This is a genomic window from Pseudomonas frederiksbergensis (assembly GCF_000802155.2).
Lineage (GTDB): Bacteria > Pseudomonadota > Gammaproteobacteria > Pseudomonadales > Pseudomonadaceae > Aquipseudomonas > Aquipseudomonas frederiksbergensis_A.
Genome location: NZ_JQGJ02000001.1, coordinates 345,119 through 457,915 on the forward strand (window position 1 = coordinate 345,119; position 112,797 = coordinate 457,915).

The window sequence follows — 112,797 nt, forward strand, 5'->3', positions numbered from 1 at the left end:
ACGGCTGAGCGAATGGATTTTCGCAAATCCACCTGTTGACTAACCCTTAGTGGCGGCGCATCGCTCAGCAACAGGTTCGGGTGCCTCATACCGTTGACAGCGGACATACGAAACAATACCGGCCTGCTGTCCTGCACGCGCAAACGCATCAGTTGCTCCGAGGAACGCTCCAGTACGGCTTCAGCGGCGGTATGAAGAACGGCATGGCGCCGGGCGATCGAGGACAAACGCGCAAGATAACGGCCATGATTGGCGGTGGCCTGCCGTGCATTCGCTTGCCAGATCGCCTGGTCGGCTTTGTTATAGGTGAGATCGCGCTGGGCGCCGTTCAGGGCAAACTCGACACCCATTTTACGCCGTTCAAACGCGCCAACGGCCATGACCACTTCGTGTTGTGCGTGCTCCAATTGCCGCATGCTCAGCTTGAGGGTCTCCAGCGTCTGCTCTGCATCGTGTTGGTCTTGTCGTTGCCGGGTAGCAAGCTCCAACTGGGTGAAGGCCTTCTCAACCGTCTGGTCTGCGGCGGTGATGTTCAAGGCCATCTGCTGTGCATTGGCAAGTTCGCGCTTGGCTCTTGCCGTCGCGTGTTGCGCCATGCTCAAGCGGGGCGCGGGCTTGGCCGGGGCAGGCAGTACCCCTCCCTTGAAGGGGATAACGTTCTTTTTGAAATGCCACTGTTTTACGAAGTGGACAATCGTTTCCGGGGCGTTCATGTACCCGGTGTCTTCGGGGTAAAACAGCAGATCCGCGCCTTTGGGGTGCCCGACGATTCGATCGAAATGGTTGATCAGTCGATCATGCTCTTCTTTGCCCATGTCGACATTCCAGATTCTCCCTACGAACGCCTGAAACTCGGCCTCGGTGTAATCCTGGAGTTTGGGTTTAAGTTCCATCTATGGTTTTCCTTGTTTAAGCCTGCATGCTCGGTAAGGCACCTGCTCGATTGGTCGAGCAGGTGCCTACAGGGGCTTGGTCTATTCTGGTTTGAAGCCGGGTTTGTAAGAGCTCAAACTCGGTACAGTCTTCATATTTTTTTGAAGATCATGTAGCAGCCATTCTCGATAAAAGCGATTCGGCACGCTCATCATCTTGATCAGCGGTGCCCTTTATCTATCAGAGTGAAAACCAAGGTTTTCACTCTCATATCCTGGGTATATTGAAAAACAACCTTTTTACCGGGATACAGTTCTGGGTCCAACGGGTACGAATCCCACCCCCCAGTCATCCCTATCGGCACTGGCATTTTTATGGGGCCTTTCGATGCCATCGGCTCCCCGAAAATCGCATGAACATCATCTTGGGTCATTTCCGACGCATAGGGAGCAGGAAGCTCGCCTTTATACTCCTTCGTCGAGGGTGTGGTTCGTATGAGTGAAACGAAAAGCGTCTCGAATTTGCCCGTTTCCCGCCAGAAATCCAGATCTATACCCGGTTCGGGTTCAAGCCAAAGTTGATCGTCCCCTTCAAAAATTTCGGTCAATGATTGATCGGGCAATATGCCCTCGCTTAGTAATATCTCGTATTGACTTCCAATACGTTCAATTAGCACTTCAAGTTCAAAAGCTTTCATCAATACCACCCTTGTTTTTTATGCAGTTCATGCAACGATTTCGGGGCGACATCTATATGCTGATCCCGACGCTCCTAACTTGACAAGTCCCGATTTAAGCGCTGCAGAAAAAGTGATGCAACGCACTCATCACCTGATCAAAAGTGCCCTTTATCTATCAAAGTGAAGACCAAGGTTTTCACTCTCATATCCTGGGTATATTGAAAAACAACCTTTTTACCGGGATACAGTTCTGGGTCCAACGGGTACGAATCCCACCCCCCAGTCATCCCTATCGGCACTGGCATCTTTATTGGACCTTTCGATGCCATCGGTTCCCCGAAAATCGCATGAACATCAGACTGCGTCATTTCCAACATATATGGAATAGGAAGCTCGCCTTCATATTTCGACATAGAAGGTATGGTTCGCATGAGTGTAACAAAAAGCGTCTCGAACCTCCTCGTCTCACGCCAGAACTCCAACTCAATACCCGGTTCTAGTTCAAGCTCAAGACGATCTCGCCCCTCATACATTTCGGTCAATGTTTGGTCGGGAAGTACGCCCTGCCCTACCAGTACCTCGTGCGAAGTTCCGATACGTTCGATGAGTACTTCAAATTCAAAAACATTCATCAATACCACCCCTGTTTTTTATGCAAATCGTGCAACAACTCTAGGGCCGCATCTATATCTGACTCTGATGCACCAGACTCCACAAGACCCGGTTTTAGTGCTGCTAGGTTACTGTTCACTGCTGCCTCCAGATCTGCAGCATCATTCATGCTCTTCTCCAAACTGTTGCGTCCACCATACGTCTCACTGAATTTGCGATGGATACTTGAAGGAACGGCAATGCACGGTGCCCGTCGGATCGCTTCCCGGATTTCGAAGGGGCTCATATCGTAACCGTTCATACGAATATGAAACTCCAACGCCTTCCTAGACGGTATGTGATCAATGTCCAACTCATCTCCTCTGCTTCGACCACTGAGTTCGTTATACGGCCCCACCTCCAACGGTTCCACCGGAGGGCCTACAAACACCAACCCCGGCGAAGGCAACTCCATATCCCCCGGATACCCAGGAATACTGGCACCGGCCTGCCCTTCGTCAACAGCCGGAAACGTCTCGTTTTCTGGTAGGACCGGGATGACAGGGTTGCCGGGGTATACCGACGAGAGTGGCGGTGTAATCGGTGAGGTGGTCGGGCCAAGCTGTTCGATGCCCGGTGGTACCAGGGGTGTTCGGGTACCGTTGCCGATTGGAGGCGCGGGCCAGGGGATGACAGCCGGTACGATGCCAGGCCTGCCCAGCAGGCTGTTTGGTGTGGCGATGCTGATGCGGTCGAGATTGAAAGGGTTTTCACCCAGCTCGGCCCGGTTCTGATAACGCAGTTCGAATTCGCGACGCTCGCCGACCCACGTGCTTTTCGGCGCATAGGGCGCAAAGCCGCGTTCGATGCGTTTTTGGTTGATCTCATCTGCGTTGCCCGACACCGACAGCGCTGGGTGCTCGGCGAGGGTGCGCCACAGTGCCTGGTCGAAGGCACTGAAGGACTTAATGGTCTGCGCCCGCATCTGCTGGCCGACTTGTTCGGGAATGGCCGCGCCTTGGGGCTGGCTGGCCGTGCTCCACCAATCATTGGCAGCCGGCTTGCCAGCGCCCGCGACGATGCCCGAGCCCAGGGGTGGCAAATCGAATGAGAAATAGGTCGGCGGCAACCCAGGCACGCAGACGATGCAGTCTTGAATGCGCAGGTCCACGCCCGCCGGCAGGGTCTCGACTTGTGGCGCCATGAGCATCAGTACTGGCGGGCTTGTCGGGGCAGTGTGTGGGAGCGCGTCAGTGGCGAACTGGAGTTGCCGGGTTACAACGCCAGGAACTTCGGCGTTGTAGAGGCCGGTCAGAGGGTCCAGGACTGCATTGATGACCGGAACCTGAGCGCTGATTGCCCCGCCGGTATTGGCGACGTGAATCGTGGTGCCTTCGGATACGGTTTCAGGTTTGAGCCGGTGCGGCATTTCTACCGAGCCACCTGCATCGGCAACTGACCTCAACCGTTGCTCGTCCGCCAGACCCACTGCCTGGGCCGGTACGCCAACGCCTTGAAACAGCCGCCGACGTTGCTCGACAGTAAGTTCTCCGTTGCCTAGAGGGGTGGTGTGTGTCGCCAGCGCGATAAATAAACCTGGCCCCTTCAAGGCAACGCTCTTTAACTCACCGAGCATCCCCACGGCCGACTGGACAGCCTTGTCCAATACCGCCGTGTCTTGCCGGGGTACAAACACGGTCCCCTGACTCAACACCATCCCGCCCGCGGTCAATGAAGAGGCGGGCACATTCACGGTATGAACTTGCCTGAGCCTCTCCAGCCGGACGTTTTCGTCAACCTGCTGTTTGAAACGGATGCGCTCCGCCCGTTGCTCAGCGTATTGGCGCTGGCGCTCCCAGCCGGCTTCCCGCTCACGCCAAACGATAGCTTGCTCAGCATGGCGCTTGGCCAGCGCGCTGGATTTTTCGCTCAAGGCCTTGATTTGCTCGGAAAGCAACCGAGCCTCTTGAGCCGCAATGTAAGCCTGTTCCCAGAGACGGTGACCTTCATCCAGCGCGGCACCGAATTGATCCAGTCGCGCGCGATAATCATCGACCGAACGGGACAGCGGATCCTGTCCATCAAAGACACGGGCGGCGAGATTCTTCGCGTTGAGTTCTTGAGACATACGGGCGATCAGCCCGTCGATTTCGCTTTTTTCCTTGGTGATGAGGTAAAGCTGCCAGCGCTCGGTTGAGTTCGAGGCGGGCGGCCGTTTTGCGGCCGAGATTTCCTTTTGCAGCGCGGCGTCGAGTTGTGATCGTTTGCTCGCGAAGTTTCGATCCACCTCGGCCCGGGTGGTGGTGTGGCGCTGCGCCATGGTCGCCAACAGCTGCTGGCGTGCCAGCAAACGCGCCTGTTCCTGAGCCGCCGCGGCGGCAGCGACCTTGGCGTTCGCAGCGTCAGCCTTCGCTTTTGCGGCGGCTTTCGCTTCCTCGGCCTGGCGTTTGAGCGTCGCTTGCTGCCTCTTTTTAATTCCCTTGGCTGAACGCTTCGGGCCGCCTGTCGCGCCGACGCGGTTTCCCCCGAAGCCGCCGCCATAGCCGCCTCCGGAACCGCCGCCGGATGAAGGACGTCCCGGCCTGATGACGACAGAGCCGTCCGATCCATCTCCTGATGTTTCCTTTGCCATACAGTTCTCCTTTTCTGTATGGCGCAGCATGGCGATGGAGCGATGCTCGGGTGCGGTAGAAAGGTACCGCACCCGGATCCCGTTTTTGAGCTAAGAACGCTTCGATATCCGCGACCAACCGCGACTACCCGTCACTCACCGAAACAACCCAAAACAGGAAAAATCCATCTACCTTGTAGGATTCTGCGACACCCTCGCGGTTGGTGATCGGGAATACGCCACGTATGATCCCTCACAACCTCCCGCCGAATAGAAGCCTATGTCGCTGATAGTTCTATTGCTTTTGCCCTTCATCGGCAGCTGTGTCGCGGCGCTGTTGCCGCATAACGCCCGTAACGCCGAATCGCTGCTGGCCGGCCTCGTGGCCCTGGCCGGCACGGTGCAGGTGGCCTTGTGGTACCCGCAGATCGCCGATGGCGGCGTGATTCGCGAACACTATGACTGGCTGCCCAGCCTCGGCTTGAATTTCGTCCTGCGCCTGGACGGTTTTGCCTGGCTGTTTTCGTTGCTGGTGCTGGGCATCGGCACGCTGGTGTCGTTGTACGCCCGCTATTACATGTCGCCGGACGATCCGGTGCCGCGCTTCTTCGCGTTTTTCCTGGCGTTCATGGGCGCCATGCTCGGATTGGTGATCTCCGGCAACCTGATCCAGATGGTGTTTTTCTGGGAACTGACCAGCCTGTTTTCATTCCTGCTGATCGGCTATTGGCATCACCGCGCCGACGCCCGGCGCGGCGCCTATATGGCGTTGATGGTGACCGGTGCCGGCGGGCTGTGCCTGTTGGCCGGGGTGATGTTGCTCGGCCATGTGGTGGGCAGCTATGACCTGGACAAGGTCCTGGCCGCCGGTAACCTGATCCGTGACCATGCCCTCTACCCCATCCTGCTGCCGTTGATCCTGATCGGCGCCTTGAGCAAAAGCGCCCAGTTTCCTTTCCATTTCTGGCTGCCCCACGCCATGGCCGCGCCCACGCCAGTCTCGGCGTACCTGCACTCGGCGACCATGGTCAAGGCCGGCGTGTTCCTGCTCGCGCGGTTGTGGCCGTCACTGTCGGGCAGCGAAGAATGGTTCTATCTCGTCGGCGGCGCGGGGGCTTGCACCTTGGTGCTCGGCGCTTATTGCGCAATGTTCCAGAACGACCTCAAGGGCCTTCTCGCCTATTCCACCATCAGCCATCTGGGGCTCATCACGTTGCTGCTGGGCCTCAACAGTCCTCTCGCAGCGGTGGCGGCGGTGTTTCACATTCTCAACCACGCCACCTTCAAGGCCTCGCTGTTCATGGCCGCCGGGATCATTGACCACGAAAGTGGCACACGGGACATCCGCAAGCTCAGTGGCCTGGTGCGGCTGATTCCGTTCACAGCGACCCTGGCCATGGTCGCCAGCGCGGCCATGGCCGGGGTGCCGTTGCTCAATGGCTTCCTGTCCAAGGAAATGTTCTTCGCCGAGACCGTGTTCATTTCCGCCACCGCCTGGGTCGAGCTGGCGCTGCCGATCATTGCCACCATTGCCGGTACGTTCAGCGTCGCCTATTCCCTGCGTTTTACCGTCGATGTGTTTTTCGGCCCCACCGCCACCGACCTGCCCCACACTCCCCATGAACCGCCGCGTTGGATGCGCGCACCGGTTGAGCTGTTGGTGTTCACGTGCCTGCTGGTGGGCATTTTCCCCGCCCAAGTGGTGGGCGCGTTGTTGGCCGCCGCCGCGCTGCCAGTGGTGGGCGGTCCGCTGCCCGAATACAGCCTGGCGATCTGGCATGGCCTGAACGCGCCGATGATCATGAGCCTTGTGGCAATGTCGGGCGGGATCGTCCTGTACCTGCTATTGCGCAAACAATTCAAGCAAGGCCACATCAAGCGCCCGCCGTTGGTCGGCCGCCTCAGCGGCAAGCGTCTGTTCGAGCGCTGCCTGGTGCTGATGATGCGCCAGGGCCGCCGGCTTGAACGCAAGATCAGCACCCGACGCCTGCAGGCCCAGCTGTTCTGGCTGGTATTGGCAGCGGTAGTGGCCGGGCTGATTCCGATGCTCAACAGCTCGCTGACCTGGGGCGACCGGCCGAAAATCCCCGGCTCCGTGGTGTTCGTCACGCTGTGGGTGTTGGCCATTGCCTGTGCCTTGGGCGCGGCCTGGCAGGCCAAATATCACCGTCTTGCGGCACTGACGATGGTCAGTGTCTGTGGCCTAATGACCTGCGTGACCTTCGTCTGGTTCTCGGCTCCGGACCTGGCCTTGACGCAACTGGTGGTGGAAGTCGTCACCACGGTGCTGATCCTCTTGGGCCTGCGTTGGCTGCCACGGCGAATCGAAGACGTGTCGCCGCTGCCCAATAGCGAACGCCGCGCGCGCATCCGCCGTTTGCGGGACTTGTTGTTGTCCGTCGCGGTGGGCGGCGGCATGGCGCTGTTGTCCTATGCGATGCTGACGCGCCAGACACCCAACGACATTTCATCGTTCTACCTGAGCCGGGCCCTGCCCGAAGGCGGCGGCAGCAACGTGGTCAACGTGATGCTGGTGGATTTCCGGGGCTTCGACACCCTCGGGGAAATCACCGTGCTGGTGGCAGTGGCCTTGGCGGTGTTCGCCCTGCTGCGGCGTTTCCGCCCACCCAAGGAAAGCATGCAGCTGCCGGCGCAACAGCGCCTGCTGGCGCCGGACGTGGTCACCGACCTGGTCAACCCGCGCCACGCCAGCGATACCGCGTTGGGTTTCATGATGGTGCCCTCGGTACTGGTGCGCTTGCTGCTGCCGATCGCCCTGGTGGTGTCGTTCTACCTGTTCATGCGCGGCCACAACCAACCCGGCGGTGGCTTCGTCGCCGGGTTGGTGATGTCGGTAGCGTTCATCCTGCAATACATGGTCGCAGGCACCCAATGGGTCGAGGCGCAGATGAGCCTGCGGCCGCTGCGCTGGATGGGCACCGGGCTGTTGTTCGCCACCGCCACGGGCCTGGGATCAATGGCCGTGGGTTATCCGTTCCTGACCACCCATACCTGGCATTTCGAATTGCCGCTGCTGGGTGACATCCATGTAGCGAGCGCGCTGTTCTTCGACATCGGCGTCTACGCCGTGGTCGTCGGCTCCACACTGCTGATTCTCACCGCCCTTGCCCACCAGTCCGTGCGGGCCCATAAGCCGGGCCTGCACCCCAAACCCGTCCCCCCCCTCAAAGGAGCCAACGCCTGATGGAAGAAGTCATCGCGATTGCAATTGGCGTATTGGCCGCCTCCGGCGTCTGGTTGGTGCTGCGACCACGGACGTTCCAAGTGGTGATGGGCCTGTGCCTGCTGTCCTATGGCGTGAACCTGTTCATCTTCAGCATGGGCAGCCTGTTCATCGGCAAGGAACCGATCATCAAGGACGGCGTGCCCCAGGACTTGCTGCACTACACTGACCCGCTGCCCCAGGCTTTGGTGTTGACCGCCATTGTGATCAGCTTCGCCATGACCGCGCTGTTCCTGGTTGTCTTGCTCGCGTCCCGTGGGCTGACCGGCACCGACCATGTGGACGGCCGGGAGCCCAAGGAATGATGTTGACGCCTCACTTGATCGCCGCGCCCATCCTGCTGCCGCTGCTGACCGCCGCGTTGATGCTGATGCTCGGCGAGAAACATCGTCCGCTCAAGGCGCGGATCAACCTGTTGTCCACCTTGTTGGGGCTATGCATCGCCGTGCTGTTGCTGGCCTGGACCCAGGACCAGCCCTTGCCCACGTCCATAGGCGTGTACCTGCCGGGCAACTGGCAGGCGCCGTTCGGCATCGTGCTGGTGGTCGATCGCCTGTCGGCCCTGATGCTGGTGCTGACCGGCATCATCGGCGCCTGCGCCCTGCTGTTCGCCATGGCCCGTTGGGACCGGGCAGGGGCGAGTTTTCACGCGTTGTTCCAGATCCAGTTGATGGGCCTGTACGGGGCGTTCCTGACGGCGGACCTGTTCAATCTGTTCGTGTTTTTCGAGGTGCTGCTGGCCGCGTCCTATGGCTTGATGCTGCACGGATCGGGTCGGGCACGGGTGTCGTCGGGCCTGCATTACATTTCCATCAATCTGCTGGCTTCGTCGTTGTTCCTGATCGGCGCAGCGCTGATCTATGGCGTCACCGGTACCTTGAACATGGCCGACCTGGCCTTGAAAATCCCGCTGGTGCCGGAAGCGGACCGGGGCCTGCTGCACGCCGGCGCAGGCATTCTCGCGGTGGCGTTCCTGGCCAAGGCCGGCATGTGGCCGCTGAATTTCTGGCTGGTTCCGGCCTACAGCTCCGCCAGCGCCCCGGTGGCGGCGTTGTTTGCCATCATGACCAAAGTGGGCGTCTATACGATCTTGCGCCTGTGGACTTTGCTGTTCTCGGGGCAGGCCGGCGCGTCGGCGTATTTTGGCGGCGACTGGCTGGTCTACGGCGGCATGGCGACCATCGCCTGCGCCGCCATCGCGATCCTGGCGGCCCAGCGCCTCGAACGCATGGCCAGCCTGAGCATCCTGGTCTCGGCCGGAATCCTGTTGTCGGCCATCGGTTTCGCCCAGCCCAACCTGATAGGCGCGGCGCTGTTTTATCTGGTGAGTTCGACCCTGGCGCTGTGCGCGTTGTTCTTGCTGGCCGAGCTGATCGAGCGTTCACGCTCTGCCAACGAACTGCCGCTGGAAGATGACCTCGACACACTGCCGCGACCGCTGGAATCGCTGCAGCCGCCCAAGGGCATCAATCTCGATGACGAACAGAAGGCGGTAGTCGGCCAAGTGATCCCCTGGACCATGGCCTTCCTGGGCTTGAGTTTCATTGCCTGTGCGCTGTTGATTGTCGGCATGCCCCCGCTGTCGGGATTCATCGGCAAACTGAGCCTGCTCAGCGCATTGCTCAACCCCGAGGGGCTCGGGTCGAGCGGTGATGTCCCGGTGTCCAATAAGGCCTGGGGCCTGCTGGCTTTGTTGATCCTGTCCGGGCTCGCCTCGTTGATCGCCTTCTCGCGCTTGGGCATCCAGCGCTTCTGGACCCCGCAGGAACGGCCGTCACCGCTGCTGCGACCGTTCGAATGCCTGCCGATCATTGCGCTGCTGGGGCTGGGGATCGTCTTGACCTTCAAGGCCGAACCCCTGCTGCGCTACACCCAATCCGTCGCCGATGCGTTGAACACGCCTGAACATTATGTGATGACGGTGCTTGCCACCCGCGCTGTCCCCAACCCTCAGGCCAGCGCTGACTTGAAGGCGGTGCAACCATGATCAGGCATCTGTTTCCAGCCCCCTGGCTGTCCCTGGCGTTGTGGTTGCTCTGGCTGTTGCTGAACCTGTCGCTCAGCGCCGGCCACCTGCTGTTGGGCGCGGCGCTGGGTTTTCTCGCACCCTTGATGATGCGTCCGCTGCGGCCACGGCCGATCCGTATCCGTCGACCGTGGGTCATGCTGCGGCTGTTCCTGCTGGTGGGTCGCGATGTGCTTGAGTCCAACCTGGCCGTCGCCTGGCGCGTACTCAACGCCGGACGCCGCGCGCCTCGCTCGCGGTTCATCAAGGTGCCGCTGGACCTGCACGATGCCAACGGCCTGGCGGTGCTCTCGATGATCACCACGGTGATTCCGGGGACGGTCTGGTCGGAGTTGGCGCTGGACCGCAGCATCTTGTTGATGCACGTGTTCGATCTGGAGGACGAAGCGGTATTCATCGAACATTTCAAGGCCACTTACGAGCGTCCGTTGATGGAGATTTTCGAATGAGCGCCCTGCTGTCCAAAGCGATCCTGCTGAGTCTGTTCCTGTTCTCGCTGGCGATGGTCCTGACGTTAGTGCGGCTGTTCAAGGGCCCCTCGGCGCAGGATCGGGTCCTGGCCCTGGATTACCTGTATATCGTCGCGATGCTGATGATGCTGGTACTGGGCATCCGTTATGCCAGCGACACGTATTTCGAGGCGGCGCTCTTGATCGCCCTGTTCGGTTTTGTCGGCTCGTTTGCCCTGGCCAAGTTCCTGTTGCGCGGGGAGGTGATCGAATGACTGGAGAGTTGTCGATGTGGATCGAAATTCCAGTGGCGATCCTACTGGTTTCGGGCAGCCTGTTCGCCCTGGTCGGCGCGATCGGCCTGGTGCGGTTGAAGGATTATTTCCAACGCATGCACCCACCTGCCCTGGCTTCGACGCTGGGGGCCTGGTGCGTGGCGTTGGCGTCAATCGTCTATTTTTCGGCGCTCAAGTCCGGCCCGGTATTGCATGCCTGGCTGATCCCGATCCTGCTGTCCATCACCGTCCCGGTGACCACCCTGCTGCTGGCCCGGGCGGCGTTGTTTCGCAAGCGCATGGCGGGTGACGATGTGCCGGCGGAGGTGAGCAGTCGCAGGACCGGCCCCGAAGATTAGAAGCCTCAGCCAGGCATTATTGGGGCGAGGGACTTGCCGTTATCTGCACGCGTTCAAGCCCATGCCACGGTCAACAACCCCGCCCCCAGCACCACGCACAACGGCGAATAGACCCAAGTGTCGAGGCGGGCGAATGTCGAGCCCTTGACCTCCTTGAAAAAGCCCACCAGGTTCGACTCGCCGATAGCCCGGGCGAACATCAGCAAAGCGATCGCGCTGATCAGCCATTGCAAGGCGCGGTGGGTGACGGGCGGTGATATCAGGCCGACCCGCAGGCACACCAGCAGCGCAATCATCAGCAGCGCGAGGGCGACCAGCAGCGTCAGCCATCCCGACGGGTTGAATGCCGGCCGCAGTGTGCCGCCCTGCTTCACTGGCACCTGCGGCACCACCGCCTGCGCCGCCCACCGCCCTCCCAGGGCCCAATACAAATGAATCAAGCTGATGGTCGCAAACACCGCGACCAGCGACCGAGCCAATACAAGCGTCATTCGCCAGCCTCCTGAAAAAGGTTGAACAATCATCCTAGCTGGAATTTGGCATTTCGCTGGACGGGCACACATTGCCCGTTTCCGGCGAAGGGCGAATTGCCCAGGATCAATTGTTCAACGCACTGGCCCCGAACGCCCTACAGCCCCGCTGCCACCTTATCGGCGACGTCCTTGGGCAACCAGGCCTGCCAGACCTCGGGATGGGCCTTGAGAAAGGCTTCGGCGGCCTCGCGGGACGGCGTGCGTTTCTCGCTCATGTCGGCCAGCGCCTTGTTCAGCGGATCGATCGGCAAATCGACCTTGCTGAAGAACTCGGCAATGTCCGGGTGCTGTTTCTGGAACGGTGCGGACACACCAATCGACAGCTTCGACGCCAGGGACCGCGTTGGCTTGGGGTTGGGGTTGTCGGCATCGGTCAGGGTCTTCCAGGCCTCGGCATCGAAGGGCGGCTCCTGCAATTGCACCAGCTTGAAACGCCCGAGCAGCGGTGTCGGCGACCAGTAATAGAAAAGGATCGGCTTGCCGCGACGAATCGAAGACGTGATCTCCGCATCGAGGGCGGCGCCTGAGCCACTGCGAAAATTCACATAGCTATCGGAAAGGCCGTACGCCTTGAGCTTCTGCTTGTTGACCACCTCGGACGTCCAGCCGATGGGGCTGTTGAGGAAGCGTCCCTTGCCGGGGCTTTCCGGATCCTTGAACACGTGCTTGTAGCGCGCCAGGTCCTCGACGCTGCGCAAGTCCGGCGCCAGGGGCTTGATGCCCTTGGCCGGGTCGCCCTTGATCACGTATTCCGGCACCCACCAACCTTCGGTCGCCCCTTTGACCGTGTCGCCCAGTGCAACCACCTTGCCTTCGGCCTCGGCCTTGACCCAAACCGGGCTGCGACCGGCCCACTCCTCACCGATCACCTGGATATCGTTGTTAGCCAAGGCGGTTTCCAGGGTGATGGTCGTGCCCGGCAACGTGTCGGTCGGTAACCCGTAGCCCTTTTCGACGATGATTCGCAGGATGTCGGTAATCAGGCTGCCGCTTTCCCAGTTCAGGTCGGCAAAGTGGATCGGCGTCGATGCCGCGGATGCCGGGAGTGGTGAAACCAACACAGCGAGGGTGGCCCAGGCAGCCAGCCACTGTCGAACTCGTTTCATGCTTGATACCTCATGCCGGACACAGCAATAACCGAACGGCGTTGCGAAGCGAACGCAAGCCTCTGACTAGTTCAGTCAGTTGACTGTAGCCAAGGTTCCAGCAGGCGGGTTTTAAAACTGTTACGAGTACGAAAGAGCACAGGCGATAGACCCGATTCGTCACTATCGAATGACGATCGGCCTTTTACTCGCTGGCCTTGAACGTCACGAGTTCGCCCTTGCGCCATTTGGCCGCCTTGCCAGTGACCGCTTTCAACGTCTTGGTCAAACCTTCCTGCAGCTGTTGGTTGGCGGCAAATACTGTCACCACGCTGTGCCCTTCCTTGAAGAGGATGGCTTGGCCATCGGCCGTCGTGACGAACGCGTAGTCGCCAAGGCCATAGACCGTCAACTTGATTTCACGAAACCTGATTTCGAATTTGCCACCCTCCCGACTGGGCAATACTGCCGCACGGAAATGGTCGCCAACCTTCAGTTCAAGCCGGGGCTTGTCATCAACCACCAGTGCCGACTCGGTATCGATCTCGGCAACATAGATGCCTTCGGGAGTCTGCTCGGTGATATAGACAAAACGTGACTGGAATAGCTTGACCAGCTTCGCCCGCAAGTCACCCAGTACAAATAACGCATGCATGTCGAGATTACTTACTGCCAAGGAAACATCCCCATCATTTAAAACGGCCCACTCTGCGGGAATGGACCACGAGAACCTGCACGGTCGCATGGACCTGTCTTTGAATTCGAAAGTGAACGGTGCGCCCTGACCCTGGGCGGGAGCAGACTAAAGGATCGCCACTCTCGCCGTCTTTCCCCGCAGTCGTCAGAGGTTGAAGGAAAACACCACTCTGAACATCGGAAAAGGAGGGACTACTAACTTTAGGGAAATTTCTCACCGAGAAAAGCATTTTTCCGACATCGATGCCAAAAAAAATTGCTTTAGATAGGCGCAACCGTACGCACGGTACTGCCGATTCTAGAGCAGCCGTTGCTGCGCAGACTACTTAAAACAGCCGGCAATTCGTCGGTAACCATAGAAAAGGAATTCACATGGCTACTTTTTCAACCTTGATCCGCCCCGTCACCGCATGTGTCGCCCAGACGCAAGGCACCCCTCCCGCATACGAATACACGCCAATTGCAACGATCCGGCCGAAATATAGGGTCGTTCTCGCCGGCAAGTGTTTTTTCCATATCGAAGAAACCACCACCGGGCGCGTAAGAGGTTTCCGTACCGACCACAACGAAGCCTGCTATCTCGCCCGGAAGCTTGAACAGAGCACTTCAATGGCAGGCGCCATGACTTAACTCAGCCGCCGCCGCCCAACTGCTGCCATACTGCCTACCCGGAGCGCCCCCATGGAGGCGCTCGCACAATAATATGACTCGAAGGGAAGGCGTGACGTGACGGAACTAGACATCGGCGATTTTTTCATCCGCGGCGAAGCCAGAGAGGTCGAAGGCGAATTCCAGGCAGTCATCGTCATGCGTGCCAAAGCACCCTCCACCGCAGTCACTTATCACCAGGTTGAGAGGGATCGCTGGTTCAAGACACCGGAAATCGCCGCCGAGGCCGCCAGGGCGTCGGCGCTGGCCCTGAAGATCGCGGTGGACGAAGGTGCGCTGAAAGCCTGATATCGATCGAACTCCTGACGACCGTTTGCCTCAGATAGAGGGAAGCAACCGAGGCGCCATGACGGCGGTAGTCCAGAGGAGTCCTACAAAATGGAACAACCATCCCACGAACTCAGCACCCTGTTTGACCAACTCGGCCTGCCTTCGGAAGGCGAAGCCATCGATGATTTCATCATGGCGCACCCGCTTGAGCCGAACACCAAGTTGGTCGATGCGCCTTTCTGGTCAGATCAGCAGAAAGATTTGCTTCGGGAATGGCTGCTTGCCGACGGCGAAGAGGCGGTGCTGGTGGACCAGTTGAACGTACGTCTGCACGACGATAAATAAACCCTGAGAACGGCGGGCTTGCTCTTGTGGCGAGGGAGCTTGCTCCTCGCCACGAACACTCACTCGTCGCAATAGGTTGCGTCGAGGCTCAGCGCGGCTTCTCAGGCTTGTAGCCCAACCGCAGTCCACCCCAATGCCGTCCCTTGAGCATGATCGGCACCGACAGGTCATGCATCAGCTCCCCCGTGTCCCGCGTGTAGGTTTGCAGCAACACGGGCTGCTGGTGGCTGCCACAGCGAATCCCGGTGCGGTCGGAGAACTTGCGCTTGGTGCGATTGTTCAGCGTGTCCACCTGGGGGTCGCCGGTCAACGGCTGGCAGAACGCATTGTTGTGAGTCGGCACGTAGCCCTGCTGGGTGCAGGCAATCGCGAAGACCAGCCCCTCATGCCGCGCCAGCAAAGGTTCCTGGATCGCCGGCAGCACCTGATCCGTGTAGCGATCGAAACGGGTCTGGAACTTCGCCGGTTGGGTGTTGGGAATGGGTTGGTAGCTGCGATCGAACAAGTCCTCCAGGCTGATACGCCCCTGATCGATATCCGCCTCGAACTGTGCGGCAATCCGGCTTGCCCCTTCCCGGGCCAGGTCATAGACCCGTTGGTGATAATCGTCCAGGCCCACCTCGGCCAAGCGCTCGCTGATGGTTTCGGCCTGGCCCTCCATCTGTACGGCGGCCTCGGCGAGGCGTTGGGTCTGCTGGTCGCTGATCGCCAGGTCACCGCGCATTTGCTCGATCGCATGAAACAGGCTGTCGAGTTGTCCACGGTTGGTGTCGGTGCCCTGGGCGATGGCGCTGACCTGGGTTTCGACACCGGCCGCAAGCCGGGCGATGTTTTCCAGGTGCTGGCCGGTGTGCTCGACTTGCTGCACACCGCTGTCCAGGTCTGCGGCCAGTTGGCGGATCTGCTCGACGACCTGCGCGGTGCGCTGCTGGATGTCCGCCACCATCACACCAACCTCGCCGGTCGCCGCGGCGGTGCGCCCGGCCAGCCCACGTACCTCATCGGCCACCACGGCGAACCCGCGGCCATGTTCCCCGGCCCGGGCAGCCTCGATGGCGGCGTTGAGAGCCAGCAGGTTGGTCTGGCTGGCGATCGATTGAATGACCAGGCTCACGCGCTGGATTTCATCGCTGCGCACGCTCAGCGCTTCGATCAGTTCACGACTTTCATTGGCACGCTGGCTGAGCTGGTGCATGCGACTGATGGATTCCACCAACTCGCTGCGTCCGGCGACACTGCTGCGATGGGCCTCGCTGGCCGCGCCCAAGGCCTGTTGGCTGAGTTGTGAGGTGGCCTGCTCGGTGGCGATCATCGCTTCGGCGTTGCCGACGATCTGCGCTGCAGCCCCCAGTTGTGACTGGACCTTGCCGGCCAATTGCTTGACCGAATAAGCCACGCCCGCTGCAGACAGTGCGTTATGGCTGGTGGTGTAGGAGAGATCGCGGGTGAGTTCGGCCAAGCTGTCGCTTGCCGCCGGCGCGGGGCTGCTGGCCAGGCGCGAGCGCAGGCGCGGCAACCAGACGATGAGCATTGCCAGCGGCAGCGCCATGTATAACGACCAACCGCCCAAGGTCATGCCACACAGCAGCGAAACCAGCGCCACACTTTGCAGCGTCGGCGCTAGCCAGCGCACCGTAACGCGCGCTACAGGCACCGAGGTCGACGCTGTCGCCGCCAGAGATCCGTCTGTCGCCATTTTCGTCACCCACATTTCTCATTGTTATGGCCGCATTAAACGCCACTACCGAGCCATTATCCATGGTCCATTAGTCGTGTTTTCGGCCACAAATCGAGAAGCGTGATGATCAGAAAGCAAAAAGACCGCAGCTTCGGATGAAGGGCTGCGATCTTTTCGGAAACAGGAATCAGGCCTGGCGCTGGTGCTTGTCGATCTGCTCGTGACGTTCTTGAGCTTCGATGCAGTACTTGGTGGTCGGGCTGATCAGCAGGCGCTTGAGGCCGATTGGCTCGCCGCTGTCGTCGCACCAGCCGAAGCTCTCGTCGTTGATGCGGTCCAGGGCCTGCTCCAGTTGCGGCAGCATGCGCTGGTCGCGATCGATGGCGTTGACCAGCCAGGTACGCTCTTCTTCTACGGAAGCAGCGTCCGCCGGGTCGGCCGGGCTGTCCAGGCTTTCAATGGCGATTCGGTTCTGTTCGATGCGCTCGTGGGTTTCGACTTTCATGTTCTGCAACAGCTTGGTGAAGTAAGCCAGTTGCTCGGCATTCATGTAGTCATCCGCCGGCATGGCCAGCAACTTTTCCTTTGTCATTGATTTCTCTATAAAAAAACGTGCATTAAGGCGAATTATGGAGCGTCCCGCATCAAGCAGCCACGCTCATCGGAAAGGCGCCGTCTATTCCAAGCGCCACCCGGCACTCAATTTACGAGGGGCGGCAGTCTAAGGCCGAGTCGGGGCGTCAGCAACCGAAAACATGGGAAAATGCCCGACAGCCGCTTCAAATGCTGTCAGACCGGCTTCTGCTGGCCGTCGGAGTGCGTTTATAACAAGAAATTCGCTGCAATGGCTGTATTAAGAAGACAAATGGCAACGCCACGCGTGTCAGGCGTGGCGATTTGTCGCATCAAATGGTCGTTAACGTTTGAGCTTGCGTTTATTGCGGTACTGATCGATCACCACGGCAACGACAATGATCAACCCCTTGATGATGTCCTGGATATAGGCGTCGACACCGACAAAGGTGAACCCGCTGGCCATGACGCCGAGGATCAATGCACCGATCACCGTCCCGGTGATGCGCCCCACTCCGCCAGCCAGGCTGGTGCCGCCGATCACCGCCGCGGCAATCGCGTCCAGTTCATAAGACATGCCCATGCCCGCCTGCCCGGTCGCCGCCCGCGCCGAGGCCACCACACCGGCCAACCCCGCGAGCAGCCCGGCGATGCTGTAGACAATCACCAAGTGGCGCTTGACGTTGATGCCCGACGTCCGTGCGGCCTGCATGTTGCCGCCGATGGCGTAGGTGTATTTACCGTACTTGGTGTAGCGCAAGGCGACGTGGAAGATCACGGCCACTACCAGGAAGATGATCACCGGCATCGCGCCATGACCGATGGCGGTGTACGAATCCGACAACATGCTCACCGGCTGCCCTTCGGTGTAGTAGCGCGCCAGGCCACGGGCCGAGACCATCATGCCAAGGGTGGCAATAAACGGTGGGATACCGGTAATGGCAATGATGCTGCCGTTGATCGCCCCCGCCAGCAGCCCCACGCCGAGCCCGGCCACCACCGGAATCCACACCGGCAGGTCGGTCAGTGAAGGAAACACCGCCCGGGCGAAATCCGAAGTCTGCGCCAGGCTCGCGGCGATCATCGCCGACAACGCCAGCACCGACCCCGACGACAAGTCGATGCCGGTGGTGATGATCACCTGGGTCACGCCGATGGCCAGCAGGCCGATGATCGACACTTGCAAGATCATCAGCACCAGGCGCTGGGAGTTCATCAGGAAGCTCTGGTCGCGCATGATCCAGCCGAACAGCTCGAACACCAGGCCGATGCCGATCAGCACCAGGAAAATGCTCAGTTCCGTCGGCAACCGTCGACGCGTCCTGGCCGGGGCGGCCGCGGGTTTGTTTTCCAATATCGCGTTCATAGCCATTTACCTTTTTTATCCGGACTGACGGCCATCAGGACAGGCCCGACGCCAGTTGCATGACTCGTTCCTGGGTGGCTTCGCTGCGGTCGAGGGTGCCCATCAGGTCGCCTTCGTGCATCACCATCACGCGGTCGCTCATGCCCAGCACCTCGGGCAGTTCCGAGGAAATCATGATGACCGCCATGCCTTCGCTGGCGAGGTAGGCAATGAGTCGGTAGATCTCGGCCTTGGCGCCGACATCGATGCCGCGGGTCGGCTCGTCGAGGATCAGGATGCGTGGGTTGGTCATCAGCCAGCGGGCGAGCAGCGCCTTCTGCTGGTTACCGCCAGACAACGTATCGATGCATTGCTCAAGGGATGGCGTCTTGACCCGCAGCTTCTTGCACATGTCCTCGCACAAGGCACACAGGGCTTTTTGCTGGATGAAACCGTTGCCGACGTAATGGGGCAACACGGCCATTTCCATGTTTTCCAACACCGACAGGCACGGGAACAAGCCGCTGAGCTTGCGATCCTCGGTCAACAACGCGAAGCCCTTTTCGATGGCCATGTGCGGATCGCTGATGTGCACCGGCTGGCCGTCCAGCAGGATCTCGCCACCCGTGGCCGGGGTTACGCCGAAAATCGCCTCGGCCACGTTGGTCCGGCCCGAGCCCATCAACCCGGCGATGCCGAGGATCTCGCCGGCATGCAGGTCGAACGACACCCCTTTGAAAATGCCCTCCAGGCTCAGGTCGCGAACCGACAGGACCCGATCACCGATAGGCTTGTCCCGCTCGGGAAACAACTGGCTCAACTCACGTCCGACCATCATCGAAATCAGACTGTCGCCATCCATGCTGTCGGCGCGTTGCAGGCCGATATATGCGCCGTCGCGAAATACCGCCACTTCGTCGGCAATGGCGAACACTTCGTTCATTTTATGCGTGATGTAGATGATGCCCTTACCCTGGGCCTTGAGGTCGGCGATGATCGAGAACAAATGGGCGACTTCGGTCTCGGTGATGGCCGACGTCGGCTCATCCATGATCAGGATGTCTGAGTCATACGAGACGGCCTTGGCGATCTCCACCATCTGCCGCTCGGCAATGCTCAGGTTGCCCACCTGCTCCTCCGGGTCGAGCTTGATTCGCAAGCGCTCCAGCAACCGGGCGGTGCAGCGATGCATTTCACCGTGGTCGATCATGTGCAGGCCGTTGAGCTGTTCGCGACCGATCCAGATGTTCTCGGCGATGCTCATGTGCGGCATCAGGTTCAGTTCCTGGTGGATCATCGCGATCCCGGCCTGCAAGGCCGCCAGGGGCGTGTCGAAGGTCACCGGCTTGCCGCGCAGGCGCAGTTCGCCAGCGTCGGGCTGGTAAATGCCGGCGATGATCTTCATCAGCGTGGACTTGCCTGCGCCGTTTTCACCCATCAGGGCCAGCACCGAGCCGGGGCGTACCCGCAATTGCACGTCGGACAACGCCACTACGCCGGGAAAGCCCTTGCTGACATTGACGACTTCCAACAGGTACGGTTCGTCAGGTAATGCGTCCGGCCGGAAAGTCGGTGCCGGAGCGCTCGAAGCAGTCGCTGATGCGAACATGGTCAGGTACTCCCTGGGCAAGGTCGGCGCGGCGACCTTGCCTGTTTATTGTTGTGATGAAACAGGTAAAGCGTCACTTGAACTGATCGACGTTCTCCGGCGTGATCAAACGATAGGGCACCCAGACGGTTTGCTCGACCGGCTGCTTCTTGACCATCTTCACTGCCGTATCGATCGAGCCATCGGCCTGGCCCTTGGCGTCCTGGAACACCGAGACCGCCATCTCGCCTTTCTTGATCGCGTTCAAGCCGTCCGGCGTGCCGTCGACCCCGGCGATCAATACGCTGCCCTTTTCCTTGCCAGCGCCCTTGAGCGCCATGGCTGCGCCGATGGCCATTTCGTCGTTGTTGGACACCACCGCATTGAAGTCACGGCCCTGGGTCAGCCAGTCGTTGACCAGGGTCATGCCCTTGTCCCGGGACCAGGTGCCGGTCTGTTCCTGCTCGATCTTGATGTCCGGGTATTTGGCGAGTACCTCCTTGACGCCCTTGGTGCGGTTGGTGGTGGAGTTGTTCGCCAGATCCCCCAGCAGGATCACGATGTCGCCCTTGCCGCCCATCTTGTCGGCCAGGAATTGCATCTGCATGCGCCCGGCTTCCAGGTCGTCCGAGGCGACGGTGACCACCCCTTGCGGCAACTTCGGATCATCCGGACGGCGGTTGACGTACACCAGCGGGATGCCGGCGGCCACGGCGGCCTTGGTGATGCGCTGGGTCGCGGCGGTGTCCACCGGGTTGACGATGAGCGCGTCGACCTTCTGGCTGATGAAGCTTTCCACCTGGCTCAGTTGCTTGACCACATCGCTGCGCGCATCTTCGAACTGCAGCGTGACGCCGTCCGGCAGGGACTTGGCTTTCTTGTCCATGGATTCGCGCAGGTAGGTCAGCCAGGTGTCATCGAACTGAGACATGCTGACGCCAATCTTCAGATCCGCCAGGGCAGCGCCGCTGGCAAACATCAATGACAGGGCCAGCGAGGCAATACGGGTCTTGGTGTTCATGAACGTTCTTTCTCCACTTTTTTGTTGGTTTTATGGATAAGGCGTGACGGACTTCAGGAACGCGGCAAACGCACGATCGGCGCGCCGGGCATGCAGCACACCACGGCGCCCTTGCGCTGGATGCACAGGGACTCGAACAAGGGAAGGATTGCGGACAGGCGCAAGGAAGATGGCAGGTGAAACGCAGAGCGGTTGAAGGTTTTCATCGACGGTACCTGGCTGTGTTTCTTGTTTTTGTTTCGTCCTTCGTCCATTCAGGGCGAGCCTGGATAAACGCGGACAGGGTTGTCGGTAACCTGGAATCGACTTTATTGGAAAATATTTTCCATATCAACTCATTTTAGAATTTTATTCGTTTTTTGTTCCATGTCCTACAGGCTCGGATAAACACACTACCTCGCCCTGCTCCGCGCTCTGCCTGGCAGCGTCCAGGATACGTGTCGTGGCCAAGGCATCGCGGGCCGCCACCGGCAAAGGGCCGTCGCCCCGCAAGGCTGCCTGGAGACGCTGGTAGAACATGAGCCAACAACCTCGCTCCGAAGCCACGCGCTCACGCTCGGCTCCGTGTTCGAACCATCCCCAGCGCCGGTGTTCTTCGGCGCCCCAGCGCTCGCCTTCGGAGGCCGGACTCAGCCCCGCCAATGCCAGGGCCTCCTGCCCATCGAGGCCTTCGACGGTATAGCAGCCTTCGCTGCCGCTGACCCGAAAGCGTGGGCGCGCAGCGTTTTGCAGGCAATTGCCGCTCAAATGGGAGATCACGCCGTTTGCGTGGGCCATCGACATGAAAAAACCGTTGTCGAAGGCCTGGCCCGGCTGCCGATAATCCAGCTCGGCATAAACCCGGATCACCGGCCCGAACAATTGCAAGGCCTGGTCCACCAGATGGCTGCCCAAATCCCGCAGGAAGCCACCGCCACTGCCCTTTCCCACAGAGGTCGGCGAGTAACGTTCAACGCTGGATTCAAAGCGAATAACCTGCCCAAGCGCTCCAGATGAGAGCAACTTGCGAACCGTCAGGAAATCCGAATCCCAGCGCCGGTTCTGGTAGACGCTCAACGGCACGTTGCGTCGTTCGGTGGCCAGCACCATCGCTTCGGCCTGCCCGGCATCGAGGGCGAAAGGCTTGTCGCTGACCACCGCCACGCCGTGCTCGATGGCTTGCATCACCACGGCCGCACGCGCCTCCAGCGGCGTGGACACCACCACCGCATCGACGCCGGCCGCCACCAGTTGTTCGAGAGAGTCGAAGGCTTGGACGTGCGGATAATCACTCACCAGTTGCTGGCGCCGCTCGGGGGAGCGCGTGACTACCCCGACGAACGTAGCGCCCGGCAGACTGCTGATCAGCGGCGCGTGGAAAAACCGCCCGCCCTTGCCATAGCCGACTAGTCCGATTCGCATGAAGGCTCCTTGAAAAACAATGAATACAGACCATCCCCTTATGGGAGCGAGCCTACTCGCGTCAGCCGTAAAAGCGAGGCCGCTCGGGCAACTCGACCTTGACGATCTGACCACTCTGCTGCGCTTGGACGCAGGCATCCGCCGCCACCGCCGCCGCGAAGCCGTCCCAGGCAGAAGGTCCGCCCACTTGGCCGCTGCGCACGCCGTCGATGAAGGCCTGCAATTCGACGTCATAAGCTGCAATGAAGCGATCCTTCCAATCCATCAGGATCGCATTGGACAGTTTGGCGCCGCTGCGCAACTGCACCTGGGACGGTTCCGGCAGCTTGGCGATGCCGGTCTCCCCCACCACTTCGCATTGGATGTCGTAACCGTACTGACAATTGACGAACACTTCGACGTCGATGCGGGTGCCCTTGGCGGTTTCCAGCAGGACGATCTGCGGATCGCGCAGATGCGCCAAGGCCTTGCTGCTCTTGCGCGGGAACACCACCTGTACCGACACGTAGTCATCGGCCAGCAGCCAGCGCAGCACGTCCAGCTCATGGATCAACGTGTCGGTGATCGCCATGTCGGTCTTGTAATTTTCGCCCACGCTGGGGTTGCGGTGGGCGCAGTGCAGCATCAGCGGTTCGCCGATCTGGCCGCTGTCGATCACCGATTTGAGCGCGCGGTAACCTTCATCGTAGGGCCGCATGAAACCGACCTGCACCAGGCGCTTGCCGTGGGCCACTTCGGCTTCGACGATCTTGCGGCAGCCTTCGGCCGTGACCGCCAGCGGTTTCTCGCAGAACACCGGTTTGCCCGCCGCGATGGCCGCCAGCACGAACTCTTCATGGCTCGGCCCCCAGGACGTGACGAGGATCGCCTCGACGTCCGGCGCCTTGATCAGCGCGTGGCCGTCGGGGTAGACCTCGGCGGTGAGCTTGAGGTCGGCCACCACTTTCGCCGCCTGGGCAAGGTTGATGTCGGTTACCGCCACCACCTGGCTGTTGAGCAAGGTCTGGCTGCAACGACGGATGTGGTCCTGGCCGATGGCCCCGGTGCCGATGACGCCCAGCTTCAAAGACATGTGGAACTCCTTTCGTAGGGTTGGGGCAATCAGTATTGACGGGCCTTGGCCAGTCGTTCGTTGAGGGTCTTGGCCACGGCATCGGTGCGCGCGCTGGTGGAGACTTGCGCCACGCCGACCCGCCACCAGGACAGGTATTTGTGGATCATGGTCTTGGGCAGGACCTTGATATCGATCAGCGTCGAGACCGTCTGGCGCCGGGCGTCGGCCAGGGCCGCGTGCAACTCGTCCAGCGTCTTGACCTTGTAGGTCTTGCAACCGTAGGCCGCCGCGCTCATGGCGAAGTCCACCGGCACGAAGCCGCCATCGAGCTTGCCCGTCTCGGGGTTGCGGAAACGGAATTCGGTGCCGAAGCTGTCCATGCCGTGTTCCATCTGCAAATTGTTGATGCAACCGAAGGTCATGTTGTCCAGCAGCACCACGTTGATCTTGCGCCGCTCCTGGATCGAGGTCGCCAGTTCCGAGTGCAGCATCATGTAGGAGCCGTCGCCCACCAGCGCGTAGACCTCTTTGTCCGGCTCGGCGAGCTTCACGCCCAACGCCGCATTCACTTCATAGCCCATGCACGAATAGGCATATTCGACGTGGTAGGTGTTCACGCCCTTGCTGCGCCAGCTGCGCTGCAAATCACCGGGCAGGCTCCCGGCGGCAGCGACGATGATGGCGTCGTCCGCCAGGGTTTCGTTGAGGGTGCCGAGCACCCGGCTCTGGGTCAGGCAGGAGCCGGTGAGTTCGATGAATTCACGAAACACCGCCGGGTCCATGTGGTCGTTGATTTCCGGAACGAAGTCCTGGGTCTGGAAATCCGCCTGGTAGATCCGGTCCACTTCCGCCTCGAGCCGGGCCTTGGCGTCGGCGATCTGCCCGGCCCATTCGGCACGGTAATCGCCGAGCTTGCCGGCCAGCGCCTCCAGGCCGGAACGGGCGTCGGCCAGCAGTTGAACGCCGTCGAGTTTCAGCGCATCGCACGGGCTGATGTTCAGGTTGAGGAACCGCACCTCGGGGTGTTGGAACAGCCATTTCGACGCGGTGGTGAAATCGCTGTAGCGGGTGCCGATGCCGATGACCAGGTCCGCTTCCTTGGCCAGCAGGTTCGCCGCCAGGCAACCGGTCTCGCCGACACCGCCTACGTTCAGTGGGTGGCTGGAGACGATGGCGCTTTTTCCCGCCTGGGTTTCGGCAAACGGAATCTCGAAGCGCTCGGCGAAGGCTTGCAATGCAGCGTTGGCCCCGGAATATTTCACCCCGCCGCCGCAGATGATCAGCGGCTTGCGCTTACCCTTGAACAGCGCCAGGGCATCGTCGAGCATCGCTTCAGTGGCTGGGCGACGGTCGATGCGGTGCACGCGTTTTTGCAGGAAGTAATCCGGGTAATCATAGGCCTCGGCCTGTACGTCCTGGGGCAGCGCCAGGGTCACCGCGCCGGTCTCGGCCGGATCGGTGAGCACGCGCATGGCATGGATCGCGGCAGTCATCAATTGCTCGGGGCGGTTGATGCGGTCCCAGTATTTGCTCACGGCCTTGAAGGCATCGTTGGTGCTGATGCTCAGGTCATGGAATTGCTCGATCTGTTGCAGCACCGGGTCCGGCTGGCGACTGGCGTAGACATCGCCGGGCAACAGCAGCAGCGGGATGCGATTGGCCGTGGCGGTGGCAGCCGCGGTCAGCATGTTCGCCGCGCCGGGACCGACCGACGAGGTACAGGCGTAGATCTTGCGCCGCAGGTGCTGCTTGGCAAACCCGATGGCGGCATGGGCCATGCCCTGCTCGTTGCGGCCCTGATGGACCACCAGGTCGCCGCTGTCCTGCTCCAGCGCCTGGCCCAGGCCCAGCACGTTGCCGTGGCCGAAAATGGTAAACACCCCGGCGACGAATTTGCTCTGGACGCCATCGACCTCGACGTATTGGTTATCGAGGAATTTCACCAGGGCCTGGGCCATGGTCAGTCGTGTTGTGGTCATGCTTGCACCTTCTTCAAACGCAACTCGGTCGAGTGGGAGCTTTGCAGGTGGCTCATGCTCGCCCCCAGCGCCTGGCGGATGTCGGCCAGCTCGTGGACGCTCTCGGCAAAGGGCTCAAAGGACAGGTAACCGTCATAACCTCCGCTCACCAGCGCTTCAATCTGCGCGGCATTGCCGAGAATATCCCCCTCACCCACCAGCACCCGGTGGCCGTCCCGAATCGTCGCCAGCGGCGCCTGGGCATCCTCGACGCCGGAGATGTGCACCAGCCCAGTCAGTTCAGGGAACAATTCTTGCTCCCCCGCCAAATGATGATGAAAGGTGTCATGCACCAGGCGGAACACATCCAGCCCGCCGATGGCCTTGATCGCCTCCACCGCCGTGCGCTTTCGCCGCAGCGAGCATTCTTCGAACCCCAAAGGTTCGATGAAACCGTAGATACCGAAGGCGCGCAGGATCGGTGCCAGTTCACTGAGGGCCGTGCGCAGCCCCGCTGCCCGTTCGGCCTCGCTGCGCGGGTCGGCGCGGTCGTTGAGCGGGCACATCACCAGCCCCTCGGCGCCGCACTCGCGAGCGTAGTCGGCCAAGCGCACGGCCTGGGCGCGACGCTCTTCGTTCCACACATCGAACGGGTACAGGGCGTTGATCGACAGCACCTTGATGTCGCGCGCCTCGCACAACTCACGCACGCGCGCCGGCGGCATGCCATCTTCGATCTCGACCCCCTTGAGGTCGTTGCGAATCTCGATGGCATCGGTTTTCAACGCCAGCGCCAGGTCGATGAAAGCAGGCAGTGACAGGCGCGGGGCAACCATTCGGTTCAAGGCAAAACGCAGGGGCTTGTTCATTGTTGTTCTCCCTCCGGCATTCAATGAAATGAGTTATTGGGCAGTCGGCATGCTGAACTCAGGGCCCTTGGCGATGCTGTCGGGCCAGCGCTGCATCACGCTTTTGTAGCGACTGTAGAAGCGCAGGCCTTCCTCGCCATAGGCATGGTGGTCGCCGAACAGCGAACGCTTCCAGCCGCCAAAGGAATGCCAGGCCATGGGCACCGGAATCGGCACGTTGATGCCCACCATGCCGACCTTGATGCTGCGCGCAAATGCCCGGGCGATGCCGCCGTCTCGGGTGAAGCACGACACGCCATTGCCGAACTCATGGGCGTTGATCAGCGCCACCGCCGTGGCGAAGTCCGGTACACGAACGATGCCCAGCACCGGGCCGAAAATCTCTTGCTTATAGATGCTCATCTCGGCGGTGACCCGGTCGAACAGCGTCGCACCGACGAAAAATCCCTGCTCGGCCCCCGGCACTTTGAAACCACGGCCATCAACGATCAGGCGAGCACCCTCGGCCACGCCAGCATCGATAAAACCTTCCACCTTGGCCTTGTGCTCGGCGGTGACCAGCGGCCCCATGTCAACGCCGGGCTGCTGGCCGTCGCCGACCTTCAACTGGTCGATACGCGGCAGCAATCGCGCAATCAGCTCATCGCCGACATCGCCCACCGCCACGGCAATGGAAATCGCCATGCAACGCTCGCCGGCCGATCCGTAGGCCGCACCGATCAAGGCATCCGCCGCCTGGTCGAGGTCGGCATCGGGCATGACGATCATGTGGTTCTTCGCCCCGCCCAGGGCCTGTACGCGCTTGCCGTTCGCGGTGCCCTGTTGGTGGATGTATTGAGCGATGGGCGTGGAGCCGACAAAGGAAATCGCCTCGATGTCCGGGTGCTGCAACAGCGCATCCACCGCCGCCTTGTCGCCCTGGACCACATTGAAGACGCCGTCCGGCAAGCCGGCTTCGGTCAGCAACCGAGCCATCAGCAGGCTGGCGGACGGGTCGCGTTCCGAGGGCTTGAGGATGAAGCAGTTGCCGGCGACCAAGGCCAGCGGAATCATCCACAACGGCACCATCACCGGGAAGTTGAACGGCGTGACACCGGCGCACACCCCGAGTGGCTGGCGCAGGTTCCAGTTGTCGATGCCGCCGCCGATGTTGTCGCTGAAGTCGGTCTTGAGCAGGCTCGGTGCACCGCAGGCGTACTCGACGATCTCGATGCCACGGGTGACTTCGCCATGGGCGTCGGACAGCACCTTGCCATGTTCACGACTGATGATCCGAGCCAGTTCGTCATGGTGACGATCGAGCAATTCCTTGAACTTGAACATCACCCGCGAGCGACGCAACGACGATTGCTCGGACCAGGCCGGGAACGCCGCCAGCGCCGAGGCCACCGCCGCGTCGACAGTACTTGGTTCGGCCAGGGCCACCCGCGCCTGCACCGCGCCGGTGGCCGGGTTGAAGACATTGCTGGAGCGAGCGCTGTCGCCGTCCTGCACGCGACCGTTGATGTAATGGCCTACTACCGGGGTGTCGCTCATTGTCCTGGTTCTCCGTTGGAATGTTCGAATTCAGAGGTCGAGCAGCCAGCTGTGCTGCGGGTCGTTATGGAACTGCCAGACCCGCTTCGGACCGGCCATGACATTCAGGTAATAGGACTCGTACCCATAGGGCACGCTGACCGGGTGATACCCCTTGGGCACCACCACCAGGTCGCTGTTCTCCACGGCCATGGCCTGGTCGATGCTGCGGTCGTCGGTGTAGACGCGCTGGAACACGAAGCCCTGGGACGGATTCACCTGGTGGTAATAGGTTTCTTCGAGGAAGCTCTGGTGCGGCAGGTCGTCGGTGTCGTGCTTATGCGGCGGGTAGCTGGACGAGTGACCGGACGGCGTGCGCACTTCCACCACCAGCAGCGAATGGGCCGGTTCGCTGTCGGGCAGGATGTCGCAGACATAACGGGTATTGGCGCCCTTGCCGCGCACGCTGCGTTTCATGCTGTCGGGGCGGATCAGCCGTGGGCCGTATTCGTTTTGCGTGGCACCTGGCGCGGCGCATACCGCTACCTGCACATCGCTCAGCGCGGTGACTTGGGCCTGACTGCCCGGTGGCAGATACGCGGCGTAGGGGGATTTATCTTCGAATACCGATTGACGATCGCCGAGGTTGTCCCAGCTGAAGGCCCCCTGCCCCGGCGCCTCGCCCTTGAGGTCGATTCGTCCGCTGAGCAAGACTACGCACAGCTCCTTGTCACCCGCCATCACCGGAAGGGTTTCGCCGAGGCTCAGGCGGTAGGCGGCGAACCCCACATATTCCAAGGCGCCATGGGGCAGTTCGACGAGCTTTTGGCCGCCGGGACTGCTCTTGATCAACAGGCTCATGCCGGCGTCCTCTCTTGCAGCAGGGCACGCAAGGTGTCGTAGCCCTTCTTCGCGTAGGCATAACTCGGCGCCACGGCCGGGTCCTGCTCGGCTTCTACCACCAGCCACCCGTGGTAATCGGCGGCCAGCAAGACGTCGAGCAACGCGGCGAAATCGATGTCGCCATCCCCCGGCACGGTGAAGGTGCCGTTGATGATGCAATCGGGGAAGCTCCACAGGTTATTGCGCGCCAGTTGCACCACCGGTTTGCGCACATCCTTGAAGTGCACATGGCAGATGCGTTCGATGTGTTTGCGCAGGACTTGCAAGGGTTCGCCGCCGCCCATGTAGCAATGGCCCGAGTCGAACAACAGGCCGACCTCGCTGCCGCTCAGGGCCATCAGTTTGTCGATGTCCGTGGGCGATTCGACGTAGGCGCCCATATGGTGGTGATACGCCAGGCGCACGCCTTGGGACAGTGTGAAGCGGGCCAGTTCGGTGAGCTTGTCGGCGTAGGCTTGCCAGGCTTCGTCAGTGTGAAAGCGCGGGCGCTCGATCAACGGGATGCGTTGGCCCTGGATCGAATCGGCGACTTCACCGTAGACCAGCACCGTCGCGCCATTGTGCGCCAACAGTTCGACATGGCTGGCAATGGCATCGATTTCCTCGGCCGCCGAACGCCGGGCCAATCGGCTGGAATACCAGCCGGACACCAGCGCCAGGTCATACGGGCGCAAGACGTCGCCGACGCCCTTGGCGTCCTTGGGAAACTTGCCGTTTAGCTCAAACCCTTCGTAGCCGATTTCCTTGCCTTCGCTCAACGCCGTGCTCAAGGGCGTCTCGCCGCCAAGGGACGGCAGGTCGTCGTTGCTCCAGGAAATCGGGTTGATGCCAATTCGAATAGCGGGCATGGCTGCACCTTTTATTGTTTTCAAACTGAATAACGAAAACCGTTTGGAATGCTTATCGTGGCGAGGGGATTTATCCCCTCGCCACAAAAGTCCTGTACATCAGGCACGAGCACTGCGCCATGCCTCGATCAATTCCACAAACCGCCCCTGCACGTCCCGGATCAACGTTTCATCATCGATCTCACCGGCCATCCAGGCCCGGCTCGGTTCCTGGAAAATCGTCCGGCCCACGGCGAAGCCCCGACAGGTGGTGCTCTGGCTGGCCTGGCGGAAGCCTTCGGCGAGCGCGGCGGCCGGGGCGTTGAGGCCCAGCAGCACTACGCCACGGCAATATGGGTCGCGCTGTTGGATGAGCTCGTCGAGCTGCTGCCATTCTTCGGCTGTCTGCGCTTCGATCTTCCACCACGCCGGGAAAATGCCCAGGTTGTAGAGGCGCTTGAGGGCACGATAGAGCACGTCCGGATGAGCCGATGGATGATCCTTTGGCGGGATGACTTCCAGCAGCAACTCATGGCCGCTGACCTGGGACGCCTTGTACAAACCCATCAATTGCGCCTCCTGTTCCAGGCGCAGCAGCGGTTCGTCGTCGGGGTGAAATTGCACCAGGCATTTGATGATCTGTTCCTGCGGCCAGGCGATCAGGTTGCTGCCGATGGAGCGCCCGTGCTCGAACGCCAGCGGCCGCGAGCCTTGCACCTCCACCGGCCGCGCCACCCACCAGCCTCGCCCGGTGGCCGCGTTGAGCGAATCCTGGCCGAAACGCTGATCGGCCAGCAGCCCGACGTCGGCTTCGATGCCCTGGCGCTGCAGGTCGGCTTCGACCCGTTCCACCGCCTGGATGAACAGTTGCTTGAGTTCACCGATGCTGCTCAGCTCACGACCGCCCTTCTGGGCCAGTTCCACCAATTGCCAGCGATGGTCGAAGGCAAAGATGAACAGTTGCTTCCAGGCCTTGCGCGGCACGCTGACCTGATGCAGCCGTTGCAGCACCGCATCCTGGTCCGGTCGGGTGATGGGCACCGGGCTCTTGAACAGATAATCGAGCTCGGCCCGGGTCGGCATCGCCGGGGCGCAGGCATGGCGCGACACCACCAGGCCGCCGCAGGCATTGGCCAATTGGCAGCAGCGCTCATCGCTGGCGTCCTCCAGCCAACCGGCGAGGAAACCCGACATGAATGCATCGCCCGCACCCAGGACATTCAGGACTTCGACACGCACGCCTGGGTAAATGGCGCCGTCTTCCAATCGGCTCGGGATATCGCCATGGATCACCGTGCAGCCCTGCGGGCCAAGCTTGACCACCAGCGTTGCCGCCGTCAGCGAGCGCACGGTACGCAGCGCGGTCAACAGGTCCTCGCTGCCGCCAGCGATGAGGAATTCTTCTTCTGTGCCGACGATCAGGTCGAAACGCGGCAGGATGCCTTGCACATGCTGGCTGACCTTGCGGTCGGCGACGAAACGGGTTTCACCGTCCGCCTTCCCCGCCAGGCCCCAGAGGACCGGGCGATAATCGATGTCGAGGACGCATTTGACGTTGTGTTTTCGCGCATGGTCCAGCGCCTGGATGCTCGCGTTGTAGACGCTTTCGGTGGAGAAGTGCGTGCCGGTGATCAGCAGCGCCTTGCTGGACGCGATGAAGGCTTCGTCGATGTCTTCGGCCCGCAGCGCCATGTCTGCGCAGTTTTCGCGATAGAACACCAAGGGGAACGTCTCGCGATCCTTGATACCCAGCAGGACCATGGCGGTCAGGCGCTCGGCATCGACCTTGATGCCACTGACGTCGCAGCCTTCGCGAGCCAGGGATTGCACCAGGAACCGCCCCATGTGGTCGTCGCCCACGCGGCTCAACATCGCCGATTTCAGCCCGAGGCGGGCCGTGCCGAAGGCGATGTTGGCCGATGATCCGCCCAGGTACTTGGCGAAGCTTGAGACATCTTCCAGGCGTGCGCCAACCTGCTGCGCGTAGAGATCGACGCCCAGGCGTCCCAGGCAGATCACATCCAATTGACGCTCACTGGCAAAACGAGTCTGGCCCATGCTGGCTCCTGTTATTTTTATCAGCCTGCGCTTGTCGCCGGAACCGGCGCCAACGCTTTGGTGAATGCAGACTAAAACGAGCCAGCGGCAATAATCAATATTTATTCCATAAATTTTTATCATGGAATATTTTTTCCAATACGCTACTGCTCAACAGGGCCAGGCGCAGTGCATCGTTTCAGCAGGCGTTACAACTTCGTTCAGCCATGATTTTCTCCGCGCCTACGCTGTAGACTGCCACCAGCCAACCTATTGTCGAGGGCCGGCCCGTTCGCCAGTCGCCCTATAAGAACAAGCCAGAAGGATTTCCTATGACCCGCCCCGATCTGCCGGCGCCGTCCGAGAGCGCGTCCGAAGCCGCCCTCCCCAGCCCACCGATCAACGCCGAGCGGCTGTTGCAACTGATCACCGAGGAATACGAGGGCCTGCCGCGCCAACTCAAGCGCATCGCCAGCTACATGAGCCAGCAAAGCGACCGGATCATGGTCGACCGCATCAGCGACATCGCTCGGGAATGCGAAGTCCACCCTTCGGCCATCGTGCGCTTTTCGCAGCGCTTCGGCTTCAGCGGGTTCAGCGAAATGCAGGCCTTGTTCCGCGAGGCGTACACCCACAAGACCACGCCGGTGCAGAACTACCAGCAACGCATTCGCAGCATGATCGCCAACAAGTCGCAGAAGGCCAATGCCGGCGACCTGGCCCGCGAATGCGTCAATGCGACCCTGTCAGGCATCGAGCGCCTGGGGCTGGAACTCGATGACGAGGCGTTCGAAAAAGCCGTGGACCTGGTGGTCAACGCGGACAACATCTACGTGGTCGGTGTGCGACGTTCATTCGCCGTGGCCGATTACCTCGTCTACAACCTGCAGCACACCAACAAGCGCATTCACCTGGTGTCCGGCCTGGGCGGCAGTTACCGCGAGCAGATGCGCAGCGTGCGGGCCAACGACCTGGTAATTGCCATCAGCTTTACGCCCTATGGCAAGGAAACCCAGCACTGCCTGCGCATTGCCCAGCATCACCAGGCCAAGACCCTGATCATCACCGACAGCAACCTGTCTCCCCTGGCCAAACGAGCCAATGCGGTGCTGCTGGTCAACGAAGGCAGCTCGTTCGCGTTCCGCTCGTTGAGCGCCACCTTGTGCCTGTGCCAGGCGTTGTTCATTGCCGTGGCCTACCGGCTTGAACTCAAGGTCGATGAAATCCATGAACAGGTCGGCTTCGAGGATTGAACCCGGCCTTTAGAATCCGTTGAAGGAGAAACCATGAAACTGATCGGCATGCTGGACTCGCCCTATGTGCGACGCGTCGCCATTTCCGCCAAACGGCTGGGAATCTCCCTGGAACATGAATCGGTTTCGGTGTTCAGGCAATTCGAGCATTTCCAGAGCATCAACCCGGTGGTCAAGGCGCCAACATTGGTGCTGGATGATGGCTCGGTGTTGATGGATTCCACTTTGATCATCGATTACCTGGAGGCGCTGGCTGGGCCATCCCACAGCCTGATGCCGAACGATTTGGCCCAACGGTTGCGCTCGTTGCGACTGGTCGGATTGGCGCTCGCGGCATGCGAAAAATCGGTGCAAATCTATTACGAACGCACGTTGCGCCCGGCCGACATCCAGCATGCGCCGTGGCTCGCGCGGGTATCGGGCCAGTTGCTGGCGGCCTACGGTGAGTTGGAAAGGGAACTGGCGAAACAGCCACTGCCCACCGATGGCTCGATCGACCAGGCCGGCATTACCATCGCGGTGGCTTGGACCTTCACCAACCTGTTGGTGGCGGATCAGGTGCAGGGCAAGGCGTTCCCGCAGATCAGCGCATTTACCGCCTATGCCGAAGGGTTGGAAGTGTTTGTCAACACACCGGTGCAATAACGGCGGGATACATTCCCGTGTGGGAGCAAGCCCGCTCCCACAGGGTTTTGATTCGGCGCTCAGGCCGGTTCCATTTCCCTTGGCTCTGCAATCGCCGCCACTTCGAAGCGGTCCGCCAGGAACGGCGTGATGTCCAGCGGCAACGGCTCGTCGTTGACCAACTTGTCCAGCAACACCCCGGTAATGGCCGAGGTGAGAATGCCCGTGCGGAAATGCCCGCAGGCGTTCAGGTAGCCGTCCACGCCGCGCATCGGCCCCAGGATCGGTAGCTCGTCAGGTGAGCCGGGACGCAGGCCAGCCCAGGTGCGCTTGAGGTTGATGTCGACCAATTGCGGGATGCAGCGCATGGCACCTTGCACCAGCCCTTCGATCTCCGGATAGGTAGTGGTCACGTCGAACCCTTTGTCCTCCGTGGTACTGCCAATCAGGATTTCCCCGTTGTCTTTCTGCGCCACGTAGCAATCGCTGGTGGTCAGGCAGCCGTTGAGGATTTTCGGCATGCGCTCGGTCAAGAGGATCTGGCCCTTGACCGGCTTGACCGGAATCCGCACGCCCGTAGCCTGCTCGCTCAGGTCCGCCGCCCAGGCGCCGGCGGCGTTGATCAGCGTCCCGCAGCTGAACGTTCCGGCCTCGGCGGTCTTCACACCTGTGACCCGCGTCCCGCTTCGCAACACTTCAGTGACGTGGGTGTTGAAGAACAGGTCGACACCGTTCTGCCGCGCGCCCTCGGTGTAGGCGTCGGCCAGGCGAAACGGGCTGACCTGGTGATCGCAGAGAAACTCCAGCGCGCCGAGGGCCTCATGGCTGACACTCGGCTCTGCCTCGCGCAAGGCCGCCTGGTCGAGCCAGCGCACCTGGTCGGCCAGATGGGGGATGCAGGCGACGATGTGCTCGGCGTACAAGCGGTCCTCATCGTCATAGATCACAAACTTCAGCCCGGTCTCTTCGAATTTGAAATCCATGCCATGGCGGTCCATCAGTTCCTGGTGCAACTGCGGGTACATCGCGTTGGATTGCAAGGCGAATTCGAAGAACGAGTCGGGCAGGATGTGTGGCGTACTGGCATCCACCGCCACGGCGGCACCTTGGGCCTGGCGCTTGCGATTGGCCGACATCATGCGAAAGAAAATCACCCCGCAGCCCAGGCCCACTGACTCACCAATGGCCCACAAACCGCCCGCCGATGCACGGGTGGCGTTGCCGGGGCGCTTGGCGTCGATCAGGGCGATCTTCAAATGCTTGCGCTTGGACAACTGATAGGCACAGGAAGCGCCGATCACGCCGCCACCGGCAATCACCACGTCATAATGCTTAGTCATGGGAAGCGGCCTCCGTGCCGATATTCTGGAATGCTGAAAAAGGCACCGGATCGATGGGGAAGCGCGGTCGCAACCAGCCCACATCGGCCCGCCCTGTGGCCTCGCGCAACCGGTCGCTGCAATAACCGACACACATGCGTCCCTGGCAGTCACCCATGCTCACGCGGGTGCGCATTTTCAGGCTGGCCATGTCTTGCACGCCCTGCTCCAGCGCCCGGTCGATGTCGGCGCGGGTGGCATGTTCGCAGCGGCAGATCACCGTGTCGGCGGCAGGCAGCGCCGTTTGGCCCGCCCCGCGCTGGGTGTAGCGATCGACGGCGGCGCGAAAGCGAAGGATGCGCTCCAGTTGCGCCTGATACCGATCACGATGCCCAAGGGCCGTCGCCTCATCCAGGACATTGCGTTGCATCAGCACCGACAACGCCGCGATGCGCCCGCTCAGCATGGCCGCCTCTCCCCCGCGAATCCCGCCCATGTCACCCGCCAGATGAACATGCGCCTCGCTGCCGCGTTGCCAGGCATCGGACACGGCCCGTAGATACCCGTCATCGCTGAAGCCATGTTCCAGGCCCATCTGCTGGCTCAACTGGGTGCGAGGGATAAACCCGTAGCCGACTGCCAGCGTCTGGGCCGGCACCTGTTCGGCGCGCGTAAGGTCCGGCGTCCAATCGGCGGAATACGGCGCGACGGTCACGCCGCTCAACTCGTCCTCGCCTTCGACACGCACCACGCCCCAGCCATAGCGCACGGGAATGCGATGCCGCTTGAGATACGCGAGCATGCCCAGGCCATCGAGGAACAGTTGCGGTTTATTGAGCAAGGCGAGGCTTTCCTTGGCGATCCTGCCGAACGCACACGCCTCGTAGACACCCGCCACGGTGACGCCCGAGGCGTGCAGCTGACAGGCCACCAATGGCAACAGCGGGCCCGTCCCGGCGATCACCACCGGGCTCGGCGGCCTGACCACGCCGCTCTTGATCTGCAACTGCAAGCCGCCAAGCATCATCACGCCCGGCAGGGTCCAGCCGGGGAACGGCACGCTGCGCTCATGACATCCCGCTGCCAGGATCAACTGCGAATAGGCAACCTCTCGTAGACGCTCATCCGCATCGAGCACCATCAACGCCCGGAACCCCTCGGCCCCGATGACACGACTGCCCAGCTGCACATCGATCAAATCGGCATGGCGTTGGAATTCCCCGTGAAGTTTCTCCAAGGCTTCGCTGTAGCGGGGCCCCAGGTAATCCAGGCGTACGCCATCGCGCAGGGGGCCGCGATACACCACGCCACCGAGGCGCGGTGCCTCTTCGAGCAAGGTGCAACGTACCTTGTGGGAGGCCAGTTCAATGGCCGCAGCCATACCCGCCGGTCCGCCGCCGACGATCACCGGAGCGTTCATGGCGCCTCCGTTTCAGCGATGCGGTTGGCCCGGGTTTCGATCTGCATGCCGGGGCGCACCAGCGTCTGGCAGGCGCGACGTTTGTGGCGACCGTCGATCTTGACCAGGCAGCACTGGCACACGCCCATCCCGCAATAGGCACCGCTGAGCTGGCCGTGGTCGTTACGGGCGACCTGGCGTTGGCCCAGGGCCTGGATGACGGTGAGTACGGTTTCGCCCTGGGCGGCGTTGACAGCCTTTCCGTCCAGGTGCACGGTCATGTCAGCCTGTTTCAATGGCTGGATATCGAATTGTCGGTGTAATAGGTCTTGAGGTTGCATCATGCAGCTCTTCCTTGAAAGTTCAGTCGGTGTCGGCTCCCTGCGGCACGCCACTCCCCGCCTTGCGTCAATGCCCGTCGGCGACAGCGCACCAAAACAGGACAACGGGCGCAGCATGCTGGTGCACGGCGCAATAATGTTAGGGATTATTTGTGACGAAGTGTTGATCCAGGCCAGTAAACGCCCCCGCTCGTGCCCATGAACTTTTTTTCAGAAAGCCGACAGGTATTCTTTGGCAGAATGCTGCGCAGTCGCTCAATTTACTCACCCGGTACTGCCCATGAACCGCATCCTGACCATCGAAGACGACGCCGTGACCGCCCGGGAAATCGTCGCCGAACTGACCCGCAACGGCCTGGACGTCGACTGGGTCGACAACGGCCGCGAGGGCCTGGAACGCGCGGTCAGCGGTGACTACGACCTGATCACCCTCGACCGCATGCTGCCCGAGCTCGACGGCCTGGTCATCGTCACCACGCTGCGGACCATGGGGGTGGCCACGCCGATCCTGATGATCAGCGCCCTCTCCGATGTCGACGAACGCGTCCGTGGCCTGCGCGCCGGTGGCGACGATTACCTGACCAAGCCGTTCGCCACCGATGAAATGGCCGCCCGGGTGGAGGTGTTGCTGCGACGCAACAACGGCGCCCGCGAACCGGAGACCGTCCTGCGGGTGGCGGACCTGGAACTGAACCTGATCAGCCGCGAAGCCAGCCGCAACGGGCAATTGCTCAGCCTGCTGCCCACCGAATACAAGTTGCTGGAATTCTTGATGCGCAACAGCGGCCAGATCCTCTCGCGCATGATGATTTTCGAGGAAGTCTGGGGGTATCACTTTGACCCCGGCACCAACCTGATCGACGTCCACATCGGGCGCCTGCGCAAGAAAATCGACCCGCCGGGCCTGGAACCGCTGATTCGCACGGTACGAGGTTCCGGCTATGTCATTGCTGAACCCCGCTAAGGGCTGGCGCTCTTCCAGCAGCCGCCTGCTGGCGCTCTACAGTGCGCTGTTCGTGATCTGGAGCGCGATCCTGATGGGGGTGATGTACTACGAGGTATTTGGCTATCTGGACAGCCTCGCCAAACATTCCCTGATGCAACGCCAGCACCTGTTCGCCCGTATCCATGGCGACCAACTGGAGGACGCGTTGATGGCCAGCCTGACGCTCGACGAACGCGGCGTCGATGCCTACGGCCTGTTCGACCCGACGCTGCGTCATCTGAGCGGACCGATCCAGCGCATCCCCGCCGACCTGCCGCTGGATGGCAAGATCCATATGCTCGGCGGTTGCGTCGATTCCGACGACCCGAGCATGCCGTCCGACAGTTGCGATGCGATAGCGACCCGGACCCAGGATGGTCGCTGGCTGGTGCTGGCGCGGGATAACGGCTCGTTGTTCGCCGTGACACGTATCATTTCACACGCGCTGTTCTGGGGCGTATCGCTGACCATCCTGCCGGGCATCGCCGGCTGGCACTTGCTGCGGCGCCGGCCGTTGCGGCGCATTCGCAAACTGCAAGCCAGTGCCGAAGCCATCGTCGCCGGTGACCTGACCCATCGCCTGCCACTGTCGAGTCGCCGCGATGAGCTGGACATGCTGGCGGCGATCGTCAACGCCATGCTGGATCGCATCGAACGGCTGATGAACGAGGTCAAGGGCGTCTGCGATAACATCGCCCATGACTTGCGCACTCCACTGACGCGCCTGCGGGCCCAGCTCTATCGCATCCAGCAGGAAGCGGCGGACGGCTCGCCCGAAGCGTTGCAGATGGATCAGGTAATTGCCGAGACCGATACGCTGATGGCGCGGTTTCGCGGGTTGTTGCGGATCTCGGAACTGGAAGATCAACAGCGTCGCTCCGGGTTCATGCGCCTAGATCCGCTGCAGCTGTTGCAGGAGTTGCATGACTTCTACCTGCCGCTGGCTGAAGAACGCGAGCTGGTGTTCACGCTGGAAGTACCCGACAGCCTGCCCCTGCTCAACGGCGACCGGGCGTTGCTGTTCGAGGCCGTATCCAACCTGCTGAGCAATTCCATCAAGTTCACCCCGCCGGGCGGCGAGGTGATCCTGCGCGGGATCGACCAGGGCGACAGCACCCGCATCGAAGTGCTCGACTCCGGGCCGGGCATTCCCGAGGCGGAACGCAAGGCGGTGTTTCGTCGTTTCTACCGCGCCGAGGGCAGCAGCCAGCACGGCGGATTCGGCCTTGGCCTGTCCATCGTCGCGGCGATTGTCAATTTGCACGGGTTCACGCTGGAGGTGGATCGCAGCGAGTCGGGCGGTGCCCGGCTGGTGCTCGATTGCCGGGCGACATTGCTGTAGAGAGCGGCCCATGTGGGAACTGTACTTTGTGGCGAGGGGGTTAATCCCCGCTGGACCTGCGAAGCAGGCCCCTCCTTTTGCAGGACTTACAAAGGCGAGCGCTTCGCACTCGGGCGGGGATGAATCCCCTGGCCACAATCACCTCCCATCGGCGAGGAGATCAGGCCGGATCGCTGCGATGCAACGGGGTGTTCAGCAGTTCGTAGCGCAGTTCGTCGATCAGCTTCTCCAGGCCCTCTTCGGACCGGATGCTGTCGACGCTCATGCCGCTGACCACCAGGTCGACCTCGCCGCTTTCCTGGTGGTACAGACGTATCGTGAGCGTGCCGTCGCCATTAAGGTTGCATTCGCAGGACAGCGGGGCAAAACTTTTCTCGAGACGGGCACGTAGCGGAGCAAGATGGGTCATCGGTCGCACCTCAGCTTCGAAGTCGCAAATGACCGGTGGACGCACCCGGCCTCCTGGCTCCCGCGGACGTCCTGTCGATCTCACATTTGAACGGTTTGTTGCGCATTGTGGCGTATTCCTTGACTGTTTCGTGGGGACGCGGCGTCAATAGCTATGCCGCACCCTCTCAGCCTAAGGACGTAAGCGACCGTGCAGAACCCGAATTTGCACCAAAGCGCCAGGTGCATATGCACTAGCCATCACGGTGCCTTCATCCGCCATTCGTTCGAGAACAGCCCCCTTTCCCGCGCCCAGACAATCGCCTCGCTGCGGCTGTGAACGTCGAGTTTGGAATACAGCGTCGCCACGTGATTGCGAACGGTGTTGGGGGCCAGCTTCAAGCGTGCGGCGATTTCCTTGTCCGCCAACCCTTCGCAGATCAGCCCCAGCACGTCACGCTCCCGGGCCGTCAGTTCTGTGAACGACGTCGTCGGGGTTTGCGCGTTGATGCTTTTCACGTTGGCAAGTTTTTCAATCAACGTCCGACTGAACCATGAGGCGTCCTTCATCACTTCTTCGATGGCGGCGACCAGTTCCAGCTCCGAGCGCTTGCGTTCGGTAATGTTCATCAGCACCAGCAGATAGCAGGGCTGGTCCTGGATGAGCACGGTGTCGGCCGCCACTTCGCAATCGATCTGTTCGCCGCCTTTCTTGTGCACCTTGATGTCGACGCTGGACACGGCGGCGGATTTTTCCAACCGGGCAAACAGTGTCGCACCCGCCGTCTTGTCGAGAAATCCGATTTCCTCTACGGTCTTGCCCAGCAGCTCTTCGCTGGCGTAACCGGTCGCCTGGAGAAAGGCTTCGTTGATTTCCAGCAGTTGTTGCTCGGCGCTGCAAATCAGGGTCGGTACCGGAGACAGGCGGAATGATTTGGCAAAACGCTCCTCGCTTTGGCGAAGCGCTGTCTCGGCCTTGCGTCGGGGCTCCATGTCCATGAAGGAAAACAGCATGCAGTCTTCATCGTGCAGGTCCAGTGGCTGACCGGCGACAATCACTTGTTTGTTGGTGCCGTCGGGCAAGCGCATTTCCGCCTGCATCTGCGGAATGGTCGCACCCTGGCCCAGGCGCTCGATCGCCAGGTCACGCTTCTCGGCCGCCTCGAGCACGTCCAGCTCATACACCGAACGCCCGATCACCTGTTCACGGCTGTAGCCGGTCATCTCCAGGAAACCGGCATTGACCTTGATGTAGCGCAAATCGCTGAGACGACAGATCACCGCCGGCGCCGGGTTGGCGGCAAAGGTTCTCTCGAAACGTTGCTCGGCGCTGGCCCATTCGGTGGCATCGCTGAGAATCAGCACCAGGTACTCCGGCTCGCCGGCACGGTCGCTCAAGACCATGCTGCGGATGCGATGCACCCAGGTCCGATCCGGGTCGGCGTCTGGCGTGACTTCCACCAGCACATCGCTGAACTCATCGCCACGAGCGACGCGGGCAATGGGGTAGTTGTCTTCGGGCAGCGGGTGGTTGTTGCGGTAGCGCAGATGGAAACGCTTGGCGTATTGCTTGGCATTGGCGCCCAGTTCGCCGAGCTCCGTGACGCCGTGCATGGCCAGGGCGGCTTCATTGGCCCAGGCGATGGTCTGGTCGACCTCGACGAGTATCACGCCGTCCGACAACCCGGCGATGATCTGCAGTAACTGGCGGCGATTGGTATCGGTGTTCGGGACGTCCTGATTCATTCGGTCTCCATGGGTCGTCACGTTCAGGCGTGGATGCGTTGAAGGTTACGACCACGTGGGCTTGCGATAGTGCGCCCTGCTCATGGCAACGCCGCGAAGGCCCTAGTGGCCGCTGAACCTCAGCCTCGACAACCTGCGCAGATCCCCGTCACGGTAATAATCGTCGCTCCAGCTGTCGTCCGGCGCCAGGGGCTTGACCTGCTTGAGGGCAAGCTTTTTTGCAAAATAGCGGAACCGGTAATGTTCGTAGAAACGCAGCAGTTCAAGCCCGTAGCGGTCGGCCAGGTCGGTGTCGCCCTGGATGATCAGGTAGTTCTCGTCGTTACTGGTGCTGGCGGCGGCGCTGAGGTTGTGGCTGCCGCTGATGATGGTCGGTGCGTCACTGGTGAAGTCGGTGACCACGGCCTTGGTGTGAACCAGCAGGTTGCCCTTCTGGCCTTTCATGTTTTCCCTGAGCCAACCTTCCAGGCCGGTATTGAGCAGCGCGGTGGCGGCGAATTCGGCGGTGCGGTCGGCATGGAAACCGGTGATGCGGCTGGTGGTGTTTTGCAGGCCGTAGCGCAGGATGTCGTCATTCGGCTGACCGAGCAAGGCATCGAGAATCCGCTCGGGCAAGACGAACGCCGTGACGAACAGCAGGTCTTTGCGCGCCGCCATGATGATCTCGACAAAGCGATCCAGATCGCCCTTGCCGCTGCGGGGCGAGAACCCGGCGAAGAGTTTTTCGTCGGCGACCATGGGATTGTTGAGTGTCAGCCAGTCTCGGGTGGCGTCGACGTCCTCAGGCGTCCCCCAGATCTGCTCGAACACCTGGCGATAGCTTTTGCTGATACGGGGGTCGTCCAGCACATGGATGACGTTGGCCTGGCGATAGACGCCATTGGCGGTGAAATTGGTGCTGCCGCACAGCACCGCCTCGGGCGTTGAGGTCCCCTGCGAGTCGACTTTGCTCAGGACAATGAACTTGTCATGGAAGATGCCGTGGGTGACCCGCCCACGTTTGTTCGCCGCTGGCAGCTTCTCCAGGCTGGCTTCGTTGCTGATTGTCGCGTCGTCCTCCGGCTGGGCATGGTAAAGCACCCTCACCCGCGCGCCTCGCGCATGGGCCGCATTCACCGCCTCGACAATCACCGGCAGTTCGTATTCGTAGATGGCCACGTCCAACGCCCAACTGGCATCCAGGGCCCGGTCGATGAAGCCGACCAAGCGCCCCAGCAAACCGTTCTCCAGCCAGCGCCGCGGCGCGTCCGGCCAGTCTTCGATGGACAGCTTCCGGTTGGCGCTGATCAGCGCATCCAATTCGGGAAACTTGCGCTGGAACGCCTGGCTGGCGGCCACGGCGCGATTGAACATGACCCGCTGGTCGACGGGTTGGCCGTCATCACTGGTGACCGTCACCTCGAGGAACTCGCCCAACTGCGGCGCATCGGGACTGCCATAGGCCAGGTGCACGCGGTAATGGATCGTCACGCCGGGATTGACCGCGTAGTCGGCCCAGCGAAATTTCTGCAACGGCGCCTTGTCGCTGGGCGTGGCGTGGAATTGGGGGAAAGTGTGGGCCTTGCCGGGGAAGGTCAGGCTGTTGAACAGGAACAGCCAGGGCTTGTCACCGTGCTGCTTCTCGATGGCAAAGCCCAGCAACCCCTTGCGCCGTGGTTCGGCGAGGTCCATGGCGAGCAGGACGCCGTTGGTGCCGGCGTAGGCCTTGACCCGGAAATCGTCCTGGGGATTGGTGACGAGTACGCGCATGGTTTCACTCCTTTGAGGTTGCCTGAGCATAGGGCAGTAATGCTGATCTGGTGGCAGGTCATCGAAACCGAGGCGATTCCATCGCGAGCCTGCTCCGGGCGGCGTCCGACGATGGGGCCTTGTAAGTCTCGCAACACTCAGGTCGCTTCATCGATATGCCGATACTCAGCCCCCAACTGCCCCGCCAATTGCCGCGCCCGGCCCAGGCGGATCGGGCCGCGCTCGATGTCGATCAACAGGCTGGGGCAATCGAGGGGTGACAGGGGCTGGCCATCTTTCACCCGCCCATCGGTCATCAGCAGCACCCGTTGTTGTTCCGCCGGGAAGCGCTTGCGCCGGGACGCCAGCCAACGCTGCGCCTCGCTCACCGCCGCCAGCAACGGCGTGCCGCCCCCGGCGCCTAGCGCGTCGAGCCAATGTCCCAGACCGGTGGAGGCCTTGAGCCCTTGCACTTGCCACGTCGGCGTGGCGCCGCTGGCCGTCAACAGCGCCAACCGCGCGCGTTGGCGGTAGGCGTCGTCGAACAGCTGCGCGAGCAGGCCCTTGCCGTCGCTCAAGGCCCGATGACGACAGGTCGAGGCCGACGCATCGACGATCACCAGCCACAGCTCATGGGCTGAACGGTGCCGCGATTTGAAACGCAGGTCTGCGAGCAAGCGCGGACGTCCTTTCAGTAACGTGCCCGGCCAGTCCATCGCGCCGTTGGACGCCGCTTTGCCGTGGCCTTGGCGCCCTTGGTCCAACCGTCCCGGACGGGGTCTGGCATTCGCCCCCATCGGCGAACGGGGGCGAATGCCTAGGGCTTTTTTGGCCAGCTCGGCACGTCTCGACGGGCGCCGGTCGGCAATGCCCGAGCCGGCAGGTCGCCCCATTGCCCCTGTCCTTCACGGGATTGGCTGGTTTCATTCGGGTTCGAGGTTGGTGCCTGGGTTGGCGCTGGGGCCGGTGCGGTGTGCTCGCGGCGGCGATGACGCAAGGCAAACTCGGCCACCGCGTCGATGTCTTCATCGGCGATGGCTTGCGCGCCACGCCAGGCGGCATGGGCGCGGGCGGCCCGCAACCAGACCAGGTCGGCGCGCAGCCCATCGACCCCGGCGGCAAAGCAGCGCTCGGTAATCTGTGCCAGCGCCGTGTCATCCAGGGGGATCTGGAGCAGGCACGTGCGGGCCTGTTGGCAGCGTTCACGCAACCGTTGCTGGGCCGGCTCCCACTCGGCGCAAAACGCCGCTGGATCGCTGTCGAAATCCAGGCGACGGCGGATGATCTGCCCACGTTCGGCCGGGGCGGTGTGCCCGTCGAGGGCCACGTTGAGGCCGAAGCGGTCGAGCAATTGCGGACGCAGCTCGCCTTCTTCCGGGTTCATGGTGCCGATCAACACGAAACGCGCCGAATGCCGGTGGGAAATGCCGTCGCGCTCGATCAGGTTGGTTCCGCTGGCGGCGACATCCAACAGCAGGTCCACCAAGTGATCCGGCAGCAGGTTCACCTCATCGACGTACAACACGCCGCCGTCGGCCTTGGCCAGCACGCCTGGGGAAAACTGTGCGCGCCCTTGCCCCAACGCCGCGTCCAGGTCGAGGGTGCCTACCAGTCGTTCCTCAGTGGCGCCAAGCGGCAAGGTCACGAACTGACCGCTGGCCAACAGATCCGCCAGCCCTCGGGCCAGGGTGGACTTGGCCATCCCGCGCGGGCCTTCGATCAACACCCCGCCAATCTTCGGATCGATGGCCGCCAGGCACAGGGCCAATTTCAGCGCATCGGCACCGACCACGGCGGCGAGGGGGAAATGCGGGGTGTCGGTCATGTCGTTCTCTCAAGCTGTCCGGTGAGGTTCAGGCAATACAGTATCTGTGGCGAGGAGATTTATCCCCTCGCCACAGATATATCCCATCACCATAGATATCTGTCTTGGCTAAAGTCAGCCATCTTCTTCAATGTCCAACAACAGGTTTTCCAGCGCCTCGCGATAGTCCCCCGGTTCCTGCCACATCCCCCGCTGCTGCGCCTCGATCATTCGCTCGGTCATGTCCCGCAAGGCGTCGGGGTTGTGCTGGCGAACGAAGTCCCGGGTATGCGGATCAAGGAGATAGGCATCGGCCAGCAAGGCGTACTGGTGATCGTCGATCAATTGCGTGGTGGCGTCGAAGGCGAACAGATTGTCCACCGTCGCCGCCAGTTCGAACGCGCCTTTGTAGCCGTGGCGCTTGACCCCGTCGATCCATTTCGGATTGGCCGCACGGGAACGAATGACTCGATTGAGTTCTTCTTTCAAGGTGCGGATCTTCGGCAGGTCCGGCTGGCTGTGATCGCCGTGGTAACTGGCCGCGGCTTCGCCACCGAGGGTTTCCACGGCGGCGAGCATGCCACCCTGGAACTGGTAGTAATCGTTGGAATCGAGCAAGTCGTGCTCGCGGTTGTCCTGGTTCTGCAGCACGGCCTGCACTTGGCTCAGGCGCCTGGAGAACTGCGCCCTTGCGGCGGTGCCTTCGTCGCCCGCGCCATACGCATAGCCACCCCAGTTGAGGTAGACCTCGGCGAGGTCTTCGCGACTCTGCCAGAGCCGACCGTCGATCGCGCCCTGTACACCCGCGCCATAGGCACCAGGCTTGGCGCCGAAGATCCGCCATCCGGCCTGACGCACCGCGTCTTCCAGGGGCAAGCCCGACTGCAGCAGCGCTTCGCGCTCGGCGCGGACCTTCGCTGCCAGCGGGTTCATGTCGTCGGGTTCATCCAGGCCCGCAACCGCTTGCACCGCCGCATCGAACAAACGGATCAGGTTGGCAAAGGCATCACGGAAGAACCCGGACACCCGCAACGTGACATCGACCCGAGGCCGGTCCAACAGGCTCAGCGGCAGGATCTCGAAATCATCCACCCGCTGGCTGCCCGTGGCCCACACCGGACGCACGCCCATGAGGGCCATCGCCTGGGCAATGTCGTCGCCGCCGGTGCGCATGGTCGCGGTGCCCCACACCGACAGGCCGAGCTGGCGCAGGTGATCGCCGTGGTCTTGCAGGTGCCGCTCGAGGATCAGGTTCGCCGACTGGAAGCCGATGCGCCACGCCGTGGTGGTGGGCAGGTTGCGTACGTCGACGGAGAAAAAGTTGCGCCCGGTAGGCAGCACATCCAGGCGTCCACGACTCGGCGCGCCGCTGGGCCCGGCCGGTACGAAACGCCCGCCCAGGGCATCGAGCAAGCCGCGCATTTCCGCCGGGCCACAGGCATCCAGGCGCGGCGCAACGACGGAACGCAGGTGGTCGATGATGCCGTGCACCGTCTCCCAACCCGGCGCGTCGAGCGGCCCGATCTCGCCGTCCAGGGCTTGCTCGATCAATCGCGCGGCGAACAGTTCCAGACGTTCCCGACCATCGCCGACGGTGCGCCAAGGCTCGTCGCAGACGTCGCGCAAAGCCTCGGGACGTTCGCCGGACCAAGGCTCGGCCAAGGCACAGTCGAGCGGGTCGAAACCCAGCCCGAACGCCTTCGCCAGCGCCCGCAACAGGCTCGACTGCGCGCCCTTGCCGTCGCCACGGGGAATGCGCAGCAGCGCCAGCAAGGTGTCGATGCGCAGCCGTCCGCCAGGCGACTCGCCAAAGATGTGCAGGCCGTCGCGAATCTGCGATTCCTTCAAATCGCACAGGTAGGTGTCCAGGCGCGGCAGCCAGATCGCCGCGTCCGCGTCGCTGTCGAGGGCACTGTCGAGTTGCAGTTCGCGGTCGATGTGCGTCTCGCGCACCAGGGCCAGGATGTCCCGTTGCAATTCCCTGGCGCGGCGCGGATCGAGCAGTTGCGCCTCGTAGTATTCGTCGGCCAGTAGTTCCAGGTTACGCAGCGGCCCGTAGGTTTCGGCCCGGGTCAGCGGTGGCATCAAGTGGTCGATGATCACTGCCTGGGTGCGGCGCTTGGCCTGGGCCCCCTCGCCTGGGTCGTTGACGATGAAGGGATAGATGTTCGGCAGCGGCCCCAGCAGCACGTCCGGCCAGCAGCTTTCCGACAGCCCGACGCCCTTGCCCGGCAGCCATTCGAGGTTGCCGTGCTTGCCGACATGGATCACGCCGTGGGCGCCGTAGGTGTGCCGCAACCAGAAATAGAACGCCAGGTAGCCATGGGGCGGCACCAGGTCCGGGTCGTGGTACACCGCGCTCGGGTCGACTTGATAGCCCCGCGCCGGCTGGATGCCGACGAACGTCAGGCCCAGGCGCAGGCCGGCGACCATCAAGCGCCCCTCACGGAACATCGGGTCCCGCTCGGGTGCGCCCCAACGTTCCAGCACCGCTTGGCGATTGGCCTCGGGCAGCGCGTCGAACAGGGCCTGATACACGTCCAGGGCCAGGCTCTGGTGACAAGGCCGCAGATCGAGGCTGTCCAGATCGTTAGTGACCCCGCCGAGCAATTGCTGGATCAACGCGGTGCCGCTGGCCGGCAGCTCGGCGGACAGCGGATACCCTTCGGCCTGCATCGCCCGCAAGATATTCAACGCCGCCGCCGGTGTATCCAGGCCGACGCCATTGCCGATGCGCCCGTCCCGGGTCGGGTAGTTGGCAAGAATCAGCGCCACGCGCTTCTCGTGGTTGGACAGCCGCGCCAGAGTGGTCCAGCGCCGGGCCAGGCCGGCGACAAAATCCATGCGCTCGGGCACCGCCCGGTAGCAGACCACATCGCTCTGGCTGCGCTCGCTGCGCCAGGCCAGGTCCTTGAAGCTGATCGGCCGGCTGATGATGCGCCCGTCCAGTTCCGGCAAGGCGATGTGCATCGCCAGGTCCCGCGGGCCCAGGCCTTGTTCGCTGGCGCGCCAGCCGGGTTCGTTGTCCTGGGCACAGATCGCCTGGATCACCGGGATATCGCGGCGAAACGGCCGCAGATGCGGCGCTTCGGGGCTGGATTGGGCGAATCCTGTGGTGTTGAGAATCACCCCCGCCCCTGCCTCGTCCAGCCAATCCTCCACCTGCGCCAGGCAGCCAGGCTCCTTGAGGCTCGCCACGGCGATCGGCAACGGATTGAGCCCCGCTGCTTGCAGGCGCTGGCAAAACACGTCGATGAACGCGGTGTTCGCGGCTTGCAGGTGAGAGCGATAGAACAGCAACGCCGCCACGGGTCTGTCGGACTGCCAGTCGGCTTGCCAATCGCTCAGGGTCGCGTTGGTTTTTTCGGGATGATAGATCGCCGTGCGCGCCAAGGGCTGTGGCTCGGCCCACGGATAATCGCGGCCAAACCATTGGCAACCGAGATGCCGGAACAGGTTCAGGGCGTTTTCCAATCCCCCCTGGCGGAGAAACTGCCAGAGGCGATCGCGATCCTCGACAGGCACGTTGCTCAAGTCGCTGAGTTCCGGGTCGGGACGATCATCCCCCGGCACCAGGATCAACTGCACGCCGCGCCCGGCCAGTTCCATCAAGCGCTCGATGCCGTAGCGCCAATAGCCGATGCCGCCATGCAGCGACAGCAGGATGACCTTGGAGTGTTGCAGCACATCGTCGAAATACAGATCCACCGAGGCGTGGTTCTGCACCTGCATCGGGTTGGCGAGACGGAACTGCGGATAATCGTCCGGCAACTGCCGAGCCGCTTCAGCCAGCAGCGCCAGGCTGGAATCGCCGCTGCACAGGATCACCAGCTCGGCGGGGGTTTGCCCGAGGTCGGCAATGTTGTCATCCGACACGAAACCGCCGGGCTGGGTCCTGAGCAGGTGCATGGCTTAAACGCTGAGGGCGGCGCGCAACTGCGCTTCGAGCAGCCCGGCATCCAGCGCCTGGCCGATCAGCACCAGCCGCGTCACCCGCGCTTCGTCGGCGCCCCACTGGCGGTCGAAGTGTTTGTCGAAACGGGTGCCGACGCCTTGGATCAGCAGGCGCATCGGCTTGTTCGGGATGGCCGCGAAGCCCTTGACCCGCAGCACGTCGTGCTGGACCACCAGTTGCGTCAGCGCGTCCAGCAGCAGGCTTTCGTCAGCCTGGGGCAGTTCGATGGAAATCGAATCGAAGGCGTCATGATCGTGGTCGTCATCATCGCCGTCATGGTGGTGGTCGTGATGGCTGTGGCGGCTGTCGATGTGTTCTTCGGAACCGGCGCCCAGGCCGATCAACACGTCCAGCGGCAGGCGACCACTGCTGGCTTCGATGACCTTGACCGCTGCCGGCAGTTCTTCGGCGACTTCCAGGCGGACTTTTGCCAGGTCTTCGGGATTGATCAGGTCGGCTTTGTTGAGGATCACCAGGTCGGCGCTCGCCAGTTGATCGGCGAACAGCTCGTGCAAGGGCGATTCATGGTCCAGGTTCGGGTCCAGCTTGCGCTGGGCATCGACCTTGTCCGGGAACGCGGCGAAGGTGCCGGCGGCAACGGCCGGACTGTCGACCACGGTGATCACCGCATCGACCGTACAGGCGCTGCGGATTTCCGGCCACTGGAAGGCCTGGACCAACGGCTTGGGCAAGGCCAGGCCGGAGGTTTCGATGAGGATGTGGTCGAGGTCGCCGCGACGGGCCACCAATTCGCGCATTACCGGGAAGAACTCCTCCTGCACGGTGCAGCACAGGCAACCGTTGGCCAGTTCATATACTCGGCCGTTGGCTTCTTCTTCGGTGCAACCGATGGAGCACTGCTTGAGAATCTCGCCGTCGATGCCCAGCTCGCCGAACTCATTGACGATGACCGCGATGCGCCGGCCTTGGGCGTTGTCGAGCATGTGCCGCAGCAAGGTGGTCTTACCCGAGCCGAGGAAACCGGTAACGATGGTGACGGGGAGTTTGGCCAGTGTTTTCATCGGATGCCCTTTGGCAAGGTGGCGGGCAAACGGGACGACAACCGCAGGCACGGGCGTGCGCGGAAGATTTCGCCACCGGATCACCCCGCCCGGTTGTAGTGAGAATCTATTGTCGAGGCAGGTCTCCTGGCTGACGGCGGGCCAGACAGGCTTTTATCCAAAGCCTGGGCTGGCAATTTGCTGCGCCTTCCCGTGCGCCCGTTGTAACAGGGCATGCACAGTGGCCTTGCAGAAACAGCACCGTTCACAGTTGCGGGGGCAGCCGCGGCTTGGACCGCGTTCCCTTCTTAGCTTCGGCGCGTGCCGAAGAACCTCGAAGGCGCAAGGCTACGCAGGGTGTGCGGGCGGGTCAATGTCCGAAGGCAATCTGCGTTGGCTGACGGATCCTGGCGACGGCCTCGCGGGCCAATTCAGCGGGCCGCCACTTGCCAGAGCCGGGCGATATCCCGGGCCCGCTCGGCCAGCAGGCGCGGCGCATCGGTGCAGGCTTCTTGCAGCGTCATCGGCCCGTTCGCCAAGGCAAACGCGGCATCGATACCGTGTTCATAAAGCGCTTCGTAGCCCTCCCCCAGCGTACCGGCGATGACCACCACCGGCACGCCGCGGCGCTGGGCGATGCGGGCGACGCCATACGGCGTCTTGCCACGCAGGGTCTGGGCGTCGAAACGACCTTCACCGGTGACCACCAGGTCGGCACCGTCGATGGCATCGGCCAATCCGGTCAATTGCGCGACGACTTCCACGCCGGTCCGAAATTGCGCCTTGAGGAAAGCCTTGGCGGCGAAGCCCAGGCCGCCGGCGGCACCGCTGCCGGGTTCGTCGCTAACGTCACGGTCGAGCACCTGGGCACAGTGTCCGGCGAAGTGCGCCAGCGCCCGGTCAAGTTGCTGCACCTGCTCGGCGGAGGCGCCTTTTTGCGGGCCAAACACGGCCGAAGCGCCGTGGGGGCCGCAGAGCGGGTTGTCAACATCAGCGGCGATTTCGAAACGCACGCCGGCCAGGCGCGGGTCCAGGTCGCGCAGGTCGATACGTGCCAGTTTGCCCAACGCCAGCCCTCCGGGCGGTAGCGCCTGGCCCTGATCATCCAGCAATGCCACGCCCAAAGCCTGCATCGCCCCTGCCCCGCCGTCGTTGGTGGCGCTGCCGCCAATTGCCAGGATGACCCGGCTGGCACCTTCATCCAGGGCGGCGCGGATCAGTTCGCCGGTTCCAAACGTGCTGCTGGAACAGGCGTCGCGCTGCCCGGGTGGTACCAATTGCAGGCCGCTGGCCTCGGCCATCTCGATGATCGCGGTACGGCTGTCGGGCAACCAGCCCCAGCGGGCTTCGACAGCGGCGCCCAGCGGGCCACGGACTCGCGCCCCACGCCATTGGCCATCACAGGCCGCCAGCACCGCCTCTACCGTTCCCTCACCGCCATCGGCCATCGGGCACTTGATCAATTGCGCAGCCGGCCAGACCTGGGCCAACCCTTCTGCGATGGCGTGCGCCACGCCTTGGGCGCTAAGGCTGTCCTTGAACGAGTCGGGGGCGATGATTATTTTCATTTTTGTTCTCCGGTTCCGATGCACAGCATGCTGCCAGCTGAACACGACCCTGACGCCGGTCCGCCGCACAAAACTCCTTGGACATTATTGGTCAAACTCACAAAAATGGCGGTCCGGCATTGCCGGCCCCTTCGCGAGCAGGCTCGCGAAGGGTTCATGCCGGTAAATCTGGATCATGTGGCAACAATTGGACCCCCAGATACAACGCCAGCATCCCATCCAGCCTGAGCGGGTCGACGCCGCTGAGTTCGGCGATGCGCTCCATGCGATAGCGCAGGCTGTTGCGGTGGATGCCCAGGGCGTCTGCGCAAGCCTGGCTCTGGCCGTCGTGTTCGCACCAGCTTCGCAGCGTAGCGAGCAATTGGCCGTTGCTGTCCTTGGCGATCACTTTGCGCAAGGGGCTGAGCAGTTCATCGAGGGCGTCATCGCTGCGATGCCGCCAGAGCATCACAGGCAGACGGTAGCGATTGAGGATCAGCAAGCGCGATTGCGGCAGGACGTCACGACCATACGCCAGCAGGTCCGCCACCCGCCGGTAGCAACGGCGCAGGCCCGCCAAGCCTTCGGCCTGGCCGCCCACCGCCACTCGAAGGATGCTCCAGCCCAGGCCGTCGAGCTTGCCCAGCAGCCGCTCGTTCTCCACCGAGGCCGTGACCGGTCGGCACCAGAGCAACGACGATTTGGACGAAGTCAGGCACCAGCTGTCCGGGTAGCGTGACATCAGCCAGGCGCTCAGGGACTCGACGGTTTGCCCGGGGCCATGCTCCAGGCCCAATTCAAACAAACAAGGCACCCGTGACAGCTGTGGCTTGAGGCCCATTTGCCGAGCTTCATCGAGCAACCGTGGCGAATCCCCGGCATCACCCAGCAGCAACGCCAGCAGGTCATCGCAACGCTGGCGGCGCCATTGTTGCTCGGCCTGCTGGTTGCGTTGGCCGAGCAGCATTTCAGCGGTCATGCGCACCAGTTCGGCGTAGGTGCGCAACTGCGCGGGTTCGCCGGTGATGCCCAGCACGCCGATCAGCCGCTGGTCGAGCATCAACGGCAGGTTGATCCCCGGCTGCACGCCCTTGAGGTGCACGGCGGTGTGCTCGTCGATTTCCACTACCCGACCATTGGCGAGGACCAGTTGCGCACCCTCATGGCGGGTATTGATGCGCTCGCGCTCGCCGCTGCCGAGGATCAGGCCCTGGTTGTCCATGACGTTGACGTTATAGGGCAAGATCGTCATCGCCCGGTCGACGATGTCCTGCGCCAGGTCGTGATCGAGTTCGAACATGGGAGTTCCTTGCAAGCGGCATGATTGTTGTTTTGTGGTGCGTCGCCCGGAGGATTGGTCAGGCGCACAGGGTCGGCCTGCAAACCCTGTGCTCCGGCACAAAGACACGGGACCTTGGGCTGGCCGAGACTCAAGGGGCAGTCAACGTTACCCCTTGGCACGCCAAAATCATAATAAAGAGAGACCCGCCATGTCCCAGAGCGCAACAGCCCTCCTGGCTACCCCTGACGAAAAAAATACCGTCTACAAGCGCATCACCCTGCGCCTGATCCCCTTCATTTTCATCTGCTACTTGTTCAATTACCTGGACCGAGTGAACGTTGGCTTCGCCAAGTTGCAGATGCTCGACGCGTTGAAATTCAGCGAAACCGTATACGGCCTCGGCGCCGGGATCTTTTTCATCGGCTACGTGCTGTGCGGCGTGCCGAGCAACCTGGCCTTGACCAGGTTCGGGCCACGGCGCTGGATCGCCTTGATGATGATCACCTGGGGCACGCTGTCGACCTGCCTGTTGTTCGTGACCACGCCGACCCAGTTCTACACCTTGCGGCTGTTCACCGGCGCCGCTGAAGCCGGGTTCTTTCCTGGCGTCGTGCTGTACCTCTCGCAGTGGTTCCCGACGTTCCGCCGTGGTCGGATCATGGCGCTGTTCATGTCGGCGATTCCCGTATCCGGCCTGTTGGGCAGCCCGTTCTCCGGCTGGATTCTCAACCACTTCGCCGCCGGCCAGGGCGGCCTGTCGGGCTGGCAGTGGATGTTCCTGCTGCAAGGCGTTCCGACGGTGATCCTCGGAGCCCTGGCGTTCTTCCTGCTCAGCGACACCTTCGCCAAAGCCACCTGGCTGACCGATCATGAACGCGCGGTGCTCACCGCCGACCACGCCGAAGACCTGGCCAACAAGCCGAAAACCAGCACCGACTCCTTGGCGGCCGTGTTCAAGAACCCGGCGATCTGGGCCTTTGGCCTGGTGTACTTCTGCATCCAGAGCGGCGTATACGCCATCAATTTCTGGCTGCCGTCGATCATCAAGAACCTCGGTTTCAGCGATAACCTGGTGATCGGCTGGCTGAGTGCGATTCCGTATCTGCTGGCTGCGCTGTTCATGTTGCTGGTGGGCCGCTCGGCGGATCTGCACAAGGAGCGTCGCTGGCACCTGGTCGTGCCGATGTTGATGGGCGCGGTGGGCTTGCTGATCGCGGTCAATTTCGCCACCACCCCGGCCATTGCCATCCTTGGCCTGTCCATCGCCACCATGGGCGCCCTCACCGGCCTCCCGATGTTCTGGCCGGTGCCTACCGCCCTGCTCAGCGCCGGCGCGGCAGCCGGTGGGTTGGCGTTGATCAACTCCATGGGCCAGATGGCCGGTTTCCTCAGCCCCTACCTGGTGGGCTGGGTCAAGGACGCCACCGGCTCGACCGATGCGGCGTTGTATTTGCTGGCGGGCGTGATTGTCTGCGGCAGCCTGCTGGCGTTGCGCATGACCCGCACCCTGCGGGCCTGATCCCTGATCCCACAGTCGATTTCGCGGTGTTTGAGAAAAACGGTTGGATCCAGGCGGCGGTTCTGGTATTTGATTGAGCCTTTCCCCATGGATAAAAGGATCTTGTCATGAGCTACCGCACGCTAGGCCATTCCGGGTTGCAAGTCTCGACGTTGACCCTGGGCACCATGATGTTCGGCGAACAGACCAGCACCGAGGATTCGCTGCGGATCATCGACAAGGCCTGGGACCAGGGCATCAATTTCATCGACACCGCGGACGTCTACACCGGCGGTCGCTCCGAAGAAATCGTCGGCGAGGCGATTGCCAGTCGCCGCCACGAATGGGTGCTCGCCACCAAGGTCGGTTTCGGCCCGCCGGACGGCGTGCCCAACCGCAGCGGCCTGAGCCGCAAGCACCTGTTCAACGGCATCGAGGCCAGCCTGACGCGCCTGGGCACCGATTACCTGGACATCTATTACCTGCACCGCGAAGACCACAACACGCCGCTGCATGTCACCGTGTCGGCCATCGGCGACCTGATTCGCCAGGGCAAGATCCGCTACTGGGGCCTGTCGAACTATCGCGGCTGGCGCATCGCCGAGGTGATCCGCATTGCCGACAGCCTGGGCATCGACCGTCCGGTGATCAGCCAACCGCTGTACAACATCGTCAACCGCCAGGCGGAAACCGAGCAGATCACCGCTGCGCAGAACTACGGCCTCGGCGTGGTGCCGTTCAGCCCCCTGGCCCGAGGCGTGCTCAGTGGCAAGTACGCGCCGGACGTGGCACCGGACGCCAACAGCCGTGCCGGACGCCAGGACAAGCGCATCCTGGAAACCGAATGGCGGGTCGAATCCCTGCGCATTGCCCAGCAGATCCTGCAATACACCCAGGATCGGGGCGTGGGCATCGTCGAGTTCGCCATCGCCTGGGTGCTGAACAACAGCGCCGTGACCTCGGCCATCGTCGGGCCGCGCACCGAGGAACAATGGGATGCGTACACCAAGGCGCAGGCGGTGAAAATCACCGCGCAAGATGAAGCGTTCATCGATTCGCTGGTCACGCCGGGGCATGCGTCGACGCCGGGCTTCAACGATGTGAGTCACTTCGTGCCGGGGCGCGTGCCACGTACGTCGTAACCTACACCGATTCCTGACAGAAACCATTGTGTTGAGCTGAATGTCCTCAAGAGAATCACCTTGTCCAAAGGCATCGCTTTATCCGTCGCGGCATCCGTCCTGTTCGCCGTCATGTATTACTACACCTCGCTGCTCACGCCACTGACCGGCCTGGAGATTTTCGGTTGGCGCATGCTGTTGACGATGCCGTGCATGACCGCGTTCATGATGATCTCCCGCGAATGGAAACTGGTCTCGGACCTGGTCGCACGCCTGGTCGCCGCACCACGCCTGCTGCTCGGGGCGATCGTGTCATCGGCACTGATGGGCGCGCAGTTGTGGCTGTTCATGTGGGCACCGCTCAACGGCTACAGCCTGGACGTATCATTGGGGTACTTCCTGTTGCCGCTGTCGATGGTCCTGACCGGGCGCATCGTTTATGGCGAACGCCTGTCCCGCCTACAGAAAATCGCCGTGCTCTTCGCCACCCTCGGTGTGCTCAACGAGCTCTACCGGGTGGGCGGTCTTTCCTGGGCGACCTGGCTCGTGGTCATCGGCTACCCGATCTACTTCATCCTGCGTAAACGCCTGCGTACCGACAACCTGGGCGGCCTCTGGCTGGACATGACGTTGATGCTGCCATTGGCGCTCTGGTTCGTACAAAGCGGAGAACAGGGTTTCGGCGTTTTCAATCAACACCCCTGGCTGTCGCTGCTGATCCCGCTGCTCGGCGTCATCAGCGCCTCGGCACTGGTGGCCTATATCGTCGCCAGCCGCCTGCTGCCGTTCAGCCTCTTCGGATTGTTGAGCTACGTGGAGCCAGTATTGCTACTGGGTGTTGCACTGCTGCTGGGCGAAAGCATCCAGGCCGAAGAATGGCTGACCTACATTCCCATCTGGCTGGCCGTGACTGTACTGGTGCTGGAAGGGTTCAAGCACCTGGTGCGGCAACGACGCATAGCCTGACGGGCCATTTGCATCAAGACACATTTCAGCTGAACCGCAGAGGCCGGCGCGGTTTACCATGCGCGCACGAATGTCAGGAGGACGTTCGACAGGACTTCACGATAAAGGGAATTATCGATGTCACTCTCTTCAGGAAAGGAATCCGCCCAGCACGAGGTGAAGCGGATGACCTCCGTACTGGTCACCGATCTCGCCTCGACCCGGGCTGCGACGTCGGCCCAGCCTCGGCCCAGGTCTGCTCCCGTGTCATCGGAGCAGCTTCGGACGCTGGACAGGCGTCTTGGACCGGTAAAAATCGGTGAACTGAGGGTCAGCCGTGCCGAGCTTCATCGCATGGGTGCGCGGCTCGACGACTTTGGCACTGGGACTGAATCACCGCCCTTGTTGCAGCCGGACGGGGCGCTGGTCGACACCCTCCAGTTCGACCCGCTTAAAGTCGAGCAGCACATCAAGGCCCAGCCTTCGGCCGATGCTCCGGATGCCACTTTGTTGCTCTACGAATTGGCGTCCGTTCGATCACCCGGCACGCCGCCGATTTTTGACACAGCGCCGGGCCACATCCCCAGTACGTCGATGATCCAGCTCGACAAACTGCTCAAGACACTGCGCGCCGCAGAAGCGAAAAAAACCCTGCCGGTTCCGCCTGGCATGCCGAAGTGGGTCAATAAGCTGAAGTCCAATAGCGTGATCACCGCCGGCCTGGGCATGCAAGCGTATGGAATCTATGGAGGCGTGCTAGGGATCCGTGACGGTCTGCAAAAAGGCAATTTTGCTGAAGCCGGGATCAGCGCTGGGGAAATTGGCGGCGAAGCGACGTCGATGTTCGTCGAGCGCGGGCTCACGCAAACCGGGAAAATGCTGGTTCAGAACAAGGAGATGCTGCGCCAGACGCTACGCAACGGCGACAAAGTGTTGAAGGGTTTCCTGGCCACCTCGCAAGGCGTATGGCTGATTCGCGGCGCGGGGCTGATGGCCGCCGTCCTCACGCTGCCTTTCGATATCTACCTGGCTATCAAAGCCTTGGACGCTGCGGTCCACACCACGGGCAAGCAGGCGATGGATCACTATGTCAACGCTGGCTTCAGCCTGGCGAGTGCCGGCCTCTCGGTGGCGATCGGCGTCGCAGCGCTGGCTGGCTTCAGTTCTGCCGGTCCACTGGGATTGCTCGCGTGCGCCACACTGATCCTGGGCGCCCGGATTTATGGTGCGGTTCGCCAAGTGGACGATATCGACGATTACATCGAACTCAGCGTCAATGAGCGCTGGCGCTCGGGCTGGTTTGCGTTCACGGGGCAGGATCTGGACGCCAGCGTACTGGAACGCTATCAGGTCGAACATACGCGAGCCAGCTATGCCAAGGCCTTGAAGGAACAAGCGCAGAAGCTGCTGGACGGGGAAATGAAATCCAGCATAGGCGCCATCGTCAGTGGCCGATTCGACGTCGAGATGCAACCGGTCAAGCATTGGAAATTCTATTGGAAAGACGGCGAGGAACCCTATCAGGCGATCAATACGCCCACCGTGGTGGACAGCGGCGATGTGATCTACGCCGCCAATGGCTTGGATAAAGTGCCTGGGCTCAGCGTCGGCGAACCGGGGAAAAACAAAGGCATTTACTGGCAACTGGGAGGCGGTGACGACCAGGTCTTCGGCGTGCAGGACAAATCCAATTATTTCAGTTTCACCACCGGTAAAAAGAACCTGACGGGGGGCGGTGAAAACGACGCGTTTATCTTCCAGGTCAACGAAACCCTCAAGGCACCCACCACGGCCGCCATGAATGCGTTACATGGCGGCGCCGGTATAGACACGGTGTCCTTGCAGGGACAGGTCGCGCCGTTGAACACCTTGACCTACATCGGTCACGAGGTCGATCTGCGCCAGGGAATTTCCCTTTTGAAGTCCCTCGACGACACCGCGCCGGTCTACTACGCAACGATGACCGATATCGAAAACGTCGAGACAGTGCCCGGCGGTTGCAGTCGGGTCCTGGGCAGCCGGGAGGCCAACACGATCACGCTCAACGGCGCCGATGACACCGCCACCGGTCGACAGGGCGACGATGTGTTTCGCCTTATGGGCAACAACAGCCGAGTCGATGGCGGCCAGGGCAAGGATCGCTATTTCGTGGCGCTCAATGGCGGCGAAGTGGTCATCCGCGAAGATGGCCTGGAACTGAGCGTCATCGAGCTGGATTGTCCCATGGAAGCGATTGCGCACTGGCAGGTCCAAGGCACGTCGCTGAACGTAACGATGCTTCGCGGTGCCGACGGCTACGACATGCCCCGGCAAGTCAGCATCATCGATGTCTATAAGTCGGTTGATGCTCACCGCGAGCTACGCAATGACGCTGTGTTATTCATCACGCGGGACGGTTTTACCCTCAAGCCGGATCTGCCAGGCAAGCTGGAATCGATCCACGATCACGCAATCGAAGTGGTTGTGCTGGAACACGGCGTATCGCCAACCGCTGCAACCCTCTTCAATGGCGGCGCCGGGGTTCTACCACACTCCCCCCTCGCGAATTTTTTCATCCCAAGGGGATGTAACGATCCGGTTTTCGAGATCCAGGAACAGCAGGATAAAACCACCACCACGCTGTACCTGGACTATGACAGCGCTGAGCTCCGGAGCGTGCGCGCCCAGTATCACGTAACCCGTCGGGACATCGGTCAGTTCAGCTACCTGACCTACAGCGACATGAGCCTGACGTTGCAGTTCGTGGGCCACACTCGGTTAACCCTGAAGCATTGGTTAAAGAACGGCGCAGGTGCGCCAACGAACGTAGCGGGCGTGCTCATGTCTGCCGGCGTGACACTGGTGCATTCAATCATCCTGGTGATGCGCGATGGCATTTCCTACAGGGTTCGCGAACCGCAGATGTCCTATCTCGATGACCATCGGCAACCCGGCAAACGATGGGTCGACGGGCGCCATGCCCTACGCGAGCGAAATGGCCATTATCTTTTCCACCGCTGCGCGGACGAAGTCATACGGTTAGCCGGTAAACCACAGAAAATCACAGTGCCGGAACGCCGACACAAAGGCATCTATGTGCTGGAAGGCAATGCCAGCGCCTACGAAATTCACCCCAGCCCCGGGGCAACTCTGCGCCTGTCCACGACGGGTGAGACTCAGTCGTCAGCCTGGACTGTGTACACCGACACGTTATCCCACGACTTGGACTACGCCGATCTGCGTGTTGGCGAAAGCTCGATTGTGATTGGCGATGTGCTGCTGCTCTTCGAACAGGCCCACGCCCCTGGCCAACCCAAGGAGAGCGTGCAGGTAGTGCTCCGATCCGGTAATCGCTATCTGATTGACTTCGATGGGGCAAAGGCAAGGCTGCTGAGCATGGATATTCGGCGCCCCACCCTGATCCCGCACATTCTGCGGGAGATCCAGGCACACCAGGCGGATGATCGCCTGGCAACCACCTTCCTGAGCATCGAAGGCATTCGCCTCCTCGACGATACGCCCGGAGCGATCTTCTACGACACCCTGGAACAACGGTGGATAGTCGACGGTGACGACACCCGTCAGGTGCTCAGCTCGGATCTGACCATCGCCCCGGCTCGGGGTCATTGAAAGAAACCCGCCGGTAACACCTTCTGAAAAAACAGCCGCAGCGTCTCCAGGACGCTTGCGGCGTTCATTACCGTGTATCAAGGACGAACAAAATGGCTCCAAAAAAACCCATCCGCCCAAGGGAAACGGGCACACCAAGACCCGATGCTGACATCAGCCTGCCGACGACTCCGCGTCTTCCCGAGTCCGGAAGGTTGCCCAACGCTGCGGACATCTCGCGCCCATCCACGTCGCCATCGGAACCGGGCAGCCCTGCCGCCCGCCCTCCCGAGAACACGCAACAACCCACAGTCTCAGTCACCGACACTTCAACCAGCACGCCCATGATTGCGCGTGCGTTGGAACAATCGTTGGCCAGCTACGCAGTCGATCCGCCCTACGGATTGTCGCTACCTGGCGGCAACGGGATAAGAATCGAGGGCGTTGCAATGTACGTCGACCTGGAGGGTGGCAAGGTCGCCAGCGTGGCCTACGACCCGGTCTTGGGCGCGTATTGCGCGAGGAGCCCGAAAGACTCGCAGCCCTCCGGTCCTGCGCTCTACAGGCCCGAAGGCGAAATGTACTGGCGCGAAAACACCTTCGCCACGAGACTGCGTCCGTATCAATTGTCCTCCGAACACCGAGCCAGTTTCGACCGGCGAAGCGAGGCACTGATCAGCACCGATATTCGTTCCAGCGAGGCGACGTTGAGGCCTCTCTACTCAGCCCAACTGACGAAGTTGAGCAACGACGCCGAGGTGTTCTACGGTGCCGTCACGCCACCGCCTCGCCCTCTCATTCCTCTCCTGGCCGGCGTAGCCACTCTTCCGAGGCTTGTCGAGACGGTTCTGGCAGCGTCCCAAGGCGTGATACTGACCGAAAATTACGTCAGCACCAGTAGCAAGATGCAATTGATGGACAACATGTCGGCACTGGCCGCAAGCGGGGTCACCACGCTGTACCTGGATCGCTTGAGAATCGACATCGATCAGATCGCCCTGGATCATTTGTTCAGGACCGGCGAAGTGAGCAACAGCCTGGGGCAACGTCTGAAACACCTGGATGTCAATGTCGATGCTGCGTATCCAACCCCCTACACCTATGAAGGTTTGATCATCGCGGCGCAAGAAAATGGCATACGCCTCAGGGGCCTGGATTGTGCAGCCAGGTATCGGCAGGCACTGCTCGGTGGCGAATATCACGGCCATTCCACGTATCACGCCAACCAAGTCATCATGGCCGATCGGCTCAGTCACCCCGGGGGCAAATGGATCGCGTTGATAGATGCTCCCTTGGAGCGTCAACTGAACTCGCCCGCCTATGAGCGGCAGCATGTTGGATGGGGGGTAAACATACGCAGCAATCGTCCCGACCTGGCACAACTTCAGGGCGTCCTGAGTATTCGTATCGAGGATATCCCGGGGGGCCCCGCGATTCGCATAACGCAGGAGTCGCCGCTCTCTACCGCAGAGCTGAGCCTGGAGGTAGGTGGGCAAGGACTGAGGCCCTATGAATTATCCAGGCGATACCGAAATGACTTTGAAACGATCATCCGACGCCCACAGCTCCCTGCAGATCCCTTTGGCATCCATCAGCAAGTCCACTTTGCCGAGAACCTGGATCGCAGGCGCGCACGCCGGGAACACAGTCGACGCGAATGGGATATTGTCGACGCCAGCCAACGGTTCTTCGATCGTCATCCATTACCTCCCAGGCCCCCTGCACCAACACTCCCGCCCTACAGTCCGGTCTCCGATATTGTCGAGAGTGTCTATCGCCAGTCCAACGGGTTGGTATTGGGAGCCGCCTATAACGCTATCGGCGCAAGAATGCTGCTGATCGACAATCTGCCGGCGCTGGCGAGACAACAGGTGAAGACGCTTTACCTGGAGAACTTGGTGACCGAGTACGATCAACCGCTGCTGACGTCGTTCGCCTCCAGCGGGGTAATGTCCGAGAAGTTGCGGGCTAACCTTCGTCGCCAGGATGAGCTTCAAGGCGTGGATCCGCTAAGTACCCATGCCTTGGAGAACCTGGTAACCATCGCCCGCCAGCATGGCATCAGGGTGCGCGCGCTCGACACGTCAGCCAGCTATCAGGATGACCTCAGGGTGTATTTCCCGCTGCGCCCGAACCGTTTCAAATTCATTGCCCATACCATCATCGAGGGTGTTCAGGTTCAGCAGGGTGCCCATAAATGGGTGGCCCTGGTTGGCAGCGAGCACGCCAATACCGTTCGAAACGTTCCGGGACTTGCAGAACTGGAAGGGGTCATCGGGATTCGCGTAGTCGATGTTGGCGGCCAACCTGACCGGGTAATGCCCGATGCCGGTGAAATCATTTCGAATCGCTTGCCTATCCTGCAGCAAGCCGCAACCACTCATCTTGTCCCGCCCTCCCACCAATTCGTGAAATCGGATTTGCTGTTGGAGGTCAATGTCAGCACCCAAGCGATACAACGACCGATCGCCAGTCCCGGCAATCTGCTGCATCGGCCCAAGGAATTCCTGATTGAACGGTCGGCGGGAGGCTTTGTGCTTTACGTTAGGCTCGATGGCACTGAGGCGAAAAGAATCCCGGTGCAAATGGACAACGACAAGTTTTTTATCAGAGCCCCGTTCAGCTCGCTGGAGATGGTGCATGCGGTGCGGTTCAACAGCCTCGATAGGCTTGTGTGGGCACTGCAAAGCAGTGGCATGAGGCAAGTGCCCGGGACCACGGCCATCCCCGCTTCGCCTCATCGCCTCGTCGATCAATTCCCACTGCTGACCCGGCCCGGACAGTACATCGTCAGTTATCGGCCCCAGGGAATCGAGCTCTACCACAGATCCAAGGACGGCGAAGTAAAACGAACAAAGGTCAATGAGATAGAGGACAAGCTGTATATCAACAACCAGAGCTGGGGCATGAGCATCGAGAATAAGTTCAAGAACATGGCGGAGCTGACGGCTCATTTGGAGCGCAGGTTTAACATGACTCTTGTGCAGACGTTTGATATGGGCGTGCCTCAACTCCCCTTGTAAGCGTGCAGTAGCAGCGTCAACCAGAACATGAAAAAGCCCGCCTGGCATCGCTGCCGGGCGGGCTTTTTTAGCTTTAGGGTTTACTCGGTCGCGAGCACACCACGACGTACCTGATCACGCTCGATCGACTCGAACAGTGCCTTGAAGTTGCCTTCGCCGAAACCATCGTCGCCCTTGCGCTGGATGAATTCGAAGAACACCGGGCCCATCAAGGTTTCCGAGAAGATTTGCAGCAGCAGGCGCTTGTCGCCTTGCTCGGACGCACCGTCCAGCAGAATGCCCCGCGATTGCAATTCACCCACCGGTTCACCGTGGTTCGGCAGGCGGCCTTCGAGCATCTCGTAGTAGGTGTCCGGTGGCGCGGTCATGAAGCGCATGCCGATTTTCTTCAACTGGTCCCAGGTCTTGATCAGGTCGTCGGTGAGGAACGCCACGTGCTGGATGCCTTCGCCGTTGAACTGCATCAGGAACTCTTCGATCTGCCCGGCGCCCTTGGACGATTCTTCGTTCAACGGGATGCGGATCATGCCATCCGGAGCGGTCATCGCCTTGGACGTCAGGCCGGTGTATTCGCCCTTGATGTCGAAGTAGCGAATTTCACGGAAGTTGAACAGCTTCTCGTAGAAATTCGCCCAGTAGGCCATGCGCCCGCGATACACGTTGTGGGTCAAGTGATCGATAATCTTCAGGCCCGCGCCCGCCGGATTGCGGTCGATGCCTTCAAGGAACACGAAGTCGATGTCGTAGATCGAACTGCCTTCGCCGAAACGGTCGATCAGGTACAGCGGCGCACCGCCGATGCCCTTGATCGCCGGCAGGTTCAGCTCCATAGGGCCGGTCTCGATGTGGATCGGCTGGGCGCCGAGTTCCAGGGCGCGCTTGTAGGCTTTTTGCGAGTCCTTGACCCGGAACGCCATGCCGCACACCGACGGGCCGTGCTCGGCGGCGAAGTAGGACGCCACGCTATGGGGTTCATTGTTGAGGATCAGGTTGATCGCGCCCTGGCGATACAGGTGCACGTCCTTGGAGCGGTGGGTGGCCACTTTGGTGAAGCCCATGATCTCGAAGATCGGCTCCAGGGTATTGGGCGTAGGGGACGCGAATTCGATGAATTCAAAGCCCATCAGGCCCATCGGGTTTTCGTATAGATCTGCCATGTCGGCGCCTCATCATGCTTATCAATTAACAAGAAACGTTAGTTGCCAGTGATGCTGAGGGCGCACGGCGGCGCGCAGGAAATACCGCGGACGCTGCGGGCGAGGAAATCGCCATAGATCAGTTGAAACCCAAGTATCTTCATTGTCGACCCAAGGCTATTGCGGGCGAGGCTTCTGCTGCCAGAAGACGTTATTCTTATATGCGTAAATCGATTCTACACAGCGTAACCGTATTTGTCCGCCTCGGGTATCAAATCGCCTTTTCCGCCGGCCGCGCAAGGGGTTTGTTGCACAGGAAAATCCCCATCAGGATCAGCCCCCCGCCCACGCCCATCAGCGCCGTGAGCCGTTCGTCCAATAGCAAGGCGCCCAACAACACCGCCGTGAGCGGATTGAGCGCGATGAACACGCCGGACCGGGTCGCGCCCATCCGCCGGATGCCGTCATACCAGGCGATGTAGGCCAGGGCCGAGCCCAGCACGCCTAGGTATAGCAGGCTCAGCCATTGTCGACTGTCCAGCGAGGCCAGCGCCGCGAAGCGAATATCCCCGCCCGCTGCACACGCTCCCCAGAGCATCAGCGTGCCCAGCAGGATCGACCAGGTCACCGTCTGCAACGGGCCAAGGCTCTCATTCAGGCTTCTGGAAAACAGCGAATAAATACCCCAGCCCAGCACACAGCCGAAAATCAGCATGTCGCCTATCCAGCCGTGTTCCGCTGTTTGTAGCAGGGTTGGGTCTCGACTGACGATCACCAAGCCTGCCCCGCCGAGACACAAGACAATGCCAGCCACCTTCAGGCGTCCCAGCCGTTCCTTGAAGAGCCACCACGAAGCCAGCCCGATCACCGCCGGGTTCAACGCCACGATCAACGAGGCCCGCGATGCGCTGATGTATTGCAAGCCATAAAAGAAGCAGAGGTTGTAGAAGAAAATGCCGAAGAAACCGAGCACCACCAGTTGAGCACCCTGTTTCAGGCTGGGCCTTGCCAGGGAAATGCGCGCCAGGCCGAGAAACCCCAGCAGCGCGATACTCGCCAACAGGAAACGTACGCTGGCGGCCAGCATCGGCGCCAGGGCATCGGATAGGATCCGCCCGGCCACGAAGGTCCCGCCCCAGATCATCGTGACCATGGCAAGTTTCAAATAGACCGGAACGTCGGATGGCGCGGCAACAGTGTGTTCAAGGGGCTTCATGATTCACCGAACTAGGGGCTTACTGGATCAGGGCAGATAGGTCATCATCCAGCTCATGCCTTCTCATCGTAAAATGAGTATTTGCTCATGACCCTTACCCAACTCGAGATCTTCTCGCTGGTCGCCGAGCTGCGTGGTTTCACGGCAGCCGCGACACGGTTGGGTATTGGACAGTCAGCGGTGTCGCACGCGATCAAATCCCTGGAACAAGAACTCGGCGTCGAGCTGTTCAGGCGTCATCAAACCGTGGTGGAGCCCAGCGACATCGGCCAGCAACTGCTGCTGCGGGCCCGAGCCATGCTCGGATTGGCCAACACCCTGCGCCAGGAAGCCGCAGACGCCCGCGGCATGCGTCGCGGAACCTTGCGCATCGGCTCGTTCGGCCCGACATCGTCGATGAAGCTGTTGCCGGCGATCCTGGAACGCTTCAGTGCATTGCATCCAGGGATCGAAGTGCATGTCGACGAGGGCCCGGACCGCCAGGTGCTCCAGTGGTTGGATGAACGGCGAATCGACGTCGGTTTCGTGGTTTTGCCGGAGGAGCGCTTCGATACGTTCGCGCTGGTGGAAGACCAGATGGTCGCCCTGCTCCCCGCTGCCCACTCGCTCGCCGACCAGACCTGCGTAAAGCTCAGGGACTTGTGCGATGACCCGTTCATCCTCACTGAGGCTGGGTCGTCGGAACTGGTCTGGCGCTTGTTCAATGCAGCACGCCTTGCACCGAACGTACGTTATCGCTGCTCGCAACTGCTCAGTACACTCGACATCGTCGCGCGTGGCGACGCGGTGAGCGTGGTTTCCGAAGGCTCGCTACCTCTGGTCCAGCACCCTGGGTTCGTTGTTCGCCCCCTGTCGCCACCCGTCCCACGGCAGATCGGCCTGGCCGTGCTCGATAGCCGCCAAGCCTCGCCGGCAACCCTGGCGTTTATCGAGCTGGCCCAGGCAGTCCGGTCGATTTAAGTCACGCTTAACTTTTCTACAAGCCTTCTATTTGCCCGCTACAGTAGCGGGCAAGATTTCATTACGCCATCTAGTACTCTTAACAGCCAATTTCCGTCGCCAAGCGCTTGACGTCGTCCCGCCGACTGATGGAAAAAGGCAACTGTTGTTACATAACGAAAAAGTTACGATTTACACTTTTCGGATTAACTACTACAATTTTTTCTGCCTGACCCGATAGCAGGAGAGTCATTAGTCACCGAGTCGCTACAAGGCGCCTGGCTTATAGCTTTGTTTGCGGTTGGTATCAGCCATTTATTTTGATTGGAGTACTTATATTGTCCAGACTCGCTGAATTTCGCAAAGCCGAAAAGGCCCTTCAAGAGCAGCTCGCGCAGCTGGAAGCTTTGAAGAATGATGCCGGGCTCAAGAAAGAAATCGAATTCGAAGAAAAGCTCCAAGGGCTGATGAAAACCTACGGCAAGGGCCTGCGTGACATCATCGCGATCCTCGACCCAAGTCCTTCCAAGTCAGGTCTGCCGTCGGCCAAGACTCCAAAAACCCGCCGCGCCCGGGTCGTCAAGGTCTACCAGAACCCGCACACGGGTGAACTGATCGAGACCAAGGGCGGCAACCATCGCGGCCTGAAAGCGTGGAAGGAACAATACGGCGCGAGCACCGTCGATTCCTGGCTGCGTGGTTGATCGCACTACTATGCAAAAAGCCCTGGCTTGCACCAGGGCTTTTTTATGCCCGAACTTTAAGGCTAATCCAAAAGTATTATGCTGAAAGCCTTATAGTTTCAGGCTATTTCGTACCGACTGTATTTCATCCTGGCTTTCTACGAATACCTGCGCCTGCCCCGCATAGGACAACACGTAGGCATTGCCCTCGTTAAGTGCCGCGACAAGGGTCTGCGACAATACATGTCGGCCGTTCTGCGTAATCGTGCAAGTGGTTTCCAACGCGCTTGCGCCACCCAACACCGAAGCATGAATCTTATTGCAGACACTTTGATAGCCGCCCTGGAAAAAATCCTTTTGTATGGACTTTCTCATTTCCAGCAGCACGCCTTGCAAGTTGACGAGATGGTCGGGCTCGACGGGTGACGCGGTTAACTCCATCACCATCACGGCATTGCCCGAAGCATCATTCTTGGTGGCGCGCTGCCGGCTGGGGCCTTTGGCTGGGACCGGTGCGTCGGCAGGCAGCGATTCGATGATCCACCCCTGAGGCCAGGTAACCTGCGGTTCGGCGGCCCCCGCGTCGACGCTCGATGCGACGGTAAACAGCAGGACGAACAGCGAAGGAAGCGGTCGAAACATTGCGTTGCACTCAAGGACTGATCGTGAAGTCTGAAGCATCATGTCAACGAGAGCTACACCGGATCGATCAAACATTCATTGAGGTGCCCCCCGAGGGCGGGAACCCGTCGTCCAGTGCAGGGCACTGGCCAAAGCCTCTGCAGAATCCATGTCGTCTCCGATGGGAGCCTGCGTTGCATCCTTCGGGTAACCGAATGCTGCGATCCATTGCGGTGCGTGTTGCGCCAGTTGGTCGCACAGCACCGTTATCTTGCCTTCCAACTGACGGTACATTTCCAGCCCAAGCAATCCTTCGCTTATGAACCAAGCGGCATGCTGCTCGATACGTTCGAGCACAAACAGAGTGGTCAAATCCCCCAGCATTTTTTCCACTTGAGGTTGGGTAACGACCGCCAAGGCCTGCAGCGCACTTTCAAGAAACAGACGCAAACCATGCGCCTCGCCCACGGCCCGGGCGCCGACCAATAACGGATTCCACACCTGCATTGGGTCGCAGCCCCGTACTTCAGCGGCTTCGACGTCCGCCTTGAGACGGCTGATCAACCGGTATTCGCGTGTGCGAAACAAGAATAACCAATATTCGGGCTCCAATAATCGAGCACTCCCGGAAAATACCGGGGGCACGTCGAGAGGTAACGTACTTAAGCTTTTGGCGGTGTCCAGTACGATAAGCAAATTATTGCCGCCGGCGTCATTGAATACGTGGGCCAGCCCCTCGTATTCCATGAAACGATTCAAGGTCAGATCACCCGCTACACCGCAACGAAGCCTACACTCGCTGATCACTTGCTCGACCGCCCAGGTACACAATGCCTTGCTCAGCGCCAACGATCGGTTCGCGCTGGACCACGGCGCCCAGGTCAAGGCCGAGGCATCGGCGGTGCGTCGCGTGGTCCGCTCGCGCACTCTTTGCATCCAACCTTCAACTTCATGATTGACCTGGCAGGTGGTGACGTAAGTGGTCGCCAAGGCAGCGAACAGCGCGCGACGTTGGGTACTGTAGCTCAGCAAACTGACATCGGCGCCAATACGCGCCATCGTGGAACGGCGTAAAGAATGACTCAGGGCCAGCCCGACACTGGCACGGGCCACCGCACACATGGCTATTGCCGCCATGGCCCAGACATGCGCAGGTGCCACTAGCGTACGGACGAGCCGCTCGTCCGGATGGGAGAGCGGATCATGCAAGACGCCTTGTTCATCGATGGAGGCTGTGCCGGACAACCAAGCGCAATAGGGTAGATGCACATGATCGAATCTCGCCAATCCATAATCGAAGGGAACCAGGGGGATTTCTGCCGGGGAAGACAACCGCACGCCCGGACGAGGGCCTCGATGATCGCTGATATCGAAGGCAAAAGGATAGACACCGCAGTCCCGGCCATCCATTTTCAAGCGTGCGCACACGACGCCGATCTTGGGCTGGTCACTGATCCCCACATTGGTAAATTTAAGCGCACCGTTATCCGGGGTATGCAAGGTGAAGGACCTACTCGCGGGATCAAAGACAGCCTCGGTACGATTGGCAATCTGACTGTTACTGCCACCGATTTCGGTGATCATGTAGGCGCTGACTTTCTCGCCGGACTCCAACGCTTGGCGCAGGCGGATGGCGCCCGGGTTGTCCTGCTCGAACTCGATCAACGTGCCGACACAAAGCCCGTATTGGATGGCAAAGGCGATAAACAAAGACGGATCGCCCACCCCCAGCGCTTGCGAAAGCGCCAGCATCAGGCCGGGCTCATCGAACAATCGGGTATTGGCGGGCAGCGCTTTGATCAGCGCTCGCAGTCGCGCATAGGTGCCTCGGTGCAGTTCCAGATTCGCCAAACCGATACGATGGGAGAGATCCAGGCCTGCAAGAATCTGCGCTGCCTGCATGCTCGTTTCATTCGAAACAGCCCCTTCAATGGCTTCGACTAGGCCGCGGATTGTCCGATCCGTCAGCGGATCGTCGGCCCCAGCCCGGAACTCCAGTTCGGAGAACAAAACCATCAGCTCAGCAGCATCCTGTACCAACGGGGCGTATGCCTGCGCCAGAGGTAATGTGGCGTACACACACCGTGACAAACCACCACCGATGCCGAGATCGACAAACACCGTTTGCGCGTCCGAGTTGATGTCCTGAAGTGCCTGCAATAGATGAGCCGGTTTGATAACGCAATCAGCGAGCCCGCGCGGCAGGTCATCCTTGTCGTGGTACATCCTGCGCGCGACGCAGGAATACAGGGGAACCCGTATAGAACCTGGTGAAAGTGCGCGCAGTTGTGCAAGGAAACGCTCCGCCACTGACACCTGGCCTGGATGATGAGACGCATAAGGTGCATCCAGCCTCAGGATCTTTGGGCCATCAGGGGCTTGTTTCATCAGCGCCTCGATGGCCTTGTTGGGACCGCTGACGAGGCATTGACGAGGCGCATTGACGCACGCCAACACCAGGTCCGGCCGCCTCACTGTTTCCAATAAGGTCAAAGTCTCCCGCTCAGAACCTACGACCAGAACCATGGTCCCTTCGCCTTCCTGGTCTTGGAAGGCGTTGTTCAATGCACAAACGGCCCGTGCGCCATCCGCCAACGTAAGCGCACCGGCGCAGACCATCGCTGCAATTTCCCCCAGGCTTTGCGCAATGATCACGCGAGGACACACACCAAATAGCTCCAGGACCTCTGCCAGCGCTACCGAAGCGGCAAAAGCTGCCATCTGCGGAACACCCACCGGCAGTCCGCCCTTGTGGTCCGGGTCGAGCAGAACCTGTCGGATCAGGCCCGACGCTATAGGTCGACGTTGCTCGATATGATTCAATGCGTCATCTATCGCGCCCAGGACCTCCTCTATCCGTTGCGCAACTTGTGGGCTGGTGCCGTGGAGCGTCGCCAAGCCACCTCTCGGATCAGATCCTTGGCCGGGGAATATGAAAATAGCGTTATCGCGCAGTGACACCAACGGGGAAGACATCAGAAACTCTCCAGCCACACAGCTCGGATCGTATGGCTCGCATTCGTGACGCTCGAGAGAATCGGGGTGAAAGGAATGCAAGCGCAGCGGATGGAACGACCGATCGATTTGCCGGGTTCAGAATAAGAAGATTTTCAAGCCGAACAACTGTTACTTCCGACAGTGAATCGATAAACCTGCGGTTTGGCGATGCCCCGCCCCTTGCGTATCATGGACGCACCTGCAAGGAAGCCGTCCAGCGCAAGCCCAGGACCGTCGCGGCACCGCTGCGGCGTCGTTTGCCCCACTTAATTTTCCGGAGGGCCCATGAGCCTGCAAGAACTCAACACGTTTCCTGGCGTCACCGCCCAACCCGATGCCGCCACGGCAAAGTTCGTCTTCAACCACACGATGCTACGGGTCAAGGACATTACCAAGTCCCTTGATTTCTACACCCGCGTGCTGGGTTTTTCCCTGGTGGAAAAACGCGATTTCCCTGAAGCCGAGTTCAGCCTGTATTTCCTCGCGCTGGTGGACAAGGGCCAAATCCCTGCGGACGCAGCGGCGCGGACCGAGTGGATGAAATCGATCCCCGGCATCCTGGAACTGACCCACAACCATGGCACCGAAAACGACCCGGCGTTTGCCTACCACAATGGCAACACCGACCCGCGCGGTTTCGGTCACATCTGCATCTCGGTACCGGACGTCGTCGCCGCCTGCGAGCGCTTCGAAGCGCTGGGCTGCGATTTCCAGAAGCGCCTGAGCGACGGTCGGATGAAAAGCCTGGCGTTCATCAAGGACCCGGACGGCTATTGGGTTGAAATCATTCAGCCTGCTCCGCTGTAAACCGCATCACCCTCCCACGGGGAACGCGCGATCAAAAAAAACCCCATGGGCCAGGGCCCATGGGGTTTTGTTTTTTCAGCGACTGGCGATCAGGCCGGTGCGGAGGTGCGGATCAGGTGATCGAAGGCGCTCAACGAGGCCTTGGCACCCTCGCCCACGGCGATCACGATCTGCTTGTACGGCACGGTGGTGACGTCACCGGCAGCGAACACGCCAGGGATCGAGGTTTCGCCACGGGCATCGACGATGATCTCGCCGCGCGGTGACAGCTCTACGGTGCCCTTGAGCCAATCGGTGTTGGGCAACAGGCCGATCTGCACGAAGATCCCTTCCAGCGCCACGTCGCGCACTTCACCGCTCGGACGGTCCTTGTAGCGCAGGCCGTTGACCTTCTGACCGTCACCCGTCACTTCAGTGGTCTGGGCATGGGTGATCACCGTCACATTCGGCAGGCTGTGCAGTTTGCGTTGCAACACCGCGTCGGCCCGCAATTGCACGTCGAACTCCAGCAGCGTGACGTGGGACACGATACCTGCCAGGTCGATGGCCGCCTCGACGCCGGAGTTACCGCCGCCGATCACCGCCACGCGCTTGCCTTTGAACAGCGGACCATCGCAGTGCGGGCAGTACGCCACGCCCTTGTTGCGGTATTGCTGCTCGCCCGGCACGTTCATTTCGCGCCAGCGTGCACCGGTCGCCAGGATCACGGTCTTGGCCTTGAGGCTCGCGCCGCTGGCGAACTTGATTTCATGCAGCCCACCATCCGTGCCAGGCACCAGGGCGTCGGCGCGTTGCAGGTTCATGATGTCCACGTCGTACTGCTTGACGTGCTCTTCCAGGGCAACGGCCAGTTTCGGGCCTTCGGTTTCCTGGACCGAGATAAAGTTCTCGATCGCCATGGTGTCGAGCACCTGGCCACCGAAACGCTCGGCCGCCACACCGGTGCGGATGCCTTTGCGGGCCGCATAGATGGCCGCCGAAGCACCGGCCGGGCCACCGCCGACCACCAACACATCAAAGGCATCCTTGGCGCTGATCTTCTCGGCCTGGCGTTCGATGCCGCTGGTGTCGATCTTGGCGAGGATTTCTTCCAGGCCCATGCGGCCCTGGCCGAAGTTCACACCGTTCAAGTAGATGCTTGGCACGGCCATGATCTGGCGTTCATCGACTTCGGCCTGGAACAGCGCGCCGTCGATGGCGACATGCTTGATGTTCGGGTTCAGCACCGCCATCAGGTTCAGCGCCTGGACCACGTCCGGGCAGTTCTGGCACGACAGCGAGAAATATGTCTCGAAGTTGAACTCGCCCTTGAGCGAGCGGATCTGTTCGATCACGTCGACACTGGCCTTCGAAGGGTGGCCACCGACTTGCAGCAGGGCCAGTACCAACGAAGTGAATTCATGGCCCATGGGAATACCGGCGAAACGCAGGCTGATGTCCGCTCCCGGGCGGTTCAACGAGAACGAGGGCTTGCGCGCATCGGTGCCGTTGTCGAGCAAGGTAATCTGGTTGGAAAGACTGGCAACGTCTTTGAGTAACGCGAGCATTTCCTGGGATTTCGCACCGTCGTCGAGGGATGCAACGATCTCGATCGGCTGGGTGACCCGTTCCAGGTATGACTTCAACTGAGCTTTAAGATTGGCGTCCAACATACGGGCGATTTCCATGTTTGAATTTCAGAAAAAACAACGCCCGAGCGAATCTCGCCCGGGCGTTTTTTGGGGCGAAGCGGCTTACTTGATCAAGAGCGAATCGCCCTCTGGTAACGCACTGGTTTAGATCTTGCCGACCAAGTCCAGGGACGGAGCCAGGGTGGCCTCGCCTTCTTTCCACTTGGCTGGGCAGACTTCGCCTGGGTGAGCAGCAACATACTGGGCAGCCTTGATCTTGCGCAGCAGCTCGGAAGCGTCACGGCCTACACCGCCGTCGTTGATTTCAACGATCTTGATCTGGCCTTCAGGGTTGATCACGAAAGTACCGCGGTCAGCCAGGCCAGCTTCTTCGATCAGCACGTCGAAGTTGCGAGAAATGGCCAGGGTCGGGTCGCCGATCATGGTGTACTGGATCTTGCCGATGGCTGGCGAAGTGTTGTGCCAGGCAGCGTGGGCGAAGTGAGTGTCGGTGGAAACGCTGTAGATCTCGACGCCCAGCTTCTGGAACTCGGCGTAGTTGTCAGCCAGGTCTTCCAGCTCGGTTGGGCAAACGAAGGTGAAGTCAGCCGGATAGAAGAACACGACAGACCACTTGCCTTTCAGGTCAGCGTCCGACACTTCGACGAAAGCGCCGTTTTTGAACGCGGTGGCTTTGAACGGTTTAACTTGGCTGTTGATGATAGGCATCGTTGACTCTCCGTCAGGGGTTGTGAAGTTGATGGGATGAATCTTAGCCACTCATTTCGCCGTTGGCTCATTGCCAAAGCTCATGTCAATGATTGGTTTTGACTATCAGGAATCTATATAGATAGAAGAAATCTGTGGAGGCTGCCGAAGGCGGCGATCGGTTGATCGTGGCAGTTGCCTGACAGTTCACAGGGCTGGATCAATGGATCACAGCCCCATGGACGGAGGGGTAATCAGGCGGTAGGCGTACGCATGGTGACGAATTCTTCGGCGGCGGTCGGGTGCACACCGATGGTTTCATCGAAATCGCGCTTGGTGGCGCCCGCCTTGAGGGCGATCGCCAGGCCCTGGACAATTTCCCCGGCGTCCGGCCCGACCATGTGGCAACCCAGCACCTTGTCGGTCCTGGCATCGACCACCAACTTCATCAAGGTCCGTTCCTGGCAGTCAGTGAGGGTCAGCTTCATCGGCCGGAAACGGCTTTCGAAAATCTGCACTTCGTGGCCCTCTTCCCGAGCCTGTTCTTCCGTCAGGCCAACCGTGCCGATGTTCGGCAGGCTGAACACCGCCGTGGGAATCATCCGGTAGTCCACCAGGCGATACTGCTCGGGCTTGAACAAGCGCCGCGCCACCGCCATGCCTTCGGCCAGTGCGACAGGCGTGAGCTGCACACGGCCGATCACGTCGCCAATGGCCAGGATCGATGGTTCGGCAGTCTCGTATTCCTTATTGACCTGAACGAAGCCTTTTTCGTCCAGCGTCACGCCGGTGTTCTCCAGGCCCAGGTTGTCCAGCATCGGGCGCCGGCCGGTGGCATAGAACACGCAATCGGTGGACAGCGTACGACCGTCCTTGAGCGTCACCTTCAGGCTGCCGTCAGTTTCCTTGTCGATGCGCTGGATGTCTGCGTTGAATTGCAGGTCCAGGCCACGACGCTGCAGCTCTTCGGCCAGGTGCTTGCGCACCGCGCCGTCGAAGCCACGCAGGAACAAGTCACCGCGATAGAGCAAGGATGTTTGCGCGCCCATGCCATGGAAAATCCCGGCGAACTCCACCGCAATGTAGCCGCCCCCCACCACCAGCATGCGCTTGGGCAGCGTCTTGAGAAAGAACGCCTCGTTGGAGCTGATGGCGTGCTCGCGCCCCGGGATGTCCGGGATCACCGGCCAGCCACCGGTGGCGATCATGATGTGCCGGGCGGTGTGGCGCTCGCCATTGATCTCCACTTCGTGAGGATTGGTGATCCTGGCGTGTCCTTCATGCAACGTCACGCCACTGTTGACCAGCAGGTTGCGGTAGATGCCGTTGAGGCGATTGATCTCGCGATCTTTGTTGGCGATCAGCGTGGCCCAGTCGAAACTCACATCGCCCGCCGTCCAGCCATAGGCCGATGCCTGCTCGAAGTCTTCGGCGTAATGCGCGCCGTAGACCAGCAGTTTTTTCGGCACACAACCGACGTTAACGCACGTACCGCCCAGGTAGCGGCTCTCCGCCACGGCCACCTTGGCCCCGAAACCGGCGGCAAACCGCGCCGCCCGCACACCACCGGAACCGGCGCCAATCACATACAAGTCAAAATCGTAGGCCATTTTCTATCTCCTTCGGCAGGTTGTCAGCATACCTGCTGTTTTCACCTGAGGCAGCGTTGCGATGGTTATGGGGATGGAAAACGCAAAAGCCAGCCGCCGCGGAACAACCCGCAATGGGTCGGTCCGCTCCAGCGGGGCACAATCCCGTCAGGGGCTAGCGGGTCAATGGATCGAGACAGGGTAGCTGATGATCAGCCGGTTCTCGTCGAACGCCAGAAAAGCTGTTCATTGTTATTATTTCGTTTGATGGGCAGCAGCAGATCGTTGCGGATCTGCTGCACCCTGGATGGTTCAAGTCAGGAAAGCTTGATGACGCGCAGGCGCTAGCTTCCTGCCAGCGCGACGATCGCCGGTACGCTGAGCACCGCCGTGTAGTAGGCCATGAACTGCACGCCGATGTTGAAGCCCAGGAAACGCGCCAGAAATCCTCCCAACAGGCCGATCGTGAGAATCACCATCAGGCCCAGCAGCCCGCCCTCCCAGATACCGATCACCAGTACCAGGCCGATGAAAGTTGCGATGACCGCCTCATGACTGATCCGGCGTGCCACGAACGCCGCCGCGCCATGGGCGAAGTTCATGGTGAACGGATACGCCACCAGGATCGCCACGATCACCGCGAGCATGCCGTAGCCCAGGAACTCCCAGGTGTTGAGCAAATTGTGCAGGTTATTGATCTCACCGGTGGCGTTGTCCACCCAGAACCGCGGGGGCGCATTGAACAAGGGCGCGGCCGGGCCCGCAGCGACCGGGCTCAGCGGCAGTCCGAAGGCCATCAGCGGGATAAGGGTTTCGGCGATGTAGGTCGATTCGGTAACGCCGTTTCGCGCGGTGATCACGGTGGTCAGGCGGTCATAGGCGTGCTTGATCCGTGAGCCGATGATCTCGCCCATTATCACCGTCATGGCCACCGGACTGAACACGAACGTGGCGCTCGATACGCTGGCCGCCATGGCCGTCACGCGAGTCTGACGCGGGTTGATGATCTTCAATGGGTTGGGAAAATAGCCGCTCCAGCCCTTCACATCGGGGGCCAGGGAAAACACTCGGTAGTCGTCGCGCCGCATGCGTTGCCGTTCGGCCGGCGCCAGCAGGGAAAACAGCGAGGCGATCAGGGGCGCGACGGCAATGCCGAGGAAGTAACTCACCGAAAGCTTCACCCCGTATTGCCCGGTCAGCGCCTGCAAGGCCACGATCACCATGACGAATGGCACCAGGGCCAGCACCGCCGCCCAGCGGCCCGCCGAGAAATAAGCGATGGTCAGTGCCGCGCAGAGAAACACCCAGGGCGCAAATTGCTTGATGACCTCACCGAACGGCGCCAGCAGCACTGCGAACAGCACCGACAAGGGCACGGCAATCAAAGCCGCCACCGCCGCCCCGGAGATCATCTTGCGCAAGGCAATATGGGGTACGCCGAGTTTGCGCAGGTAGTTCGCGTCCGCCAGCAACGCGGTCGCCGCAGTATCGCCGGGGATGCCGAGCAATGCGGTCGGCACCGCGTGGGTCATGTGCTTGGCCACCGCCCCCGCCAGGAAAAAAGTCAGGACACCGGCAGGCGGTGCGCCAAGTAGCACCACCAGCAGGGTCAAGGGCGCCAGGGTGGTGGTTTCATCCGTGCCCGAGACCAGGCCAATGGCGGCGAACACCACCGCTCCCAACAGTCCCAGAGCGAACGCAACCATGATTTCGTAGAGTAAGGCGTCCATCAGCCGCGCCCTCCACTCAGGCTGACCGCTGCGCCGGCGCTCGGCGCCACGCTGGCATTGACCGGGCGAGCCTCTTCCTCACAGGCCTGGGCTTGGCGAAACAATTCATACAGTTGCAGTTCCTTCAGCTCAGCGGTGACCTCGGGTGAAAGATCTTCCAGGCGCCCCAAGCTGCCGTACTCCTTCAGCAGATCCGCCACCACTTGCTCGCGGAAACCCTGGTCGGCCTGGTGTTCGAGCACCTCGCGCTTGGGCTTGAAAAAAAACGCGCTGATGGCGCCGCCGGCCAAGCAACCAAGGATCCCGACAAGCATGGCGTAGGCCCTGGCCATCTGCGCGGATTCCACCAGGCTGTGCATCAACAGCTTGGCGGCAAAATAAGCCCCGAGGCTGACCACCGCGCCGATAGCGATGGAGATCGCCAGGTCGCGGACGTCGATGGTGTCGCCCCAGACTTCGTAGAGGTTCTGTCTTGCTGGACCGCCCTCTCCCAAGGAGGGTTCGGCCGCCAAGGCTGGCGTTGAATGGTCGTGTTGCATGGTGTCCTCCGGCCCTTGCGGGCTTTTGTTTTTATCGAGGAATAGACCGTCCCGGTCAATGGCCGGTGACGGGTAAAGGGTCAATCCGGTACAGGTCAATCGGCCTGGGGCCGACGTACCGTGGCGCGGCCCAGGGTGGTCACTTGCTCATGTTGGTTAATGATCTCCAGCGACAGCAGGATGAGGTTGTGTTCGATACCTTCGACTTTGCCCCGGGCCTGGAGCACATCGCCGACGTAGGCCGGTCGTCGGTTGCTGTATTCGAATGCCAGTAGCTCATCGTCCTCCTCCATCCACTCATAGACCTGTTGGGTCAGCCAATCGCCTTGCAGCGGTCCGTCCACCAGCAGCGCCGGATGGTCTTCGCATTCCCGGGCGTAGGCCAGGTCATAGTGGATCCGATGCGGGTTCCAGATCGCCGCGTTGTAAAGGAACAGTTGTACCGTACCCGGTGCATAACGCTGCGATGGCAGCAACTGGCCGACTTCGATTGTCTTGGGCATGCTTACCTCGCGATCCGGGTCAGGCGTTCGGTCACGAGGAGCAACCCCGCTTCGCTTTCGAAGCGATTTTCGAACACCAGGAAAATCAATGGACCTTGCGCGCCCTCTTTCTCGTAGATATCGACCAGCGTCTGCCGGCACACCAGTACATCGCCAGCATTAATCCGCCGGTGGACCTGGTACTGGCAACCGCCGGCCATGATGCGTTTGAGCGGCAGCTCGGGGACCAGCGGGTTGTCCGGCTGCCGGCCGTCGTCGAGCAACTGGTCCAGGGGCAGTACCGGCATCAACACGCCGAACAGAAACATCAACGGCGCCTCGTCCCCATTCAGGAAACGGGCCTGGCGCTGTCCGGTGGCCACCGCGTACTTGCGGATGTCACTGCGGCAGACCTCAAACCGCACGGGCGGCAGGGCAGCACCGATGCAGCTTCTGATCGACTCGGTGATCAAGCTCATGGACGGCCTCCCCACCCGACGGTCACACACATGCAAGCCGGCATCAAATGACACCTCGCAGCCGCAGATCGTCGTATTGCGCCTGGTCGAGCCCCAGCCACTGACGGTACACCTGCAGGTTATGCTGGCCGACGCCGGGTGCGCTGGCGCCTTTTTCCAGGGTGCCGCCGGACAGTTTCACCGGGTTGCCGAACACGTCGAACCGCGCCCCCTGATAATCCACCGTCACCACCATGTCGCGCTCGCGCAGGTGTGGGTCGGCGACCACTTCGTCCATGCTCTTGATTGGCGACAGCGGGAAGCGGTCGCCGGTCATGGCTTCCAGTTCGGCCTTGGTGCGGGCGGCGCACCAGCGCTCGACGGCGGGCTTGACTTTGCGCCGATAAGTGTCGGCATCGAAGCGCTTGGCCATAGTGTCGATTTCCGGGTCGGAGGCCAGGGCTTCATCGCCGAAGGTCCGGCAGGCTTCGCGCCAGAACTTGTCGGTGTAGGCGCCGAAGAACACGAAGCCGTCCTTGCAGGCGTAGCGCCCGTAAGGCCTCACGAACGGATGGCCGTTACCCTCCGGCTGCACCACCTTGCCGGTCTCGGTGTAAGTCACCAGGGCGTTTTCGGTCAGGGAGACGATCGAATCCTGCTGCGACACGTCCACCAGTTGGCCAAGGCCCGTGCGCTCGGCTTCGCGAAGCGCCCCCAGCGTGCCGATCGCGGCATACAACGCCGCTGACAGGTCGCCCAACACGGTGCCGACGCGCATCGGCTCCTCCACCGTGCCGTTCATCGACCACAATCCACCGCTGGCCTGGGCACTGCTATCGAAGGCCGGGCGCAACGAGTTGGGCCCGTGCTGGCCGAAGCCGCTGATGGCGGTGAATACCAGCGCCGGGTTGATCTCCTTGAGCACCTTGTACCCCAGGCCGAGCTTATCCATGGTGCCGGGTCGGAAGTTCTCGATCACGATATCGGCCTTACGCACCATCGCCAGGAACGTGGCCTTGCCGTCGGCTTGCTTGAGGTCCAGGCCCACCGCCATCTTGTTGCGATTGAACTGGGCGAAAAAACCGCTCAGCGGCTCGCTGGAGGTACGGCTCATGGGCGGGAACTCCCGCGTCAGGTCGGGATCGCCCGGGTTTTCGATCTTGATAACCGTGGCCCCCATGTCCGCCAGCAGCATGGCGCAATAAGGCCCGGCCACAACCCGCGTCAGGTCCAGCACGGTCACTCCCTTGAGGGGCCCTGTGGCCTTGCTGAGGTTCGCCAGCGTTTCAGTGAGCAGCTTCATGGGATCTCCAATTGATTGTGCTTGTGGAGCAGGGCCTTGGCGACTCGCGAGCCGGTAGGACGGTGCAAGGCCTGGTCGACAAAGGCGCCGGCTTCAATCAGCCGCGCCAGATCAATGCCCGTGGACAGGCCCAGGCCATGGAACAGATACACCAGTTCTTCACTGGCGACATTGCCGGTAGCTCCCGGAGAATACGGACAGCCGCCCAGGCCCGAGACCGAACTGTCGAACACCCTGACGCCAGCCTCGAGCGCGGCATGCACATTGGCCACGGCCATGCCGTAGGTGTCATGGAAATGCGCAGCCAGCGCCGTGAGCGGCACTTCGGCGACACAGGCCTTGATCAACCGCGCCGTTTGGCCCGGCGTGCCAGTACCGATCGTGTCGCCAAGACTGATTTCGTAGCAGCCCATTTCGTGTAGGGCCCGCGCGACCTCGACGACCCGGGCCGTTGGCACCTGGCCAGTGAACGGGCAACCCATCACGCAGGAGACGTAGCCGCGCACCGCCACACCCGCCTCCCGGGCCCTGGCCAGTACCGACTGGAAGCGCTCCAGGCTCTGGGCGATGGAGCAATTGATGTTGCGTTGCGAGAATGCCTCGGACGCCGCTGCGAATACCGCCACCTCGCGGCAGCCGACCGCCAGCGCCCGCTCCAGCCCCTCAAGGTTGGGCACCAGCGCGGTGTACGTTACCCCAGGCCGCGGCGTGAGCCGACGCAGCACCTCATCGGAGCCGGCCATCTGCGGCACCCAGCGCGGCGAGACGAAAGCGCCGGACTCAATCGTGCGCAAACCGGCCGCGGCCAGCCGCTCCAGCAACAGCACGCGGGTCTCGACGGGCAGGCTGCGAGCCTCGTTCTGCAGGCCGTCCCGGGCGCCAACCTCCACCAGCCTGACGCTGTCCATGCTCATTGTCCGCGCTTTTCGCGCAGCAGGGCTTCGGCACGGTCGGCCCGTACGTCCCGCGCCTCGACCATGCGCTTGACCAACCACTCCAATTCCTCGCCGCGGGCGCCGGCGGACAGCGCGATGTTGCGCGCATGCAGCGCCATGTGTCCGCGCTGGATGCCCTCGGTGGCCAGGGCTCGCAGGGCGCCGAGGTTCTGGGCCAGGCCGACGGCCACGGCAACTTCCGCCAGTTCCTGGGCGGTCTTGACGCCGAGGATGCGCAACGACAGTTGCGCCAGCGGATGTGTCTTGGTCGCGCCGCCCACCAGGCCCAGGGGCATCGGCATTTCGAGGGTGCCCACCAGGTGGCCGGCGCTGTCCTTTTCCCAGGTGGTCAGGGAACCGTAGTGGCCGCTGCGACAGGCGTATGCATGGGCTCCCGCTTCCACCGCACGCCAATCGTTTCCGGTGGCGACCACCAGCGGGTCGATGCCATTCATGATGCCCTTGTTGTGAGTCGCCGCGCGGTAAGGGTCGATGGCCGCGAACGTGTACGCATCGATGATGCCATCGATCACGTCCGCGCCACTGTACTGGGCGGTGTCCAACTGCTCCGGGGCGATGCGCAACTGGGCACGGGCCAGGCGCAGGTCCGCCAGATTGGACAGGATGCGCAGGCGCACCTTACCGCCCGTGATCTCTTCCATCAGCGGCGCCACGGCTTCAGCCATGGTGTTCACGGTATTGGCGCCCATGGCGTCGCGCACGTCGACGATCAGGTGCGCCACCAGCATCGAGCCACGAGGGCTGTCGGCAAAAGTGTGGACCTCAAGGTCGCGGCAACCGCCGCCCAGCTTGTTGAGCAACTGGTCCTTGCTATTGGCCAGCGCCATGATTTGCTCTTTGCTGCGCAACAGGCTCAGCCGTGCATTGAAGGGATCGGACACACCGATGATCTGCACCTGGGCGCGCATCAGCGGCGCGCTGCTGGAAGTCTGGAAGCCACCGGCCGGGCGGGTCAGTTTGGCCATGAACGAAGCGGCTGCGACAATCGAGGGTTCCTCGACCACCAAGGGAATCAACAGGTCGCGACCATTGATGCGGAAGTTGCTGGCGATGGCATAAGGCAGCTCGAACTTGCCAATGACGTTCTCGATCATGCCATCGGCGATTTCCAGCGGCAGCGCACCCGCGTCACGCAACAGCGCGGCGTCATCAGCACTCAGGTCCAATAGCTGGCGGATGTGTTCGAGGCGTTCGGAGGGGGAAAGATTGCGGAAATCGGGCAAGCGGGAATCGATCGACATCAAGGGCTCCTCGGGGAGTCATTTGTTATTGGATGCCGACAAATTGCCCCATGTGTAGCCTTGAAAGAAGGTACAGTTTTGCCGAACAGTTCGCCCTCTGTACCCCTATCCGGATTCGACAGGAGCCTTTATGGCGCGCCAGACCCTCGCACAGCAGGTCGCTGCAGCCATCACGCAGCAGATCACCGACGGAGCGCTGAGGGCTGGCGAAAAACTGCCTTCCCTGCGCGAATACATGCGCCTGCACGGACACTCGAAAAACACCGTGATTACCGCCTATGAGCATCTGGCAGCGGAAGGCCTGGTGGAGGCGCGTCATGGCCAGGGCTTTTTCGTGATCAAGCGGGTGGCAACCGTCGCCGAGGAAGACGAAGCCCTGCCCTACAACCGCGCCCTGGACACCATCTGGATGATGCGCCAGCAATTCGTCCGCGACCCAGGACACTCGCATTTGGGCGAGGGCTTCCCGCCGGTGGAATGGCTGATGGACATGCGCCTGGACAAATTCCATCGCCAGGTGGTGCGGGCCGGTGTCACCACGCTATTTCGCTACGGCACGCGGCTGGGCAACTCGGGCCTGCGGGCGCGGCTGGTGCAGAAGCTCGCCGGCTATAATATCGCGGTCTCGACCCGGCAATTGGTTACCACCCTGGGGGCCAACCACGGCATGGACCTGATCATCCGGCGCTATGTGATGCCGGGCGACCCGGTGCTGGTAGAAGACCCCGGTTATTACCCCTTGTTCGGCAAACTCCAGTTGCAAGGCGCACGAATGCTCGGCGTGCGACGCGAACCCGACGGACCGGACCTGGAGGCCCTCGAACAACTGATCAAGGCGCACCGGCCCAAGCTGTTTTTCCTCCAGTCCATCGGCCACAACCCCACCGGCTCGGACCTCTCCCCGGCCAAGGCCCACCAACTGCTGCGCATCGCAGAAACCCATGACCTGCTGCTGGTGGAAAACGACGCCATGGCTGATTTCAAACCCAGCTCGGCGATGAAGCTCTCGGCCCTGGACCAGTTGCAGCGCACACTGTACCTGGGCAGTTTTTCCAAGTCGGTGTCGGCGGCGCTACGGGTGGGTTTTATCGCCGGCAGCAAGCAGCGAATAGAGGAACTGGCCGACATCAAGATGGTGCTGCACAACAGCGGGGCCGAATACAGTGAACGAACTATTGACGTGATCCTCGGTGAAGGTCACTTCCTGCGGCACCTGTCGCGCCTGCAGGACCGCCTGCGCCTGGCCACGGCCCGAGGGCTGGCGTTGCTCGACGAACTGGGTGCCGAGGTGTTCTGCCGGCCGGAACAGAGCCTGTACCTCTGGGCGCGGTTTCCCGGCGTGGAGGACTCCAATGCGCTGACTCGCCATTGCCTGGGCCAGGGCGTCATGCTCGCGCCGGGGGCAATCTTTTCCACCCAGCCGAAGAACATCGTGCCCTGGACCCGGCTCAACGTGGCCTACCTGGACGATCCCTTGTTCGGCAATGTCATCCGGCAGATGCAGCAAAAGGCATGATGCCGGGCATCGCCGGCACAGGCTAGCCTCCGATTGTTTTGCAAAAAAAAGCCCCGAACCAGTCGGGGCGTTTTTCAAGGTGTGACGCCGGCAGGCTATCAGTAAGCCTTGCCGGTCTTGTAGAAGTTCTCGAAGCAGAAGTTGGTCGCGTCGATGTAGCCTTCGGCGCCACCGCAGTCGAAACGCTTGCCCTTGAACTTGTAGGCCATTACGCAGCCGTTCTGGGCCTGTTTCATCAGGGCGTCGGTGATCTGGATTTCACCGCCCTTGCCTGGCTCGGTCTGTTCGATCAGGTCGAAGATGTCCGGGGTCAGGATGTAGCGGCCGATGATAGCCAGGTTCGACGGCGCGTCTTCAGGCTTTGGTTTCTCGACCATGCTGTGAACGCGGTAGATGTCTTCGCGGATCATTTCGCCGGCGATGACACCGTACTTGTTGGTTTCCTGCGGATCCACTTCCTGGATCGCCACGATGGAGCAACGGAACTGCTTGTACAGCTTGACCATCTGGGTCAGTACGCCGTCGCCTTCCAGGTTGACGCACAAGTCGTCCGCCAGGACCACGGCAAACGGCTCGTCGCCGATCAGCGGGCGGCCGGTCAGGATCGCGTGGCCCAGGCCTTTCATTTCGGTCTGGCGGGTGTAGGAGAACGAGCACTCGTCCAGCAGTTTGCGGATGCCGACCAGGTATTTTTCCTTGTCGGTGCCCTTGATCTGGTTTTCCAACTCGTAGCTGATGTCGAAATGGTCTTCCAGGGCGCGCTTGCCACGGCCGGTGACGATGGAAATTTCCGTCAGGCCCGCATCCAGGGCTTCTTCGACGCCGTACTGGATCAGTGGCTTGTTCACCACCGGCAGCATTTCCTTGGGCATGGCTTTAGTCGCTGGCAGGAAGCGAGTACCGTAACCGGCTGCAGGGAACAAGCATTTCTTGATCATATAAGTCCTTGAAAAGGCGGTGTGTACAAGTTTCGGCGCAGTCTAATCAGCCGGCAGGCACCTTACAATGCCTGCGCTGGCCAACCGATGCCATCATAGAGAAATAAACCGGGCGATAGTTCAATCGCCTTTCGCTTCGATGGTTCCAGCGGTCCCCACTGTACGCCCATCGACGCTGTTTGCGAGCATTTGGCGTATCATGGCCGCCTTGATCCCGCCAACGAGGCAGTTAGATGTCGGCAACACAGAACGCAAACGGTTATTCGGTCAGCCAGGACAAGGACGGCCAATGGTGGATTATCAACTACCATGGCGAGCAGGTCGCCGGCCCCTTGCCCACCAAGACGATGGCGGTGGAAGTCGCCGCGGTATTCCAGGACGAGCGCTCTGCACCAGCGCCACGGGAACGCGAACAGGCTCCGGCACGCAATAATCGCCGCAAGAAATAATCAGCCGGCCCCACCCGAGCCCTGCTGCTCGGAGAGGGCCGCTGGTTTAGCTGTACCGGAATGGCCATTCGCTATAATCTCGCGCCATTCCTCCCCTCACGATGACTCCTCATGAAGACATTCCTGGCGCTGTTTGCAGTCCTGGCCTTGGCAGGCTGTGCCTCGGCTGAAAAGACCTACCTGAACAACGGCGAACAAGGCCTGGCCATCGACTGTTCAGGCGAGGCCAATTCCTGGGCGGCTTGTTATGAGAAAGCGGATGCGTCCTGTGCCGGTACCGGTTACCGCATCGTCGGTACTGACGGCACACCACAGGCCAACGACAGCGAGAAGACCCTCGGTGTCGACGTAGGAAACTTCACCAGCCGCAGCGTCGTAGTCGTCTGCAAATAGACCCAGTGTCCTGTTTCGCAACTACGTTTCTTTTTTGGCGAGTGGCTAGATGTGGATCTCGGCGAACTTGATGCCCAGACTGCGCAGGGTCTCGATCAGGTCGTCGAGGCGCTCGAAGGATTCGACTTCGTCCTGATCGTCCACGAGGAAGAAACTGCGCCCGGCGCTTTTCTTGAAGAAGACGATCCATTCTCCCGTGCTCGCGGGGTTCTGGATCACATGAGTGGCCAGGATCAGCCCCTCTGCGTGGCGCTCGTGCACCTGTTCGCGTTTCATCGACCGGACTCCATGAATGACAATGCCGCCAACGGCGACCGTGGCGGCATTTTTGTATCGAAGGCGGCAGTCTAACCGATGCGTGGCCTGTCCGTCAGGGCGAGCCCCGCTTAACCGGAGATGCAGGCATTGGCCGCGTCCTGCACATCGCCAGGACGCACGGGTACGTTGGACAGGCTCTCATGCAGCTTGATGCTGCTGCCGCTGGAGCGCTCCTCGATATCGAACACCGCCGCCGGAAGCGCCGACAGCTTGCCGGGGACGATCACCCGGACGCCATTCTTTTGCGGCTCCATTTGCAACTGGCCGCGGCTCTCCAGCAGATTGTCGGCAACACACTTGGCGTACTCGTGAGGTTTTTTCCCGGAGATGACGCTCATGGTGGGCGGCGTCTGGTTGATGTCCGATACCGATGCACATCCACCCAAGGCCAAGGCCAATACCCACACGCTGCGCTTCATATGATTCCTCCGATAAAGACCCTCCGACAATGCGAATGTCGTTTTTCTCCAACGCCCTTCCATTTTTTATCCGCAAAGGCCGGATAAATGAAAGACGCAGAGGATCGGGGCCGGATATTAACTCACGGTGCTGATAAACTGCGCGCCATTATCATTGCTTCATCTTACTGTCTTGATTTGCAAGAAATGCCCTTCTGGAGGCGCCCATGAAATTCATCCACCAGCGCGAGCACCTCAACGAAGACGATATCGTCGTGATCGAATGCTCCCAAATGTGCAACATCCGTTTGATGAACGACGCCAATTTCCGTAGTTTCAAGAACGGTGGCCGGCACACCTACCACGGCGGCGCATTCGACACGTTCCCCGCAAGGATCACCGCCCCCAGCACCGGTTTCTGGAACATCACCATCGACACCGTCAACCGTCGCGCCATCAGCGTCACCCGCAAGCCGACCCTGACCCACAAGATCAAGATCATCCGGCGCTCCAGCTCTAAGCTGAGCTGAGCGACCCTTGCCCAAGATAGGTAATACCGTGGCTCCGACGACCAAATTCGTTATCAAGTACAAACTCAACGGTGAACGCCGCTTCGAGTTCGCGCAACTGCAAACCGGCACTGATCAAGAAGCCATGGCCACGCTGAAAAAGCTGCATGGCGACACGGGTGATGAGATCACCGAGCTCAAGGTCAGCAAGGCACTCTGAAGCCTGCCAGCAGCTTCCTGTGGCGAGGGAGCTTGCTCCCTCGCCACAAAAGCGCTTCACACCGCAAGAATCGGGGTGCCTGCACCGCGGCATTCTTCAGACTGACCAGTCCTTCCAACAGGATTGCAATCATGTCCACTACGTCCTCCCTGACCCAACACCTCGCCGACCTCGACTGGCCCACCCTGGCGGAAAACCTCGACCAGGACGGCTGCGCGATCATTCGCAACCTGCTGCCGGCGGCGCAATGCCAACAGTTGAGCGGCTTGTACGCCGAGCCCGGGCTTTTTCGTTCGCGGGTAATAATGGCGCGCCATGGATTCGGTCGCGGCCAGTATCAGTATTTTGCCTATCCACTGCCTGACGTTGTCCAGCAACTGCGCCAGTCGCTTTATCCGATGCTGGTTGCGGTGGCTAACCGCTGGAACGATTGCATGGGCCTGGCCCCACGTTTTCCCGACAAACACGCCGACTTCATTCGCCGCTGTCACGCCGCCGGGCAGCAACGTCCCACCCCGTTGCTCCTGCAGTACGAGCCCGAGGACTACAACTGCCTGCACCAGGATCTTTACGGCGAGCACGTATTCCCGTTGCAGGTGGCAATCCTGCTGTCGGCACCGGGCGAGGATTTTACCGGGGGCGAGTTTGTCCTTACCGAGCAGCGCCCACGCATGCAATCGCGGCCCCAGGTCGTCGACTTGAAACAAGGCGATGCCTTGGTATTTGCCGTACACCAGCGGCCGGTCAAGGGCGTTCGAGGTTATTATCGAGTCAACTTGCGCCACGGCGTCAGCCGCGTGCACAGCGGCCGCCGGCATACACTCGGGATCATTTTTCATGATGCGCAATGACGACACGCCCATCACCTTCGACCTGTTCGCCGACCAGGCGCCCACCACGCCCGGCCAGGTCGAACAGATCGGCCAGCAGTCCTTCGTGCTGCGCGGGTTTGCCCTGCCCTGGCTCGACCGTTTGCTGCCAGCGCTGGAAAGCGTCCTGCAGGCGGCACCGTTCCGGCAGATGGTCACGCCCGGCGGTTTCACCATGTCGGTGGCCTTGACCAGTTGTGGCGCGCTCGGCTGGACCACCGACCGCAGCGGCTATCGCTACACCGCCCATGATCCGCAGACCGGCCACCCCTGGCCCGACATGCCGGCGGTGTTTCGCGAGCTGGCCCGTACTGCTGCCCGGCAGGCGGGGTTCGAGCACTTCGAGCCCGATGCCTGCCTTATCAACCGCTACGTGCCCGGCGCACGCATGTCGCTGCACCAGGACAAGAACGAACGTTCCCTGACAGCCCCCGTGGTTTCACTCTCCCTTGGCCTGCCGGCGACATTCCAGTTCGGCGGGTTCGAGCGCAGCGACAAAAGCCAGCGCGTCCCGTTATTCCACGGCGACATCGCGGTCTGGGGTGGCGTGGACCGGTTGCGCTACCACGGTGTGCTGCCGCTCAAGCCGGGCGAGCATCCACACCTGGGCGCCCAGCGCATCAACCTGACGTTCCGCATGGCGGGATAAAGGCGCAGAATTCAACCGCAAGACCCGGAGTGTCGTCAGCTGGATGGCTCGCTAATCTAGCCAAAACGGGCCAATGGAATAACGACCATGAACAGCACTTCGAATACCCTCGCCCCTGATCAGGACCCTCGCTGGGCCGCCGTGCTCGCACGGGATGCGCGCGCCGACGGGCAATTTGTCTATGGCGTGAAGACCACCGGCATCTATTGCCACCCCAGCAGCCTGTCGCGCCTGCCGAACCCGCGCAATGTCGAATTCTTCGACACGCCGGAACAGGCTCAGGCGGCCGGCTACCGCCCCAGCAGACGCCTGGCGAGGGACCAGACCCAGATCGCCGCGCAACAAGCCGCGCGGGTCGCGGCCGCCTGCCGCCAGATCGAGGCGGCCGACGACCTGCCAGGCCTGAATGACCTCGCGAAGACGGCAGGCTTGAGCCCCTTTCATTTCCACCGAGTCTTCAAATCCGTCACCGGCCTGACCCCAAAGGCCTATGCCGCCGCCCATCGCTCGCGCAAAGTGCGCGAACGCCTGGCCGACGCCGGCTCAGTCACCGAAGCGCTGTACGACGCAGGTTTCAATTCCAACAGCCGCTTCTATGAAGCCGCCGACAAAGTCCTTGGTATGAAACCCGCGGACTACCGGGCCGCCGGGCAAAACACCGACATTCGCTTTGCCGTCGGCCAGTGCTCCCTCGGGGCGATCCTGGTGGCGCAAAGCGAGCGTGGCGTGTGCGCGATCCTGCTGGGGGACGATCCGGACGCACTGGTGCGCGAGCTGCAAGATAAATTCCGCCGCGCCAACCTCATCGGCGCCGACCGGGAATTCGAACAATTGATCGCCCAAGTGGTGGGGTTCATCGAAGCGCCGGCCCTGGGCCTGGACTTGCCGCTGGACCTGCGCGGCACGGCGTTCCAGGAGCGGGTCTGGCAGGCCCTGCGGGAAATTCCACCTGGCAGCACCGCCAGCTATGCCGAGATTGCCCAGCGCATCGGTTTGCCGAAAGCGGTTCGCGCCGTGGCCCAGGCCTGCGGCGCCAACAGCCTCGCCGTGGCGATCCCCTGCCACCGCGTGGTACGCAGCGACGGCAACTTGTCGGGTTATCGCTGGGGCGTGGAGCGCAAGCGTCAATTGCTGGCGCTGGAACGCTCGCCTGAGGATTGAATGCCGATATAGATCGCCACCGAATCAGGCGCGTTGTACACCTCGAAATCAGTGGTGAACCGGCGCACGGTCTGCGGATTATCGGCGAAATAGGCCCAGATCAGCCCCCAGGCCTGGATCACGCAATCGGGCATTTCACCCTTGGCCGAGAACACCAGGTAATCCCCGCCCTCGATGTCCACGGCGGGGTAGCCTGCGCTCGTGGCATCGACCTGCACCCCCGCCGTCACGTCGAAATAGCCGGTGGCATCAGACTCGTAGCCGGAATACACCCCGTAGACGAACGAATCTGACTGACGCGCCGGGATCCGGTCGAACAGCCCTTCGGTGAAGAACTGCTGCCACATCGGGCCGATTTTCGCGGTCTCGCCCTGCTGCTCGTCGGCGTTACGGGTGTGCACCTGCAATCCGGCAACCGTGAAGGGGTCGACAGTCCTGAGTCTCATGTCCATGGGTCGGGCTCCTTGATGGTGAAGTCCGCATCGTACCGATCCTTGCGTCGGGATCAACCCGGGCATCGATTGAAAAACTCGACTGGCCCTGGCCGGGTCACACCTGCTAAAAACAGCGTTTCCTTCTGCCGTCGGAGACACCCGGACATGAGTCAGTGGCCAGACACCCGCATTCTCGACCTGCTCGGCATTGAGCATCCCATCATCCAGGGGCCGCTGGCTGGCGTGACCGGTCCGGCGATGGTAGTCGCCACGTCCAATGCCGGTGGGATGGGCTCGATGCCTGCGGCGATGCTGGATGTGGCGCAACTGCGCCAGGCGCTGACCGACATTGCCGAACAGACCGACAAGCCGTTCAGCGTGAATTTTTTCAGCCATCAACCGCCGGTTTTTGATGAGCAGCGGGCCGAAGCCTGGAAACAACGACTCAAGCCTTATTACGAAGAACTGGGCGTGGATTTCGACGCGCCGACGCCAGTGTCCAATCGCACGCCATTCGACGATGCGGCCTGTCGCGTGCTGGAAGAACTGCGGCCCAAGGTGGTCAGCTTCCACTTCGGCCTGCCGGAAAAGTCGTTGCTGGATCGGGTCAAGGCCACCGGCGCGAAAATCCTCTCGTCGGCCACCACCGTCGAGGAAGCCATCTGGCTCGAACAGCACGGCTGCGACGCGATCATCGCCATGGGTTATGAAGCCGGCGGTCATCGCGGGATGTTCCTCAGTGAAGACCTCAACACTCAAGTGGGCCTGTTCGCCCTGCTGCCGCAGATCGTGGACGCAGTGAAGGTGCCGGTGATCGCCACCGGCGGTATCGGTGATGCGCGGGGAATCGTCGCCGCGTTTGCCCTGGGCGCGTCGGCGGTGCAACTGGGCAGTGCCTATCTGTTCACGCCCGAGGCGAAGATCAGCGCGTCCCATCATCGGGCGTTGCGCACGGCCAAGGAAAGCCAGACGGCGGTCACCAACCTGTTTACCGGTCGCCCGGCCCGAGGGATCGTCAACCGCGTGATGCGCGAAGTCGGCCCGATGAGCCCGCTCGCCCCGGCATTCCCTCTGGCGGGCGGAGCATTGATGCCCCTTCGCGCGAAGGACGAAGCTGACTTCTCCAATCTCTGGGCCGGCCAGGCGTTTCCCATGGGGCGTGAGTTGCCCAGTGGCGAGCTGACGCGGCGTCTGGCTGAGGAGGCGCTGGCTCGGTTCAAGGGCTGACTTGGGCGCCTGCTGGCGAAGGCGGCCGCTCGGTCAACGTCACCTGTACAGGCTCTCTGCCAACGCTGACAAAACGCCGCGTTCCGTTTGTCAGCGGTTCGCTATATATTCCGCTATATAGCGAACCCGCCCCCACGGAACCTTGCCCATGCGCCCCATCCATTTCGCCCCGCTCCTGGCTGCCTGTCTTTATGCCAACGCTGCCCAAGCCGATGAGGTGCAAGTCGCCGTCGCTTCCAATTTCACCGCGCCGATCCAGGCCATCGCCGCCGGTTTCGAGAAGGACACCGGGCACAAACTGATCGCCGCATACGGCGCGACCGGGCAGTTCTACACCCAGATCAAGAACGGCGCGCCGTTCGAAGTGTTCCTGGCCGCTGACGACACAACCCCGGCCCGACTGGAAAACGAAGGCGATGCCGTCAAAGGTTCGCGCTTCACCTATGCCGTCGGCACGCTGGCGTTATGGTCGGCCAAGGACGATTACGTTGACGGCAAGGGCCAGGTCCTGCGAAAAAACGCGTTCCAGCACCTGTCCATCGCGAACCCGAAAACCGCGCCCTATGGCCTCGCCTCCACCCAGGTCTTGGCTGAAATGGGGCTCACCGGGCAGGTCAAGGCCAAGATCGTCGAAGGCCAGAACATCACCCAGGCCTATCAGTTCGTTTCCACCGGCAATGCCGAGCTCGGCTTCGTCGCCCTGTCCCAGGTATTCAAGGACGGCAAGCTGGCAAGCGGTTCGGCGTGGATTGTTCCGGCCGAACTGCACGACCCGATCAAGCAGGACGCCGTGATCCTCGGCAAGGGCCGGGACAACCCCGCCGCCCGGGCGCTGATGGACTATCTGAAGAGCCCGAAAGCCGCCGCCATCATCCAAGCCTACGGTTACAAACCCTGATGCCGCTGACCGATGCCGACTACGCCGCCATCTGGCTGACCCTGAAACTGGCGTCGCTGACCACGGTGATCCTGCTGCTCATCGGCACGCCCATTGCCCTGTGGCTGTCGCGCACCCAGTCGCGGCTTCGCGGCCCGGTGGGCGCGGTGGTGGCCCTGCCGTTGGTGCTTCCGCCCACCGTGATCGGCTTTTATCTGCTGCTGGCATTGGGCCCCAACGGTTGGATTGGCCAGGTCACCCAGGCGCTCGGGCTTGGCACCCTCACCTTCAGCTTTACCGGGTTGGTGATTGGCTCGGTGATCTATTCGATGCCGTTTGTGGTGCAGCCGCTGCAAAACGCCTTTTCCGCGATCGGCAGCCGTCCACTGGAAGTCGCCGCCACCCTGCGGGCCGGGCCGTGGGACACCTTCTTCAGCGTCATCCTGCCCTTGGCCCGACCCGGCTTCATCACCGCCGCGATCCTCGGCTTCGCCCACACCGTCGGCGAATTTGGCGTGGTGCTGATGATCGGCGGCAACATCCCCGAGAAGACCCGGGTGGTGTCGGTGCAGATCTACGACCATGTCGAAGCCCTTGAATACACCCAGGCCCATTGGCTGGCGGCGGCGATGCTGGTGTTTTCTTTCCTGGTGCTACTGGCGCTGTACTCCAGCCGCCGTACCCGCGCCGGTTGGAGCTGATCGATGATCCAGGCGAGATTTCAACTCGAGCGTGGCGATTTTTCCATGGACCTGGATCTGCAATTGCCTGGCCGTGGGGTGACAGCGCTGTACGGCGAATCCGGCTCCGGCAAGACCACCTGCCTGCGCTGCATCGCCGGACTGGACCGGCCGACGCTGGGCTTCGTCGAGGTCAATGGCGAGGTGTGGCAAGACAGCGAACGTGGGGTTTTCGTGCCGCCTCACCAGCGAGCGCTGGGATACGTTTTCCAGGAGGCGAGCCTGTTCGATCACTTGTCGGTACGCGACAACCTCTTGTTCGGCCTCAAGCGCGTTGCCGCGGCGCAACGGCGCGTGGACATCAACCACGCGACAGGACTGCTGGGCATCGGCCACCTGCTCGACCGGCCACCGCACAACCTCTCCGGCGGCGAGCGCCAGCGCGTCGGCATCGCCCGCGCCTTGCTGACCAGCCCGCGCCTGTTGCTGATGGATGAGCCTTTGGCGGCCCTCGATACGCGACGCAAGAATGAGATCCTGCCTTACCTGCAACGGCTCCACGATGAACTGGACATCCCGGTGTTGTACGTCAGCCATTCCCAGGACGAAGTGGCGCGCCTGGCCGATCACATCGTACTGCTGGAGGCCGGGCGTGCCTTGGCCAGCGGGCCGATCGGCGAGACCCTGGCCCGGCTCGACCTGCCATTGGCCATGGGCGATGACGCGGGCGTGGTGATCCAGGGCAAAGTCGTCGGTTACGACCCGGACTATCAGTTGCTCACCCTGGCCCTGCCCGACAGCCAGCTCAACGTGCGGGTCACCCACACGCCCCTGGCTGTCGGGCAGCCGCTGCGTTTCAAGGTCCAGGCCCGGGACGTCAGCCTGAGCCTGGCAAACGATGCGCAGACCAGCATCCTCAATCGGTTGCCGGTGACGGTCGTCAGCGAACTGGCCAGTGACAACGCCGCCCATGTGCTGATCCGCCTGGAAGCCACCGGCACACCGCTGCTGGCGCGAATCACCCGGTATTCACGCGACCAGTTGAAGCTGCATCCCGGGCAAGTGTTGTGGGCGCAGATCAAGGCTGTGGCGGTGTTGGCGTAGCCTTTCTGCGCAAAGAAGATCCCTGTGGTAGCGAGCCTGCTCGCGAAGACGGCGAGCCAGTTTCCAATAATAGGACGGTGTCTAAAGCGTTCGCGAGCAGTCTCGCCCCACAAGGTCGATTGGGTGAGATGAGAATCTCGGCACGACCGCAACGGCCAGCGGTCAATGAATTCACAGGCCAACTGAATTCATTGCCAAGGATCCACCATGCCCGACACCCCGCTGCCCGATGCGCTCCCGGCCGACTTGCATTACGTCGATGACACGGCGCCGGGCATCACCCGCAGGAAACTGCGGGGCAAATTCTGCTATTTCGATCCCTCGGGCGAGCGCATCACTGACGCAGCCGAAATCCAGCGCATCAATGCCTTGGCCGTTCCGCCGGCCTACACGGATGTCTGGATCTGCACCGACCCGCGGGGCCATCTGCAGGCCACCGGCCGCGATGCCCGTGGGCGCAAGCAGTACCGTTATCATCCGCGCTGGCGCGAAGTGCGCGATGCCGACAAGTATTCGCGCATGCTGGAATTCGGCCGCACCCTGCCCCGGTTACGCAAGCGCCTGGAGGAGATCCTCGCCACCCCCGGCTTCAGCCGCGACAAAGTCATGGCAACGGTCATCACCTTGCTCGACGTGACCCTGATCCGCGTCGGCAATACCCAATACGCCCGGGACAACCGCTCCTACGGCCTGACCACGTTGCGCAACAAGCATGTCGCGGTCAACGGCAGCGCCATCGCGTTCCAGTTCCGCGGCAAGAGCGGCATCGAACACCAGATCACCGTCAAGGACCGGCGCCTGGCGCGGATCGTCAAGCGTTGCCAGGAGATCCCCGGGCAGAACCTGTTCCAGTACCTGGACGAAAACGGCGAGCGTCACGCCATCACGTCTTCGGATATCAACGCCTACCTCAAGACGCTCACCGGTGCCGATTTCACCGCCAAGGACTACCGCACCTGGGCGGGCAGCGCGGCCGCCCTGGACGGACTGCGCACACTGCAATGGGAAACCGAAACCGAGGCCAAGCGGCACGTGGCCGAGATGGTCAGACAGGTCGCCCGGCAGTTGGGCAACACCCCTGCCGTCTGTCGCAAATGCTACATCCACCCGGCCGTGGTGGAAGGCTTCATGCGCGGTGTGCTGCATGAGCTGCCCAAGCCCCGGGTGCGCAAAGGCCTCAGTCCGCAAGAAGCCGCACTGACGATGTTCCTGCAACGCATGGCCCAGGCCGTCGAAGCCTGTTGACCGAAGCGATCGATTCGTTGCCGGACTCGATAAGCGTGTTACGGAAGTGGAACATCCGACAGCCGGCGGACTCCCAACTGTACAGAGCCGCCGAACCGCAGACTCGTCAACGCGTGACGTCGAGAGGAGTTTCAGATGTCCGAACACATCGTCCATTTCCATTGCCAGATCGATCAGGGAACCACCGAGCGCTTCCGGGACAACTGTCTGGAGGCCATTGAAAAAGGCGCCGACTCGCTGATGCTCAACCTCTCTACGGTCGGCGGTAGCACCAACTTCGGATTCACCCTCTACACCTTCATCAAGTCACTCCCCGTGCCAGTGCGCGCCGTGAACGCCGGCAACATCGAGTCGATGGGCATCGTCATGTACCTGGCCGCCAGCGACCGCACCACCACGCCCCACTCGCGCTTCCTGATCCACCCGATGAATTGGTATTTCGGCCAGAAGTCGGTGGACCACTCGCGCTTGCGCGAATACCTGTCCAGTCTGGATAACGACGTGGCGCGGTACGTGGAAATCTACGTCAAGGAAACCGCCGGCGCCGCCACGCAGCTGGACATCTTCAAATGCCTTTGCGCCGAGGAGAGGGTGATCCCAGCGGAAAACTCGCTGGCCTTCGGCATAGCGCATCGGGTTGAACAGGTGGTGTTTGCGCCTGAAGCCAAGCATTGGAAAGTGAGCGGCGGGGAAGACTGAAATTCGATGGATAAATACCATTTGCCGCGACTTACTTAATTAACAAAATCGATGCTGTATAAGTTCAAGCGAAACGGTTGTATAGGTTTCGCCATGGACTTATATAAATATCGACCGTTCGTCGCCAGCGAAACGTTTTTTCTAAACTTCCTTCTGCCGTTTTCTTTCACAGTATTGCGAGGCACGTTTTACTCGCTTAACCAAAATGAGGATTCTCGAAATGGCTAATAGCGGAAACAAAAACCCAGGCAACTTCGCAAACGACCGTGAGAAAGCATCCGAAGCCGGCAAGAAAGGCGGACACGCTTCCGGCGGCAACTTCGCAAATGACCGGGAGAAAGCTTCTGAAGCTGGCCGCAAAGGTGGCGAACGCAGCCACGGCGGCGGCAGGAAGTCGTAACCCGGAGAATCGTTGGGGCGCAGCTCTGCTGCGTCCCGGCGCTTGAACTGTCGAGGTAGCGAATGAGCCAGGATCGATTCATTGTCAGTTTCATCGCCGACGGTCAACCCGATAGCCGGGTGCTGGCGGGTGACACCGAGACGCTGAGCCCCGAAGAAGCCGAGGCACTCTTGAGGGTGACCTTCACTGAACTTAAGAGCCTCAAGATCAGTGACGTGCAAGTTCAGAAAAGAACTAAGCCAAACGAAACGGAACATGATGTTCCGGGGCATTTCAAACAGCCGTAATTCGTTTTACCCCCCTTATTTCCGCTCCCTGCCCCTCCGTGGCGAGGGAGCTTGCGCCCGCTGGGCTGCGCAGCCGCCCTAACTACTTATATATTTCCAAGTTGATAGCCCTGGGGTTGCTCCGCAACCCAGCGCAAGCAAGCTCCGTCGCCACAAAAGCATCTTTGAAACTACTTTAATGGGCATGCCCCGTCGGATCCTTGATCTGCCACACCTGCCCTTTCTGCCAGGCATCCGCGCCAGGGTCGATTACCGGCGCGTTGATCGATTCGCGGGCATGTTTCTTCGCTTCGCTGTCGATGCCCATCCGCCGGTCGCGCTCGCCCACCAACTGCGAATCGATCTGGCCATCGGCAGTGAAGCCCATCATCAGTTGCGGTACACCATAGGGCAGCGCGTTGCCTTGCTCGGTGTGCCAGGTATGCCAGGTCTTGCCGTAGGTGCTGACCAGGTTTTTCATCAAGCGCGTCTCCGCCACTTCGGGGATGCCTGGCGCGACCAGTTGGCCTGACTTCACTTCATGTACATGGCTGTGCCACAGCTGCTTTTCGGCGGCAGGCAAGCCTTCGAACAAGCGCTTGCTGATGATGTATTCCACGCCCATCAGTTTGGCCTTGGCAGTATTGGCATCGTAGATGGCGCACTGGAACACCTCTTCGTTGAGGGCCGTGCAGTAGTGATGCGCTTCCATTTGCCCGGACATTCGCCCGTTGTAGAAATGGAAGCCATCAAGATAGGTATCCAACGCTTGCAACGGGGGTTTGTTCTGCATGATCCCGGCCCCCGCTTCCAGTGTCGCGGTGGTCGGGGTTTTCGCGGCGCCTGGCGCATCCACCGGCGACTGGCTGTTATCGCCCGCGCAACCTGCCAATCCGACCGTAGCCGCGCAGAGCATGGCCCAGGTTCCCTGAACGATCTTTCCAGTCATCTCGACTCTCCTTCCCATGACTGTTCATGAGAAAGGCGTCCCGGCACCTGGGTTTTATTTTTTACCCAAGGCAACCGATGAGTGGCGTTATCGGCGCTCGCTGTAGGCCTGTTTCACCGTGTCGATCCAGGCCGTGTCCAGACGCGATTGGTCAGGGGCCAGGCCCAGCGCCTGCATCGTTTCCAGATGTTCGTCGGCCTCGCGAATCAACGAGGCGTGGTCGCTGGAGTTGGCGTCCAGCAGGTGCATCTGGGCCAGGCCCAAGTGATAAAACCGCAGCAGCTTCATGGCCGCCGGATCCTGGGCCTGTACACCGGCTTTCACCTGGTGCATCACGTTGGTGATGCTCATCAGGCTGCGCTTGAGCTGCCAACCGTACACTGCCGCCGCCATCCACGGCTGGGACCAGAAATACCCGCGCATCAGCCCGGCCATGACCAATACGGCAGCGAAAACGCCCCCGACATTGAAGCGTAAATTATCGCCCCCCGGCGTACCGAACAGCATTACGGCCAGACTGGACAGCAGCATCGCCAGCGCCAAGAACACCACGGCCACGATGAGCGTGCTGCGGCGGGTCTGTTGCCGATACTCGGCGGCGTCCCACGGTTTGATCTCGAACATCGCGTCGCAATTTCCTTGTGTGGCGTGAAAAGACTCGCGCATTATCGCCTGCCCGGTCGATTTAGCTATGCTGGGGCCCATTTTGTGTTGCAACCGACCCGACGGATCCGGATCAAAGTCCATGGCGATACCGCAAGGATCGTGCGATCTTCCCGCGTGGACGTTTTTTCAAGATGCCGCCATAGTGCGAGCGGCATCGTTTTCAAGGAAAGCTGAATGACTCAAAGACAGGTAATCAACGCTTCGGTAAGCCCCAAGGGCAGCCTGGAGACTTTGTCCCAGCGCGAAGTGCAACAACTGAGCGAAGCCGGTTCCGGCAGCATCTACGATCTTTTCCGCCAGTGCGCCCTGGCCATCCTCAACACCGGCGCCCATGTCGATAATGCCAAGACCATCCTGGAAGCCTACAAGGACTTCGAAATCCGCATCCACCAACAGGACCGCGGCGTGCGCCTGGAACTGTTGAACGCGCCGGCCGATGCGTTCGTCGACGGCGAGATGATCGCCAGCACCCGGGAAATGCTCTTCAGCGCCCTGCGCGACATCGTCTACACCGAGAACGAGCTGGACAGCCAGCGCATCGACCTGAGCTCATCCCAAGGCATCAGCGACTACGTGTTCCACCTGCTGCGCAACGCCCGCACCCTGCGCCCTGGCGTGGAGCCGAAAATCGTCGTGTGCTGGGGCGGTCACTCGATCAATACCGAAGAATACAAGTACACCAAGAAAGTCGGCCACGAACTGGGCCTGCGCAGCCTGGACATCTGCACCGGCTGCGGCCCGGGCGTGATGAAAGGCCCGATGAAAGGCGCCACCATCGCCCACGCCAAGCAGCGCATTCACGGCGGCCGCTACCTGGGCCTGACGGAGCCGGGCATCATCGCCGCCGAGGCACCGAACCCAATCGTCAACGAGTTGGTGATCCTGCCGGACATCGAGAAGCGCCTGGAGGCCTTCGTCCGCGTCGGCCATGGCATCATCATTTTCCCGGGCGGCGCCGGTACCGCGGAAGAATTCCTCTACCTGCTGGGCATTCTCATGCACCCGGCCAACCAGGACTTGCCCTTCCCAGTGATCCTCACCGGGCCTAAAAGCGCCACGCCGTATTTTGATCAACTGCACGCGTTCGTCGGCGCGACCTTGGGCGAAGCCGCGCAAGAGCACTACCAGATCATCATCGACGACCCGGCCGAAGTGGCGCGGCAAATGACCCAGGGGTTGAAAGAAGTGAAGCAGTTCCGCCGCGAGCGCAACGACGCCTTCCACTTCAATTGGCTGCTGAAAATCGACGAAGGTTTCCAGCGCCCCTTCGACCCGACCCATGCAAACATGGCCAGCCTGGGCCTGAGCCGCGACCTGCCGTCCCACGAACTGGCCGCCAACCTGCGCAGGGCGTTTTCGGGAATCGTGGCGGGGAACGTCAAGGACAAGGGTATCCGCCTGATCGAAGAGCACGGCCCGTACGAGATCCACGGTGACCCCGCCATCATGGAGCCCCTCGACCGCCTGCTCCAAGCCTTCGTCGCCCAGCACCGGATGAAACTGCCGGGCGGCGCGGCGTATGTGCCGTGCTATCGGGTGGTGACCTGATCCTGGAATCGTTGAGGTAAAACTGTGGGAGCGACCCTGCTCCCACGGGTTCCTAGCGGTGGTTTGAAAGGCGCATCAGTCCGTCATCCACCGCGATTCCCAGCCCAAGGTAATCCTCGACCTGCGAATGCAACGTCACCACCGGGTGCGTATGCGTGGCGGTCACCACCATCACATCCATGCCCGCCGCCTCGCCGGCCTTGATCCCGGCCTGGGCATCCTCGAACACCAGGCATTCCCCTGGAGCCACTTGCAAGCGCTGCGCGGCCAGCAGATAGCAATCGGGGTTCGGTTTGCCGCTGCTCACGTCTTCGGCGGTCACCATCACCTCGGGTCGCGGGATCCCGGCCGCTTCCATGCGGCGTAAAGCCAAGGCCATCGGCGCCGAGGTGACGATCGCCCATTGGGTCGGCGGCAGGCGTTTGAGAAACGCCAGCGCACCGGGCACCTCGACCACGCCTTCCACGTCCTCGATTTCTTCAACGGTAAGCTGCGCGGCCTCGGCTTGCGCATCTATCCCAGGCAGGTTCTGGCGGGCGACCGTGTCGACGGCGCGCACGCCATGAATGGTCGGCAAGAATTTCGCCACGTCCAGGCCATGGCGCATGGCCCAGCGGGTCCAGATCCGCTCGGTGGCGGCGACGGAATTGAGCAGCGTGCCGTCCATGTCGAAGAGGAAGGCGCGGTAGGCGATGGAGGGGTGTTCTACGGACATCGGGATCCTCGTGGATGACGGGAAGAAGGTGGCCAAAACTATGGGAGCGAGCTTGCTCCGGGCGGCGTTCCGACGATGGCAGTCTGTCAGCCTATATCAAAATTGAACGTGTCGATGCTATCGCGAGCACGCTCGCTTCCGCAGGGGTTCCAGCTTGGGCCGGTCTACACCAACCGCTCGATCCGCTGATGCTGCCAGACCCGTTTGTAATACACCGTCTGCAATACCAACATGCTCAGGTAAGCCACCGGAAACGCCATCCACACGCCTTGAAGGCCGAAGTGGGCATCCAGCAGGTAGGCCGCCGGCACCTGCACGCCGATAATGCAGAAAATCGAGATCGCCACCGGCACCAGCACCGTGCCGCTGGCGCGCATGATGCCGCCGATAATTGCCTGGAACCCGAACACCAACAGGCTCCACAGCATGATGTGCAATAAATGTTCAGCCTGGACCCGCGCCGCCGGGTCGGTGATGAACAGTCCCAATAACCAACGGGACAACAGGTAACCCAGCAGCACCAGCCCACCGGTCAACCAGACATTGATCAACATCCCGGTGCGCAGGATCGGCCCCAGGCGTTCCAGGCGTCCGGCGCCGATGGCCTGGGCGCCAAGGATCGAAGCGGTGATGGCAATCGACAGCGCCGGGAACTGCACGTAGTTGACGATCTGCGTCACCGCGCCGTAGGCCGCCGTGGCCTGGGACCCGTGGCGATTGACCAGGGCCAGGATCGCCAGCTCCGACAGCGAGATCACCACCATTTGCAAACCGGTGGGCAAGCCGATGCGCAGCACTTTGCCGAGGATGTCCCTGTCCAGGCGCATCGCCGCGAACAGCGCACGGTCTGGCGCCAGGGCATGGTCCCGGCGGTTCAGGCGCCACGCCAGCATCGCCATCGCCGACGCGGTGCCCACCAGCCCCGCCAATGCCGCGCTCTGGATGCCCATCGGCGCAAAACCCAGCCAGCCACGGATCAGCACCGGCGTCAGCAGCATCCCGACGCTGGTGGACACCAGCAACGCCAGCAGCGGCGAAACGGTATCGCTGACACCGCGCAACAACTGGGTGAACAGCACGAACACCAGCAGCATCGGCAAAATCCACATCATCACCCGCGCATAGGACACCGCGTCATCCAGCACATCGGCGGGCGTGCCGAGTCCTTGCAGGCCCTCGCGGGCAAAGACACTGCCAAGGATCGCCGCCGCCAACCCGATGATCGCCCCCAGCAACAGGGTCGAGCCTGCAATTGCCTTCACGGTCCCCGTCTCGCCGGCGCCGTACGCCTGCCCGATCAGCACCCCTGCCCCGGCGCCGAGGCCAATCACCAACGCGATGAAGAAAAACACGATGGGAAACATCCCCGACACCGCCGCCAAGGCCTGGGTGCCGAGCATTTGGCCGATGTAGATGCTGTTGAGCGTACCGGACATCGATTGCAGGAAGTTGGACAGGACCATGGGGGCCAGGAACAGCAGGTAGGTTTTCCAGAGCGACTGGGTGGGCATGGGGGCTCGATGGCAGGTTCGAAATCTGTTGCGGGTAATTTAGCTCAATCCTTTCGTTATGTTTCGGAAGATGTCCGCTTTTGTGGCGAGGAAGCGTGCTCCCGCTGGGTCGCGAAGCGGCCCGCTTTTTGACTTGGCATCGCCGGGAAATCAGACCGGTGGCTGGGACTGCTGCGCAGTCCAGCGGGAGCAAGCTTCCTCGCCACGGGTTTTCCGTAGGTCAGGTCACCTCGACATTTCGCCAATCTCGTCTAATCTGAGATATCAATGTGCCACCTTTTCTTGCAGAACCGGACGACTGGTCTTAAAGACCGAGTCGGTTTTGCAGATAACCAGTTATTCGCAAATATCCTGTCAGCAACACTGTTCAAGGACCGAACCATGACGTCGTATCCCCACGACCATTCCCTCGCCAAACCCCGGACGCACACTTGCTGGCACGCCTTGATCGTTGCCGTCATCGCCTGCGCCGGTGTGCTGGCGCTCAATGGCGCGAATGCGCAAACCATCGGTTTCAGTGCCGTGCTTCTGGTCCTTGGCGTGGGTGCCGGTCTCTGGGGTACGCGCTCGCAGCGCCTGCAGTTGGACAAGGTCGCCGCAGCGGCCATCGCCCGTCACGAACTGCTAGCCGCGGACCATGGCGCTCACAAAAGCGACGCACAACTCAACGAAGTGATCCTCGGTGCCATGCCCATCTGGGCCAAGCAAGTCGAAAGCTCGCGCCAGCAGACTGAAACCGCGATCGTCTCCTTGACCAGCCGTTTCACCGGCATTTCCTCGCGCCTCGAAGAAACCGTGCAAGCCTCGCAACTGGCCGCCGGCGAGTTGGCCGGCAGCAGCGGCGGTGGCGCCGTCCAGGTACTGGCGCAGAGCGAAGGCGAACTGGTGAAGGTCATCGATTCGTTGAAGTCCACCCAGGCCAGCCGTGATGAAACCCTTGCCCAAGTGCGCAACCTGACCGCCTACACCGGCGAGCTGCGGACCATGGCCGCCGACGTCGCGGCGATTGCCGCCCAGACCAACCTGCTGGCCCTCAACGCCGCCATCGAAGCCGCCCGGGCGGGCGAAGCCGGACGTGGTTTTGCGGTAGTGGCCGACGCCGTACGTGCACTGTCGAGCAAGTCCAGCGAGACCGGCCAACAGATGTCGGCCAAGGTCGACGTCATCAACACCGCCATCACCCAACTGGTGCAGGCCGCTTCCAGCGGCGCCGACCAGGACAGCCAGTCCGTGGCCGTGTCCGAAGGCAGCATCCAGCGTGTGCTCGAACGCTTCCAGAGCGTTACCGGGCGCCTCGCCGATTCGGCCGACATGTTGCAACGGGAGAGCTACGGCATTCGCGACGAACTCACCGAAGTGCTGGTCAGCCTGCAATTCCAGGATCGGGTCAGCCAGATCCTCAGCCACGTGCGCGACAACATCGAGGACCTGCATGTGCACATGCAGCAAGCCAGCCAGTCGCCCGAACAGGCCGCCTCCATCGACGCCCGCCAATGGCTGGCGCGCATGGAAACCACCTACGCCACCGACGAGCAACGCCGCAATCATCACGGCGACTCGGCTGCGCAACAGACTTCACAGGAAATAACCTTCTTCTAGGAGAGCCGTTCATGGCTAAAAGTGTATTGGTTGTCGACGACTCCGCGAGCGTTCGGCAGGTGGTCGGCATCGCGTTGAAAAGTGCCGGCTACGACGTGATCGAGGCCAGCGATGGCAAGGACGCACTGGGCAAACTCAACGGCCAGAAAGTGCACCTGATCATCAGCGACGTGAACATGCCAAACATGGATGGCATCACCTTCGTCAAGGAGGTCAAGAAGCTGGCCAGCTACAAGTTCACGCCGATCATCATGCTCACCACCGAATCCCAGGAATCGAAGAAGCAAGAGGGCCAGGCCGCAGGTGCCAAGGCCTGGGTGGTCAAGCCGTTCCAGCCGGCGCAGATGCTGGCGGCGGTATCCAAGCTGATTCTTCCCTGATGGCCGGAGGCTTCAATGCCGCTGCTGTACGAAATAGAGGATGACACCGCGCGGGTGCAGATCGATGGCGAGCTGACGATCTACACCGCCGCCGACCTGGCCGCGCAATTGCTGCCACGGTTGGGGGCAACGCCAGCGATGGCGCTGGACCTGTCGCAGATCACCGAGATGGATGGCGCCGGCCTGCAACTGCTGCTGATGATTCAGCGCGAGGCACCCAAGGCCGGGACTCAACTGACGGTGACCGACCAAAGCAAGGCCGTCACGGAAACATTGGCCCTGTGCAACCTGGTTGCCTAGCGCCTGCGCAACACGTCGAACACGACAAAGGAAATGAGCGTGAGCATCAATCTCGATCAGGCACAACAAACCTTCATCGTCGAGGCACGTGAACAACTGCAGGCGATGGAAGAATCGTTGCTGCAATTGGAAAACGACCCCGGCGACGATGACGCCATCGGCGCGATTTTCCGCGCGGCCCATACGATCAAGGGCTCGGCGGGGCTGTTCGGCCTGGAGCCGATCGTCAGCTTTACCCACATCGTCGAGGACGTGCTCGATCGCCTGCGCGAGGGCAGCGTCGCGGTGGACCCTGGCTTGATCGCCGTGCTGCTCAAGTCCGGCGATCACATGCTCGAGCTGATCGACGTGGTCGCCAACCAGGGCTCGGCGTTGCAACCCCCTGCCCTGGCCCGGGAAATGGAACTGTGCCAGATCCTGCAGGAATACCAGGCGCCCTCGACCGCAGCCGAACCGGCCCGGACAGCAAAAACCGAAACGGCCGATTCAGCCGAAGCGAGCCTCTGGCACATCTCCCTGCGCTTCGGCCAGGACGTGTTTCGCAACGGCATGGACCCCTTGTCATTCCTGCGCTATTTGCAGACCCTGGGTGAAATCGTCGACCTCACCACCCTGACCGACGCGCTGCCGGCTATCGAGGCCTGGGATGCCGAGTCCTGCTACTTGGGCTTCGACATCGCGTTTCGATCCGCCGCCGGCTATGCCGCGATCAACGAAGTGTTCGATTTTGTGCGCGAAGACTGCGTGATCGAAATCGTTGCCGCCCAAGCGGTCGAGTCCCAGGCGAGCACCGGCCTGGTCGCGACATCCCCCGCACCGACCGACGAAAGCACCGCCATGGTCGCCACGGGCGAACTGATGCCGGACCAACGCAAGACCCCGCGCATGCCAGCCCAGGTCGCGAGCGACAAACAGGCCGTGGCCAGCGAAAGCAAAACCAAGGACGGCACCTATGTACGAGTCAACGCGGACAAACTCGACGAACTGATCAACCTGGTGGGTGAGCTGGTCATCGCCAGCGCGGGCGCCAGCCTGCTGGCGCGTACCTGCCAGAACGATCCGCTGCAGGAAGCCACCTCGTCGGTGTCCGGGCTGGTGGAAGAAATCCTCGACGGTGCCTTGCGCCTGCGCATGATCCCCATCGGCGAGACCTTCAACCGCTTTCGCCGGGTGGTGCGCGATGTCAGCCAGGAACTCGGCAAGGACATCGACCTGATCATCAGCGGCGCGGAAACCGAGCTGGACAAGACCGTGGTGGAAAAAATCGGCGACCCGCTGATGCACCTGCTGCGCAACGCCATGGACCACGGCATCGAAACCGCCGAGGCGCGCCTGGCGGCAGGCAAGCCGGCCAAGGGGCATCTGCACCTCAATGCCTACCACGACTCGGGCAGCATCGTGCTGGAAATCGCCGACGACGGCGCCGGTCTGAACCGCGATCGTATCCTGGAAAAAGCCCATGAGCGCGGCCTGATCGCCCAAGGTGCGAACCTGACCGACCAGGAGATCTACAACCTGATTTTCGAACCGGGCTTCTCCACCGCCCAAGCCGTCACCAACCTGTCCGGACGCGGCGTGGGCATGGACGTGGTCAAGCGCAACATCACACTGCTGCGCGGCACGGTCGACCTCGACAGCCAGCCGGGCAAGGGCACCGTGGTGCGCATCCGCCTGCCGCTGACCCTGGCGATCATCAATGGATTCCTGGTCGGCATCGGCCAGTCCACCTATGTGATTCCGCTGGACATGGTCCAGGAATGCATCGAACTGAGCGAAGACGATGGCATCGCCAGCCGTGAACAAGGCTACCTGGACCTGCGCGGCGAAGTGCTGCCGCTGGTGTACCTGCGCGATCACTTCCATCACGAAGGCCCGGCCTCGCGCCGGCAGAATGTGGTGGTGGTGCGCTACGCCGAACTCAAGGCCGGGCTGGTGGTGGATGACCTTTTGGGTGAATTCCAGACCGTGATCAAACCCTTGGGCAAGCTGTTCGGCGCACTGCGCGGCATCAGCGGCTCGACCATCCTGGGCAGCGGCGCCGTGGCGTTGATTCTCGACGTACCGGCATTGCTGACCCAGATCGCACAAATAGAAAACCGCTACAACTCGACCCCATTACAACAAGCCAACGCTCGCTGACGCTTCAACACTCCATGGAGAGGTATTCCCCAATGAAATGGTTCTACGACCTTAGAATCGCCACCAAACTGATCACTTCATTCCTCGTGGTGTTGGCGCTCACCGCCGTCATGGGCGTGTTCTCGATCATCCAGCTGGGCCAGGTCAACCACACCGCCCTCGACATTCGTGAAAACTGGATGCCGTCCATGCGCGCGGCGTCGGGCATGCGCTTCTACGCGGCGAGCTATCGCCTCAAGGAAAACCGCCACATTTCCGCCGACTCCGAGCAAGAACGCGTAACCCTGGAGCAGGAAGCGGAAGAGGCCAAGAAGGCCTTCGAAACCCGCCTGGACACTTACGAAAAACTGCTCTCCAGCGCGGAAGACCGGCAGGCATTCGAAACCACCCGCACTGACTGGGCCGCCTATCTGGCGATCAGCAAGGACCTGCTGGCACTGTCCAGGCAGAACCTGACCGAGCAAGCCAATGCGATGCTCAAGGGCGAGTCCAAGAATCGGTTCGACCTGGTGACCGGCGACTTGCAAAAACTTGTCGAGCTCAACGCCGCTGGGGCTGATGTCGCCAGTGCGCACGGCACCAAACTGTACGAGAACGCGCGCCTGTCGATTATCGTCGTGCTGGTTGCCGCCCTGCTGGTGGGCCTGGGCCTGGCGCTGTTTATTTCCCGGGTGATCTCACGTCCGCTGAAGCAGGCCGCCGCCGTCGCCGAGCAACTGGCCGAAGGCAACCTGAACGCGAAGATCGAAGGCGGTTCCAAGGACGAAACCGGCATGGTGCTCAACGCCATGCAGAACATGGTCGGCAAGCTGTCACATATCATCGGTGAAGTGCGCAACGCGGCGGACAACCTCGCCAGCGCCTCCGAGGAAGTCAGCGCCACCGCCCAGTCGATGAGCCAGGCCACCAGCGAACAGGCGGCCAGTGTCGAGGAAACCAGTGCATCCATCGAGCAGATGAGCGCCAGCATCAACCAGAACACCGAGAACGCCAAGGTCACCGACGGCATGGCCAGCAAGGCTGCCAAGGAAGCCACCGACGGCGGCGAATCGGTGCAGCAGACCGTGGTGGCGATGAAGAAAATCGCCCAGCGCATCAGCATCATCGATGACATCGCCTACCAGACCAACCTGTTGGCGCTCAACGCTGCGATCGAAGCAGCCCGCGCCGGCGAACACGGCAAAGGCTTCGCGGTGGTGGCGGCCGAAGTCCGCAAACTGGCCGAGCGCAGCCAGGTCGCGGCCCAGGAGATCGGCGAGCTGTCGTCCAGCAGCGTCGACATGGCCGAGAAGGCCGGCAGCCTGCTGAACGAGATGGTCCCGTCCATCAACAAGACTTCGGACCTGGTGCAGGAAATCAGCGCCGCGTCCGAAGAACAGGCCGCCGGCGTGGCGCAGATCAACACCGCCATGACCCAGCTCAACCAAGTGACCCAGCAGAACGCCTCCAGCAGCGAAGAATTGGCCGCCACCGCCGAAGAGATGAGCAGCCAGGCCGAACAACTGCAACAGGCCATGAGTTTCTTCACCTTGGACACGCCGCCCAAAGCAGCCATCCAGGTCGCCCGGGTCGACAACACGCCCGGCCCGTCCAGCCGCAAACAGACCCGGGCACCGGCACCGGTGATGCCCAAGGCGTTTGCCTACAACATGGCCAGCGCGCCGGACGAATCGGAATTCACCCGGTTCTGATGGCACGGTTCCATAGGCTTGCTTAAAGGAGAAAAGGCAATGGGCGCCATCGCGACCACACGCCAGACCGCCAGTGCGGTCGAGGAAGAAGCGCAGTACCTGACGTTCATGCTCGGCACGGAGATGTTCGCCATCGGCATCCTGTGCATCAAGGAAATCATCGAGTACGGCAACCTGACTGTCGTGCCGATGATGCCGGCTTTCGTGCGCGGGGTGATCAACCTGCGCGGTGCGGTCGTGCCGGTGGTGGATCTGTCGGCCCGTTTCGGCCGGCCGAACTCCACCATCAGCCGCCGCAGCTGCGTGGTGATCATCGAGGCCGCCAGCGCCGACGGGCTGGCCCAGGACATCGGGTTGCTGGTGGACACGGTATCGGCGGTGCTGGAAATCCCGGCTTCGCAGATCGAACCGCCACCGAGTTTTGGCGCGAAGATCCGCGCCGATTTCATCAGTGGCATGGCCAAGGTCGATGGCAAGTTCGTCATCGTCCTGGAAGTGGACCGGGTGCTGTCCATCGACGAAATGTCCGAACTCGCCCAGGCCAGCCCCGCCGCGTTGGAAGCGCCAGACTCATGAGCACAGACACTTGCAAGGAACGCACGGTGAACTCGATGGCCCTCTCCGACCGGGAGTTCGGCCAGTTCCAATCCTGGTTGTACCAGGCGGCCGGCATCAACCTGTCGCCGGCCAAGAAAGCCTTGGTGGCCGGACGCCTCTTCAAGCGCCTAAAGCACTATGAGCTGGACAGCTACGGCGAGTACTTCAAGCTGATCATGAGCGGCCAGCGCAGCGACGAATTGCAAGTGGCGCTGGACCTGCTGACGACCAACGAAACCTACTTTTTCCGTGAGCCCAAGCACTTCGATTTTCTTCGCGATCACGTGCTGCCCCATGCGACACCGGGCAAGACCTTTCGCCTGTGGAGCGCCGCCAGTTCCTCCGGCGAGGAGCCCTACAGTCTTGCGATGACCCTGGCCGAAAGCCTGGGCACCACGCCTTGGGAAGTCATCGGCTCCGACATCAGCATGCAAGTGTTGGCCAAGGCCCGTTCCGGGCATTATCCGATGGAGCGCGCCCGTAACCTGCCCCATTCGCTGTTGGTGAAATATTGCCTCAAGGGCACCGGCAGCCAGCAGGGCACCATGCTGATCGACCGGGCACTGCGCAACCGCGTCAACTTCATCCAGGTCAATCTCAACGACACCCTTCCAGAGCTGGGGGAGTTCGATGTGATTTTCCTGCGCAACGTGATGATCTATTTCGACCAGCCCACCAAAAGCAAAGTGGTTGCCCGGCTCATCCCGCGGCTCAAGCCCGGTGGGTATTTCATCGTCAGCCATTCGGAAAGTCTCAACGGCGTTTCCGATGCGTTGAAGCTGGTCGCCCCTTCGATTTATCGCAAGCCATGAGCGCCGCGATCAAGCAAGTCGCCGAGGTCTACCTGGGGCCGGGAGAGTTTCGCTTTGCGACCTGCCCGACCCGCCTGCGCACGATCCTCGGCTCTTGCGTGGCGATTACGCTCTGGCATCCAGAGCGCAAGATCGGCGGCATGTGCCACTTCATGTTGCCCAGCCGGGTGCGTTGCTCCACGGCGCTGAACGGGATGTACGCCGATGAAGCCATCGAGCTGTTCGTCCGCAAGGCGCGGGCCCATCACACCAAGCCCGAGGAATACCAGCTCAAGCTGTTCGGCGGCGGCGAGATGTTTCCCGAATTGCAACGCCATGTGCCCTATGGCGACGTGGCGCGACTGAACGTCAACGCAGCGCTGGAAATGGCCGCCCTCTATCGCCTGGACCTGATCGCCCAGGACATGGGCAGCACCGGCCACCGCAGCATCATTTTCGACCTTTGCACGGGCGACGTCTGGGTCAGGCACCAACCGATAAGGACCCTGCATTAACCATGTCAGGCAAAAAAATAAATGTATTGCTGGTGGATGATTCCGCCGTGGTCCGCCAGGTGTTGCTGGCCATTCTCAGCGACACGCCGGACATCAATGTCATCGGCGCGGCCTCCGACCCGATTTTCGCCATGGACAAACTGGCGAAGGAATGGCCCGACGTGATCGTGCTGGACGTGGAAATGCCGCGCATGGACGGCATTACTTTCCTGAAAAAGATCATGAGCGAACGGCCCACGCCCGTGGTGATCTGCTCGTCGCTGACGCCCAAGGGTGCGGAAACCACGTTGCAAGCCATGGCCGCCGGCGCGGTGGAAATCATCACCAAGCCCACCAGCGGCTTGAAGAACTTCCTGCTGGACTCGGCGCCGGAACTGGTATCGGCCATCCGTGCTGCCGCCCAGGTCAACGTCCGCAACCTGGGCAAACGCCCGGCTCCAGCGGCGCCGCTGACGCCGGCGACCAAACTCACCGCCGACGCCATGCTGCCAGCCGCCAACGGCCATGCCATGGCCCAGACCACCGAGCGCATCGTCGCCATGGGCACCTCCACCGGCGGCACCCAGGCGCTGGAAGCGGTGCTGACCGCCCTGCCGCGCGTGTGCCCGGGCATCGTCATCGTCCAGCACATGCCGGAAAAATTCACCGCCTCGTTCGCCGCCCGGCTCAATAGCCTGTGCCAGATCGAAGTGCGCGAAGCAAAGAACAACGACCGCATCCACCCCGGCCTGGCCCTCATCGCCCCCGGCGGCAAGCACATGATGGTGACCCGCAGCGGCGCGTTCTACCACGTGCAAGTGGTGGACGGCCCGCTGGTCAATCGCCATCGCCCCTCGGTGGATGTGCTGTTCCGCTCGGTGGCCAAGTTCGCCGGCCGTAACGCCACGGGCATCATCATGACCGGCATGGGCGACGACGGCGCCCGCGGTCTGAAGGAAATGCTCGACGCCGGCAGTGCCACCGTGGCCCAGGACGAGGCCAGCTGCGTGGTATTCGGCATGCCCAAGGAAGCGATCAAGCTCAACGCCGCGCAACGGGTCATGCCATTGCTGGAGATTGCGCAGGTAATCTTGCATCGGTGATTGACGCATCCTTCCTTGAATGAAAGCTGTTGTGGCGAGGGGATTCATCCCCTCGCCACAAGAAAAGCTGCTTAAACAGGTGAGATCGTCGCCAGCACACCAATCAGCAGCGTCAGCGCCAGGAAACCACCCAAAAAAATCGCCATCTTCGCCATGAGCTTTCTCCCGATAGAGCCGTTGCGGCACGGCCAAATTGTGGCGTGGGAACTGAGACCATTACAGACGCACCTGCAAGCGAAAAATGCGGATCAGCGGAAAAATCCGGCTACCCGATCAAGGCACCGAAATTACCTGACCAGTCGAGTGTCCAGGCCAAAGCGCTCTTGAGAAATAGCTTGAATGGGGCCTTCGCCAAATCGCAGCTCACCCGCAAATTCCAGGAATGCCGGGGCACGGCTGAAGGAACCAGAACGAAGGGAAACTGCGCCAACAACTCATCGGCAAACCGCTGCCGGTGTCCGATGGACGCTCGGGTCGGCGCTGGGCAAGGACTTGCATGACCTGACCTGAGCGCCACCCTTTTGCAGCGTTCTGTATCCGCGACACACAGCCATACAAACACACCGCCGCATGACACATCCCAGATACACGGCAAGCGCCAAATGGCCCCGTCCGAACAGGCCAGTCCCGCCTTGCTTCGACCCGACGTGCCGAGCACCGGGCAAGCAACGTGACGCCGCCACGGCACACGCCCCGCGCAACGTTTGCCAGGGGCCACACAGCTCTTATCTGGAGAAACCTCATGACCCGTACAAAAAACTCGAACTCCGCTCGCCTCGCCCTCGCCGCCCTGGCTTTGTCCGGCGGCTTGAGCCTGGCCCAGTCCGCTTTCGCCGTGGACACCCTGGCCCAGGGTTATCAATTGGCCTCGGCTGAAAAAACTTCCGAAGGTAAATGTGGCGAAGGCAAATGTGGCGCCGGCGAATCGTCCAAAAAGGCCACCGAGGCGGAAGGCAAGTGTGGTGAAGGCAAATGTGGTGCCGCCGAATCGGGCAAAAAAGTCACCGCCGCGGAGGGCAAGTGCGGCGAAGGCAAATGTGGCGACGCGTCCTTCGCTCGCACCGACACTGACGACGACGCCCGCGTATCGCTGAAGGAGTTCCTCAGCGTCGCGCCGACCCAGCAAGCGGAGTTCGAAAAGATGGACAGCAACCACGATGGCTACCTGTCCGAGGCGGAAACCTACAAATACCGCACCGGCCAGTACACGGCCAATGGCAAGAAAGTCCCAACCGAACTGTTCATCCACATGAGCCAAGCCAAGGAATAACCCCTTCGCTGCCACCCTCCCGGACGCTCTCGCCGGGAGGGTTTGGTCATCCCTGGAGAACTGCGATGAGTACCTTCACTTCACCCAGCGGCGCCGGGCTCGGCCTGCGCCGCGCCATGCTAGGCGACCTGCTGGAAATGGCACCGAGGGCCGTGGACTTCCTGGAATGCGCCCCGGACAACTGGATCGGTGTCGGCGGCGTCTACGCTGAACAATTGGACCAACTGGCCGCACGGCACCCCATCACCTGCCATGGACTGTCACTGTCCCTCGGCGGTCCGCAACCCCTCGACCTGGAACTGCTGCGCGGCACACGCCGGTTCCTCGATCGCTATGCCGTGGCGATCTACAGCGAGCACCTGAGCTACTGCTCCGACAGCGGCCACCTCTACGACCTCTTGCCGATCCCTTTCACCGAAGAAGCGGTCCACCACGTCGCCGCGCGCATTCGCCAGACCCAGGACGTGCTGGGTCAACGCATCGCCGTGGAGAACATCTCCTACTACGCCGCCCCCTTCCAGGCCATGAGCGAAATAGACTTTATCAATGCCGTCCTCCAGGAAGCCGACTGCGACCTGCTGCTGGACGTCAACAACCTCTACGTCAACGCCATCAATCACCGTTACGACGCCGCGAAATTCCTGGCCGCCCTTCCCGCGCAACGCGTCACCTACCTGCACGTTGCCGGCCACTATGACGAAGCCGACGACTTGAAGATCGACACCCACGGCGCGGCGGTCAAGCAGGACGTCTGGGCGCTGCTGCACCAGACCTACCAACGATTTGGCCCGGTGCCGACGCTCTTGGAACGCGACTTCAACTTTCCTCCGCTCTCGGAGCTACTCGCCGAAGTCGAGCACATCAAAAATCTTCAACAACGCGCTTGCCCGGCAACGGCGGAGGCCCGCCATGCCTGAACAATTGCTCGAACAACTCAACTGCATGGCCGACTACGTCCGCAACCCCCAAAACCCACCACCGCCGGGGATCGAAGCCCGACGCCTGGCCGTCTACCGGCAACTGTTCATCGGCAGCATCGAATCACTGCTGGCCGCCAGCTTCCCGGTCATCCACCGGACCCTGCCACCGGCCGACTGGCGATGGCTGGTCCACGACTTCTACGCCAACTTCCGCTGCCAGACGCCGCTCTTCACCCAACTGGCCGGCGAGTTCGTCACCTACCTGGAGCAACGCGCAAGCCTGCACAACTATCCCGCTTGGCTGCCCGAACTGGCACAGCACGAATGGAGCGAAAGCACCCTGCTGCTGAGCGACGCGGTGGAGCCGTCACACAACCCCCACGGCGACCTGATCG

The 112,797-nt window shown here is 61.5% G+C and carries 105 protein-coding genes, 1 pseudogene and 1 riboswitch (2 of these 107 only partly in view); of the genes and pseudogenes, 50 read left to right on the top strand and 56 right to left on the bottom strand.

Annotation, left to right across the window (positions count from 1 at the left end; translation table 11 throughout):
* From JZ00_RS29845 to JZ00_RS01510, 4 genes are all read right to left on the bottom strand, one after another.
* Positions 1-893, bottom strand: partial view of a bacteriocin immunity protein gene (locus JZ00_RS29845; RefSeq protein WP_039593029.1) — the 5' portion only. The gene continues 607 nt to the left of window position 1, outside the view; 893 of the gene's 1,500 nt are visible here — the first part of the coding sequence; the start codon lies at positions 891-893; the stop codon falls past the left edge of the window.
* Between the two features lie 200 nt (positions 894-1,093).
* Positions 1,094-1,570 (bottom strand): DUF6392 family protein, encoded by a 477-nt coding sequence (locus JZ00_RS01500; RefSeq protein ID WP_039593028.1) that lies wholly within the window; start codon positions 1,568-1,570, stop codon positions 1,094-1,096.
* A gap of 137 nt (positions 1,571-1,707) precedes the next feature.
* Positions 1,708-2,184: a DUF6392 family protein gene (locus tag JZ00_RS01505; RefSeq protein ID WP_039593027.1), complete on the bottom strand. Its 477-nt coding sequence runs from the start codon at positions 2,182-2,184 to the stop codon at positions 1,708-1,710.
* A complete protein-coding gene (locus JZ00_RS01510) occupies positions 2,184-4,775 on the bottom strand; it encodes an S-type pyocin domain-containing protein (protein WP_046508818.1) in 2,592 nt (863 codons plus the stop codon). The genes JZ00_RS01505 and JZ00_RS01510 overlap by 1 nt, the downstream gene beginning before the upstream one ends.
* Positions 4,776-5,034: 259 nt before the next feature.
* Here JZ00_RS01510 and JZ00_RS01515 point away from each other — a divergent pair, with 259 nt between their 5' ends.
* Genes JZ00_RS01515 through JZ00_RS01540 form a run of 6 tightly spaced genes read left to right on the top strand, consistent with a single transcriptional unit; the run spans position 5,035 to position 11,107 of the window.
* Positions 5,035-7,959, top strand: a complete 2,925-nt coding sequence (locus JZ00_RS01515) for a monovalent cation/H+ antiporter subunit A (protein WP_039593026.1) — start codon at positions 5,035-5,037, stop codon at positions 7,957-7,959.
* Positions 7,959-8,303 (top strand): Na+/H+ antiporter subunit C, encoded by a 345-nt coding sequence (locus JZ00_RS01520; RefSeq protein ID WP_003202835.1) that lies wholly within the window; start codon positions 7,959-7,961, stop codon positions 8,301-8,303. The genes JZ00_RS01515 and JZ00_RS01520 overlap by 1 nt, the downstream gene beginning before the upstream one ends.
* Positions 8,300-9,985, top strand: a complete 1,686-nt coding sequence (locus JZ00_RS01525; RefSeq protein WP_039593025.1) for a monovalent cation/H+ antiporter subunit D — start codon at positions 8,300-8,302, stop codon at positions 9,983-9,985. Before JZ00_RS01520 ends, JZ00_RS01525 begins: the two co-directional genes overlap by 4 nt.
* The gene (locus tag JZ00_RS01530; RefSeq protein WP_039593051.1) at positions 9,985-10,473 is read left to right on the top strand and encodes a Na+/H+ antiporter subunit E; all 489 of its coding nucleotides are present in this window, start codon (positions 9,985-9,987) and stop codon (positions 10,471-10,473) included. Before JZ00_RS01525 ends, JZ00_RS01530 begins: the two co-directional genes overlap by 1 nt.
* Positions 10,470-10,748, top strand: a complete 279-nt coding sequence (locus JZ00_RS01535) for a K+/H+ antiporter subunit F (RefSeq protein WP_039593024.1) — start codon at positions 10,470-10,472, stop codon at positions 10,746-10,748. Before JZ00_RS01530 ends, JZ00_RS01535 begins: the two co-directional genes overlap by 4 nt.
* The gene (locus JZ00_RS01540; protein WP_039593023.1) at positions 10,745-11,107 is read left to right on the top strand and encodes a Na+/H+ antiporter subunit G; all 363 of its coding nucleotides are present in this window, start codon (positions 10,745-10,747) and stop codon (positions 11,105-11,107) included. Before JZ00_RS01535 ends, JZ00_RS01540 begins: the two co-directional genes overlap by 4 nt.
* A 53-nt stretch (positions 11,108-11,160) precedes the next feature.
* On the opposite strand, the gene JZ00_RS01545 is transcribed toward JZ00_RS01540, so the two are convergent.
* From JZ00_RS01545 to JZ00_RS01555, 3 genes are all read right to left on the bottom strand, one after another.
* On the bottom strand, positions 11,161-11,598 hold the full coding sequence (locus JZ00_RS01545; RefSeq protein WP_039593022.1) for a DUF3995 domain-containing protein: 438 nt from the start codon (positions 11,596-11,598) through the stop codon (positions 11,161-11,163).
* A gap of 137 nt (positions 11,599-11,735) precedes the next feature.
* Positions 11,736-12,746: an ABC transporter substrate-binding protein gene (locus JZ00_RS01550; RefSeq protein WP_039593021.1), complete on the bottom strand. Its 1,011-nt coding sequence runs from the start codon at positions 12,744-12,746 to the stop codon at positions 11,736-11,738.
* Between the two features lie 184 nt (positions 12,747-12,930).
* Positions 12,931-13,380: a hypothetical protein gene (locus JZ00_RS01555; RefSeq protein ID WP_039593020.1), complete on the bottom strand. Its 450-nt coding sequence runs from the start codon at positions 13,378-13,380 to the stop codon at positions 12,931-12,933.
* A gap of 413 nt (positions 13,381-13,793) precedes the next feature.
* On the opposite strand from JZ00_RS01555, the gene JZ00_RS01560 reads away from it, so the two are divergent.
* The 3 genes from JZ00_RS01560 (at position 13,794) to JZ00_RS01570 (ending at position 14,705) form a co-directional block, all read left to right on the top strand.
* Positions 13,794-14,051: a hypothetical protein gene (locus JZ00_RS01560; RefSeq protein ID WP_039593019.1), complete on the top strand. Its 258-nt coding sequence runs from the start codon at positions 13,794-13,796 to the stop codon at positions 14,049-14,051.
* 96 nt (positions 14,052-14,147) lie between these two features.
* A complete protein-coding gene (locus JZ00_RS01565; RefSeq protein WP_039593018.1) occupies positions 14,148-14,378 on the top strand; it encodes a hypothetical protein in 231 nt (76 codons plus the stop codon).
* A 90-nt stretch (positions 14,379-14,468) separates the two neighbouring features.
* Positions 14,469-14,705, top strand: coding sequence for a DUF2789 family protein (locus JZ00_RS01570; RefSeq protein ID WP_039593017.1), 237 nt, complete (start codon positions 14,469-14,471; stop codon positions 14,703-14,705).
* 88 nt (positions 14,706-14,793) lie between these two features.
* On the opposite strand, the gene JZ00_RS01575 is transcribed toward JZ00_RS01570, so the two are convergent.
* The 14 genes from JZ00_RS01575 to JZ00_RS01640 all read right to left on the bottom strand — a co-directional run bounded on the left by JZ00_RS01575 (position 14,794) and on the right by JZ00_RS01640 (position 31,495).
* Complete coding sequence (locus JZ00_RS01575; protein WP_039593050.1) at positions 14,794-16,401, bottom strand: methyl-accepting chemotaxis protein; 1,608 nt, start codon at positions 16,399-16,401, stop codon at positions 14,794-14,796.
* 169 nt (positions 16,402-16,570) lie between these two features.
* Positions 16,571-16,975: a TraR/DksA family transcriptional regulator gene (locus JZ00_RS01580; RefSeq protein ID WP_030141286.1), complete on the bottom strand. Its 405-nt coding sequence runs from the start codon at positions 16,973-16,975 to the stop codon at positions 16,571-16,573.
* Between the two features lie 324 nt (positions 16,976-17,299).
* A complete protein-coding gene (locus JZ00_RS01585; RefSeq protein WP_039593016.1) occupies positions 17,300-18,322 on the bottom strand; it encodes an ABC transporter permease in 1,023 nt (340 codons plus the stop codon).
* Between the two features lie 34 nt (positions 18,323-18,356).
* Positions 18,357-19,910 (bottom strand): sugar ABC transporter ATP-binding protein, encoded by a 1,554-nt coding sequence (locus JZ00_RS01590; protein ID WP_046508831.1) that lies wholly within the window; start codon positions 19,908-19,910, stop codon positions 18,357-18,359.
* Between the two features lie 73 nt (positions 19,911-19,983).
* Positions 19,984-20,910 carry a sugar ABC transporter substrate-binding protein gene (locus JZ00_RS01595; RefSeq protein ID WP_039593014.1) on the bottom strand — a complete coding sequence of 309 codons (927 nt, stop codon included), beginning with the start codon at positions 20,908-20,910 and terminating at the stop codon, positions 19,984-19,986.
* A gap of 53 nt (positions 20,911-20,963) precedes the next feature.
* The gene (locus JZ00_RS31155; protein ID WP_196304769.1) at positions 20,964-21,116 is read right to left on the bottom strand and encodes a hypothetical protein; all 153 of its coding nucleotides are present in this window, start codon (positions 21,114-21,116) and stop codon (positions 20,964-20,966) included.
* Between the two features lie 142 nt (positions 21,117-21,258).
* Positions 21,259-22,311 carry a Gfo/Idh/MocA family protein gene (locus JZ00_RS01605; protein WP_039593012.1) on the bottom strand — a complete coding sequence of 351 codons (1,053 nt, stop codon included), beginning with the start codon at positions 22,309-22,311 and terminating at the stop codon, positions 21,259-21,261.
* Between the two features lie 61 nt (positions 22,312-22,372).
* Positions 22,373-23,383 carry a Gfo/Idh/MocA family protein gene (locus tag JZ00_RS01610; protein ID WP_039593011.1) on the bottom strand — a complete coding sequence of 337 codons (1,011 nt, stop codon included), beginning with the start codon at positions 23,381-23,383 and terminating at the stop codon, positions 22,373-22,375.
* A 29-nt stretch (positions 23,384-23,412) separates the two neighbouring features.
* A complete protein-coding gene (iolD, locus tag JZ00_RS01615; protein WP_039593010.1) occupies positions 23,413-25,344 on the bottom strand; it encodes a 3D-(3,5/4)-trihydroxycyclohexane-1,2-dione acylhydrolase (decyclizing) in 1,932 nt (643 codons plus the stop codon).
* Positions 25,341-26,192, bottom strand: a complete 852-nt coding sequence (locus JZ00_RS01620) for a TIM barrel protein (protein WP_039593009.1) — start codon at positions 26,190-26,192, stop codon at positions 25,341-25,343. The genes iolD and JZ00_RS01620 overlap by 4 nt, the downstream gene beginning before the upstream one ends.
* 33 nt (positions 26,193-26,225) lie before the next feature.
* Positions 26,226-27,728, bottom strand: coding sequence for a CoA-acylating methylmalonate-semialdehyde dehydrogenase (locus JZ00_RS01625; protein ID WP_039593008.1), 1,503 nt, complete (start codon positions 27,726-27,728; stop codon positions 26,226-26,228).
* A 30-nt stretch (positions 27,729-27,758) separates the two neighbouring features.
* Positions 27,759-28,568 (bottom strand): 5-deoxy-glucuronate isomerase, encoded by an 810-nt coding sequence (gene iolB / locus JZ00_RS01630; RefSeq protein WP_039593007.1) that lies wholly within the window; start codon positions 28,566-28,568, stop codon positions 27,759-27,761.
* Positions 28,565-29,458 carry a myo-inosose-2 dehydratase gene (gene iolE, locus JZ00_RS01635; protein ID WP_039593006.1) on the bottom strand — a complete coding sequence of 298 codons (894 nt, stop codon included), beginning with the start codon at positions 29,456-29,458 and terminating at the stop codon, positions 28,565-28,567. Before iolE ends, iolB begins: the two co-directional genes overlap by 4 nt.
* Positions 29,459-29,557: 99 nt before the next feature.
* Complete coding sequence (locus JZ00_RS01640; RefSeq protein WP_039593005.1) at positions 29,558-31,495, bottom strand: bifunctional 5-dehydro-2-deoxygluconokinase/5-dehydro-2-deoxyphosphogluconate aldolase; 1,938 nt, start codon at positions 31,493-31,495, stop codon at positions 29,558-29,560.
* A gap of 311 nt (positions 31,496-31,806) precedes the next feature.
* Between JZ00_RS01640 and JZ00_RS01645 the strand changes: the two genes are divergently transcribed.
* Together JZ00_RS01645 and JZ00_RS01650 are read left to right on the top strand one after the other, a co-directional pair.
* Positions 31,807-32,727 carry a MurR/RpiR family transcriptional regulator gene (locus tag JZ00_RS01645; RefSeq protein WP_039593004.1) on the top strand — a complete coding sequence of 307 codons (921 nt, stop codon included), beginning with the start codon at positions 31,807-31,809 and terminating at the stop codon, positions 32,725-32,727.
* 33 nt (positions 32,728-32,760) lie between these two features.
* Positions 32,761-33,372, top strand: coding sequence for a glutathione S-transferase (locus tag JZ00_RS01650; RefSeq protein WP_039593003.1), 612 nt, complete (start codon positions 32,761-32,763; stop codon positions 33,370-33,372).
* 59 nt (positions 33,373-33,431) lie between these two features.
* Here the strand turns inward: JZ00_RS01650 and hcnC are convergent, their stop codons facing one another.
* Genes hcnC through hcnA form a run of 3 tightly spaced genes read right to left on the bottom strand, consistent with a single transcriptional unit; the run spans position 33,432 to position 36,410 of the window.
* Positions 33,432-34,691, bottom strand: coding sequence for a cyanide-forming glycine dehydrogenase subunit HcnC (gene hcnC, locus JZ00_RS01655; RefSeq protein WP_039593002.1), 1,260 nt, complete (start codon positions 34,689-34,691; stop codon positions 33,432-33,434).
* Positions 34,684-36,090 (bottom strand): cyanide-forming glycine dehydrogenase subunit HcnB, encoded by a 1,407-nt coding sequence (gene hcnB / locus JZ00_RS01660; RefSeq protein ID WP_039593001.1) that lies wholly within the window; start codon positions 36,088-36,090, stop codon positions 34,684-34,686. Before hcnB ends, hcnC begins: the two co-directional genes overlap by 8 nt.
* The gene (hcnA, locus tag JZ00_RS01665; protein WP_039593049.1) at positions 36,087-36,410 is read right to left on the bottom strand and encodes a cyanide-forming glycine dehydrogenase subunit HcnA; all 324 of its coding nucleotides are present in this window, start codon (positions 36,408-36,410) and stop codon (positions 36,087-36,089) included. Before hcnA ends, hcnB begins: the two co-directional genes overlap by 4 nt.
* A gap of 280 nt (positions 36,411-36,690) precedes the next feature.
* Here hcnA and JZ00_RS01675 point away from each other — a divergent pair, with 280 nt between their 5' ends.
* Both JZ00_RS01675 and JZ00_RS01680 read left to right on the top strand, forming a co-directional pair.
* Positions 36,691-37,374: a response regulator transcription factor gene (locus JZ00_RS01675; RefSeq protein WP_039592999.1), complete on the top strand. Its 684-nt coding sequence runs from the start codon at positions 36,691-36,693 to the stop codon at positions 37,372-37,374.
* Positions 37,352-38,737: a sensor histidine kinase gene (locus JZ00_RS01680; protein ID WP_039592998.1), complete on the top strand. Its 1,386-nt coding sequence runs from the start codon at positions 37,352-37,354 to the stop codon at positions 38,735-38,737. The genes JZ00_RS01675 and JZ00_RS01680 overlap by 23 nt, the downstream gene beginning before the upstream one ends.
* Positions 38,738-38,897: 160 nt before the next feature.
* Here JZ00_RS01680 and JZ00_RS01685 read toward each other — a convergent pair whose 3' ends face one another.
* From JZ00_RS01685 to JZ00_RS01725, 9 genes are all read right to left on the bottom strand, one after another.
* Positions 38,898-39,146: a DUF1652 domain-containing protein gene (locus JZ00_RS01685; RefSeq protein ID WP_039593048.1), complete on the bottom strand. Its 249-nt coding sequence runs from the start codon at positions 39,144-39,146 to the stop codon at positions 38,898-38,900.
* A 239-nt stretch (positions 39,147-39,385) separates the two neighbouring features.
* Entirely contained in the window at positions 39,386-40,870 is a 1,485-nt protein-coding gene (locus JZ00_RS01690; protein ID WP_039592997.1) for a helix-turn-helix transcriptional regulator, read from the bottom strand.
* A gap of 102 nt (positions 40,871-40,972) precedes the next feature.
* Complete coding sequence (locus JZ00_RS01695; protein WP_039592996.1) at positions 40,973-42,619, bottom strand: phospholipase D-like domain-containing protein; 1,647 nt, start codon at positions 42,617-42,619, stop codon at positions 40,973-40,975.
* A gap of 137 nt (positions 42,620-42,756) precedes the next feature.
* The gene (locus JZ00_RS01700) at positions 42,757-43,491 is read right to left on the bottom strand and encodes a vWA domain-containing protein (RefSeq protein ID WP_230633450.1); all 735 of its coding nucleotides are present in this window, start codon (positions 43,489-43,491) and stop codon (positions 42,757-42,759) included.
* Positions 43,416-44,423 carry an ATP-binding protein gene (locus JZ00_RS01705; RefSeq protein WP_039592995.1) on the bottom strand — a complete coding sequence of 336 codons (1,008 nt, stop codon included), beginning with the start codon at positions 44,421-44,423 and terminating at the stop codon, positions 43,416-43,418. Before JZ00_RS01705 ends, JZ00_RS01700 begins: the two co-directional genes overlap by 76 nt.
* Before the next feature lie 114 nt (positions 44,424-44,537).
* Positions 44,538-48,311, bottom strand: coding sequence for a cobaltochelatase subunit CobN (cobN, locus tag JZ00_RS01710; protein ID WP_039592994.1), 3,774 nt, complete (start codon positions 48,309-48,311; stop codon positions 44,538-44,540).
* A 3-nt stretch (positions 48,312-48,314) separates the two neighbouring features.
* Positions 48,315-49,379, bottom strand: a complete 1,065-nt coding sequence (gene cobW / locus JZ00_RS01715; protein ID WP_039592993.1) for a cobalamin biosynthesis protein CobW — start codon at positions 49,377-49,379, stop codon at positions 48,315-48,317.
* A 99-nt stretch (positions 49,380-49,478) separates the two neighbouring features.
* Positions 49,479-49,710, bottom strand: a riboswitch (cobalamin riboswitch).
* A gap of 79 nt (positions 49,711-49,789) precedes the next feature.
* Complete coding sequence (locus JZ00_RS01720) at positions 49,790-50,926, bottom strand: glycerate kinase (protein WP_039592992.1); 1,137 nt, start codon at positions 50,924-50,926, stop codon at positions 49,790-49,792.
* Between the two features lie 154 nt (positions 50,927-51,080).
* Complete coding sequence (locus tag JZ00_RS01725) at positions 51,081-52,205, bottom strand: sugar diacid recognition domain-containing protein (protein WP_039592991.1); 1,125 nt, start codon at positions 52,203-52,205, stop codon at positions 51,081-51,083.
* Between the two features lie 190 nt (positions 52,206-52,395).
* Here JZ00_RS01725 and JZ00_RS01730 point away from each other — a divergent pair, with 190 nt between their 5' ends.
* The 5 genes from JZ00_RS01730 (at position 52,396) to JZ00_RS01750 (ending at position 62,362) form a co-directional block, all read left to right on the top strand.
* Complete coding sequence (locus JZ00_RS01730) at positions 52,396-53,706, top strand: MFS transporter (RefSeq protein WP_039592990.1); 1,311 nt, start codon at positions 52,396-52,398, stop codon at positions 53,704-53,706.
* A 107-nt stretch (positions 53,707-53,813) separates the two neighbouring features.
* Entirely contained in the window at positions 53,814-54,827 is a 1,014-nt protein-coding gene (locus JZ00_RS01735; RefSeq protein WP_039592989.1) for an aldo/keto reductase, read from the top strand.
* A 60-nt stretch (positions 54,828-54,887) separates the two neighbouring features.
* On the top strand, positions 54,888-55,772 hold the full coding sequence (gene rarD, locus JZ00_RS01740; protein ID WP_039592988.1) for an EamA family transporter RarD: 885 nt from the start codon (positions 54,888-54,890) through the stop codon (positions 55,770-55,772).
* A gap of 165 nt (positions 55,773-55,937) precedes the next feature.
* A complete protein-coding gene (locus JZ00_RS01745; RefSeq protein WP_152668387.1) occupies positions 55,938-59,360 on the top strand; it encodes a hypothetical protein in 3,423 nt (1,140 codons plus the stop codon).
* Between the two features lie 92 nt (positions 59,361-59,452).
* Positions 59,453-62,362: a membrane-targeted effector domain-containing toxin gene (locus tag JZ00_RS01750; protein ID WP_152668388.1), complete on the top strand. Its 2,910-nt coding sequence runs from the start codon at positions 59,453-59,455 to the stop codon at positions 62,360-62,362.
* An 80-nt stretch (positions 62,363-62,442) separates the two neighbouring features.
* On the opposite strand, the gene hppD is transcribed toward JZ00_RS01750, so the two are convergent.
* The gene (gene hppD / locus JZ00_RS01755; protein ID WP_039592985.1) at positions 62,443-63,519 is read right to left on the bottom strand and encodes a 4-hydroxyphenylpyruvate dioxygenase; all 1,077 of its coding nucleotides are present in this window, start codon (positions 63,517-63,519) and stop codon (positions 62,443-62,445) included.
* 250 nt (positions 63,520-63,769) lie between these two features.
* Entirely contained in the window at positions 63,770-64,714 is a 945-nt protein-coding gene (locus JZ00_RS01760; RefSeq protein WP_039592984.1) for a DMT family transporter, read from the bottom strand.
* Between the two features lie 87 nt (positions 64,715-64,801).
* Here JZ00_RS01760 and JZ00_RS01765 point away from each other — a divergent pair, with 87 nt between their 5' ends.
* Positions 64,802-65,674, top strand: a complete 873-nt coding sequence (locus JZ00_RS01765) for a LysR family transcriptional regulator (protein WP_039592983.1) — start codon at positions 64,802-64,804, stop codon at positions 65,672-65,674.
* Positions 65,675-65,991: 317 nt separating this feature from the next.
* Entirely contained in the window at positions 65,992-66,357 is a 366-nt protein-coding gene (locus JZ00_RS01770) for a histone-like nucleoid-structuring protein, MvaT/MvaU family (RefSeq protein ID WP_039592982.1), read from the top strand.
* 90 nt (positions 66,358-66,447) lie between these two features.
* On the opposite strand, the gene JZ00_RS01775 is transcribed toward JZ00_RS01770, so the two are convergent.
* Together JZ00_RS01775 and JZ00_RS01780 are read right to left on the bottom strand one after the other, a co-directional pair.
* Entirely contained in the window at positions 66,448-66,978 is a 531-nt protein-coding gene (locus tag JZ00_RS01775; RefSeq protein WP_039592981.1) for a DUF4946 domain-containing protein, read from the bottom strand.
* A gap of 75 nt (positions 66,979-67,053) precedes the next feature.
* Positions 67,054-69,933, bottom strand: a complete 2,880-nt coding sequence (locus JZ00_RS01780; protein ID WP_046508843.1) for an acyltransferase domain-containing protein — start codon at positions 69,931-69,933, stop codon at positions 67,054-67,056.
* Between the two features lie 306 nt (positions 69,934-70,239).
* Between JZ00_RS01780 and gloA the strand changes: the two genes are divergently transcribed.
* Complete coding sequence (gloA, locus tag JZ00_RS01785; RefSeq protein WP_039592980.1) at positions 70,240-70,761, top strand: lactoylglutathione lyase; 522 nt, start codon at positions 70,240-70,242, stop codon at positions 70,759-70,761.
* Between the two features lie 89 nt (positions 70,762-70,850).
* Here gloA and ahpF read toward each other — a convergent pair whose 3' ends face one another.
* The 10 genes from ahpF to JZ00_RS01835 form a co-directional block, all read right to left on the bottom strand.
* Positions 70,851-72,413 carry an alkyl hydroperoxide reductase subunit F gene (ahpF, locus tag JZ00_RS01790; protein WP_039592979.1) on the bottom strand — a complete coding sequence of 521 codons (1,563 nt, stop codon included), beginning with the start codon at positions 72,411-72,413 and terminating at the stop codon, positions 70,851-70,853.
* Between the two features lie 123 nt (positions 72,414-72,536).
* Positions 72,537-73,100: an alkyl hydroperoxide reductase subunit C gene (gene ahpC / locus JZ00_RS01795; protein WP_011061677.1), complete on the bottom strand. Its 564-nt coding sequence runs from the start codon at positions 73,098-73,100 to the stop codon at positions 72,537-72,539.
* 233 nt (positions 73,101-73,333) lie between these two features.
* Positions 73,334-74,689 (bottom strand): glutathione-disulfide reductase, encoded by a 1,356-nt coding sequence (gene gorA, locus JZ00_RS01800; RefSeq protein ID WP_039592978.1) that lies wholly within the window; start codon positions 74,687-74,689, stop codon positions 73,334-73,336.
* A gap of 323 nt (positions 74,690-75,012) precedes the next feature.
* Complete coding sequence (locus JZ00_RS01805; RefSeq protein ID WP_198723483.1) at positions 75,013-76,398, bottom strand: tripartite tricarboxylate transporter permease; 1,386 nt, start codon at positions 76,396-76,398, stop codon at positions 75,013-75,015.
* Complete coding sequence (locus tag JZ00_RS01810) at positions 76,398-76,937, bottom strand: hypothetical protein (protein WP_232916745.1); 540 nt, start codon at positions 76,935-76,937, stop codon at positions 76,398-76,400. The genes JZ00_RS01805 and JZ00_RS01810 overlap by 1 nt, the downstream gene beginning before the upstream one ends.
* A 95-nt stretch (positions 76,938-77,032) precedes the next feature.
* The gene (locus tag JZ00_RS01815) at positions 77,033-77,440 is read right to left on the bottom strand and encodes a hotdog family protein (protein WP_039592976.1); all 408 of its coding nucleotides are present in this window, start codon (positions 77,438-77,440) and stop codon (positions 77,033-77,035) included.
* A gap of 2 nt (positions 77,441-77,442) precedes the next feature.
* On the bottom strand, positions 77,443-77,898 hold the full coding sequence (locus JZ00_RS01820) for an FAS1-like dehydratase domain-containing protein (protein WP_039592975.1): 456 nt from the start codon (positions 77,896-77,898) through the stop codon (positions 77,443-77,445).
* A gap of 43 nt (positions 77,899-77,941) precedes the next feature.
* Entirely contained in the window at positions 77,942-79,180 is a 1,239-nt protein-coding gene (locus JZ00_RS01825) for a CaiB/BaiF CoA transferase family protein (RefSeq protein ID WP_039592974.1), read from the bottom strand.
* Positions 79,177-80,094: a hydroxymethylglutaryl-CoA lyase gene (locus JZ00_RS01830; RefSeq protein WP_039592973.1), complete on the bottom strand. Its 918-nt coding sequence runs from the start codon at positions 80,092-80,094 to the stop codon at positions 79,177-79,179. Before JZ00_RS01830 ends, JZ00_RS01825 begins: the two co-directional genes overlap by 4 nt.
* Positions 80,091-81,377 (bottom strand): hydroxymethylglutaryl-CoA reductase, degradative, encoded by a 1,287-nt coding sequence (locus JZ00_RS01835; RefSeq protein WP_039592972.1) that lies wholly within the window; start codon positions 81,375-81,377, stop codon positions 80,091-80,093. Before JZ00_RS01835 ends, JZ00_RS01830 begins: the two co-directional genes overlap by 4 nt.
* A 130-nt stretch (positions 81,378-81,507) precedes the next feature.
* Between JZ00_RS01835 and JZ00_RS01840 the strand changes: the two genes are divergently transcribed.
* On the top strand, positions 81,508-82,893 hold the full coding sequence (locus JZ00_RS01840) for an aminotransferase-like domain-containing protein (RefSeq protein ID WP_039592971.1): 1,386 nt from the start codon (positions 81,508-81,510) through the stop codon (positions 82,891-82,893).
* A 98-nt stretch (positions 82,894-82,991) separates the two neighbouring features.
* Here JZ00_RS01840 and galU read toward each other — a convergent pair whose 3' ends face one another.
* Positions 82,992-83,831, bottom strand: coding sequence for a UTP--glucose-1-phosphate uridylyltransferase GalU (galU, locus tag JZ00_RS01845; RefSeq protein WP_039592970.1), 840 nt, complete (start codon positions 83,829-83,831; stop codon positions 82,992-82,994).
* A 233-nt stretch (positions 83,832-84,064) separates the two neighbouring features.
* On the opposite strand from galU, the gene JZ00_RS01850 reads away from it, so the two are divergent.
* Together JZ00_RS01850 and JZ00_RS01855 are read left to right on the top strand one after the other, a co-directional pair.
* Positions 84,065-84,280, top strand: a complete 216-nt coding sequence (locus tag JZ00_RS01850) for a hypothetical protein (RefSeq protein ID WP_039592969.1) — start codon at positions 84,065-84,067, stop codon at positions 84,278-84,280.
* Positions 84,281-84,391: 111 nt separating this feature from the next.
* Positions 84,392-84,673 (top strand): hypothetical protein, encoded by a 282-nt coding sequence (locus JZ00_RS01855; protein ID WP_039592968.1) that lies wholly within the window; start codon positions 84,392-84,394, stop codon positions 84,671-84,673.
* Between the two features lie 45 nt (positions 84,674-84,718).
* Here JZ00_RS01855 and JZ00_RS01860 read toward each other — a convergent pair whose 3' ends face one another.
* Both JZ00_RS01860 and JZ00_RS01865 read right to left on the bottom strand, forming a co-directional pair.
* Entirely contained in the window at positions 84,719-84,949 is a 231-nt protein-coding gene (locus JZ00_RS01860; protein ID WP_039592967.1) for a hypothetical protein, read from the bottom strand.
* 110 nt (positions 84,950-85,059) lie between these two features.
* A complete protein-coding gene (locus JZ00_RS01865) occupies positions 85,060-85,410 on the bottom strand; it encodes a hypothetical protein (RefSeq protein ID WP_039592966.1) in 351 nt (116 codons plus the stop codon).
* 206 nt (positions 85,411-85,616) lie between these two features.
* On the opposite strand from JZ00_RS01865, the gene JZ00_RS01870 reads away from it, so the two are divergent.
* The 5 genes from JZ00_RS01870 to ada all read left to right on the top strand — a co-directional run bounded on the left by JZ00_RS01870 (position 85,617) and on the right by ada (position 88,797).
* Complete coding sequence (locus tag JZ00_RS01870) at positions 85,617-85,919, top strand: DUF1883 domain-containing protein (RefSeq protein WP_003182962.1); 303 nt, start codon at positions 85,617-85,619, stop codon at positions 85,917-85,919.
* Between the two features lie 16 nt (positions 85,920-85,935).
* Positions 85,936-86,118 (top strand): hypothetical protein, encoded by a 183-nt coding sequence (locus JZ00_RS31160; protein ID WP_412177654.1) that lies wholly within the window; start codon positions 85,936-85,938, stop codon positions 86,116-86,118.
* A gap of 131 nt (positions 86,119-86,249) precedes the next feature.
* On the top strand, positions 86,250-86,969 hold the full coding sequence (locus tag JZ00_RS01875; RefSeq protein WP_039592965.1) for a 2OG-Fe(II) oxygenase: 720 nt from the start codon (positions 86,250-86,252) through the stop codon (positions 86,967-86,969).
* Entirely contained in the window at positions 86,956-87,636 is a 681-nt protein-coding gene (alkB, locus tag JZ00_RS01880) for a DNA oxidative demethylase AlkB (protein WP_411829943.1), read from the top strand. Before JZ00_RS01875 ends, alkB begins: the two co-directional genes overlap by 14 nt.
* Positions 87,637-87,723: 87 nt before the next feature.
* The gene (gene ada / locus JZ00_RS01885) at positions 87,724-88,797 is read left to right on the top strand and encodes a bifunctional DNA-binding transcriptional regulator/O6-methylguanine-DNA methyltransferase Ada (RefSeq protein WP_039592964.1); all 1,074 of its coding nucleotides are present in this window, start codon (positions 87,724-87,726) and stop codon (positions 88,795-88,797) included.
* On the opposite strand, the gene JZ00_RS01890 is transcribed toward ada, so the two are convergent.
* The gene (locus JZ00_RS01890; RefSeq protein WP_039592963.1) at positions 88,761-89,249 is read right to left on the bottom strand and encodes a GyrI-like domain-containing protein; all 489 of its coding nucleotides are present in this window, start codon (positions 89,247-89,249) and stop codon (positions 88,761-88,763) included. The genes ada and JZ00_RS01890 overlap by 37 nt on opposite strands.
* A gap of 147 nt (positions 89,250-89,396) precedes the next feature.
* Between JZ00_RS01890 and JZ00_RS01895 the strand changes: the two genes are divergently transcribed.
* The 8 genes from JZ00_RS01895 to JZ00_RS01930 all read left to right on the top strand — a co-directional run bounded on the left by JZ00_RS01895 (position 89,397) and on the right by JZ00_RS01930 (position 95,750).
* Positions 89,397-90,458, top strand: coding sequence for an NAD(P)H-dependent flavin oxidoreductase (locus tag JZ00_RS01895; RefSeq protein WP_039592962.1), 1,062 nt, complete (start codon positions 89,397-89,399; stop codon positions 90,456-90,458).
* Positions 90,459-90,606: 148 nt separating this feature from the next.
* A complete protein-coding gene (gene modA, locus JZ00_RS01900) occupies positions 90,607-91,356 on the top strand; it encodes a molybdate ABC transporter substrate-binding protein (protein WP_039592961.1) in 750 nt (249 codons plus the stop codon).
* On the top strand, positions 91,356-92,036 hold the full coding sequence (modB, locus tag JZ00_RS01905; RefSeq protein ID WP_039592960.1) for a molybdate ABC transporter permease subunit: 681 nt from the start codon (positions 91,356-91,358) through the stop codon (positions 92,034-92,036). The genes modA and modB overlap by 1 nt, the downstream gene beginning before the upstream one ends.
* A gap of 3 nt (positions 92,037-92,039) precedes the next feature.
* Positions 92,040-93,119 carry a molybdenum ABC transporter ATP-binding protein gene (gene modC, locus JZ00_RS01910; RefSeq protein ID WP_039592959.1) on the top strand — a complete coding sequence of 360 codons (1,080 nt, stop codon included), beginning with the start codon at positions 92,040-92,042 and terminating at the stop codon, positions 93,117-93,119.
* Between the two features lie 207 nt (positions 93,120-93,326).
* The gene (locus JZ00_RS01915) at positions 93,327-94,364 is read left to right on the top strand and encodes a DNA topoisomerase IB (RefSeq protein WP_039592958.1); all 1,038 of its coding nucleotides are present in this window, start codon (positions 93,327-93,329) and stop codon (positions 94,362-94,364) included.
* Between the two features lie 135 nt (positions 94,365-94,499).
* Positions 94,500-95,063, top strand: coding sequence for an ATP-dependent Clp protease proteolytic subunit (locus JZ00_RS01920; RefSeq protein ID WP_039592957.1), 564 nt, complete (start codon positions 94,500-94,502; stop codon positions 95,061-95,063).
* Between the two features lie 220 nt (positions 95,064-95,283).
* Positions 95,284-95,463 (top strand): con-10 family general stress protein, encoded by a 180-nt coding sequence (locus tag JZ00_RS01925; protein ID WP_003182983.1) that lies wholly within the window; start codon positions 95,284-95,286, stop codon positions 95,461-95,463.
* A 62-nt stretch (positions 95,464-95,525) separates the two neighbouring features.
* A complete protein-coding gene (locus JZ00_RS01930; protein ID WP_039592956.1) occupies positions 95,526-95,750 on the top strand; it encodes a hypothetical protein in 225 nt (74 codons plus the stop codon).
* Positions 95,751-95,925: 175 nt separating this feature from the next.
* Here the strand turns inward: JZ00_RS01930 and JZ00_RS01935 are convergent, their stop codons facing one another.
* Together JZ00_RS01935 and JZ00_RS01940 are read right to left on the bottom strand one after the other, a co-directional pair.
* Complete coding sequence (locus JZ00_RS01935; RefSeq protein ID WP_039592955.1) at positions 95,926-96,678, bottom strand: OBAP family protein; 753 nt, start codon at positions 96,676-96,678, stop codon at positions 95,926-95,928.
* Positions 96,679-96,765: 87 nt separating this feature from the next.
* Positions 96,766-97,302 (bottom strand): DUF3087 family protein, encoded by a 537-nt coding sequence (locus JZ00_RS01940; RefSeq protein ID WP_039592954.1) that lies wholly within the window; start codon positions 97,300-97,302, stop codon positions 96,766-96,768.
* Positions 97,303-97,518: 216 nt separating this feature from the next.
* Between JZ00_RS01940 and ppnN the strand changes: the two genes are divergently transcribed.
* A complete protein-coding gene (gene ppnN, locus JZ00_RS01945; protein WP_039592953.1) occupies positions 97,519-98,892 on the top strand; it encodes a nucleotide 5'-monophosphate nucleosidase PpnN in 1,374 nt (457 codons plus the stop codon).
* Between the two features lie 52 nt (positions 98,893-98,944).
* Here ppnN and JZ00_RS01950 read toward each other — a convergent pair whose 3' ends face one another.
* Positions 98,945-99,607 carry an HAD family hydrolase gene (locus JZ00_RS01950; protein ID WP_039592952.1) on the bottom strand — a complete coding sequence of 221 codons (663 nt, stop codon included), beginning with the start codon at positions 99,605-99,607 and terminating at the stop codon, positions 98,945-98,947.
* A 164-nt stretch (positions 99,608-99,771) separates the two neighbouring features.
* Positions 99,772-101,118, bottom strand: a complete 1,347-nt coding sequence (locus tag JZ00_RS01955) for an MATE family efflux transporter (protein WP_039592951.1) — start codon at positions 101,116-101,118, stop codon at positions 99,772-99,774.
* A gap of 687 nt (positions 101,119-101,805) precedes the next feature.
* Between JZ00_RS01955 and JZ00_RS01960 the strand changes: the two genes are divergently transcribed.
* From JZ00_RS01960 to JZ00_RS02000, 9 genes are read left to right on the top strand one after another with little or no spacing between them, the layout of a single operon-like run.
* On the top strand, positions 101,806-102,717 hold the full coding sequence (locus JZ00_RS01960) for a methyl-accepting chemotaxis protein (RefSeq protein ID WP_412177655.1): 912 nt from the start codon (positions 101,806-101,808) through the stop codon (positions 102,715-102,717).
* Positions 102,718-102,728: 11 nt separating this feature from the next.
* Positions 102,729-103,097, top strand: coding sequence for a response regulator (locus JZ00_RS01965; protein WP_003203044.1), 369 nt, complete (start codon positions 102,729-102,731; stop codon positions 103,095-103,097).
* Positions 103,098-103,112: 15 nt separating this feature from the next.
* Positions 103,113-103,397, top strand: coding sequence for an STAS domain-containing protein (locus JZ00_RS01970; RefSeq protein ID WP_039592949.1), 285 nt, complete (start codon positions 103,113-103,115; stop codon positions 103,395-103,397).
* 39 nt (positions 103,398-103,436) lie between these two features.
* The gene (locus JZ00_RS01975; RefSeq protein WP_039593043.1) at positions 103,437-105,536 is read left to right on the top strand and encodes a chemotaxis protein CheA; all 2,100 of its coding nucleotides are present in this window, start codon (positions 103,437-103,439) and stop codon (positions 105,534-105,536) included.
* Positions 105,537-105,568: 32 nt separating this feature from the next.
* Entirely contained in the window at positions 105,569-107,227 is a 1,659-nt protein-coding gene (locus JZ00_RS01980; protein WP_039592948.1) for a methyl-accepting chemotaxis protein, read from the top strand.
* 39 nt (positions 107,228-107,266) lie between these two features.
* The gene (locus JZ00_RS01985; RefSeq protein WP_030142246.1) at positions 107,267-107,803 is read left to right on the top strand and encodes a chemotaxis protein CheW; all 537 of its coding nucleotides are present in this window, start codon (positions 107,267-107,269) and stop codon (positions 107,801-107,803) included.
* Entirely contained in the window at positions 107,800-108,636 is an 837-nt protein-coding gene (locus tag JZ00_RS01990) for a CheR family methyltransferase (RefSeq protein ID WP_039592947.1), read from the top strand. Before JZ00_RS01985 ends, JZ00_RS01990 begins: the two co-directional genes overlap by 4 nt.
* Positions 108,633-109,130, top strand: a complete 498-nt coding sequence (gene cheD, locus JZ00_RS01995; RefSeq protein WP_039592946.1) for a chemoreceptor glutamine deamidase CheD — start codon at positions 108,633-108,635, stop codon at positions 109,128-109,130. Before JZ00_RS01990 ends, cheD begins: the two co-directional genes overlap by 4 nt.
* A gap of 2 nt (positions 109,131-109,132) precedes the next feature.
* Positions 109,133-110,212: a protein-glutamate methylesterase/protein-glutamine glutaminase gene (locus JZ00_RS02000; protein ID WP_039592945.1), complete on the top strand. Its 1,080-nt coding sequence runs from the start codon at positions 109,133-109,135 to the stop codon at positions 110,210-110,212.
* A gap of 287 nt (positions 110,213-110,499) precedes the next feature.
* Here the strand turns inward: JZ00_RS02000 and JZ00_RS31345 are convergent.
* Positions 110,500-110,669, bottom strand: a pseudogene (locus JZ00_RS31345) (RES domain-containing protein); the annotation flags it as partial.
* A 285-nt stretch (positions 110,670-110,954) separates the two neighbouring features.
* On the opposite strand from JZ00_RS31345, the gene JZ00_RS02005 reads away from it, so the two are divergent.
* The 3 genes from JZ00_RS02005 to JZ00_RS02015 form a co-directional block, all read left to right on the top strand.
* On the top strand, positions 110,955-111,482 hold the full coding sequence (locus JZ00_RS02005) for an HvfA family oxazolone/thioamide-modified RiPP metallophore (protein WP_039592944.1): 528 nt from the start codon (positions 110,955-110,957) through the stop codon (positions 111,480-111,482).
* Between the two features lie 65 nt (positions 111,483-111,547).
* Positions 111,548-112,399, top strand: a complete 852-nt coding sequence (locus JZ00_RS02010; protein WP_039592943.1) for an HvfB family MNIO-type RiPP peptide maturase — start codon at positions 111,548-111,550, stop codon at positions 112,397-112,399.
* Positions 112,392-112,797 carry the 5' portion of an HvfC family RiPP maturation protein gene (locus JZ00_RS02015; protein ID WP_039592942.1) on the top strand. 335 nt of this gene lie beyond the right edge of the window, so only the first 406 of its 741 coding nucleotides appear in the window; its start codon is at positions 112,392-112,394; its stop codon lies beyond the right edge, outside the window. Before JZ00_RS02010 ends, JZ00_RS02015 begins: the two co-directional genes overlap by 8 nt.

Excerpts from the sequence above, each read along its gene's own strand:
- JZ00_RS01500 (WP_039593028.1), bottom strand. The coding sequence starts at position 1,570 with ATGAAAGCTTTTGAACTTGAAGTGCTAATTGAACGTATTGGAAGTCAA.
- JZ00_RS01505 (WP_039593027.1), bottom strand. The coding sequence starts at position 2,184 with ATGAATGTTTTTGAATTTGAAGTACTCATCGAACGTATCGGAACTTCG.
- JZ00_RS01510 (WP_046508818.1), bottom strand. The coding sequence starts at position 4,775 with ATGGCAAAGGAAACATCAGGAGATGGATCGGACGGCTCTGTCGTCATC.
- JZ00_RS01515 (WP_039593026.1), top strand. The coding sequence starts at position 5,035 with ATGTCGCTGATAGTTCTATTGCTTTTGCCCTTCATCGGCAGCTGTGTC.
- JZ00_RS01520 (WP_003202835.1), top strand. The coding sequence starts at position 7,959 with ATGGAAGAAGTCATCGCGATTGCAATTGGCGTATTGGCCGCCTCCGGC.
- JZ00_RS01525 (WP_039593025.1), top strand. The coding sequence starts at position 8,300 with ATGATGTTGACGCCTCACTTGATCGCCGCGCCCATCCTGCTGCCGCTG.
- JZ00_RS01535 (WP_039593024.1), top strand. The coding sequence starts at position 10,470 with ATGAGCGCCCTGCTGTCCAAAGCGATCCTGCTGAGTCTGTTCCTGTTC.
- JZ00_RS01540 (WP_039593023.1), top strand. The coding sequence starts at position 10,745 with ATGACTGGAGAGTTGTCGATGTGGATCGAAATTCCAGTGGCGATCCTA.
- JZ00_RS01545 (WP_039593022.1), bottom strand. The coding sequence starts at position 11,598 with ATGACGCTTGTATTGGCTCGGTCGCTGGTCGCGGTGTTTGCGACCATC.
- JZ00_RS01550 (WP_039593021.1), bottom strand. The coding sequence starts at position 12,746 with ATGAAACGAGTTCGACAGTGGCTGGCTGCCTGGGCCACCCTCGCTGTG.
- JZ00_RS01555 (WP_039593020.1), bottom strand. The coding sequence starts at position 13,380 with ATGCATGCGTTATTTGTACTGGGTGACTTGCGGGCGAAGCTGGTCAAG.
- JZ00_RS01560 (WP_039593019.1), top strand. The coding sequence starts at position 13,794 with ATGGCTACTTTTTCAACCTTGATCCGCCCCGTCACCGCATGTGTCGCC.
- JZ00_RS01570 (WP_039593017.1), top strand. The coding sequence starts at position 14,469 with ATGGAACAACCATCCCACGAACTCAGCACCCTGTTTGACCAACTCGGC.
- JZ00_RS01575 (WP_039593050.1), bottom strand. The coding sequence starts at position 16,401 with ATGGCGACAGACGGATCTCTGGCGGCGACAGCGTCGACCTCGGTGCCT.
- JZ00_RS01580 (WP_030141286.1), bottom strand. The coding sequence starts at position 16,975 with ATGACAAAGGAAAAGTTGCTGGCCATGCCGGCGGATGACTACATGAAT.
- JZ00_RS01585 (WP_039593016.1), bottom strand. The coding sequence starts at position 18,322 with ATGAACGCGATATTGGAAAACAAACCCGCGGCCGCCCCGGCCAGGACG.
- JZ00_RS01590 (WP_046508831.1), bottom strand. The coding sequence starts at position 19,910 with ATGTTCGCATCAGCGACTGCTTCGAGCGCTCCGGCACCGACTTTCCGG.
- JZ00_RS01595 (WP_039593014.1), bottom strand. The coding sequence starts at position 20,910 with ATGAACACCAAGACCCGTATTGCCTCGCTGGCCCTGTCATTGATGTTT.
- JZ00_RS31155 (WP_196304769.1), bottom strand. The coding sequence starts at position 21,116 with ATGAAAACCTTCAACCGCTCTGCGTTTCACCTGCCATCTTCCTTGCGC.
- JZ00_RS01605 (WP_039593012.1), bottom strand. The coding sequence starts at position 22,311 with ATGCGAATCGGACTAGTCGGCTATGGCAAGGGCGGGCGGTTTTTCCAC.
- JZ00_RS01610 (WP_039593011.1), bottom strand. The coding sequence starts at position 23,383 with ATGTCTTTGAAGCTGGGCGTCATCGGCACCGGGGCCATCGGCCAGGAC.
- iolD (WP_039593010.1), bottom strand. The coding sequence starts at position 25,344 with ATGACCACAACACGACTGACCATGGCCCAGGCCCTGGTGAAATTCCTC.
- JZ00_RS01620 (WP_039593009.1), bottom strand. The coding sequence starts at position 26,192 with ATGAACAAGCCCCTGCGTTTTGCCTTGAACCGAATGGTTGCCCCGCGC.
- JZ00_RS01625 (WP_039593008.1), bottom strand. The coding sequence starts at position 27,728 with ATGAGCGACACCCCGGTAGTAGGCCATTACATCAACGGTCGCGTGCAG.
- iolB (WP_039593007.1), bottom strand. The coding sequence starts at position 28,568 with ATGAGCCTGTTGATCAAGAGCAGTCCCGGCGGCCAAAAGCTCGTCGAA.
- iolE (WP_039593006.1), bottom strand. The coding sequence starts at position 29,458 with ATGCCCGCTATTCGAATTGGCATCAACCCGATTTCCTGGAGCAACGAC.
- JZ00_RS01640 (WP_039593005.1), bottom strand. The coding sequence starts at position 31,495 with ATGGGCCAGACTCGTTTTGCCAGTGAGCGTCAATTGGATGTGATCTGC.
- JZ00_RS01645 (WP_039593004.1), top strand. The coding sequence starts at position 31,807 with ATGACCCGCCCCGATCTGCCGGCGCCGTCCGAGAGCGCGTCCGAAGCC.
- JZ00_RS01650 (WP_039593003.1), top strand. The coding sequence starts at position 32,761 with ATGAAACTGATCGGCATGCTGGACTCGCCCTATGTGCGACGCGTCGCC.
- hcnC (WP_039593002.1), bottom strand. The coding sequence starts at position 34,691 with ATGACTAAGCATTATGACGTGGTGATTGCCGGTGGCGGCGTGATCGGC.
- hcnB (WP_039593001.1), bottom strand. The coding sequence starts at position 36,090 with ATGAACGCTCCGGTGATCGTCGGCGGCGGACCGGCGGGTATGGCTGCG.
- hcnA (WP_039593049.1), bottom strand. The coding sequence starts at position 36,410 with ATGCAACCTCAAGACCTATTACACCGACAATTCGATATCCAGCCATTG.
- JZ00_RS01675 (WP_039592999.1), top strand. The coding sequence starts at position 36,691 with ATGAACCGCATCCTGACCATCGAAGACGACGCCGTGACCGCCCGGGAA.
- JZ00_RS01680 (WP_039592998.1), top strand. The coding sequence starts at position 37,352 with ATGTCATTGCTGAACCCCGCTAAGGGCTGGCGCTCTTCCAGCAGCCGC.
- JZ00_RS01685 (WP_039593048.1), bottom strand. The coding sequence starts at position 39,146 with ATGACCCATCTTGCTCCGCTACGTGCCCGTCTCGAGAAAAGTTTTGCC.
- JZ00_RS01690 (WP_039592997.1), bottom strand. The coding sequence starts at position 40,870 with ATGAATCAGGACGTCCCGAACACCGATACCAATCGCCGCCAGTTACTG.
- JZ00_RS01695 (WP_039592996.1), bottom strand. The coding sequence starts at position 42,619 with ATGCGCGTACTCGTCACCAATCCCCAGGACGATTTCCGGGTCAAGGCC.
- JZ00_RS01700 (WP_230633450.1), bottom strand. The coding sequence starts at position 43,491 with ATGGGGCGACCTGCCGGCTCGGGCATTGCCGACCGGCGCCCGTCGAGA.
- JZ00_RS01705 (WP_039592995.1), bottom strand. The coding sequence starts at position 44,423 with ATGACCGACACCCCGCATTTCCCCCTCGCCGCCGTGGTCGGTGCCGAT.
- cobN (WP_039592994.1), bottom strand. The coding sequence starts at position 48,311 with ATGCACCTGCTCAGGACCCAGCCCGGCGGTTTCGTGTCGGATGACAAC.
- cobW (WP_039592993.1), bottom strand. The coding sequence starts at position 49,379 with ATGAAAACACTGGCCAAACTCCCCGTCACCATCGTTACCGGTTTCCTC.
- JZ00_RS01720 (WP_039592992.1), bottom strand. The coding sequence starts at position 50,926 with ATGAAAATAATCATCGCCCCCGACTCGTTCAAGGACAGCCTTAGCGCC.
- JZ00_RS01725 (WP_039592991.1), bottom strand. The coding sequence starts at position 52,205 with ATGTTCGAACTCGATCACGACCTGGCGCAGGACATCGTCGACCGGGCG.
- JZ00_RS01730 (WP_039592990.1), top strand. The coding sequence starts at position 52,396 with ATGTCCCAGAGCGCAACAGCCCTCCTGGCTACCCCTGACGAAAAAAAT.
- JZ00_RS01735 (WP_039592989.1), top strand. The coding sequence starts at position 53,814 with ATGAGCTACCGCACGCTAGGCCATTCCGGGTTGCAAGTCTCGACGTTG.
- JZ00_RS01745 (WP_152668387.1), top strand. The coding sequence starts at position 55,938 with ATGACCTCCGTACTGGTCACCGATCTCGCCTCGACCCGGGCTGCGACG.
- JZ00_RS01750 (WP_152668388.1), top strand. The coding sequence starts at position 59,453 with ATGGCTCCAAAAAAACCCATCCGCCCAAGGGAAACGGGCACACCAAGA.
- hppD (WP_039592985.1), bottom strand. The coding sequence starts at position 63,519 with ATGGCAGATCTATACGAAAACCCGATGGGCCTGATGGGCTTTGAATTC.
- JZ00_RS01760 (WP_039592984.1), bottom strand. The coding sequence starts at position 64,714 with ATGAAGCCCCTTGAACACACTGTTGCCGCGCCATCCGACGTTCCGGTC.
- JZ00_RS01765 (WP_039592983.1), top strand. The coding sequence starts at position 64,802 with ATGACCCTTACCCAACTCGAGATCTTCTCGCTGGTCGCCGAGCTGCGT.
- JZ00_RS01775 (WP_039592981.1), bottom strand. The coding sequence starts at position 66,978 with ATGTTTCGACCGCTTCCTTCGCTGTTCGTCCTGCTGTTTACCGTCGCA.
- JZ00_RS01780 (WP_046508843.1), bottom strand. The coding sequence starts at position 69,933 with ATGTCTTCCCCGTTGGTGTCACTGCGCGATAACGCTATTTTCATATTC.
- gloA (WP_039592980.1), top strand. The coding sequence starts at position 70,240 with ATGAGCCTGCAAGAACTCAACACGTTTCCTGGCGTCACCGCCCAACCC.
- ahpF (WP_039592979.1), bottom strand. The coding sequence starts at position 72,413 with ATGTTGGACGCCAATCTTAAAGCTCAGTTGAAGTCATACCTGGAACGG.
- ahpC (WP_011061677.1), bottom strand. The coding sequence starts at position 73,100 with ATGCCTATCATCAACAGCCAAGTTAAACCGTTCAAAGCCACCGCGTTC.
- gorA (WP_039592978.1), bottom strand. The coding sequence starts at position 74,689 with ATGGCCTACGATTTTGACTTGTATGTGATTGGCGCCGGTTCCGGTGGT.
- JZ00_RS01805 (WP_198723483.1), bottom strand. The coding sequence starts at position 76,398 with ATGGACGCCTTACTCTACGAAATCATGGTTGCGTTCGCTCTGGGACTG.
- JZ00_RS01810 (WP_232916745.1), bottom strand. The coding sequence starts at position 76,937 with ATGCAACACGACCATTCAACGCCAGCCTTGGCGGCCGAACCCTCCTTG.
- JZ00_RS01815 (WP_039592976.1), bottom strand. The coding sequence starts at position 77,440 with ATGCCCAAGACAATCGAAGTCGGCCAGTTGCTGCCATCGCAGCGTTAT.
- JZ00_RS01820 (WP_039592975.1), bottom strand. The coding sequence starts at position 77,898 with ATGAGCTTGATCACCGAGTCGATCAGAAGCTGCATCGGTGCTGCCCTG.
- JZ00_RS01825 (WP_039592974.1), bottom strand. The coding sequence starts at position 79,180 with ATGAAGCTGCTCACTGAAACGCTGGCGAACCTCAGCAAGGCCACAGGG.
- JZ00_RS01830 (WP_039592973.1), bottom strand. The coding sequence starts at position 80,094 with ATGAGCATGGACAGCGTCAGGCTGGTGGAGGTTGGCGCCCGGGACGGC.
- JZ00_RS01835 (WP_039592972.1), bottom strand. The coding sequence starts at position 81,377 with ATGTCGATCGATTCCCGCTTGCCCGATTTCCGCAATCTTTCCCCCTCC.
- JZ00_RS01840 (WP_039592971.1), top strand. The coding sequence starts at position 81,508 with ATGGCGCGCCAGACCCTCGCACAGCAGGTCGCTGCAGCCATCACGCAG.
- galU (WP_039592970.1), bottom strand. The coding sequence starts at position 83,831 with ATGATCAAGAAATGCTTGTTCCCTGCAGCCGGTTACGGTACTCGCTTC.
- JZ00_RS01850 (WP_039592969.1), top strand. The coding sequence starts at position 84,065 with ATGTCGGCAACACAGAACGCAAACGGTTATTCGGTCAGCCAGGACAAG.
- JZ00_RS01855 (WP_039592968.1), top strand. The coding sequence starts at position 84,392 with ATGAAGACATTCCTGGCGCTGTTTGCAGTCCTGGCCTTGGCAGGCTGT.
- JZ00_RS01860 (WP_039592967.1), bottom strand. The coding sequence starts at position 84,949 with ATGAAACGCGAACAGGTGCACGAGCGCCACGCAGAGGGGCTGATCCTG.
- JZ00_RS01865 (WP_039592966.1), bottom strand. The coding sequence starts at position 85,410 with ATGAAGCGCAGCGTGTGGGTATTGGCCTTGGCCTTGGGTGGATGTGCA.
- JZ00_RS01870 (WP_003182962.1), top strand. The coding sequence starts at position 85,617 with ATGAAATTCATCCACCAGCGCGAGCACCTCAACGAAGACGATATCGTC.
- JZ00_RS01875 (WP_039592965.1), top strand. The coding sequence starts at position 86,250 with ATGTCCACTACGTCCTCCCTGACCCAACACCTCGCCGACCTCGACTGG.
- alkB (WP_411829943.1), top strand. The coding sequence starts at position 86,956 with ATGATGCGCAATGACGACACGCCCATCACCTTCGACCTGTTCGCCGAC.
- ada (WP_039592964.1), top strand. The coding sequence starts at position 87,724 with ATGAACAGCACTTCGAATACCCTCGCCCCTGATCAGGACCCTCGCTGG.
- JZ00_RS01890 (WP_039592963.1), bottom strand. The coding sequence starts at position 89,249 with ATGGACATGAGACTCAGGACTGTCGACCCCTTCACGGTTGCCGGATTG.
- JZ00_RS01895 (WP_039592962.1), top strand. The coding sequence starts at position 89,397 with ATGAGTCAGTGGCCAGACACCCGCATTCTCGACCTGCTCGGCATTGAG.
- modA (WP_039592961.1), top strand. The coding sequence starts at position 90,607 with ATGCGCCCCATCCATTTCGCCCCGCTCCTGGCTGCCTGTCTTTATGCC.
- modB (WP_039592960.1), top strand. The coding sequence starts at position 91,356 with ATGCCGCTGACCGATGCCGACTACGCCGCCATCTGGCTGACCCTGAAA.
- modC (WP_039592959.1), top strand. The coding sequence starts at position 92,040 with ATGATCCAGGCGAGATTTCAACTCGAGCGTGGCGATTTTTCCATGGAC.
- JZ00_RS01915 (WP_039592958.1), top strand. The coding sequence starts at position 93,327 with ATGCCCGACACCCCGCTGCCCGATGCGCTCCCGGCCGACTTGCATTAC.
- JZ00_RS01920 (WP_039592957.1), top strand. The coding sequence starts at position 94,500 with ATGTCCGAACACATCGTCCATTTCCATTGCCAGATCGATCAGGGAACC.
- JZ00_RS01925 (WP_003182983.1), top strand. The coding sequence starts at position 95,284 with ATGGCTAATAGCGGAAACAAAAACCCAGGCAACTTCGCAAACGACCGT.
- JZ00_RS01930 (WP_039592956.1), top strand. The coding sequence starts at position 95,526 with ATGAGCCAGGATCGATTCATTGTCAGTTTCATCGCCGACGGTCAACCC.
- JZ00_RS01935 (WP_039592955.1), bottom strand. The coding sequence starts at position 96,678 with ATGACTGGAAAGATCGTTCAGGGAACCTGGGCCATGCTCTGCGCGGCT.
- JZ00_RS01940 (WP_039592954.1), bottom strand. The coding sequence starts at position 97,302 with ATGTTCGAGATCAAACCGTGGGACGCCGCCGAGTATCGGCAACAGACC.
- ppnN (WP_039592953.1), top strand. The coding sequence starts at position 97,519 with ATGACTCAAAGACAGGTAATCAACGCTTCGGTAAGCCCCAAGGGCAGC.
- JZ00_RS01950 (WP_039592952.1), bottom strand. The coding sequence starts at position 99,607 with ATGTCCGTAGAACACCCCTCCATCGCCTACCGCGCCTTCCTCTTCGAC.
- JZ00_RS01955 (WP_039592951.1), bottom strand. The coding sequence starts at position 101,118 with ATGCCCACCCAGTCGCTCTGGAAAACCTACCTGCTGTTCCTGGCCCCC.
- JZ00_RS01960 (WP_412177655.1), top strand. The coding sequence starts at position 101,806 with ATGCCCATCTGGGCCAAGCAAGTCGAAAGCTCGCGCCAGCAGACTGAA.
- JZ00_RS01965 (WP_003203044.1), top strand. The coding sequence starts at position 102,729 with ATGGCTAAAAGTGTATTGGTTGTCGACGACTCCGCGAGCGTTCGGCAG.
- JZ00_RS01970 (WP_039592949.1), top strand. The coding sequence starts at position 103,113 with ATGCCGCTGCTGTACGAAATAGAGGATGACACCGCGCGGGTGCAGATC.
- JZ00_RS01980 (WP_039592948.1), top strand. The coding sequence starts at position 105,569 with ATGAAATGGTTCTACGACCTTAGAATCGCCACCAAACTGATCACTTCA.
- JZ00_RS01985 (WP_030142246.1), top strand. The coding sequence starts at position 107,267 with ATGGGCGCCATCGCGACCACACGCCAGACCGCCAGTGCGGTCGAGGAA.
- JZ00_RS01990 (WP_039592947.1), top strand. The coding sequence starts at position 107,800 with ATGAGCACAGACACTTGCAAGGAACGCACGGTGAACTCGATGGCCCTC.
- cheD (WP_039592946.1), top strand. The coding sequence starts at position 108,633 with ATGAGCGCCGCGATCAAGCAAGTCGCCGAGGTCTACCTGGGGCCGGGA.
- JZ00_RS02000 (WP_039592945.1), top strand. The coding sequence starts at position 109,133 with ATGTCAGGCAAAAAAATAAATGTATTGCTGGTGGATGATTCCGCCGTG.
- JZ00_RS02005 (WP_039592944.1), top strand. The coding sequence starts at position 110,955 with ATGACCCGTACAAAAAACTCGAACTCCGCTCGCCTCGCCCTCGCCGCC.
- JZ00_RS02010 (WP_039592943.1), top strand. The coding sequence starts at position 111,548 with ATGAGTACCTTCACTTCACCCAGCGGCGCCGGGCTCGGCCTGCGCCGC.